Raw genomic sequence first — 113,529 nt, 5'->3', positions numbered from 1 at the left:
GCCGCGCATGCCGGTGCACATGGACGGCACGTCCGCCGACCACATCGTGGTGTCGCTGATGACGACGGCGTCGCAGGCGAGCCGGTCGCGGTGGGTGCGGAGCAGCTCGGCGAAGTGCGCCGAGCCGGACTCCTCCTCGCCCTCGACCAGCAGCTTGATCGTGACGGGCGGGGCCTGCCGCCCGGACGCGGCGAGCCCCGCGCGGATCCCGAGGGTGTGGAAGAAGACCTGGCCCTTGTCGTCGGACGCGCCGCGCCCGATGAGCCGGTCGCCCTTCTCCAGCGGCTTGAACGGCTCGGTCTCCCACTCCTCCAGCGGCTCGACCGGCTGGACGTCGTGGTGACCGTAGACGACGACCGAAGGAGCGCCGGGGTCTTCGGCGGGCCATTCGGCGAACACCGTGGGCAGGCCGGGGGTCTCCCAGACCTCGACGGTGGGGAAGCCCTGCCCGCGCAGGTACTCGGCGAGCCATCCGGCGGAGGTGCGCACGTCGTCGGCGTGGGCCGGGTCCCCGGAGATGGACGGGATCGCCAGCCACTCCTTGAGGTCGGCGAGGAACCGGTCGCGGTCCGCCTGGATGTAGGCGACTACGTCGTTCACCTGCATGCCCCTTCGCATGTCGTAATGTCGGGCCGAGCGTCCTGCGTCCGGGATCTCCGGACGTCCGGAACCTCGGGTTCCCCGATCCGGGGAACTCACAGTAAGGGATCCCCTTGCCTCGATCGCGGGAGTGGCCTTGATCCTCATCGACCCGCCGCTGTGGCCCGCGCGTGGCCGCGTGTGGTCGCACATGGTCAGCGACGTGTCGTACGACGAGCTGCACCTGTTCGCCGCCGATCTGGGCATGCCGCCGCGGGCGTTCGAGCGCGACCATTACGACGTCCCGTCCGAGCTCTACGAGGCGGCGCTGCTCCAGGGCGCCGAGGCGGTGAGCTGCCAGGAGCTGCTGCTGCGGCTGACGAAGGCGGGCCTGCGCCGCCGCAAGGCGTACCGGCCCCGGACGGCCGGCTCGGCGTCGTCGCCTGGCCAGGCGTTGTCGTCAGGCTAGGCGTTGAGGAGCAGGAGTTCGGTCCGCATGTTGTTGCGGGCGCGCTCCTCGAAGCGTTCGCGTGCGGCGGGCGTGTGGAACAGCCTGGGGAGCGCCAGGAGTCCGTTGAGGACCTCGGCCCGTCCCGCACGGAAGAACTCGTCGGGGACGAACGCGTACTCCTCGCGGACGGCGGCGGCGTAGGCGGCGTACTCCTCGGGCTCCGCGCCGAGGACGGCGAGGTCGGCGTCGCAGAGGACCTGCCCGTCGCGGTCGTCCTCCTCCGGCGCGTGCGCGGCGGTCAGCTCGACGAGCCGGACGACCTGCGCGACGACCGGCTCCGGGAGGTCGGTGTCGGCGAGCATGCGCGCGGCCAGGCGGGCGCTGCGCTCCTCGTTGTCGGCGCGCTCGGGGTCGTAGACGGCGTCGTGGAACCAGGCGGCGAGCCGGACGGCGTCGGGGTCCTCGGCGTGCCCGGCCAGCTCGTCCACGAGGTCGAGCACCGCGGCCAGGTGCGCGCGGGTGTGGTAGCGGCGGTGCGGCTCGCCGTAGCGCTGGTCGAGCTCGGCGCCGATGTGCCGGGTGTGGGGTCCGGCCAGCGCCACCCACCGGTCGACAAGTTCCATGGGGCCATCCTGGCGGATCGCGGGACGGGCCGGGACACGCGATGCCATCGTTCTTGCGTGCGGAGGGCACCCCGGCCACTATGGTGATCACTGCGAGTTAGGCAAGGCTTACCTCACTCACTGGAAAGGCCGGTCGTGGCCGCCTCTCTCTACCTGGTCGCCGGCAAGGCGACCGACTCGGTGACCCACGGGTTCCTGCCCGCCGCCGCGCGCCTGGGCCTCGACGTCACGCTCCTCACCGACCGTCCCGCCGCCCACGACGCCGGCGTCCCCGTTGTCGAGTGCGACGTCTCCGACTTCCGCGCCATCATCGCGAGCGTCGAGGACATCTCCGCACACGGCGGGGCTGAGCCGGCCGCCGTCTTCTCCAACAGCGACTTCCTCCAGGCGCCCGCCGCGCTGGCCGCCGCGTACTTCGGCCTGCCCGCCAAGGACTGGCGGGCCGCGACCCGGGCGAAGAACAAGGCGCTCATGCGGCGGCACCTGGCGTCCCTCGACCCGGTCTTCTCGGCGGACGCCGCGCGGGTCCCGGCGGACGCGCCGTACCCGCTCGTCCTCAAGCCGCGCGAGGGGGTGGCGAGCGAGGACGTCTTCCTCGTCCGCGACGCCGGGGAGCTCTCCGCACGGATCGGGGAGGTCAGGGCCCGGCGCGGCGATCCGCTGGTGGCCGAGGAGTACCTGCCCGGACGCCTCCACACGCTGGAGACGCTGGGCGACGGGCGCGAGTTGCGCGTGCTGGGGTCGTTCCGCACAACGCTCTCGCCGCCGCCGTTCTTCGTCGAGGAGCGCCTGGAGTGGGCGCCCCCGCCGCCGGAGGCGGCGCAGGTCGTGCGCCAGTTGGAGGCGCTGGGCGTCGGTTTCGGAGCGTGCCACACCGAGTTCGTCGTCCACGAGGGGCGTGCCCGCATCATCGAGGTCAACTACCGCCTGATCGGCGACCACTGCGACTTCCTGCTGGGCGACCTGCTGGGCGTCCCGCTCTTCAAGCAGATCCTCGACGTCCACCTGGGCGCGTCCTTGCCGGAACGGCGGGTGCCGCGTCCGCGCCATGCCGTCGCCGAGCCGGTCATCGCCGACCGCTGCGGCACGCTCACCGCTGCTCCCGGTCCCCTGCTGCTGGACGACGGTCCCGTGCGGCTCGCGTACCGTCCACAGCGGGCGGTGGGCGACACCGTCGACCTCACCCGCACCAACCGCGACTACCTGGGCACCGTCCGCGCCATCGGACCCGGGCCGGACGAGGTGGACGCCGCCCTGGCGCGGTTCCGGGCGGCCCACGAGTGGACGATCGCGTGACCGGCGACGACGCCGAAGGCACGCTCGCGGCCCGTGTCCTGGACGCGTTGCTGAGAGAGGACTACGCGGGCCTAAGGCGCTTCGTCCGTGGCCGCACGCTGGAGCTTCCGGGCCGGCCCGTGCGTCTCGTGCAAGCGCGTCCCGCCTTTCTCTCGGAACTCGTCGTGGACCCTGGGCAGGGCCTGCGGTTGAGCGACGTCTTCCATGCCGTCCGTGCGCTGGCCGACCCGCGTGACGACACGGCGGCCTTCGAGCGCGAGTGCCGTGAGGCCCTGGCGGCCGTCCGGCTGCACGACGACGCGCGTCCGGCCGTCCACCGGCGGCTTGGACGCCTCCCGGCCGAGCTGCGGACGGGCCCCGGCACGTTCTACGAGACGCTGGCGGCCTACAACGACCACCCCGTGCACCCGACCGGCCGGAGCCGCGCCGGGCTGTCCCTGGCCGAGCTGAGCCGCTACGCGCCCGAGTTCGCTCCGTCGTTCCCGCTGCGCTGGGCGGCCGTGCGGAACGCGACGCCGGCCGGGGAGCTCCCCGAGTGGTGGCCCACGTCGTCCGACGTGGGCCTGGAATCGGAAGGCGTGCTCTTTCCCGTCCATCCGCTGGCGGTGCGGCAAGTGCGCTCGCAGCCCGGCGCCCTGCTCGCGCCCGACCCTTACCTCCAGGTCGCCCCGACCCTTTCGATGCGGACGGTCGCGGCGGCCCCGCTCGCCCATCTGAAGATGCCGCTGCCGACGAGCACCCTCGGCCTCCGCAACCGGCGCACCATCATGCCCGGCACCCTCCCGGACGGCGCGCTCGTCGAGCGGATCCTGCGCCAGGTGCTTCTGCACGAGCCGGACCTTCCCGTCCTTCTCGCCGACGAGCAGACCTACGGCCATGCCGACGACCCACTCCTCGGCTATCTGGTGCGGCGATTCCCGCCGGAGGTGGCGCGCGCGCACGTCGTCCCCGTAGCGGCACTGCTCGCCGAGGCACCGGACGAGGGTTACGTCATCGAACGCTGGAACGTCGAGGCGCTCTTCGGCGCCTACCTGTCGGCGCTGCTCTCCTGGAACGTCACGCTGTTCCGGTACGGCATCGCGCTAGAGGCGCATCAGCAGAACGTGGCGCTCGTCTTGGACGAGTCCCCGCTCCGCCTCCTCGTCAAGGACAACGACGGCGCGCTCATCGACCCGTCCCGCCTCCGTGAGCGCGTGCCGCCCGCCCCCGGCACCGACCCCCGCGACCTGGCCGACCGCCGGATGACGACCTCCGACCCCGAGGCCCTCGCCCGCGTCTTCGTCACGATCACGCTGCACCTGTGCGCCGCGGCGCCCGCCCTCGGCCTGGCCGAGCGGGGCCTGCTGCCGTGGCGGACCGGGCGCCGGATGATCCGCGAGCGGCTGGACGAGGCGCTCGGGCCGGACGACGCGTTCCTGCGCTCCCGCACGCTCGACGCCGACTCGCTGCCCGGCAAGGCCATGGTCACCGCCGGGACCCTCGTCGACAAGGCGAGGACCGGCGCGGCCGACATCAACAAGCACTACGGCCCGCCGGGGCCGAACTACCTACGGGACACGACGTGCTGCTGACAGGACCGGCCGTCACGGCCGACGACGCCACCTCGACCGCGCTGCTCAACTGCCTGGTCCGGGAGGTGTGCGGCCCCGAGCAGCAGGTCTGGCCGGACGGCGGCCGGCTGGTGCTCCGGCTCCCCCGCGCGGGGGTCGAGCTTCGCGCGGGCCTGGCCCGCCCCCCGGCCGGGGCCGCCCCTCGCTTGGCGCCGCCCTACGAGGAGCGCCGCACGGACGAGTGGACACCGGCCCCCTGGGACAGGTTGGCGAACCTGGTCGCGGGCGAACTGGAGTTGGCGACCGGGCACCCGAACCCGGAGTTCCTCGCTCAGGTGGACGGCAGCCATGCCGCGCTCACCGCCATTCTCGCCGCGAGGGGCGAACCCTCTGGAGACCCCTACATCGACTCGGAGCAGTCCCTTGTGGCGGGGCATCGTTTCCACCCGTCTCCCAAGGCCCGGCAGGGTTCGCCGCAGGAGTGGCTCCCTTACGCGCCTGAGACGAGGGCTCGGTTCCGGCCGCTGTGGCTCGCCGTCCCGGAGCATCTCGTCGCCGAGGAGGGGGACGCGAGGGCCTTCGCGGCCCTGGAGGAGCACGGCCCCCCGGCTCCGCCCGGACGCCGGCTGCTTCCCGTCCATCCGTGGCAGTTCTCGTTGCTGGCGGACAACCCCGTCCTGCGGAAAGCCTTGGCGAGCGGCTCCCTGGTCAACCTCGGCCCCTCCGGACTGGAGGCGGTGCCCACGTCGTCCGTCCGTACCGCGTACCTGCCGGACGCCGACGTGTTCTGCAAGTTCAGCCTGGATGTGCGCATCACCAACTGCGTCCGGAAGAACGCCTGGTACGAGCTGACCGGGGCGATGACCCTGAACGAGCTACTGCCGCCCATCCTGGAGAAGCTGGACGCCGCGTTCCTCAGGGAGCCCGCCTACCGCAGCGTCGCCCTCCCCGACCGCCGCCTGTACGAGGGCCTGGGCGTGATCCTGCGCCAGGGCGTCGGCTCCCTTCCCGGGACGCCTCTCCTTGCAGGCGCTCTGACCGACCCCTGCAACGCCCTCCTCGCCGGGCTGCCCGCACTGTCGACCCCGGAGAGCGCCCAAGCCTGGTGGGACGCATACGTAGCCCGCGTGGCACCGCCCGTGCTGGGCGCCTATCTGGACCACGGCGTCGTCCTGGAACCACACCTGCAGAACGTCCTCGTCTGCGTCGACGACGACGGCATGCCCGTCCATTCCGTGTTCCGCGACATGGAAGGCACCAAACTGACCTCCGGCCAGTGGGACCTGGCGCATCTCCCCACCCGCGTGGCCGAGGCCCTCACCTACGCCCCCGACCAGGGTTGGAACCGTGTCGTCTACTGCCTCCTCGTCAACCACCTGACCGAGATAGCCGCCGCAGTGGCCGACCTCCACCCGTCCTTGGAGGAGACGCTCTGGCGCACGGCGCGCAAGTACTTCGCCGACCACGACCGCCACCCGCAGGTGAGAGCCCTGCTGGCCGGTGTCCCGCTTCCCGCCAAGGCGAACCTCCGCACCCGCTGGTCCCGGACGGCCGACCGCGGCGCCGCCTACGTCCCCGTCCCCAACCCGCTCGCCGCGCCCCGACCGCTGTGAACGAGTTCGCGCTGGCCCTCGACCGGTACCCGGCCTACGTCTACGACCTGCCCGGCCTCGAAGCCCACGTTCGCGGCATCCGCGCCGCGCTGCCCGGCACGGAGATCTTCTACGCCGCCAAAGCCAACCCGGACGCCGAGATCCTCCGCACTGTCGCGCCCCACATCGACGGCGTGGAGGTGTCGTCCGGCGGCGAACTCGCGCATGTCCGGGAGACGCTCCCCGGCAAGCCCGCGGCGTTCGGCGGGCCAGGGAAGACGGACGACGAACTGGCCTTGTCGCGCACGCTCAACGCCGAACGGATCCACGTGGAGAGCCCGAACGAACTGGCCCGCCTCGCAGCCCTCGGCCCGGCCGACATCCTTCTCCGCGCGAATCTGCCCCTGCACGTGCCGAACGCCGCCCTCACCATGAGCGGCCCTTTCGGAATGGACGAGGACGCCCTCGACCATTGCGCCCGCCTCTTGGCCTCATATCCGCACGTCACCCTGCGGGGTATCCACGCCCACCTGGCATCCGGCCTGGACGCGCCGGTCATGCTCGACCTGGCCCACCGGATAGCGGAACGGGCGATCCCCTGGCTGCGTGCCCGAGGAGTGGACGAACCCGAACTGAACGTGGGCGGCGGAATGGCGGTGGACTACACGTCCCCGGAAACCCGCTTCGACTGGCACACCTACGGGACGGGCCTAAGCGGCATCCCCGCGAAAGTCCGCATAGAGCCCGGCCGGGCGATGACCGCCTACCACGGCTGGTACGTCACCGACGTCCTGGACGTGAAGACGACGCGAGGCGAGACCTACGTCGTCCTCAGAGGCGGCACCCACCATCTGAGGACGCCCGTGACAAAGGGCCACGACCAGCCGTTCAGGGTTCTGACCGCGAACGGCCCGGAGCGCCCGGCGACCCTGGTGGGCCAGCTCTGCACCCCGAAGGACGTCTTCGCGCGCGACGCCCTCGTCCCGCCCCTGGCCCCGGGCGACGTCATCGCCTTCACCATGGCCGGGGCCTACGCCTGGAACATCTCCCACCACGACTTCCTCATGCACCCGAAGCCGGCCTTCCACTACAGGCGCTGACCGTCAGCTGCGGGGGCTCCCGTACCAGCGCCAGGACGTGACGCGCGGGCGCCCGGGGAGGTCGCCGCGTCCGGTGGCCCAAAGGAGGGTCGCCCAGGGGTCGGTTTCCTGCGGTGCGCCGGGGAAGAGGCGTCCCAGCACGCGGGCGCACAGGTCGGCGGGCGGCTCCCACGGCAGCCCCAGCCCGTCCGCCAGGTCGTACATGTGGACGAGGGTCTCCACGATCCCCATGGCGGCGAACCCCTCGGCGTCCGACGCACCGAAGACATGGTGCGCGCGGACGTCCGGGGCCGTGCAGCGGACCACGGCGGACAGCATCCCGCCGCACGCGTCGAGCACCTGGAGCAGCCCCGCGGGCCCGGCGTCCCGGTCCGCGTGGATCGCGTTCGCCGGTCCCCCGGAGCGCTTGCTCTCCCACACGAACGGCACCTCGCCGTCCGTCGGCGGCGTCCTCGGCGCGAGCTGGGCGGCGTAGGCGAACAGGTCGTCGCTGAGGTGCTCGACGGTCTCCCAGCAGGTCCATTCGAGCGACCCGGCCTTCGCGTCCCAGGCCTCCGGGGGAGCCTCGCGCAGCGCGGCGATGGCCAGCCGGACGGCGAGGTCGAGATCGTCTGCGGTCACGGGGGCGGTCGGATGCGGCATGGCCCCGACGCTACTGGACGATCCCGGCCCGCCGATCAGCCGCCCATCAGGGCGGCGGTCCCGCTGACGCTGATCCCGGTGTCGCCGGAGGGGACGTCCACGAGCAGCCGGCTGGGACGGCCCATGTCCTCGCCCTGGCGGATCGTGATCTGGGCAGGCGGGGCGACGAGGCCCAGCGACCGCAGGTAGCCGCCGAACGCCGCCGCGGCGGCGCCGGTCGCCGGGTCCTCCACCACGCCGCCCGGCGGGAACGGGTCGCGGGCGTGGAAGACGGTCTCGCCCTCCCGCCAGACGAGGTGGACGGTCGTCCAGTCGCGGCGCGCCATGAGCTCGCCGAGCGCGTCCATGTCGTAGTCGAGGTCGGCGAGGCGTGCGCGCGTGGCCGCGGCGAGGACCAGATGGTCGTTGCCCGCGTTCGCGATGCGCGGCGGCAGCGCCGGGTCGAGCTGCGCGGCCTCCCAGCCCAGCGCGTCCAGCGCCGCGGCGAGGTCGGCCTCCGCGACGTCCCGGACGGTGGGCGGGACGCTCGTGAGGGTGGCGAGGACGCGGCCGCCGGCCTCCCTCGTCTCGACCCCGACCTCCCCGGCCATGGTGTCCAGCCGCAGGCTCCCGGTCCCCCGGCGCTCGGCCAGCGCGACGGCGGTCGCGATCGTCGCATGCCCGCAGAAGGCGACCTCGGCCAGCGGGCTGAAGTAGCGGATCCGGAACCGCTCGGGCGCGCCACCCTCGTCCACGAGGAAGGCCGTCTCGGAGAACCCGATCTCGGCGGCGATCTCCTGCATGCTCGCCTCGTCCAGGCCCCGCGCGTCCAGGACGACGCCGGCCGGGTTGCCGCCCTCGCCGTCCACGTCGAAGGCGGTGTAGCGGAGTGCTTGTGCGATGTCGCTCATGGGACCAGTCTGCGCGCACCGGTAGCATCGCGTCCAACGATGGTTATTGATGGGATGCATCGGGATACTCGATGGACACTCGCCTCCTCACCACCTTCCTGGCGGTCCTGCGCACAGGCGGGATGACCGCCGCCGCGGCGGAGCTCGGCTTCGTGCAGTCCACGGTCACCGCGCACGTCCAGGCGCTGGAGCGCATCGCCGGGACGCCGCTGCTCGACCGCCGCCCCGGCGGCGTCTCCCCCACCCTCGCCGGTTCGCTGCTCGCCGAGCGCGCCCGGAGCATCCTCGACCTCCAGGAGCGGATGCTCGCCGAGGTCACCGCCGCCGCAACCGAGCCCTCCGGCCCGGTGCGGCTCCAGGCGCCGGAGTCGGTGTGCGCGTACTGGCTCGCGCCCGTCCTGCCCGGGCTGCGGGAGGCCCTCCCGGACGTGAGCGTGTCGCTGTCCCCCGCCGACACGCGGACCGCGCTGGCCGCGCTCGCCGACCGCCGCGCCGACCTGGCCCTCGTCCTCGAACCGTCGCCCGACCCGTCCGGCGTCGAGCTGGTCGATCTGGGCGTCCAGCCCCTGTCGCTCGTCGCGGCGCCGGCCGCGCCCCTCCCCCGGGACCGTCCGCTCACCCCGGCGGAGCTCGCCGAGGCCGGGGTGATCCTGCTGGAGGAAGGCTGCTCCTACAGCGACGAGATCGCCGCTGTCGCCGCCACCGCCGACCCCGCGGCGAACCCGCCCCGGTTCGGGGGCATCGAGACGGCGAAGCGCTGCGTCGCCGCCGGCCTCGGCGTGGCGCTGCTGCCCGCGGTCACGGTCGCCGGCGAGCTCGCCGCGGGCGCGCTCACCGAACTGCGCCCGCCCGCCGGCCTGTCCCGGCAGCGCCTCTGGCTCGCCGAGCCGGCGTCCCGCTGGCGCTCCCCCGCCGTCGACGCCGTTCGCACCGCCCTGATCGGATCGATCGCCGGCGGCACCGCGCGCTCGTAGTCCCGGCCCGGCGGGACGCGGCTCAGCGTCCGGTCTTCGCGCGCTCGTAGTGCCGGGCGGCCTTGGCCCGGTTGCCGCAGACGGCCATGGAGCACCAGCGCCGGGTGCCGTTCTTGGTCGTGTCGTGGAAGTGCAGCACGCAGTTGGGGTGCGCGCAGGGCTTGATCCGGTCGGGGCTGTCGGCCATGAGGCGCAGGTAGTCGGCGGCGGCCAGCCAGGACGGCAGCCACGCGGGGTCGTCAGTGCGCGCACGGTTCCGCGGGCCGCCGAGCCCGAGCCTGAGGTGCAGCGCGCCGCGTTCCAGGACCCCGTTGAGCGCGTCGACCGACTGCGCGGACGGCTCCTCGTCCACGAGCGCCAGAAGGATCTCGCGGGTCCGCACGGTGGCGTCGAGCGTCGCCCGGTCGGCCGTCGCGCGCTCGTCCAGGCCCGCCGAACGCAGCCAGACGGCCAGGCCGTCGGTCGAGTCGAGCAGGTCGTGGCGGACGCCGTCGTCGATCCACCGGGTGTTGAGCAGGTCCAGGAACAGCGGCTCCCCGACCAGCGGACGGGGGTCCGCTGCGTCCCGCTGCGGAGGTCGTTCTTCCGGCTGCACACCGCGATTCTACCCGGCTATCGAGACTTAGCCGGTTGACGCGCTCTCTCTAACCACTTATCTTCAGATAGCTAGTTAGATCAACGCCGGGCACGACGGCCCGGGATAGTGAGGTGTGGCATGGAGACGGTCGCCATCAAGGCCCTGCAGACGGGGCACGTGGGGCTGAACGTGACCGACCTGGACCGGTCGGTGCCCTTCTACCAGCGCGTCTTCGGGTTCGAGGTACAGGCCGAAGGCAAGGAGGCCGACCGCCGCTGGGCCTTCCTCGGCCGCGACGGGCGGCTCGTGCTGACCCTGTGGCAGCAGAGCGACTCCGCCTTCGCGCCCCGATCGGCGGGCCTGCACCACCTGTCGTTCCAGGTCGAGTCGATCGACGAGGTGAAGGCCGCCGAGCGGGTGCTCCGCGAACTGGACGCCGAACTGGTCCACGACGGCGTCGTCCCGCACGGCGAGGGCGTCTCCTCCGGCGGGATCTTCTTCACCGACCCCGACGGGACCCGTCTGGAGATCTACGCGCCGACCGGCGCCGACACCGCCCCCGCACCCAGCGGAGCGGCCCCCACCTGCGGATTCTTCTAACCCCACCGGTCCATCGAAAGGAGGCCGCTGTGGCGGCCGACGTCTACCACCAAGGCGAACGAGCCGCCCAGCGGCGCGCCGGTCTGCTCGACCAGGGCGCGTTCTCCGCCCGCGCCGTCCGCGCCGAGATACCCGAGGTGGCGCGCAAGTTCCTGCTCGCGCAGCCGATGCTCGTCCTCGGCGCCGCGGACGGCCAGGGGCGGATGTGGGCCACCGTGCTCACCGGCCGGCCCGGCTTCCTGCGCGCCGAGGACGACCGCACTCTCACGATCGACGCCCGCCCCGCGCCGGACGACCCGCTGCACGACCGGCTCACCGGGCTCGCCCAGGTCGGCATGCTGGCCATCGAACCGGGCCGCCACCGCCGGATGCGGATGAACGGCCGCGCCGCCCCCACCGAGAGCGGCCTGCGCGTGGATCTCGACCAGGTGTACTCCAACTGCCCCAAGTACATCCAGAAGCGTCAACCGGAATGGGCGGCGGCCACACCGGTCCCGCCGAAGCGCTCCAGCGCCCTCACCCCCGACCAGCGGAAGTGGATCGCCGGCGCGGACACCTTCTTCATCGCCACCGCCGACCTCGACGGCGACGCCGACGCCTCCCACCGCGGCGGCGCCCCCGGATTCGTGGAGGCGGTGTCGCCGACCGTGCTGCGGTGGCCCGACTACGTCGGCAACGCCATGTTCAACACGCTGGGCAACCTGGAGGTCCAGCCCCGGGCCGGACTGCTCTTCTGCGACTGGAGCACCGGCGCCGTCCTCCACCTCACCGGCACCGCGCGCACCGACTGGGACCCCGCGCACGCCGCCGCGGTCCCGGGCGCCGAACGCCTCGTCGAGTTCACCGCCACCGAGGTCGTCGAGATCGCCGGAGCGGTGCCGCTGCGCTGGAGCGCCCCCGTCCCGTCCCGGTTCAACCCGCCCGTCACTTGAATCTCCCCTGAGGGGAGATGCCAGGGTGAGGCCATGGACGGCGAAGCGACCTACTCCATCGGTGACCTCGCCCGGACCACCGGGCTCACCGTGAAGGCCGTGCGCTTCTACACCGAACGCGGGATCGTCCCGGCGCGCAGGACCGCGTCGGGACACCGCCGGTACGGGGCGGACGCCGTGGCCCGGCTGGGCCTGGTGCGGACGCTGCGCGAGCTGGGGATCGACCTGGCCACCGTCCAGAAGATCGTCGACCGCGAGGTATCGGCCGCCGAGGTGGCCGCCGCCCACGCCGAGGCCGTCGCCGTCCAGATGCGGACGCTGCGGCTGCGGCACGCGGTCCTGACCATCGCCGCCCGGCGCGGCAGCGACCCCGAGGAGATGGAACTGATGCACCGGTTGGCCCGACTGTCGTCGGCCGAACGCAAGGACCTCGTCGGCGACTTCCTCAACAGCTCGTTCGGCGCCCCCGAGACCGGCCCCATGCCCCGCGTCCTGCACCGGTCGCTGGCCCCCGAACTGCCCGAGGACCCGACCTCCGAGCAACTGGCAGCCTGGGTCGAACTGGCCGAACTCAGCCGCGACCCCGATTTCCGCACCCTCATGCGGGACCTGTTCAACGACCACAGCGCCGCAGCCGCCAGCCGCCCCAAGGGCCCGCCACGCAAGCACGCCGTCGCCCGCGTCACCGAGACCGTGCGCCCCTTGCTGGCCGCAGGAGTGGCCCCGGACTCCCCGGAGGCGGCCCAGGCCGTCAACGAAGTCGTAGCCGCCTACGCAGAATTCCAGGACCGCCCCGACACCCCAGCCCTGCGCGCCCGCCTGGCCGCCTACCTGACGGCCGCGAACGACCCGCGCCGCGAGCGCTACCTCACCCTCCTGTCGACCGTCAACGGCTGGGCCCCACCCGACCACCCCCGCGAGGAGATCGACTGGTTCCTCACCGCCCTCACCACCACCTGATCAGCGCTTGAGCGCCCGATACCTCTTGAGCAGGGCGGTGATCTTCGCGGAGTCCGCGTCGCCGTTGAGCTCCGCCAGCAGGTCGTCCGGACACAGCTCGTAGAGGTCTCCCCACCATCGGCGTGCCTTGGCGTCCCAGATCCGGTAACCGCCCGGCACGCCCCTGGCCACGTACCGCCGCCTACTCATCGACGGCCTTCGCATCGTCGGGGTCCGGGGTGTGGCCACAGCGCTCGGGACCGCATTCGGCCTCGGCCGCCAGCGGCGCGGCCACGTCCCGATCCCGCTCGGCTTCGCGGCGCCTCATGCCGCCCCGCCTTCACGATCACGACCGACACCTTCGAGCCCGGCATGGAAAGCGATCCCGCATTGGGCTTTGAGGTCTTGGGGAATGGCCGAACATCGGTCGTAGCCGATCAGTTCATCCACGCGCCGATCGTACAGTTGCGCCCTACACCGAGCAGCTATGCGAAAGCTCTGCCTGAGACGATATTTCCGCAGGTCGGGCACCCACCCTTCCGTCCGGGCATGAGAGCCACGGAGTGCGGTCGTCCGAATTCGTGCATGTTGGGCGTCCGGTTCAGGCGTTTGTGGCGGATGACCTGTTGTCGCCGGGTGGACGGGTCGATGATGGCGGCATGACGGGGCGCGTACTGGCCTGGGCCGGCGGCATCATCGCGGCCGCATCGGTGGCCGTGTTGATCGTGTACTTCGCGGTTAAGGGCTTCCACTGGGGCGACACCATCGGGGTCATCGGCGCCGTCGTCGGCATCGCCGGGCTGGTCATGGCCGTGTCCGGGGCCGTGCAAGCCCGCCGGACTTCCGGGCGGGACCGGTCAGCGGGCGATCGGTCGGTCCAGTTCGGAGACAACGCCACCAACACCGGCATCGTCTCCACCGGAGACGGCACGACCAACACCCAGATCCAGGGCACCGTCTCCGGGCACGGCCGCATCTACCAGGCCGGACGCGACCAGCACATCCACCGCGACCGGTAACCGGCTTCAGAGCGATGGCCAGCGGACCCGAACCCCTACCTGACCAACCCTCCTCGCATATGGAAGGCACCGCGTCGGGGCACGGCGTTGTGAACCAAGCCGGTCGGGACCAGAACTTCACCGAGCAGCGCATCGAGCGGCAGGTCGTGCTGTCGTACTCGGTACGACCCGCTGACGTGACCGCCCCGCCGGGCCTGACCAACGTTCCGGCGCATGCGCACTTGTTCGTCGGGCGCAGCGCCGAACTGCAGAAGCTGGACGCGGCCTTGACCGAATCGGGTGAGGTGGTGGTGGCCGCGGTGCACGGCCTGGGCGGGGTGGGCAAGTCCACCCTGGCCGCTCGCTATGCCACCCGCCACCGCGACCGGTTCTCCCCGGTGTGGTGGATCACCGCCGACACCGGCGAGGCCGTCCAGGCGGGACTGGCCGCACTCACCGTCGCACTGCAACCCGAACTGAAGCAGGCGCTGCCCCTGGAGGCCCTGGCCGAGTGGGCGCTGACCTGGCTGAGCAGCCATGACGGCTGGCTGCTCGTGCTGGACAACGTCAACGACCCCGAGCACATCGCCCCGGTGATGGCCCGCACGAGCAACGGGCGGGTACTGGTCACCAGCCGTCTGGCCGAGAGCTGGCACCGGTTCGGCGCCCAAGTGCTGCGGCTGGACGTGCTCACCAGTGGGCAGGCGGTGGAACTACTCACTCGCATCGCCGCCCACGACCGGCCCGGCGCGGATCTGGAGGGCGCCGCCGACTTGGTCGAAGAGCTGGGTCACCTGCCGCTGGCGATCGAGCAGGCCGCCGCCTACCTGCACCAGCACCGCCTGTCCCCGCGCGCCTACATGGAGCTGCTGGCCGACTCACCGGCGGTCATGTACGACCAGACCGCCCAGGGCACCGACGCCGCACGCACCATCGCCCGCATCTGGCGCCTCACCCTCGACCGGCTCACCGACACTCCGCTGGCCGGGGACCTGCTCCGGGTCCTGGCCTGGTACGCCCCCGAGACCATTCCCCGCACCCTTGTCGAAGGCATTCCCGCCGCCTTGAACGGCAGCCCGCCGGGATCGCGCCGGCGACGAGGGCTACCGGCCTGGCTGCGGCGGCACTCCTCGCCCCGCCTCACCCCTGGAGTGGACCTGACGGCGCTCCGGCACGCCCTGGGTGCGCTGGCCGCCTACAACATGATCACTTTGGCTGAGGGGGGCGCGGTCACCGTGCACCGGCTGGTGCAGGCCGTCGCGCGCGCCCCCGACCCGGCCGACCCACACCGTCGGCATGGTGACATCGCCACCGCCCGCGACACCGCCACCCGCCTCCTGGACGAGGTCCGCCCTTACGACGTCGAAGACCCTGCCAGATGGCCGATGTGGCGGGCTCTGCTCCCCCACATCGACGCCCTGGCCGACCACGCACCGGCCGACACCGACACCGACATCACTCAGCACCTGCTGGACCGCACCGCCACCTTCCTGCAACGGCAAGGCTCCCTGATCCGCGCCATCGAGTACTTCCAACGCACCCTGGCCACCAACCAGCGCCTATACGGCGACCGTGCCCCAGCTGTCCTGACCTCCCGCAACAACCTCGCTCTCGCCTACCGGGAGGCGGGAGACCTCGAACGCGCGATCCCCATCCTCGAACAAACCCTCACCGACTTCGAGCGAGTGCATGGCAGCGACCACCCCAAGCGATTGCACGCCCGCGGCAACCTCGCCCTCGCCTACCAGGATGCGGGAGACCTCGAACGCGCGATCCCCATCCTCGAACAAACCCTCACCGACTTCGAACGAGTGCGCGGCAGCGACCACCCCGACACTCTGACCTCCCGCAACAACCTCGCTCTCGCCTACCGGGAGGCGGGAGACCTGAAACGCGCGATCCCCATCCTCGAACAAACCCTCACCGACTTCGAGCGAGTGCGCGGCAGCGACCACCCCGAGACTCTGGCCTCCCGCAACAACCTCGCCATCACCTACCAGGACGCGGGAGACGTCGAACGCGCGATCCCCATGCTCGAACAGAACCTCACCGATCGCGAACGGGTAATGGGGCCTGACCACCCCACCGCGCTGATCTCCCGCAACAACCTCGCCCGCGCCTACCGGGACGCGGGAGACCTGAAACGCGCGATCCCCATCCTCGAACGAGCCCTCACCGACTTCGAACGGGTACTGGGGCCTGACCACCCGAGCACCGATATCGTGCGCCGCAACCTCCATGCCGCGAGATCGCAGTGATCGACCTGTCATTGAGCACTGGAAGACGGTGCCTTTGCTCGGGCGAAAGGCGGGTATGGCCGACGGCGGGATGCGGAGGCCGGTTCACGGAAGGTGGCGTGCTGGTGCTTGGGCGGGTTCGGGGTGCTGCGAAGGCTGGGGGCAGGGCTGCGCGGGCGGTGCGGGACTCTGGGGCGTTGCGGCCGGTTCGGCCCGATCGGGCGGTGCGGCTGTTGTTTCCCTACGTGCGGTTCGGGCCCGTGCCCGCGACGCTCGGGGCCATGGCGGCGCTGCGGTTTCCTGAGCGGACGGCCCTGATCGATGAGCGCGGGGCCTTGTCCTATGCGGAACTCGAACGGCGGGCTGCTTCGCTGGCCACGGCCCTGCAAGACCGTGTGGGTGATGGGAAGGTCGGGGTTCTTTGCCGCAATCACCGGGGATTCGTGGAGACGGTTCTCGCGGCGTCCCGGCTCGGTAATGACGTGGTGCTGCTGAACACCGATTTCTCCGGCACGCAGTTGGGGCAGGTCGTCGATCGGGAGGGGATCGAGCTGCTCGTCCATGACGAGGAGTTCGGGGCGGCCGTTGAGAAGTCCGGGTTCGGCGGGGAGCGGGTGGTCGCCTGGGGCGAGGAGGGGGACACGGTCGACGCGCTGATCGCGGAGACCCCGCCTGAACCCTTCAAGCCCGAGCGGGCCAGCCGGGTGATCCTGATGACGTCCGGGACGACCGGCACGCCCAAGGGGGCGCGGCATGATCTGTCCGCGTCCTCGCTGCTGCCCGCGGCTCTGAGTCATCTGATGCGGGTGCCGGTGCGGTCGGGTGCGCCGATGGTCGTCGCGCCGCCGCTCTTCCACCTGCTCGGGTTCGCCTACACGACGGTCGGGCTCGGGATGGGGATGCCGCTCATCCTGTCGCGCCGCTTCGATCCGCGGCAGGTGCTGGAGACGATCGCGGACTGCCGAGCGGAGGCGCTCGTGGCGGTTCCGGTGATGCTCCAGCGGATCCTGGACGTGCCGGACCGGCCGCCGACGCCGACGCTGCGGGCGGTCGTGTGCGGCGGGGCGGCGCTGCATCCGCATCTGTCCGAGGCGTTCATGGACGCGTTCGGCGACGTCCTCGTCAACGTGTACGGCGCGACCGAGACGGGCTGGGCGACGATCGCGACGCCCGAGGATCTGCGGGCCGCGCCCGGCACGGTGGGCAGGCCGTCCTTCCGGCTCACGATCAAGGTGCTCGGGGAGGACGGACGGGAGCTGCCCGCGGGCGAGACCGGGGAGGTATACACCGGCGGCGGGCTGCGGTTCGCCGGCTACACCGGGGGCGGCGGCAAGCAGGTGCGGGACGGCCTGACCGGCACCGGCGACCTCGGGCACTTCGACGAGGCGGGACGGCTGTTCATCGACGGGCGGGCGGACGACATGATCGTCTCGGGTGGGGAGAACGTGTTCCCCGGCGAGGTCGAGAACCTGCTCGGCGGCCATCCGGACGTCGCGGAGGTGTCGGTGGCCGGGGTGGACGACGAGAGGTTCGGGCAGCGGCTCGCCGCGCACGTCGTCAGGGCGGAGGGGGCGGAGGTCACCGAGGACGACCTCAAGGAGTACGTGCGGGCGCACCTGGCCCGTTACAAGGTGCCGCGGGACATCCGGTTCGTCCGGGAACTCCCCCGGACCAGCACAGGCAAGGTGAAGCGGACGGCGCCCGACGGCTGATGAGGGATACGCCCGGGCCCAGGGCCGCGAGGTCCCGGGCGTGCCCCGTCCCGGGGGTCAGGCGGCTCCGGCGCGCTCCTTGGCGGCCATGCAGATGCGGGCGAGGTCGTTGAGGGCGTCGGCGCGGCGCTCGTCCAGCGTGCGGCGGTCGCCCGGCCCGGCCTCGGCGAGGGTGTCGATGACCAGGGAGAACACCGGCCATTCGGCGGGCCCGATGGTGCCCTGGAAGTCGACGCCGTCCTCGAGGTCGTCGAGGTCGAGGTTGCGGGCGAAGGTGGCGAGGGCGGCCTCGGCCGCGACCACGCCGATGCGCATCGCCAGCGCGGCCGGCTCGCGATCGAGGGAGCGCACGGTGCTAGAACCCATGTTCGACAACATAGACCACACGCGTCACACGCGTCGAACGTTTGCTCGAAAACGTTACCCGACGATGGCCTGCTGGAAGAGGTAGGAGTGCGTGAAGTGCAGGGCGCCGTCCACCATGCTCGGGCGCATGCCGGTGGCGGGTCCGCCTGCCAGCTCTTCCTCCAGCTCGCGCCTGATCTGCCCCGCGACGTCCGAGGGGGTCTTTGAGAACTCCAGCCACGGGTCCAGCGGGCGGACGTAGTCGAACTGGTCGGCGCGCTTCACCTGCGCGCCCGCCGAGGCGACGAGGTCCGCGATCCGCGCCTCGGTGAGGGCCTCCCCGTGCGAGGGGTCGCGGAGGCGCTCGATGCGGTCGGGGTCGCCGTCCAGGCCCTCGGGGCGGACGAGGTCGGCGATGATCAGCGCGGCGCCGGGCCGGCTGACCCGGGCCATCTCCTTCACCACGGCCCCGGGGTCGGCCACCTGGTGCAGCGAGAAGCGGGTGACGACGAGGGTGAACGACCGGTCGAGGTAGGGCAGGGCGGTGGCGTCGCCGTGCGCGAAGGTGACGTTGGTGAGGCCGGCGTGGTCGGCGTCGCGCTTGCCTTCGGCGAGCATCGCGGGCGTGAGGTCGAGCGCCGTCACGTGCCGGACGCGGCGGGCGATCGCGCGGGACACGATGCCCGTCCCGGCGGCGACCTCCAGCACGACGTCCTCAAGGTCGAGCTCGGGGTCCATGAACCGGACGAGCCGGTCCAGATGGCGGGTGAACGCCGTGTTCAGCCTGGGGTCGGCGAAACCGGCCGCCTGCTTGGAGAACTCCCGGACCACCTTCTCGTCATGGGTCACCGTCACGTCGCCTCCTCGACTGGTTGCCCGGATCATCCCCGAAACCACGCACGGTGAACAGAGGGGAGTGACGAAACCCTCAGGCGGCCGGGACGCCCTCCAGCAGCGCGGCGAGGCCTGCGGCGTCGAGCAGGTCGGCCGGACGGACGGTCACGTCGGCGGCGACGTAGTGGAACGCCGCGCTGACCTGCGCGACGTCCACTCCGGCTAGCTCGGCCCACGCCAGCCGGTACGCGGCGAGCTGCACGGCGGCGAACCGGGCCTCCTCCCCCGACGGCGGGGATCCGGTCTTCCAGTCGACGACCTCGTATCCCCCGTCCCTGGTCCGGAACACGGCGTCCATCCGGCCCCGGACCAGCCGGTCGCCGATGATGGTCTCGAACGGCACCTCGATGTCGAGCGGCTCGCGCGCCGCCCACTGCGACCCCTCGAAGCGCTCGCGCAGCATCGCCAGGTGCGAGTCGTCGGCGGCGCCCTCGTCGGCGGCGCCGGGCAGCTCGTCGGGGTCGAGGAGGCGCTGCTGCCCCCAGCGGCCCTCCAGCCAGGCGTGGAACGCGGTGCCGCGCCGCGCGTAGGGGGCGGGCGGGCGCGGCATGGGGCGGCGGATCTGCCGGGCGAGCGCCGCCGGGTCGCGCGCCAGCGACACCAGCGACGACACCGACAGGTGCGCGGGCAGCTCGACGAGCAGGCCGTCGCCGCCGCGCCCCCGGTCGCGCTCGGCGAGCAGCAGCTCGACGTCGCGCGCCCACGCCGTCATGCGGGCCCGGTCGGCGTCCGACAGCCCGGCGTCGCCGGCCCAGGGGCGGGTGCGCCCGGCCATCTCGTCCTCGACCATGCGGGCGCCCTCGACGACCGCCTCGTAGCGCGCCCGCGCCGACAGGTCGGACCGGCCGCGCTCGCCGGGCGCGATGGGCCACTGCGCCTCATCGGGGTCGGCGAGCAGCGGGTTGGCGGCGCCCTCCTCCGGCGGGTCGGCCCACACGGCGACGGACCCGGCCCCGGCGAGGCAGACCGCCCGCACCTCCTCCAGGAACGGCGACGGTCCGAGCGGGCGCCCCGAGGACCCCCACCAGTAGCCGGTGGTGATGAGCAGGCTGGACGCGCGCGTGACCGCGACGTAGGCGAGCCGCCGCTCCTCGCGCAGGTCGCGCTCGGAGCACGCCTGCTCGAACGCCGCGAGGTCGTCCTTCTCCAGCCCGGTCAGCGCGGGCAGGTCGGCGCGGTCGCCGCGCAGCATGAACGGCAGGACGCGCGGGTTCGCCGTCCAGCGGGTGGCGTTCTGCGGCGGCGACGGGAAGATCGACCCCTTGGCGGGGCCGCCGTTCTTCTGCGGCGTGTACGCCAGGCCGGGAACGACCACGACCGGCCATTCGAGGCCCTTGGAGGCGTGGACGGTGAGGAGCTTGACGCTGTCGGTCTCCCCGACCCGCCCGGCCTCCAGCCCGAACTCCTCGGTCTCGGCGGCCTTGAGGTAGGCGAGGAACGCGCCGAGCGTCGGGTCCTCGGCGTCGCCGGCGAACGTGGCGGCGGCGTCGATGAAGGCGTCGAGGTCGGCGCGGGCGGTGACGGGGTCGAGCCCGGACCGCGCGGCGACCTCGATGTCGAGGCCGAGCGCCCGCTCGACCTCGTTGACCAGGTCCGGCAGCGGCAGCCCGACCTGGCTCCGCAGGCCGCGCAGCTCGTCGCGGAGGCGCCGCAGCCGCCCGTACCCCTCGGGCGAGTACGCGTCGGACGGGCCGAGGTCGTCGAGCGCGTCGACGAGGCTGCCGGTCTCCTGGTTCAACTCGCTGACAAGCTGCCGAAGCGGATCGTCCCCCGCGGCCCCCTCACCGGCCCCCTCGGTGGACCCGATACCCGGCCCCCCGGTGGGGACGCCGCCGGACGCGCCGTCACCCCCTTCCCGAAGCGGGGCCTCGGACGCGGTCCCGGACGCGGTCCCGGACGCGGTCCCGGACGCGGTGCCGGACGCGGTGCCGGACGCGGTGCCGGACGCGACGGCCGACGCGGCGGCCGACGCGGCGGTCGGTGCGGCGCCGGCGGTCGGCGTGGTGCTGAACGCGGCGGTCGGCGCGGTGCCGAGAACGGCGTCCAACGCTACGGATGCGGCACCGGACCCTTCGCGGGGCGTAACACCGGACGCGGGCCCGGGCCCCTCTGCGGGGGCGGCGGCGGGCGGCTCGTCGGATGCCGGGACGGGGCGGTCGTCCGGGCGGGTGATGTCGCGGGCCGCTTCCTGGGCCAAAGCGCGGGCACGGCGTCCCAGGGCGACGAGGTCGCGGGGGCCGAGGCGCCAGCGCGGGCCGGTGAGCAGGCGGGCGAGGGACGCGCCCGCGGTCGGGTCGTGCATGACGCGCAGCGTGGCGACGACGTCCTGCACCTCGGGGACGGTGAGGAGCCCGCCGAGCCCGACCACCTCGACCGGGATGCCGCGCGCCTCCAGGGCACGCCTGATCAGCGGGAACTGCGACCGCTTCCGGGCCAGGACGGCGATGTCGGAGTACCGGAGCGGCTCGGCCTGGGGGCCGCCGTCCGGGGCGGTCTCGGGGTCGGCGGCCATGACCCCGGCGATGCGGTCGGCGATGCGCTCCGCCTCGTCCTCCACGGTGGGGAACAGGGCGCATTCGACGCGTCCGCGCCCTTCGCGCCCGGCGCCCGGGACGAGGCGGGGCACGGCCTTCGTCTCGGCGCGCAACTCCTCCTGCACCTTGGCCGCCGCCTCCAGGATCAGCTCACCGTTGCGGAACGACCGGCTGAGCTGGACGACCGGCGCCGCCACCGGACGCCCCCCGGGCGCGGCCGGCGGCTGCGTGGGGAAGTCGTAGGCGAACCGCAGCAGGTTCCCGGCGCTCGCGCCGCGCCACCCGTAGATGGACTGGCAGGGGTCGCCGACGGCCGTCACCGGATGCCCGCCCGCGAACAGCGACTTCAGCAGGACGAGCTGCGCCTGGCTGGTGTCCTGGTACTCGTCGAGCAGGACGACCGAGAACCGGGACCGCTCGATCATCCCGACCTCGGGGTGCTTGTAGGCGATGCGCGCGGCGAGGGCCATCTGGTCGCCGTGGTCGATGACCTCGCGGTCGGCCTTGGCGCGCCCGTACGCCTCGATGAGCGGCATGAGCTGCTCGCGGACGGCGTGCTTGGCGAGGACGTCGCGCTGCGCCTTGAGCGGCTTCTTCACCACGGCGAGCCGCTCGTCGAGCCAGGCGCCGACCCTGCGGACGTCCTCGGCCGTGCGCAGGTGCTCAGCCAGGTCTCCGGACAGCTCCATGACGGCCTTCGTCACGGTGTCGGGCTGCCAGTCGATCCGGTCCATGGGGCCGTGGTAGGCGTCGACCACCCGCGAGCAGATCTGCCAGGCGACGGCAGGCGAGATCAGCCGCATCGTGGGTTCGAGCGCCTCGCGCAGGGCGTGGTCGCCGAAGAGGCGCGCCGCGTACGAGTGGTATGTGGACACCATCGGCTCGCCGTCGAACAGGGCCTCGCCGCCCAGCCGCTCCAGCTCGTCGCCGGGCAGGACCTCGCGGAGCCTGTCGAGCCGCTTGCGCACGCGCACGCCGAGCTCGGCGGCGGCCTTGCGGGTGAAGGTGAGGCCGAGGACGCGCTCCGGCCGGACGAAGCCGTTCGCGACCAGCCACACCACCCGCGCGGCCATCGTCTCGCTCTTGCCCGACCCGGCGCCGGCGATCACCGCCATCGGCGCCATCGGCGCCTCGATCACCCGGGCCTGCTCCTCCGTCGGCGCCGGGATCTCCAGCAGCCGGGCCAGTTCTCCCGGCGTGATCACCTCGCTCCCCCCGAGCCAGTCAGTCGCTCACCTGCCCGCCCTCGTCATGGACGGGGCAGCAGGAGCGTACGGGACAGGTGCGACACTTGTCGTTCGCCCTGGCCTGGAAGACGTCGCCGGCCATGCCCGTCGCGACGATCTCGACGAGCTTCTTCGGCCACTCGGGGTCGGCGTCCTCGGCGGGCGGGGGCTGCTCCTGCTCGCGCGCCTTCGCCGTGAACGCGGCCTTGCCGACCTGGATCAGCTTCGCCCCGCCCGGCTCGATCAGCCCGTGCCGCTCGAACGCGCCGAGCATCACCGCGTACTGGTAGACGCCGAGCTGCGGGTGCCGGGCCAGTTCGTCCTTCGGGACGGCGGTGGAGGAGGTCTTGATGTCGATGATGACGGCGCGGCCCTGCTCGTCGCGCTCGGCGCGGTCGATGCGGCCCTTGATGACGACGCGGCCGAGGTCGACCTTGAACGACTCCTCCAGCGCGACGACCTCGTTGGGGTTGTCGCGGTGCCAGGCGAGGAACTTGTCGACCATCCGGGCGGCCTGCTCGCGCTGCTTCTCCGAGTACCAGGAGCTGCGGAACTCCAGGTCGTTCCAGACCTCGTCGAGCCGCCGCGCGACGTGCACCTCGTCGACGCCGTCGTCCGCGCCCGCCATCTCGGCGACGGCGTGCACGACCTTGCCCATGGTGCTGTACTCGTTGGGCCCGCCCTCCTGGGCGCCGACCGCGGAGGCGAGCAGCCAGCGCAGCCCGCACGTGGTGAACGCCTCGACCTGGGACGGCGAGATCGTGATGGGCTCGTCCTCGGCGAACGCGGGGCCGGAGTCCGACAGCGCGGTGATGGCGTACCAGTTCTCCGGTTTCGCGCCGCGCACGCCCGCGCGCGCCAGGCGGGCCAGGTGCCCGGCGGCGGCGCGCCGCAGCGGTTCGGGACGCGACGGGTCGGCGACGACGGACCGCAGGTCGGCCACGAGCGCCGACAGCGAGAGCCAGCGGGTCTTCTCGTCCAGCTGCGACTGCTCGATCGCGCCGGGCAGGAGCTCGTTCAGGAAGCGGGACGGCCGCTCCTCGGTGTCGTCGCCGCCGACGGCCGTGACCACGAGGCGCTTGCGGGCGCGCGTGACCGCCACGTAGAACAGGCGCCGCTCCTCGTCGAGCATCTTGGCGGCCATGGAGGCCCCGGCGGCGGCCTCGCCGTCCGGTTCGGCCCCGGCGGCGTGCTCGATCAGCTCCTCGACGCCGAGCAGCGACCCGCGCAGCCGCACGTCGGGCCAGACGCCCTCCTGGACGCCGGCGACGACGACCACGTCCCACTCCAGGCCCTTGGAGCGGTGCGCGGTGAGGATCCGGACCGCCTCCCCCTCCGGCGCCTGCTCGGCGAGCGTGTCACCGGCGATCTCCTGGGACGCGATGTTGTCGACGAACAGCTCGGGCCCCGCCTGGGGAAGCCGGTCGACGAACCGCGCGGCGTGGTCGAACAGCGCCACCACGGCGTCGAGGTCGCGGTCGGCCGCCGCGCCGCGCGTCCCGCCCTTGACGCTCTGCTCCAGCAGCACGTCGGCCTGGCCGCTCTCCTGCCACACGGCCCACAGGACGTCCTCGGCGGTGCCGCCGTCGTGCGCGCTGCGCCGCGCCGTCTCGATCAGGTTCGCGATCCGCTCGGCGGGCGCGCGGACCCGCTCATGGACGAGGACCAGTTCGCGTGGGTCGTTCACAGCCGCGACCAGAAGCTCCCCCAGCGGACGCTGCCCGCCCGACAGCTCCTCCAGGTCGCGCAGAGCGCGCTTGAGGCGCCGCATGGCGAGCGCGTCGGCGCCGCCCAGCGGGCCGGTCAGGAGGTCCTCCGCCACGACCTCGTCCAGGAAGCCCTTCTTGAGCGCCGCCCGCAGCAGGACGAGGAACGGCCGCACGGCGGGCTCCCCCACCAGCGGCACTTCGTCGCCGGCGACGACCACCGGCACGCCGGCCTGGGCGAGCGCCCGCCGCAGCACGGGAACCTGCCGCACGGCACTGCGCACCAGGACCGCCATACGCGACCACGGGACGCCGTCGAGCAGGTGGGCGCGCCGCAGCTCGTCGGCGACCAGCGCGGACTCCTGGCTCTCGGAGTCGGCGATGACCGCGCGCACCTCGCCCTCGTCGAGCTCGTCCACCGGGCGGAGCGCGCGGTGCTCGGCGGCGCCCGCCGACCCGGCGGGCAGCCGCCGCGCGATGCGCCGCGAGGCGGCGAGGATCTCGGGCCCCATCCGGCGGCACGTCCGCAGCGCCACCACGGGCGCCGGGTCGCCGTCCATGGTGAGGAAGCGGTTCGGGAACTCCTGGATCCCGCGCACGTCGGCGCCCCGGAACCCGTAGATGGACTGGTCGGGGTCGCCCACCACGACCAGGTCGCGCCCGTCGCCCGCGAGGTGGTGCAGGAGGGCCTCCTGCGCGGGGTCGGTGTCCTGGTACTCGTCCACGAACACGGCGTCGTAGGCGTCCTGCTCCCGGATGCGCACCTCCTCGTCCGCGAGCATGCCCGCGGCCAGGTGGATCAGCTCGCCGTAGTCGTAGGTGGGGACGGGATCGAGCAGGAACCGGTCGACGTACCGCTCCATGAACCCGCCGATGGCGGCCCAGTCGTCGCGGCCCCGCAAGCGTCCGAGGGCGACGAGGTCCTCCGCGGCGTACTGCCGCTCGACCGCGCGCAGGGCGAAGTCACGCAACTCCTCGGCGAACCCGCGGGTCGCCAGCGCGGCCCGCAGCCGCTCCGGCCAGTCGCGGGCGCCGTCCGCGAGCTCGCCCTCCAGCAGCCGCCGCACTTCGAGCAGCTGCTCGGGACCGGACAGCAGCCGGGGCGGCGGCTCCTCGTTCAGGACGGCGTCCCGCCGGATCAGCGCGTACGCGTAGCTGTGGAAGGTCAGCGCCAGAGGCGTGCGCGTCGTCCGGTGCAAGCGGCCGGTGATGCGCTCCCGCAACTCGCCCGCCGCCTTGCGGCTGAACGTCAGGACGAGCACCCGCTCGGGGTCGACGCCCCGGTTCTCGATGCGGTCGACGACCGCCTCAACGATCGTGGTCGTCTTCCCGGTACCCGGCCCCGCCAGCACCAGCATCGGCCCACCGGCATGCTCCACCACCCGCCGCTGCTGCTCGTCGAGCACAGGCGGGACGCTCCGCGCGGGACCCGCGCGGCGCACGAGACGGTAGGAAGCTGCAGGCACAACAGTTCATTGGAACAGATCACAGTGACTATTGCAGCGCTCTCCTCCTTCGGGCCTGGCGGCCCTCCATCGTCGAGCACTGCGGCGATCGCTGGCATCGCTCCGACTCGCCTTGCGGCTCGCTGCGCGATCAGGTTCTCGCAAGCTCGAACCTGCCTTCGGACGCGATCGCGGGTCCCCGGGTTGTTGCGGGTTGCGGTGCGGGCTGAGGTCGCCGTGTTCCGCCGGGCGCTAGGTGGATCCGGTCCAGCGGGCTCGCTTCATGTCCACGCGGCGGCCGTCGGGGCGTAGCGGGGTGCCTTCGGCGCGGTAGTTCTCGTGGGCCTGGATCTCGTGGCCGCTCGGCGGGTTGCCGTCGGCGCGGATGACCCGCCACCAGGGGACGGCGCCGCCGTAGAGCGACATCACGCGTCCGACCTGGCGCGGCCCGCCGCGTCCGACCAGCTCGGCGACGTCGCCGTAGGACAGGACGCGGCCCGGCGGGATCCGTTCCACCGCGTCCAGCACCGCCTCGGCGTACTCGTCAGGTTCGGACCACACCCGCTCATTATCCGCTCAATCCGACGGGTCCCGCTCGCCGCGCAGGAGGACGGCGGCGCCCGCGAGGCCCAGCAGGGACAGCGCGCAGATCAGCAGGTACGTGAGGACGAGCCCGCCCGAGCGGTGCACGACCTGCACGGGGCGGGCGGGCCCCGCCGCGAACCGCTTCCCGGCCGGCAGGCCCGCGCCGCCCGTCCGCGCCCCCGCCAGCGTGTCGGACGCGGCGAGCGCGGCGGCGGCGTCGACCCGCCCGAAGCCGACGCCCCGGTCGTAGCCGCGTGCCGGGCGGTCGCCGGTGCCCGCCACGATGGCCTGCGTGACCAGCGCGGGGGCGAGGCCGCGGTGGCGGGACCTGATGAGCGCGGCGACGCCGGAGACGAACGCGGTCGCCGGGCTCGTGCCGTCCCCGACCCAGTACCGCCCGTCCGGGCCCGCGCCGATGATCTGGACGCCGGGCGCCGACACCACGACGCCGGAGTTGCGGTTGGAGAACCCGGCGTGCCGGCCCTGCGCGTCCACGGCTGCGACGGAGATCACGCCGGGGAACGACGCCGGGTAGGAGTACCTGGCGGATCCCCCGGGTCCGCGGGCGCCGCGCGGCGGGGCGGACCCGTCTCCCACTCCGCGCGGGTCGCCCTCGGCTCCGCTGTTGCCCGCCGCCGCGACCACCACGACGTTCCGGCCGATCGCGTAGGCGACGGCGTCGCGCTCGCGGGGCGTGGGATAGGAGCGGCCGAGCGACAGGTTGATCACGTCGGCGCCGTGGTCGACCGCGTACCGGATCCCCTGGGCGATCGTCCCCGTGTAGCGCTGCCCGCCGGTGAACCGCGCGAAGCCCGGCTCGTCGCGCTCCAGGATCACCCGCAGGGACAGCAGCCGCGCCTCGGGCGCGACGCCGACGACCCCCTCCGACCCGCCGGGTCCGTGCCCGTGCCCGGCGATGATCGACGCCATGTTGGTGCCGTGCAGCCGCTTCGGCGCGACGCCGTCCGGGTTCGCGCCGCGCGTGTAGTCGGGCCCGGCGGTGACGGAGCCGGCGAGGTCGGCCTGGCCGGGGTCCACGCCCGAGTCGAGGACGGCGACCGTCACGCCGCCGCCCTTCGTCATCGTCCAGGCGCGCGGCACGTTCAGCGATTCGAGGACGGGCATGACCGCGTCCCGCACCGCGTCGGCGGGAAGGGCGCGCCGCGGGGGCGCCGCGGCGGCGCGGGCCGGTACCGCGGCGGGGGCGAGGACGAGGGCCAGCGCGGCGGTCCCGGCGGCGGCGCGGCTCAGCACCGCCACTCCCGGCCGCCGCAGCGGACCGTCGCCGGGGCGGTCAGCGGCCGCAGGACGCCCTGGACGAGCTGCGGCGCCAGTTCGGCCGCGTCGGCCAGGGAGCCGCGCAGCGCGGGACGCCCGTCGGCGTACCCGGCCGTCGCCGCGACCACGTAGGGGCCTCCCTGCGCGGCGGTGGACGCCTGCCGCGCGGGGTCCCCGAAGCGGGCGGCCACCGAGCCCGCGAACGGCAGCGCGCGCAGCCCCGGGCCGGCGGCGTGGGACGGGAACCAGGCGACGGCCTCCCGCGCCGTCCGCTCGTCCGGGAACACGACCACGCCGACCGTGACCGCGAGTCCCTGCGCCTGGTCGAGGTAGGTGGCGCGGAGCGCGGCGCGGCAGCCGCGCGACGTGAGGCTGTTGGCGAACGCGTCGTCCACGGCCGTCTCGCAGCGGGTGTCGGGGCCGATCCCCACCCGGCGGGCCGTCTCGGTGGAGGCCTGGCCGAGCCGGTAGCGAAGGCCCGCGGGGAAGATCCGCCCGGCGGGCCAGGTCCGGTAGCGGCCGGACGGCTCCGCCGCCGCGGCCGCCGCGCGCTCGGCCGGCGTCGGGGCGCGGGTCAGCTCGGCGGCCAGCCGCACGCAGGCGACGGCGAGGACGGTCGCGCAGACCGGCGCGGCCACCAGAGCGGCCGTCCTGCGGGAGACCCGCCGTCCGCCGCCCGGCTCCGGTTCCGGTTCGCTGTCCGGGACGGAGATCTGGGCGCGCCACACGCAGCGGAGCGTAGCCGAAGCCGGGTCAGGACGGGGCGGCAGGAGGCCGTCCCGGAGGCGGCCCGGCCTGAGGGGGCACGCCGCGAGGAGGGGGCATGCGAGGGGCCGCGCTCCGGGGAGGCGCACCAGGGGCGGGGCCGCCGAGGTTGGGGCCGTCGGGGGCGGGGCCGCCCGCCGGCTTGGGGTGGCGCCGCCGGAACGTGATCGCGAGCGCGCCCGCACCGGCCGTCCCGCCGAGCCCGAGCAGCACGATCACGATGATCAGCGGGCGGACCCAGAACGGCCGTTCGATGACCTCCACCGGGCCGGGGTCCTTCTCCCCGAACCGCTGCCCGGCGGGCTTGGCCCGCGCCGGGCCCGGCTGCGCCGAGGCCAGCGAGTCCGCCGCCGACAGGGCGCGGGCGGCGTGCACCTCCCCGAACCCGATCTCCGGGTCGTACTTGCCCGGCGGGCCGTGCCGGGCGCTCTGGATCAGCGCCTGCGAGACCAGCGCGGGCGCCATCCGGGGATGCTTCGCGCGGATGAGCGCGGCGATCCCGGAGACGACCGCGCTGGCGTCGCTGGTGCCGGCGCTGGTGAAGTACCGGCCGCCCGGCCCCGCGACGGGCAGGCCCGCGCCCGGCGCCGACAGCAGCACCGAGTAGTTGCGGTTGGAGAACGGCGCGCGGACGTGGCCGGGCTGCGTCGCCGCGACCGCGATCACGCCGGGGTAGGACGCCGGGTAGGAGTACGGCGCGAACCCGTCGCCGTCCAGCAGCCGGTCCTCGTCGCCGTCGTTGCCTACGGCGGAGACCACCACGACGCCCTTGCCGACCGCGTAGCCGACCGCCTCGCGCTCGGCGGGCTGCTCCTCGCGGCTGCCGAGCGACAGGTTGATGACGTCGGCGCCGTGGTCGGCGGCGTAGCGGATGCCGCGCGCGACCGCCGCGTCGGAACTGCCCGAGGTCCGGAAGCGGGCGTAGCTGGCGTCCTCCGGCTCGCCGATCGCGCGGACGGCGAGGATGCGCGCCTGCGGGGCCATCCCGATGACCCCGGAGCCGCCGCCGGGGCCGTGCCCGTGCCCGGCGATCAGCGACGCCATGCCGGTGCCGTGCAGCCGCGCCGGCGTCGTCCCGGCGTCGATCCGGGCGAGCATGTTGGGGCCGACGGTGACCTTGCCGCGCAGGTCCGGCTGGGCGGGGTCGACGCCGGAGTCGACGACCCCGACCGTCACCCCGGCGCCCTTGGTGACCTTCCAGGCGGCCTTCATGCCGAGGAGGTCGAGGATCGGGCGCTGCCGGTCGCGGACCACGTCCGCGTGCGCGTGGACGGGCATCAGCCAGCCCGCCGCCAGTGCCGCCGCGCCCGCGGCCGCCGCCGCGCCGCGCAGCCGCGCCCGGGTCAGCATTGCCACTCGGGCTGGTCGCAGTCGGGCAGCGCCTTGGCCGACAGCGTCCGCGCGATCGCGTGTCCGATCTGCGGGGCGAGCGCGAACGGCTCGCCCGGCCGCTCCTTCTTGATCACGGAGGCGGGGCGGCCGTCGGCCTGCCCGGAGGTCGTCAGCACGACGTACGGGCCGCCGCGGTCGATCGTCCGGTCCTGCCGGGCGTCGTCGGTGAAGCGGGCGGACGCCGTCCCGGGGAACGCGGCGGCGCGCAGGGCGGGGCGCACGGAGCCCGAGCCGTCCGGGCCCTGCGAGCCGGGCAGCTCCTTGTAGGCCCGGTCGGCCTTCCACGGGTCGGAGAACGCCACCACGCCGACGGTGACGACGACGCCCTGCAGCTGGTCGACGTAGGTCGCGCGCAGGACGGCCCGGCAGCCGTGCCTGCCGATCGTCGTCGCGATCTCCTCGTCCACGCCCTCGACGCAGCCGGTGTCCGGGACGATCCCCGTCCGCGACGCGTACTCGGTGTGGTTGCCCGTCGGCCGGTAGCTGATCCGGTCGGGGAAGACGCGCCGCGCGGGCCACGCCTCCCAGCGGCGCGCGACCTCCTTGTTGGCGGCGATCTGCAGCTCGGCGTTCGTGGGGTCGCGCCTGAGGGTCGCCCACGCGCCGAAGAACGAGATCGCCGTGGTGACGAGGTAGCAGCAGCCGACCACCAGCGCCATGAGGCTCCACTGCCGGCCGGTCAGGCCCAGCACCGTGGGCGGGCCGCCCATCCCCGGCGGCAGCGGCTGGCCGGGCGGGCGCGAACGCCCTGCGTAAGGGGTCGCGGGCGCGCCGGGCGGGCCGGGGCGGCGGAGGCCGCCGGGCATGCCGGGCTGGTGCGGGGACCGCGGCGGGGGCGGTTGCTGGGAGGGAGGCAGGAATGCCACAACAGTCAAGATTAACTGCGCTTCACGACATTCCGCCTGTCATCCGGCGAAGGCCGCGCTCCGTCCGGGGCCGGAAACGGACGGAGCCCCTTTCCGGAGGGGCTCCGTCACCGTGTTCTGCGTCACGCGCTCCCGCGCCGGGCGACGGAGGTCCGCCGCCTCACCCGGGCGGTCGGGCGCGTCACTCCGCGGCGCGCTTCGCCTCCTTGGCGGCGTCCTTGACCTTCTCGCCGGCCTGCTTGGCGCCGCCCGCGGCGCGGTCGGTCCTGCCCTCGGCCGCGAGGTCGGGGTCGCCGGACTGCCGTCCGGCCTCCTCCTTGCCGCGGCCCTTGGCCTGCTGCGCCTTGTTCTTCAGCTTGTCGAGGAAACCCATGGTTCCTCCTCTGGTACGAAGAGTCGTCCAACTCGGCCATGCCCCCGATGGCCACGGATCATGCAGACGTCCGGGTGCCGCGCCGCAGCCGCTCCGCCTCCTCGTGGATGAGGGCCTCGGTCTCCAGGAGCTTCGCCTCGGCCTGCTCCGTGCGCATCCGCGCCCGCAGCTCGCGGGGGCTCGGCTTGCGCCGCTTCCCGGCCGTCCGCCGCCCGGCCCGTTCCCCCGTGAGCTTCTTCAGGAACCCCATGCCCGTCACCTCTCTCACCCGCGGCCGGTCCCGTCCGCCGGCCTCGCGCCCGTACGGTGCCCCTTTTATGGCGTTCCATTCCGGTACCGGGGAGGTCAGGGCCGTCCGGCGCACGGGCGGCTGCCGGGAATGCCGCAGGACATGGCAAGGTTGTGCGGTGAGTGGACGATGACGTCCCGCCCTCCTTACGTCGAGCGTCAGCACAGGAGCATCCACCGTGTCCTTGCCACCTCTGGTCGAGCCCGCCCCGGAGCTCACCCGCGACGAGGTCAACCGCTACTCGCGGCACCTGATCATTCCCGATGTCGGCATGGCCGGGCAGAAGCGCCTCAAGAACGCCAAGGTCCTGGTCGTCGGCGCGGGCGGCCTCGGTTCCCCCGCCCTGCTCTACCTGGCCGCCGCCGGGGTGGGCACCCTCGGCGTCATCGACTTCGACGTCGTGGACGAGTCCAACCTGCAGCGGCAGATCATCCACCGGCAGTCGTCCCTCGGCAGGCCGAAGGTCGAGTCGGCCGCGGAGACGGTCCGCGACATCAACCCGCTGATCGACGTGGTGGTGCACGACACCGCGCTCGACCGCGACAACATCATGGACATCTTCTCCGGCTACGACCTGATCGTGGACGGCACCGACAACTTCGCCACCCGCTACATGGTGAACGACGCGGCCGTCCTGCTCGGCAAGCCGTACGTGTGGGGGTCGATCTACCGGTTCGACGGCCAGGCGTCGGTGTTCTGGGCCGAGCACGGCCCCTGCTACCGCTGCCTCTACCCCGAGCCGCCGCCGCCCGGCATGGTGCCGTCGTGCGCGGAGGGCGGGGTGCTCGGCGTCCTGTGCGCGTCCATCGGCTCGATCCAGGTGAACGAGGCCATCAAGCTGCTGACCGGCATCGGCGAGCCGCTCGTCGGCCGGCTGATGGTCTACGACGCCCTGGAGATGACCTACCGCTCGGTCAAGGTCCGCAAGGACCCCGAGTGCCCGCTGTGCGGCAAGAACCCGACGCAGACCGAGCTGCTGGAGGACTACGAGGCCTTCTGCGGCGCGGTGTCCGACGAGGCCGCCGAGGCCGTGAAGGACTCCACGATCTCCGTGCACGACCTCAAGGCCATGCAGGACCGCGACGAGGACATCTTCCTCGTGGACGTCCGCGAGCCCAACGAGTACGAGATCGTCTCGATCCCGGGCGCCACGCTCATCCCGAAGGGCGAGTTCCTGAACGGCTCCGCCCTGGAGCGGCTGCCGCAGGACAAGAAGATCGTCCTGCACTGCAAGTCGGGCGTCCGCTCCGCCGAGGCCCTCGCCGTCGTGAAGAACGCCGGCTTCGGCGACGCCGTCCACGTCGGCGGCGGCGTCCTGGCCTGGGTCAACCAGATCGACCCGAGCCAGCCCACCTACTGACCGCCCGGCGCCGGGCCCCCGGAACCTTCCGGGGGCCTTCGTCGTGCGGAACCTCTCGAACGCGTGTGCTCCGCCCCCGCGGCGTGTCCACGCGTCTTCGCGGCCGGGGAGCCGGGAGCGGTGACCCGCTCTCGCAGGTCGCTGAGAAGACCACCGATGTTGTTGAGCGCCCGAGTCGCGGTCGCGCTGTCGGGAATCCGCTGCGCGACGGTGCCGGCCAGGGAGAGGACGTGCTCGGCCTTGTCCCGCTCGCCGCTCTGGAGGTGGGCCTGGGCCAGCCCCTGCAGAGCCGATGCCCCGGCGCGCATGTCGCCGATGGACGAGACCCTCGTGATCGCGCGTGAGAACGCCTCGGCCGCCGCGGCCGGATCGCGCCGGCCCAGGTGAGTCGCACCGAGCCAATGCTCGACATAGCCTTCGAGCGGCCCGCTGTCGACCGACCGCGCCTTGGAGCGGGCCAGGGAGAGGCTCTTCTCGGCGAGCTCCAGATCACCGAGCGCGAGATACGTCTGCCCCGTGTGCAGCAGTACGTGCGCCTCGGCGAGAGGGTCGCTCCGCCCCCGCAGCAGCTCATGGCCGCGGTGGAAGTGCACGAGCGCCCGCCGGAGATCGCGCCGTCCCCGTTCCGCGATGCCCATCCCGACGTAGCAGAACGCCTGCGCCCGGCGCTCCTCCAGCTGATCGAGCGTGTCCGCGGCGGGTGCCAGCAGGTCGAGCGCGTCCGCATAGCGCTGCTGGAAGATTCTCAGCCCGGCCAGGTGGCTCATGACGATGGCCCCGCCGCGGCGGTTCCCCTCTCGGACGGTCGCGGCCAAGGCGGCCTCATGCGTGGTCTCCCAATCGTTCAGGTACCCGTACGTGCCGAATAACGTCGTCGACGTGACCGCGAGGTCCCAGGCCGCCTCGTCGAGGTGGCCTCTGGCGGCCTGGACGACCACGGCGACGAGCGAGCGGTGCTCGGACTCCCACCACGACCACGGCTCGGCCAGAAGCGAGTCGATGTCTCCCGGGGGGATCGGCCATCTCGGGGCGGTGCCGTGGTTCAGCAGGAAGTTCGCGCCGTAGCTGGTCTCGTGGGCACGGTCGGTCAGAGCGAGCCAGGCGCCCAGGAGCCGCCCGATCGCGTCCCGCCGCTCGGTCACCGGGACGTACCGCTCGGCGAGGTCCCTGCCGTAGAGATGTATCAGGTCGTGGAACCGGTAGCGCGTCTGACCGGCCCGGTCCCGGCCCGCCACCTGCACCAGCTGGTTCTCCACGAGCAGTTCGAGGTGGTGTTCCGCTTCCCGGAGGCCGGTATCGAGCAGCGGTGCCGCGACCCAGGACGCGAAGTCCTCGACCTCCATCAGGCTGAGGAGGCAGAAGAGCCGGCGGGTGGGTGCCTGCAACGCCTCGTAGCTCAGTGTGAAGCTCGCGCGGACGCTCCTGCTGCCGTACTCGAGCTCGTCGATCCGGAGCCGTTCGTCCAGCAGCAGCTTCGTCAGCGTGCCGATCGACCAGTGCGGCCTCGCCGCCAGCCGGCTGGAGCAGATGCGCAGCGAGAGCGGATGGCGCCCGCACAGCTCGACGAGCTCGGTCGCCGCGGCCCGCTCGCTCGCCACCCGGTCCGGCCCCGCGACGTTCGCGATCAGGTCCAGGGCCTGCCCCGCGCTCAGAACGTCGAGACCGATGTGCCGGGCGCCGCCGAGCCCGGACAGCCGTTTGCGGCTCGTCACCAGGACCGCGCAGGTCGGGCTGCCCGGCAGCAGGGGCTCGACCTGCCCCTCGTCGGTCGCGTTGTCGAGGACGAGCAGGATCCGCCGGTCGGCCAGCGAACTGCGGTACACCGCCGCGCGCTCGTCCGGATCGGAGGGCACGTCCTGGCCGGTCATCCCGATCGCGCGCAGAAAACGCAGGACGACTTCGTCCGGATCGCGCGGCCGTGACTCCGTCGAGCGCAGGTCCACGTAGATCTGGCCGTCGGGGAAGTCCCTCCGGAGGTGATGGGCGAGCTGCAGCGCGAAGGTCGTCTTGCCGACCCCGGCCATGCCCGACACCGCGACCGTCCGACCGGTTCGCTCCTGACCGAGCGTGGCGAGTGCCTCGGCCAGTTGCGTCTCCCGTCCGGTGAAGTCGGAGATGACCGGGGGCAGCTGCGCCGGAGGCGCCGGAAGCCGCGGCACGCTCGGCCCCGGTTCGGCCGACGGTACGGAGGAGGTCAGGATCTGCCCCCGCAGCCGCTGGAGTTCCTCCCCGGGATCCACTCCCAGCTCGGCCATGAGCAGGCCCTCGGCCTCGGAGTAGACCCTGAGCGCCTCGTGCCGGCGGCCACTGCGGTAGAGCGCCAGCATCAGCTGCTCCCACAGCCGTTCGCGCAGCGGATGGTCCACGACCAGGGCGGTGTTCTGCGCGATGACCTCGTCGTCGCGTCGGCGGGCCAGCCGGATGTCCGCCAGCGCCTCCCACAGGGCGAGACGCGCCTCTTCCAGGCGGACTCTCTCGGCGGCGATCCGAGGGGTCGGCGGGACGTCGGCGAACGCCGCTCCGCGCCAGAGCCCGAGCGCGCGGTCGATCTCGTCGCCGAGCTCGGACGCCGGGCCGCCGGCCGAGCGTGCCCGGATCCCGGCCACGGCCTGCTCGAATTCCAGCAGATCGAGGGACGCCCCGTCCGGCAGCGCGAGCGCGTACCCGGAGGCGTTCCCGAGGAGCAGCGGTTCGGCGAGGTCGCGCCCCTCGCCCAGGGAGCGCCTCAACCGGGAGACGAGCGACTGCAGTGTTCCGCGCGCGGAGGCGGGCGGCTCCCGGTCCCACAACTCGGCGATGAGGCGCTCCGTCGGCACCGTTCCGCCTCGGTGGATCAGCAGAAGGGCGAGAACGGTCCGCTGCTTGCCCGCAGGGATGGTGATCTGCTCCTCATCTCGCCGGATGTGGAGAGGGCCGAGAACTCCGAACCGCAACAACCGCCACCCCACCATCGCGCGACAAATTGATCAACTCGCGGGCAGGGATCATGTTAATGCGAAACGGATCATTGTCCAGACCGCCCGCGTCCCCGCCCGATCCGGCGTTCGGCCTCGCACCGGGGGCGGGGGTGTGCGACGCACCCGGAGAGGGGTTCGGGCGTCATCTCGGGGACCCGAGCCACTGCGTCAGCAGCCGGATCAGGGCTGTGCCGCCCCCAGGACCGAGGACGAGCAACAAGGGCCCGGATGGTCCGCCAGGACTCGCCGAGACGAGAAGAAGCAGGGACACGAGGGCGTACAGGCCGAGATAGAACCTCCAGCCGTAAGAGATCCGCCTCCTGAAAGGAAGGAGGCCGAGCAGGGTCCAGAGAAGGGAGGCGGCCAGCAAGTAGAACACGTATGCCTGTCCCGCGGCACCCATCTCCACCACTCTTCCGATCAATGTCGTCGAACGTGGAATCTCTGGCCGCCCCCCAGGTTCCGGAGGGCGGCCGAAGATTCACAGGCGCGCGTACCGCTCGATCAGGCGATCGCTACACGCAGAAGTGCGCGGAATCCGGGTCGGCTCCCGCTCCGGCAGGTGGAGTGAGGTTCCATGGGTTCCCCGTCTGTCCGCTGGAGGTGCAGGAACCGTAGGGGTTGTCCCACAGTCCGCTTCCGCCGTCGGGGAGCCGGCTGAACAGCCTGAAGTTCCCGTTGACGATCGGTCCCGACCCGACCGGCTCGCCATCGGTGTTGATGGCCCTCCCCTCCCAGTAGAGGTACTGGTCGGGCATGAAGCTGGACCGCAGGATCGGCCGTCCGCCGTTCTTGGAAACGGTGCCGTCGGCGCAGACCCGGAAGCTGAGCTGCTGCCAGATCGGTGGCGCCTGGTTGAAGGGCGAACCGGTCGGTCCCCGGTGGAAGAAGAGGTTGTAGATCTCCTTGCCCACCCGCGAGACCGAGGGGTGGATCCGGAAGTCGTGGTCCATGTCATCGATCCACGCCTGCATCGCCGCGGCCGGGCCGGCCTCACCGAGCATGGGCCGGTAGCCGATGCTCCCGCCCGAGACGGAGTTCGCCGGGACGCAGCCGCCGACGATCGGTGCCGGCTCGTTGTCGTGCATGGCCACGTAGGCCCGTCCGGGGAGGACGCCCGTGGAGTTCGGCCTGGCGGTGCGTCTCCTTCCGTCGTGCTCGTTGAGGTTCGCGGCCGTGTAGGTGAGGTCGGGCTGACCGATTCCGTAGTCCCGCTCGATGGCCTTGAGCGTGTCCGTCACGAACTCCGGCAGGACGGTGTTCCCTGTCCGGTCGTCGTACTCGACGTACGGGCTGCCGTCGATGATCGCGCCGTCCTCGCCCCGGATGAACGAGACCGTGGCGCTCGCCTTGATCTTGTAGGAGGTGTCGTCGGTGTCGAAGTGCGCCGGTTTGGAGGAACTGGTGGGACGGTCGGTATAGGGGTTGGCGAAGTGGATCCAGTTCGCGATCCCCTGGCCCGGGGGGTGGTCGAGCGGATCCGTTCCCGCGGTGACGATCTGGTTCTTCCACTTCTGCATCGCGGACTTCAGGTTCGGACCCGCGCACTCCTCGTCCGTCCCATCACATGTCGGGAGAGCCAGGACGTTGTTCGCGGTCTCCAACCCCCAGTTGTAGAGCGACTGGTGGGTCCTGAGCGGGGTGTTCAGCAGCCAGGTGCTCGCCGGGTCGGTGTTGATGTCCTGGGTCTCGTCGAACAGCGCGACGGCTTCGACGGTCCGTTCGACGTACGTTCCCTTGACCGGCCGGACGGCCAGCGCGTCGAAGGCGATCGTCTCGTCACCGGTCGCGCCGCCGACGACGCTGCTCAGCCTGACGCTCGGTCTGCCGTCGAACACGAAGGCGCCGATGGACAGCCACCGGTTGCTCGTGACCCGCTGCGAGACGGTGCGTTCGCGCGTGCCGCGGGCCGTCTGCACCTCGTAGGTCGCTTGATGGGTGTAGCCGTAGTGATCGGGGAGGTGCACCAGTACCTGGGCGGGACCGTTGATCTCGCGATCCAGTGTCCACGTTCCGGAGACGCGCAGGTGCGGACGGTCCGGGTCACGAGTGTGACCGAAGTAGTAGTGGCCGCCGAACCCGCCGCCCATCTGGTGCAGATCGATCTTGGACGGGTGGTTCCCGCCGGAGTCGGCACCGAAGTCGAAGGCGAAAGTTCCGGCGTTGTTCCACGGTCGCCCGCAGTTCGGCGCGGGGGTGGGCGTCCCGTCGGGCACGTCGTCGATGACCAGGGAACCTGAGGGGAGATCCGCCAGGGTGCAGGTGGGGGGATAGTTCACCTGGTCCGGCTGGTAGGCATAGCCCGGATCGAAGCGCAGTATCTCGTTGCCGCACTCGGTGGGGCAGTTCTTCCACGTGACGGGCTGGTGGAACCAGCATTTCAGGTCGGCCCTGCTGCACGGCCCCTCCGGCTCGTTCATGTCGTTCGGGTACTTGGCGCCGGGAGTGCAGGAGTTCGTGGAGTCGCAGAACATCGCCGCCGCGGGCTTGATGGTGAGCCGGTAGGTGTCGCTGTTCCACCAGGCCGCACGGTATCCGGGGACGTAGGTGTCGGGCGCCTTCTCCAGGGCCTCGATGGGGTAGGCGGCCCAGCCGAGGACCTTCTCCTGGTACGGCCACCATTGGGGGTTCTTGGCGTCGGCGTAGCCGGTGGCCAGGAAGGGGGCGCGGTCGGCCGGGTAGCGCGGGTTGATCGGGTTGTTGGCCCATCCCACGCCCCACGGCCCGCCGGTGTTGGCGTGGAAGCCGCTGTTGTAGGCCCAGAGGGCGAAGAACCAGTTCTCCGGTTTCGCGGGGTCGCCGTTGTTGACCTTCATGCCGGCCGCCGTCGTCTGGTTCCACTTCTCCTCCAGCAGCCGGACGCCGGAGGCGATGTTGGCGGTGAAGTCCAGGGCGACCGCCCGCTGGGTCTGGTACGGCAGGGCCGTCTCGCCCGGCTTCTCCCGGCCCGCGAGGCGCATGCCGTCGGTGCGCTGCGTGATGCCGTATCCGCAGTCCGCTTCGGAGAAGTCGATGTCCCAGTCATTGGCCGGGGAGTTGTCGTAGAGGTTCAGGCCGTAGTAGTTGCCGATCAGGGGGTTGCCCGTCTCTCCGGGCGTGACCCAGCGGCTGGCCTGCCAGAGATTCGACTCCTGTGCCGCCACTCCGAGCATCACCTGCGACGGAATGTAGCCGCCGCCCGTCAGTCCCGCACGCGGGAAGAGGCCCTGCGGCGTGTAGGCGGGCATTCCCAGGTTCTTCCAGTTCTGCGGCCGCTGGATGGTGAGGGCGCCGCGAACCGCCTGGTCGACGGCCCATTCGACCTGCCTCGGGGTGGGCTGGTAGCTCTGGTTCCGCGGATCGTTGCGCGGGACGGAGCAGGTCCGCTCCGCCTCCACCGGGTCGGACGGCGACCCGGCCGCCGCGGACGTCCGGGCACCGCCCTTCCCGAGCACCGGACCGGCCTTCCGGCCGGCCGAGGCGCCACCGGGCCGCACGAACAACCGGGGCTGCTCGCCGGTCGCGAGGACCTTCATCGTGAGCGTCAGCCCCCGCCGGCCGGCGGCGGGCACCGGGGCCGGTTCCCTTCCTCGGGACGGCGCGGCCGCGGTGCCCTGTTCGGTCGCCGAGATCAGCGCCGACCGGCCTCGGGAGGAGACTCTCGCCGTGCGCGGAACGTCCATCCTGGAGACCGCCGGCGGCAGAGCGGCGACCTTGGCCGGCCGGCCGGTCAGGAACACCCGCCCGTGCGAGCCGGCCTGGACGCCCACGCCGCCCAGCGCGCCGGCGGCCAGCTCTTCGGCCTGACCGGGCGTCCCCTCTGATCGCCTTACGGACACGCCCGCCGGCGCGGGTTGCATGTACACGACACCGCCGTCCGCGTCCGCCGCGAGGTGGAAGGGAACGCCGCTCGCCTTGGCGAGCGGCGTGCGTCGACCTCGTTTCGAGATCCGCACCAGCCGGTGGCCGTCCGCCGCGACGATTCCCCGCGCGGTCGGGATCGCGGAGGTCACCTGGCCGGTCAGCACCATCGCCGGGGCGAGGCGGCCGGTGGCGGCGTCGACCCTGGTCAGCCGGGTCTTCCCCGCGTTGCGTCCGTCGCTCCCCTCCTGTGTGACCACGGCGTCCTCACCGGTACCGCACCCGGGACTGAAGTAGGCAAGCGACGACTGCAGGGGCAGCTTCCGGACCGAACCGCTCACCAGGTCGACGACGGCGGTGAACGCGCCCCGGGCGTTGAGCGACGGCTTGTTCGTGAACGCCCGCGGCGCGTAGGCGGCCACGATGCGCCGTCCCGAGCCCGTGAGGCAGGCGTTGCCGATCCACTGATCGGCGTCGAACCCCGGTTCGGACAGTGTCGCGACCGTCCGCCACGCGTACCCGGTCTTCTCCTCGGCGACCAGGAGGTGGAAGCCGGACGCGTCTCCGGTCGTGGTCCAGACCCGGTCGCCCGATGAGCGCCACCCCGGTCCCAGCACCCGGTCGCGGACCTTGGGATCCACGGCCGGGCCGGGCCCGGCCGCCGGGGGCGCGGACGCGGCGGGGGACGGGGGCGCGGCGCTCGCGGGCGCCGCCGGCGCGAGCCCCACCCCCAGGAGAGCAGCGCCCAACCCCACCCCGAACCACGGAGCCCGCGCCATCACGTTGTTCTCCTCATGGAAAGCACACTCCTTTTTCGGAGCAAACCCGAGTCGAACCCGAGAGATTATCGAGCGTCCTTGCACGGCGCTTGCACGGAACTTGCACGGAACTCGCGACGATAATGCACGCCACTCTGAAAGCTGCCCTGACCAGGTATTCAACCCGGCCGCTTCCGGCCATAAGACATCCAGCGAGAGCCATATACTCCCCGCCGTGTGATGCAGATCACAGAGAATTTCCGAGAGGTCGGTTCATCCGCAACCACGGGCATCCATCGCCATGGGGCCCACCCAGCAGAAACACCGCCGAACACCCACTCGGCCAAGGCCCTTCCGAAGCGAGAATGCTTGCACATCTCCAACTTATCGGCCATTGACAGGCGCACATCGCCCGGATACAAGCTTGGAGGGCCACAAATCAGCGGGACCACCCACCGGACAATAGCGGCCGGGAGATGTTCGACGCCCTTCCGCCCCCCTCCCCGCCCGATGACCATCCCTTGCCAGTGGAGTCGAAATGCCGCATAAAACACGGTTGTTCATCGTTGCCCACGTAGGAGCACTGCTGGCCGTCGCATCCGCCGGTTGCGGATCGATGGGCGGAGAGCCGGCCATGCCGGGACCGGTCGCCACCCCCACCCCGACCAGCATGGCGCAGCTCCAGTTTCCGCTGGACGCCTATGCGCCTTCCCTCGTACAGAATGCACAGGAGGGCAGACTGGCGAGCCATCTAGCCAATCTGTGCCTGCGCCGATACGGGCTGCCGCCACTGTCTTCGGTGAATTTCTCAGAATCTATCGAGCAGAGCGTCCGGACCCAGCGATACAACCAGACGCGTCGATACGGGCTGACTGACCGGAAGACAGCAGAACAGTACGGCTATGGGACGCCAAAATGGACAGAGGGAGACACCAAGCCGCAATCCCTCGACGACGTTCCATCGGATATACTTCTCGTCCTCCGCGGTTCTCCGCGGGGCGCGAGCGAGGCACACTTCCGCGGGAAGCCCGTACCACCAGGCGGATGTTCAGGCGAGGCCAAGAAGATCATCGGCTTCGACGGCGACGGTTCGCACCTCGCAGAGGAACTGCAGGCGACAACGTTCCAGCGAATGCAGAACGAGCCGCGCGCACAGGCCGCTCTCGCCCAATGGTCGCAATGCATCAAACGCAAAGGCTACAACTATACCGACCCCTGGAACGCGGGGAACGGGTTCGGTGCTGAAGACGGCGAGTCGGGACCACCGACCACCGCGGAGATAAAGTCGGCGGTCGCCAGTGTCGACTGCAGCTACGCGGTCAATCTCCCAGGTGCCCTGTTCGCCGTCGAGGCCGACCTCCAGAACGTCGAGATCGAAAAGAACGCGGAAGCCCTGGAGAAGGAGAAGAAAAGGGTGGAGTCCCGCGCCCGGCACATCCAGTCGTTGGTGCGGAAGTACGGTGGCTGAGCTGATGGAACGGCAGCCGGTACCCGCTGACGGTGCGCCCGCGGCTTCGAAGGCCGCGGCCGGGCGCAGAGGTTCGGGAGAACCGCGCTCCGCGGTCCAGCGGCGGCAGCGCTTGATGCTGGGCGCGGCCTGTACCACGGCGGTGCTGTCGACCGCCGGGCTGATCGCGTCGACCTGGGTGAGGTCACCCGCCGAGGTGGCGGCGCAGACCGAGCCTCCCAAGGCCAGCGTGCTCACGGCACCCGTGGAGTCGAAGGCGCTCCAGCGCACCGTGATCCTCCGTGGCCGGTTCTCATCGGCGCGGACGTTGACGTTCGCGCCTTCGTCCGCCCTGAGCCCGGACGGCACCGGAGGCTCCGAAGGCGGTGATCTGCTGGTCACCAGGCGGCCCCGGAAGGCCGGTGACGAGGTGCGCCCCGGAATGCTGCTCGCCGAGGTCTCCTACCGCCCGGTCTTTGCCCTGCACGGGCGGATTCCGGCGCTCCGTGACCTGGTTCAGGGAATGCGCGGGCGTGACGTGGCGCAGTTGCAGGACGCCTTGGCGGAACTCGGCTACAGCCTCGGGCCCGATACGAGAGGCCGCTTCGGTGCCGGCACCGCAGCCGCCGTGAGACGGCACTACTCGAAGCTCGGCTACGCCGCCCCCACCGCGCCGGGCCGCGCCCCCACGAAGAACGACGACGGCGCACGAAGCCCCGGCGGCCTTCTGCAGCTACCGAAATCTGAAGTGATGTTCGTCCCGTCGTTTCCCGCGCGCGTCGTGACGGCCGGCGGTTCGGTCGGCCGGAAGGTCTCGGATGATCTGCTCGAACTCGCCGTCGGCGGTGTGCGGTTGACCGGGCACCTGGATCCGTCGGAGGACGACGTCGTCAAGCCCGGCCAGAACGTCCAGGTGGTGATCGAGGAAAGCGGCGACCGGTACCGCGGCGCGGTCGCCGAAGTCGGTGACCTGGTGACTCCCAAGGCTTCCGGGAAGTTGCGCCAACCCCCGTACATCCCGGTGGCGATAAGAGCGAAGGGCTCGTGGAAGCCCGGCCTCAACGGTCAGGACGCGCGGATCACGATCACCGCCCAGGCGACGGAGGGCAACGTCCTCGCGGTGCCGCTGAGCGCCGTCAACGCGCCTGCCGACGGCAGGACGTCGGTGACGGTCATATCGGCGGGCGGCGATCGGCGCCGTGTCCGGGTGAAGGCCGGGATGTCCGCGGACGGGTTCGTCGAGGTAGCCCCAGAGGGTGGAGCCCTCCGGGAAGGCGATCAGGTGGTGGTCGGCAGATGAAGCCCCTGATCGTGCTTGAGCGGATCGGCCGCACCTACAAGGGACCGCCTCCCGTATCGGCGCTGCACGAGATCAGCATGATCGTCGAGCGCGGCGAGTATCTCGCCATCGTCGGCCCGTCAGGCTCGGGGAAATCCACCCTGCTCAACGTGCTCGGGCTCGTGGACCGGGCCACGACCGGCCGTTACACGCTGGACGGTGTGGACGTTCTCGGCCTGAGTGACGCGGAACGGGCGGCCATGCGAGGCGGGCGCATCGGCTTCGTCTTCCAGGCGTTCCATCTGCTTCCCTACCGCAGCGCGCTGGAGAACGTGATGCTCGCCCAGCTCTACAGGTCCACGACCCGGGCCGCGAGGCTCGCCGCCGCACGGGACGCGCTGCGCCGGGTGGGGCTCCAGCACCGCCTGAACGCGCTGCCGACCACCCTTTCCGGAGGTGAGCAGCAGCGCGTCGCCATCGCACGGGCCCTGGCCAACCGCCCGCGGTTGCTGCTGTGCGACGAGCCCACCGGCAACCTCGACTCCGCCACCGCCGCCGCCGTCCTCGATCTCCTGGACGAACTGAGCGACGAGGGCCAGACCGTGCTGACGATCACCCACGACCCCCTGGTCGCCGGGCGAGCGCAGCGCGTGGTGACCATCCGGGACGGGCGGCTGACCGCCGAGGTGCTCCGGTGAGGCGGCGAGCGCGGCGGTGGGCGGTCGATGTCGCCCCGTCCCGGCTCTCCGTTCGCGACCTCGTCGGGGAGGCCGCCGCGGGCATCGCCCAGCGCCCCGGGCGTTCGGTGCTCACGATGCTCGGCACGGTTCTCGGGGTGGGCGCGTTCGTCGCGATCCTGGGCCTCACGGCCACCGCGTCCGGCCAGATCGGCAAGCAGTTCGACGCGCTGACCGCGACGACCGTCACCGTCAGCACGGCCGACGAAGGCGGTTTCGAGGAGGAACCGCCCGACCGGCCGGGATATGACACCGGCGCTGACCCCAGGACGTTCCCCGCCGATTCGGACGCGCGCATCACCCGGCTCAACGGGGTGGAGGCGGCCGGCACCTGGCGCCGAGTGCGTTTCGGAGGCGACCCGCTGATCGCCGCGTCCCCGGAAGTGCGCGCCGAGACCGAAGCCGACATCGGAGGGATCAGTCCGGTGTTCGCCGTCTCGCCGGGGATGCTGGACGCGGTCGGGGCATCGATCACACGTGGCACCCCCTACAACGGGTTTCACGACCGGCGGGCGGAGCGCGTTGCCGTGCTCGGCGCGACGGCCGCCCGGCGCCTCGGCATCACCCGGCTCGACTCGCGACCCGCGGTGTTCGTCGACCGGCGGGCGTTCACGATCGTCGGGATCCTCGCCGGCACCCGCCAGATGCCCGAGCTGCTGACGGGCGTCGTCATCCCGCGCGGCACGGCCGACCGGCTCTACGGTCCCGCGTCCCCGGACAACCCCGAGCAGATGCTGATCAGGACCCGGCTCGGGGCCGCCAAGCTCATCGCGGGGCAGGCGCCCACCGCCCTCCGGCCCGAACAGCCGGGCCTGTTCACCGCGGTCCCCCCACCGGACCCGCGGACCCTCCGCACCAGAGTGGACCAGGACCTGACCGGCCTGTTCCTCGTGCTCGCCGCGATCTGCCTCGTCATCGGGGCGGTGGGGATCGCCAACACCACGTTCGTCGCCGTTCTCGAACGCCGGGCGGAGATCGGTCTGCGCCGCTCGCTCGGTGCGCGCCCCGGGCATGTCGCCGCCCAGTTCCTCGCCGAGTCCACGACCCTCGGCCTGCTCGGCGGCATGGTCGGCACCAGCCTTGCCACCGCGACGGTCGTCGGCGTCGCCGTCGGCAAGGAGTGGACCGCCGTCCTCGAACCGGCCGCCGTGCTGCCCGCACCGCTGATCGGAGCCATGACCGGGCTCCTGGCCGGCATGTACCCCGCACTCCGGGCGGCCCGGATCGAACCGCAGGAAGCCCTCCGCCAGTAGGCCGCCCGGAACGCCCCGAGATCGATCAATGGAGGTTCATGCCACGGATTCCCGCCGAGACGACACCCACTGATCAGCTGAAACCCGCACCAAGGAAGGAGACGCGCATGAAGTACACCAATCGACGTTCACTCGCGGCCATGGCCACCGCGGCGCTGACCATGAGCGGAACCATCGGCCTCACGGCCGGCTCGGCCCAGGCCGGCGACGCATGGAATATCAGCGAATGGGATTCGTGGGGGCAGCCCTGCGGCACCTACCTCTGCCTGTACTACTACCCGGGCCTGTGGGGCGCGAGTTGGCGGCCGGCCCACTACAACGACAAGGACCTGAGCGGAAACAAGTTCTACGACAGCGGCTATTTCGGGTCGGACGGCGCTGGACTGATCGTCGAGGACAACGCAGCATCCGCGGGGAACCGCACGACCAACTGCTGGCTCTACATCTGGCCGTACAGGAACATGATGGGCTACGGCAACCGACTCGCACCCCGCCATGCCGGCGACTTCACCGAAGGTGGTCTGTACCACCTGCGGAACAACGCATCGTCCGTCCAAATGCTGGAGTGCAAGTAGTCTCACCTTGCGGGGTGGGCGAGCATCCTCGCCCACCCCGCAAGACCAGGTAGCCCTCCGGCCGGTTGGTTTCCTCCCCGGCACGGCACGGGCTCACTCCACGGCGGGCGGGGCGTAGGTCAGGCCCATCTCCGAGGCCACCTCGCCGAGCATCAGCTCGAACATGGGGGCGGCGTCGGACAGGGCGAACTCCAGGTGCCCGAACACCTCCAGGCTGACCCCGCCCTGGAGCCTCGTCCAGCACTTGAGGAACTGCTGGATCACGCCGAGCGGGAGCTCGACGCCGAGGACCTCGTCGCGGTATCGGCGCAGCTGCTCGCGCAGGCCGGGGTCGATGTCGCCGTCGGCCATGACCGGGAACGGGCTCTTCCTCCAGAGCTCCAGGAAGAGCGACAGGAACGTCCAGCCGAACCGGCGGGCGCACTCCTCGGCGAAGTCGACCTCCTCCTGGTGCGCGGCGCCGCGCACGGGCACGCCGAAGAGCAGGGAGTACTCGCGCGGGTGCGCCAGCGCCCAGAGCCGGAACTGCCGGGCCACCGTCATGAACTTGCCGCTCATGTCGCCCGCCGGCACGTCCTTCATGGCCGCGTCCAGCTCCGTGGTCAGCTCGGTGAACAGGTCGCCGACCAGGTGCCGCAGCAGCTCGCCGTGGCTGCCGAAGTAGCGGTAGAGCGCGGGGGCGGTCATGCCCATCTCGCGGGCGATGGCGCGCAGCGTCACCGCGTCGGGGCCCTCCTCGACGAGGATCCGGCGGGCGGTCTCGGAGATCTCCCGGACCGTCGCCGCACGCAGGCGATCACGACGCGATCCCACCACGCCTCCTCTCACCGTCCGGTGCCCGGCCGGGTCCGGCCGCCCTCGCATGATCCCGCAAAAACACCCTTGACGACAGCTAACGCTGTATGCGAAGTTAACGCTGTTCTCAGTTTACGGCGTTCACTGAAATTACTCAAGGTAACGAGGCTGGGGGAAAGAGCCATGTTCGATCGATGGGGCAGGTGGGTGCACCGGCGCCGGCGGTGGGTGCTCGCCGTCGCCGGCGCCGCGCTGGTGTTCGCCGCGGTGTGGGGTACGGGCGTGTTCGGCGCGCTGACCTCCTCCGGCGGCTTCGACACCCCGGGCAGCCAGAGCGCGGAGGCCGCGCGGATCGCCGAACGCGACCTCGGGCGGGACCAGGCGGACGTCGTGGTCCTCTACCAGGGCCGGACGACCGTGGACGACCCGTCCTTCCGGACGTCGGTGGAACGCGCGCTGGCCGCGCTGCCGTCGGACAAGGTCGCCAAGGCCAGCACGTACTGGACGACCAACGCGCCGCAGTTCGTGAGCCGGGACCGCAAGGCGACCTACGCCGTCCTGCAACTGGCCGGCTCCGACGAGGCCGCCCGCGAGGACGCCTACAAGGCGATCCGGGACGACCTCACCGAGGTCGGCGGCGGCCTCACCGCGAAGGCGGGCGGGGCGGTCGGCACCGGGGTCGCGATCAACGAGCGCGTCTCGTCCGACATCGGCCGGGCCGAGGGCATGGCGATGCCGGTCCTGCTGGTGCTGCTGGTGCTCATCTTCGGCGGGCTGGTCTCGGCGAGCCTGCCGCTGCTGGTCGGCGGACTGGCCGTCCTGGGCTCGTTCACCGCGCTGCACGCGCTCACCTACGTCACCGACGTGTCGATCTTCGCGGTCAACATCACCACGTTCCTCGGGCTCGGCCTCGCGATCGACTACGGGCTGTTCATGGTCAGCCGGTTCCGCGAGGAGATCGGCCGGGACGGCGCCACCGCCGAGGACGCGCTGGCCGCCACGATGGCCACGGCCGGGCGCACCGTCGCGGTCTCCGGCGTCACGGTCGCCGTGTCGCTGTCCGGGCTGCTGCTGTTCGACCAGAACTTCCTGGTCTCCATGGGCTACGGCGGCATCGCCACCGTGCTGGTCTGCATGGCCGGGGCGCTGACCGTGCTGCCCGCGCTGATGGCCGTCCTCGGCCCGAAGGTGAACGCGCTGCCGATCCGGCGGCGCCGGGCGGCCGCCGGGCGGACCGACGGCTGGTGGGGACGGGTCGCGCGCAGCGTGATGCGCCGCCCCGTCGTCTACATGGTCGCGACCGTGGCGCTGCTCCTCGCGCTCGGCGCCCCGTTCCTGCGCATCAACTGGGGCGGCGTGGACGCGAAGGTGCTGCCGGACGGCGCGGACGCGCGGGTCGTCGCCGAGACGCTGGAGGCGCGGTTCCCGCGCAACGCCACCAGCCCGATCGAGGCCGTCGTGACCGGGACGTCCGACCGGGCCGCGGTCCAGGCGTACGGGGCCCGCCTGGACGCGCTGCCCGGCGTCACGGACGCGGCGGTGACCGGCGCCAAGGGGACGACGACGCGCATCGCGCTGCGCTACGACGCCGACCCGAACTCCGGCGCCGCCCGCGACCTCGTCCAGCGGGTGCGGGACGTCCCGCCGCCGCCCGGCGCGCGTGCCCACGTCGGCGGCCAGACGGCCGACGTGGTCGACCAGCTCTCCAGCATCGGCGCGACGCTGCCGTGGCTGGCCCTGCTCGTCGGCGGCGCCACCTTCCTCCTGCTGTTCCTGGCGTTCGGGTCGGTGCTGCTGCCGCTGAAGGCGATCGTCATGAACATCCTGTCGCTGTCGGCCACCTTCGGCGCGGTCGTGCTGGTCTTCCAGGACGGCCACCTGTCCGGCCCGCTGGACTTCACCGCGACCGGCGCGATCTCCCCCGCGATGCCGATCCTCATGCTGGCGATGCTGTTCGGGATCTCGATGGACTACGAGGTGTTCCTGCTGTCGCGGGTCCGCGAGCAGTACGACCTGACCGGCTCCAACACCGCGGCCGTCGCCTCCGGCGTGCAGCGCACCGGCGCCATCATCACCAGCGCGGCGCTGCTGTTCATCGTGGTGATCGGCGCGTTCGCGACGTCCGGCATCACGTTCATCAAGATGACCGGGGTCGGGATGGCCGTGGCGATCCTGCTGGACGCGACGGTCGTCCGGGCACTGCTCGTGCCCGCCACGATGCGGCTGCTCGGCCGCGCCAACTGGTGGGCGCCCGGCCCCCTCGCCCGGCTCTACGGCCGGTACGGGATCCGGGAGGGCGACGCCCCGGCCCCGTCGCGGCTGGAGCCCGTGGGCTGACCCCCGCACCGGTGGCCGGCACCGCGAAAGTGCCGGCCACCAATCCACCAGAACCGCTTGTGGACTCCCTCGCCCGGCGGAAGACTGAACGTCATTCCACCGGCTCCACCCTCGCGTGACGCGCGCCGCGACGGCCCCTGCCCGGCGGATCCCCGAACCCCTGTCCCGTGCCGGGATGTTCCTTTGGAGGCATCATGTCCGCGCTGCTGATCACCGACGACACGGCGCTCGCGCACCTGGAGCGGCTCACCGACGTCCTGCGCTCCGCGGGCTGGGCGGTCGAGGTCGCCGCGCCCGCCGACCGGCGCCCGTCCGCGCTCATCGCCGACCCGCGGCTGCCGCGGGTGAACGAGAGCGTCATCGCCGTGCGGGAGCGGTCCGGCGACGGCTGGTCCTACTGCTACGGCTGGGGCGAGCGGATCGCGTCCTGCGACGACCCGTCCGGCGCGGCCGCCGCCATCGGCCGGGTGCTCGCCGCCCGCCGCGACAACTGACCCGCCCGGCGCACGCACCCGGCGGGGGTTCAGGCCGACTTGCGGCTGCGGCTCTTCGCCGGCTCCTTCTTCGCGCCGCTCTTCGCCGACGACGCCTTGCGCGCGGCGGGCTTCTTCTCCGCCGCCTCCTTGCCGGACGCCGCCTTCCCGCCCTTCTCGCCGCGGCTCTTCTTGGCCGCCTCGACGCTCGCGCGCAGCGCGCTGAGCAGGTCCGCGGCGGGCTCCTCCGGGCCCTCCTCGGCGGGGCGCGCGACCTCCCGGCCCTCGACCTTGGCGTCGATCACCGCCTGGAGGGCCTCGCGGTAGGCGTCCTTGTACTCGCCCGGGTCGAACTCCCCCTCCATCGACTCGATCAGCGAGGTCGCCATCGACAGCTCCTGCTTGCGGACCTCGATGTCCTCCTCCAGGAAGGGGAACTCCGGCGCGCGGACCTCGTCCGGCCACAGCATGGTCTCCAGGACGAACACGCCCTCGCGGACCCGGAGCGTCGCGAGCGACTCGCGCTGCCGCAGCGCCACCTTGACGATCGCGACCTGCCCGGAGCTCTCCAGCGCGTCGCGCAGCAGCACGTACGGCTTGGCGCCCTGCGCGTCGGGCTCCAGGTAGTAGGACTTCGCGAAGTAGATCGGGTCGACCTCCTCGCGCTCCACGAACTGCAGGACGTCGATCCGGCGGCTGGACGACAGCGGCAGGTCGGCGAAGTCCTCGTCGGTGAGGATGACCATCTCGCCGCTCGGCAGCTCGTACCCCTTGGCGATGTCGGAGTACGGCACCTCCTCGCCGTCGACCGTGCACACCCGCTTGTACTTGATGCGCCCCCCGTCCTCCCGGTGCACCTGGTGGAAGGCGACGTCCCGCTGCTCGGTCGCCGAGTAGAGCTTCACCGGTATGGTCACCAGACCGAAGGAGATCGCGCCCTTCCAGATACTGCGCATGATCCGTCCTTACCCAGCACGTTCCTGCCCCTAGCGTCGCAACGCCGTTCGATTTGCGCCACAAGGGCGTCGTGATCCTTTCCCCGTGCGGCGGGACGGGGTAAGACGGCGGTATGACCATGCCGTGGCCCGTCGAGCCGATGATGGCCTCCACCGGGGACCTCCCCTCCGACGGCGGGAAGTGGGGCCTGGAGCTGAAATGGGACGGGGTGCGCGTCCTGTCGCACGTGTCCGCCGACGGCGTCCGGGCCGTCGGGCGGCGCGGCGGCGAGGTGACGAGCCGCTACCCCGAGCTGTCCGCCCTCGCCGACCTGCTGCCCGACCACGACGTCGTCCTGGACGGCGAGGTCGTCGCCTTCCGGGAGGGGCGGCCCAGCTTCGAACGCCTCCAGCGCCGCATGCACGTCGAACGCCCCGATCCGCGACTCATCCGCGAGGTGCCCGTCCGCTACGTGGTCTTCGACGTCCTCTTCCTGGACGGGCACCTCCTGTACGACATGCCGTACGCCGACCGCCGCTCGGTGCTGTCGGAGCTGGACCTCGCCGGCACCGGCCCCGTGGAGGTGCCCCCGTACCTGCACGGCGGCGACCAGGCGCAGGTGGAGGAACTGCTCGCCTTCACCCGCGAGCAGCAGATGGAAGGACTGCTCGCCAAGCGCCTCGACTCTCCGTACCGTCCAGGGCGCCGCGTCGACTTCTGGCGCAAGGTGAAGAACTTCCTGACGCGCGAGGTCGTCATCTGCGGGTGGAAGCCCGGGAAGGGCCGCCGCGAGGGAGGCGTGGGCTCGCTGCTGCTAGGCGAGTACGACCTGAAGGGGCTGCTGGGCTTCGTCGGGCACGTCGGCACGGGCTTCAGCGACCGCGCGCTGGACGACCTCTACGAGACGCTGTGGCCGCTGCGCCGTCCGACCAGCCCCTACGACGAGCCCGTTCCGCGCGAGTTCGCCCGCGACGCCCAATGGGTTGAGCCCCGGCTCGTCGGGGAGGTCGCGTACAGCGCCCGGACCAGGGACGGCCGCCTCCGCTTCCCGTCCTGGCGGGGCCTGCGTGACGACAAGGACCCCCTGGAGGTCACGAGTGAGCAGTAAGAGGACCGCCGTCGACGTGGACGGCCGTCAGCTCTCCCTCTCCAACCTCGACAAGAACCTGTACCCGGAGTTCACCAAGGGCGAGGTCATCGACTACTACGCCCGCATCGCCCCGGTCATGCTCCCCCACCTGAAGGACCGCCCCGCGACCCGCATCCGCTGGCCGGACGGGGTCGACGACGGCAAGTTCTTCGAGAAGAACGCCCCCTCCCACACCCCCGACTGGGTCCGGACGGCGACCGTCCCCACCCCCGGCAGTTCGAAGGGCCGCGACACCCTCGACTTCGTCGTGGTCGACGACCTCGCCACGCTCGTGTGGTGCGCGAACCTCGCCGCGCTGGAGCTGCACGTCCCGCAGTGGAAGGTGGGGCCGCGCGGCAAGGTGCACACCCCCGACCTCGTGGTCTTCGACCTCGACCCCGGACCGCCCGCCACGGTCGTGGAGGCGTGCGAGGTGGCCGCCCTGCTGCGCGACGTGCTCGCCGAGGACGGCCTCGACTCCTACCCGAAGACGAGCGGCAAGAAGGGCCTGCACCTCTACGTCCCGATCGAGGAGCCCGAGGACGCGGAGCGGACGTCCGAGTACGCCAAGGCCGCCGCGCAGCGCCTGGCCGAGGAGAACCCCCGGCTGGTCGTGGCGAAGATGGACAAGCGGCTGCGCAAGGGGAAGATCTTCGTCGACTGGAGCCAGAACAACCCGGCCAAGACGACCGTGGCGCCCTACTCGCTGCGCGCCGGAAGCCGCCCGTCGGTGTCGACTCCGATCACCTGGGACGAGCTGGAGTCGTGCCGGGACGCCGCCGAGCTCGTCTTCGGCCCGGACGACGTCCTCACCCGAGTGGACAAGCACGGCGACCTCCTGGAACCCCTTTTGAAGGACCACCGGCCGCTGCCCTGAGCGACTTCCGCGATCCGCGTGCCCTATGTGTTCGAATCGGCACGCTCCGGGACCGCGGTCCGTCACCATGGTGCGCGGGGACACCACCGGTGGAAGGAAGGACCGTTGTCGCACAACCACCACTACGACGCCGTAGTGCTGGGCGGGGGGACCGCGGGCGAGCTGGTCGCGACCGGCCTCGCCCGCGCCGGGAGGGACGTCGCGCTCGTCGAGAGCCGCCTCGTCGGCGGCGAGTCGCCGTACTTCGCGTGCGTCCCGTCCAAGTCGCTGCTGCTGTCGGCGCGCCGCGGCGAGACCTGGGAGGCGGCCGTCGCCCGCCGGGACGGCCTGGCCGGGCACCGGGGCGACGCCCCCGCCGTCGCGCGGATGGCCGAGGAGGGCGTGACCGTGCTGCGCGGCCGGGGCCGGATCCTCGAACCCGGCCGCATCGAGGTCGACGGCGCCGTGCACGGCTTCGGCGACCTCGTCGTGTGCACCGGCAGCGAACCGGTCATCCCGCCCGTCGAGGGCCTGGCCGACGTGCCGCTGTGGACGAGCGCCGAGGCCCTGTCGGTCCCCGACCTGCCGCGCCGGCTGGTGATCCTCGGCGGCGGCCCGGTCGGCTGCGAGCTGGCCCAGGTCTACGCGGCGTTCGGGTCGCAGGTCGCGGTCGTCGAGGCGTCCGGGCGGCTGCTGACCGCGGAGGCGCCGTTCGCGGGCGAGGTGCTGGCGGACGCGCTGCGCCGGATGGGCGTCGACCTGCGGCTGGGCGCCGCCGTCGCCGACGTGGAGCGCAAGGACGTCGGGGTGCGGCTGTGGCTGTCGGACGGCGGCACCCTCGACGCCGACCGCGTCCTCGTCGCCGCCGGGCGCCGTCCCCGCGTGGAGGGCCTCGGGCTGGAGGACCTCGGCGTCGACGTGGTCCCCGGCCGCGGGATCCCCGTCGACGCGACGTGCCGCGTCCCGTCCGGCGGGGGCAGCGTGTGGGCGGCCGGCGACGTCACCGGCATCGCGCGCACCACGCACGCCGCCCGCTACCAGGCGCAGGTGGCGCTGTCGAACCTCCTCGGGAACCGGCGCGAGGCCGACTACCGCGCCATCCCCCGCGTCGTCTACACGACGCCCTCCGTCTACTCGGTCGGGATCTCCCCCAGGCAGGCGGAGGAACTCGGCATAGACCTCCTCACCGCCGGGTACGACCTCGCCGCGACGGCCCGGGCGGCGGTCGAGGCCGACGAGCGCGGCCGGGTGGAGCTGTACGCCGACCGCGCCCGCGGACTGCTGGTCGGCGCCGCCGCCGCAGGACTCAACGCCGAGGAGTGGATGAGCGAGATCGCGCTGGCCATCCGAGCCGAGACGCCGCTGAGCCTGCTCGCCGACGTCGTCCACGCGTTCCCGACGCACGGCGAGTCCGTCGAGGCGCCGCTGCGGGAACTGGCCGGACGACTGTGAACCGCGAGCCGGCCGTCCACCCGGGACGACCGCGGACCCTGGAGGAGGACCCCTGATGAGCGAGACCGACGACCTGGAGCAGCCCGCCCCCGACGAGGCCAACGAGGCCGACGCCGCCGAGCAGCGCGCCGTCCTCGACGAGGAGGGCGGAGTCGAGCGGGGCCCGATACCGGACGACGCGAACGAGGCCGACGCGGCCGAGCAGCGGCTCGAGGTCCGGCTCGACGAGGACGACTACCGCTGACCCGCGTTGGCGTCCGGCACAGGAAGGAAGGCCGGCGGAAGACTCGGTGCACGACCGCGCCGCGCTTCGCCGGGAATACACTGACCTGCGCGAAGGAACGCCGGCGGGCGCGGCCCGTGACCAACGGAGTTACTCGCGCGTAGGATGATGAGATTGTTTCCCGGCGACGGACGACCCCCATCCGTCCCAAGATTCGGTGATCGGAGAGTGTGGTGACCGCGACCCCGGACGCCCGCCCCCGTGGCACGAGACTGCCGCGACTGGCACGCCGCAAGCAGCTGCTCGGCGCGGCCCAGGAGGTGTTCGTCGCGCAGGGGTACCACGCGGCGGCGATGGACGAGATCGCCGAGCGTGCGGGCGTCAGCAAGCCGGTGCTCTACCAGCACTTCCCGGGCAAGCTGGAGCTGTACCTGGCGCTGCTGGACGAGCACGCCGAGGCCCTGGTGAAGATCGTCCGCGAGGCGCTGGAGTCCACCACGGACAACAAGCTGCGCGTGCAGGCGAGCATGCAGGCCTTCTACGACTTCGTGGCGGGCGACGGCGAGGCGTACCGGCTGGTCTTCGAGTCCGACCTGCGCAACGTCGCGCCCGTCCGGGCCCGCGTCGACCGCGCCAACCAGCAGTGCGCCGAGATGATCGCGCAGGTCATCGCCGAGGACACCAACGCCCCGGCCGAGGAGGCGCACCTGCTCGGCATGGGCCTGGTCGGCATGGCCGAGGTCAGCGCCCGCTTCTGGCTCTCCCAGCACCGCGCGATCCCCAAGGACACCGCCGAGAAGATCATCGCTCGGCTGGCCTGGCGCGGCATCTCCGGCTTCCCCCGCACCACCGACCAGGGCTGACCGCCGCCGGGGGTGAGGGAAAGTTCACCCTCGGCACAACCGGGCGTCGGCGCGTCCGGCGATCTCCGTGCGACCATCGGAAGGCGAGCCCGCCGGCGGTCGGCGGGACGCGCCGGACGACGGGAGGCAGCGCGTGCAGGTTCGCATCGGGGTCCAGAACGTGGCCAAGGAGCTCGTGGTCGACACCGACCAGACGGCCGACGAGGTGCAGGACGCGCTGAAGGCGGCCCTCGCCGACGCGCAAGGCGTGCTGGTGCTGAAGGACCGCCGCGCCGGCCGGGTCGTCATCCCCGGGGCCCGCGTCGGCTACCTGGAGATCTCCGAGGACGAGCAGCGCAGCGTGGGCTTCGGCACGCAGTACGCCTGAGCCGCCGGACCCGGGTTTTACCCCCTTCCCACTCTCCTTGACCTGGGTTTTGTTTCAACCTGGCAGGAGGGGCATATCGACCACCGACCCGGGCCACCGGCCCACGGAAAGGAATGGTTGATCGATATGCTCACGACGATCCTTTGGTTCATCGTGGTCGGTGCCGTCATCGGAGCCGTCGCGCGGCTTCTCGTCCCCGGCCGCAACCCGATCGGCATCCTGCTGACGATCCTCATCGGTGTCGCCGGCGCCATCCTCGGCGGCGTCGTCGCGGACGCCCTCGGCGCCGGCACCATCGTCGCGCTGGTGTTCGCGGTGGTGATCGCCGCGCTCGGCGTGGCGGCGCTGACCGCGATGAACACCCGAGGCCACGGCCGCGGCCGCGGGTGGCGGACCAAGCACCGGACGTTCTGACCCCGCGCCACCCCGATGGAAGCCCTCGCCCCGGCGGGGGCTTCCGTCGTTCCGGATGTCCGGATGTGGCCGTCGCCGCGCCGCCCCCCGGCCGGTCCGGAACCCCCGTCCCGCCGGGCCTATAACGCCTGGCGGGCCCGGGACGGAATAGATGAAACCATGGAAACGTTGGGCACGGTGACCGGCTATTGGTGTAAGCGACTAACGGTCGGTACACTGCGTCGCGGAGTGTGACCGCACGCAGCCACAGCGAGTGACTGCTTTCAACCCCTGACTGCGGTCGCCGAAGGATTTTGATCAACGGCTGGTCCCTCCCGCGCGAGCGCGCGGCCACAGGAACGGCGGACAACGCCGACTGGGCGGCGTCACGCCGGCGAGCCGCGCCGCACCCGGGAGCGGAGACCCCGCATATTGGAGGCTGAAAGCCCTGACTACCTTTCGTGAACTCGGGGTCGTACCCGAGATAGCAGACGCCCTCGAAGCCGAAGGCATCGTGGAGGCGTTCCCCATCCAGGAACTCGCCCTGCCCATCGCACTGGGCGGGCACGACATCATCGGCCAGGCCCGCACGGGCACCGGCAAGACCCTCGCGTTCGGCGCCGCGCTGCTGCAGCGCATCGAGCACGGCGGCCGCGAGCCGCGCGCGCTCGTCGTCGCACCGACCCGCGAGCTGGCCCTCCAGGTCACCGACGACCTGCTCGTCGCCGGCGGCAAGCTCGGCACGCGCGTCCTGTCGGTGTACGGCGGCCGCGCCTACGAGCCGCAGATCGAGGCGCTGCGCGAGGGCGTCGACGTCGTCGTCGGCACCCCGGGCCGGCTCCTCGACCTCGTGAAGCAGAAGCACCTCGACCTGTCCAAGGTCGAGATCCTGGTGCTGGACGAGGCCGACCGCATGCTCGACCTCGGCTTCCTGCCCGACATCGAGCGCATCGTCCAGCGGATCCCGGCGCAACGACAGACGATGATGTTCTCGGCGACCATGCCGGGCGAGATCGTCGCGCTGTCGCGCAAGTACCTGACCCGTCCCACCAACGTGCGGGCCGAGTCGCACACCGAGTCGGACGCGACACCGCAGGTCGTCCAGCACGTCTTCCAGGCCCACCAGATGGACAAGCCGGAGATGATCGCCCGCCTGCTGCAGGCCGAGAACCGCGGGCTGACAATGATCTTCTGCCAGACCAAGCGGGCGTGTGACCGGGTGGCCGCCGACCTCGCGCAGCGCGGCTTCGACGCCGCCGCCGTGCACGGCGACCTCGGGCAGAGCCAGCGCGAGCGGGCGCTGCGCGCGTTCCGCAGCGGCAAGATCGGCGTGCTGGTGGCCACCGACGTGGCGGCCCGCGGCCTCGACGTCGACGACGTCACCCACGTCGTCAACTACGAGTGCCCCGACAGCGCCGACACCTACGTGCACCGCATCGGCCGGACGGGCCGCGCGGGCAAGGAGGGCATCGCCGTCACGTTCATCGACTGGTCCGATCTCGTCCGGTGGAAGCTGATCAACAGCACGCTCGACCTGCCGTTCGCCAACCCGGAGGAGACCTACTCGACGTCCCCGCACTTCTTCGAGGTGCTCGGCATCCCCGCCGGCACGAAGGGGACGCTGCCCGCCGACAAGCGCAACGGCCGCGCGGGGCTGGACGCCGAGGAGCTGGAGGACATCGGCGAGACGGGCAAGGTCCGCAGCCACGACCGCGGCCGCGACCGTGACCGCGACCACGAGCACGAGCGTCCCCGGCCGCGCCGCCGCAAGCGCGACCGCACCCGCACGCGGGCCGGCAAGCCGGTCGAGGCGACCGCGGCGCAGGCCGAGCCCGCCGGAGACGACAACGTCGTCGACGCGGTCGCGACCGAGCGCAAGCGCAGCCGCACCCGCCGCCGCACCCGCGCCGGCAAGCCGGCGACGACCGGGAGCGGTACCGCCGAGGCGTCGCAGACCGCCTGATCGGGCGAGGAGCACCGGCCGCGAGACTCAACTCGGTCTCGCGGCTCGCGTTCCGTCCGGGCCTCCCACCTCGCGCATCCTGAGGGCGAGGCCCGGATGATCGGTGACGAGGACGGCGACCCGCGGATCGCCGAGGAACCGGCGCATGACGGGCTCGGCGTTGACCGTCCAGATCATGGCGGGGATCCCGGCGCGTCCGCACTGGCGCAGCACGCCGACGCGGGCGAGCCGGTGGTTGAGGGCGACCATGTCGGCCCCCGCCCGCCGGATCAGGCGCAGCGGCGCGAAGTCGTGCGCGGCGCCCCGCTCCCACAGGTTGCGCCCGACCGACAGGGCCGTGCGCACCCCGGGGAAGCTCTTCTTGATCTCCATGAGGGACGTGACCTCGCGGGTCGTCACCACGAAGTTCTCCGTGCCGAACGCCTCCACGGCGAGCGCCACGGTCTCGTGCTCGCAGCCGCGCTCCTTGAGGTCGAGGTGCCCCTGGGCCCGGCCCGCGATGATCTTCATGGCGTCGGCGACCAGCGGCACGGGGCGCACCGCGAGTTCCTGGATCCGCGCGTAGCTGAGCCGGTTCAGCCGGAGCCCGCCGATCTCAGGGTCGTGGTGGACGACGAGGCGGCCGTCCCCGGTCCGCCTGATGTCGATCTCCACGTACTCGGCGCCGGACGCGGCGGCCTCGCCGAGACCTGTCAGGCCCGCCTCGTCACGGCGGTGCGCGGAGATGGCAGGCATGGCGACCACGCTGGCGACGCTACCACCGAAGATTTCTTACCGAAGCACGTAGCCACCCATTGACTAAGGTTTCCACCGTGAGTACGCCCCGGTTCGTGAGTCTGCCCCCCGGTGTTCGCCGGACGACCGTCGAGACCTCCCGCGGCCCGTTCGCCGCGCTGGAGGCCCTCCCGGGATCGGGCGCGCCCGACCGCTGCCCCGCCCTCCTCGTCCCCGGCCTCACCGGGAGCAAGGAGGACTTCCTCGCCGTCCTGGAGACCCTCGCCGCGTCCGGCCGCCGCGTCGTCGCGATCGACATGCGCGGGCAGTACGAGACGCTCGGCCCCGACGACGAGAGCGCCTACACCCGCGCGGCCCTCGGCGCCGACGTCGCGGCCCTCCTGACGGCCCTCGGCCCGGACCCGGTGCACCTGGTCGGCCACTCCTTCGGCGGCCTGGTGTGCCGCGAGGCCGTGCTCTCCGGGGCCCGCCCCGCGTCCTTCACCGTGATGAGCTCGGGGCCCGCCGCCGTCGGCGGCCAGGCCGCCGCCAGGGCCCGCGCCCTGCGCGACGCCATCCCCGAGCTCGGCATGGAGCAGATCTGGGAGCTCAGCCTCGAACCCGACTACCTCGGCCGCGGCGTCCAGCGCGAGATCGTCGCCTTCCTCAAGGCCCGCACCCTCGGCAACTCCGAGAAGGGCCTGACCCGCATGGCCGACGAGATCCTCACCGCCCCCGACCGCGTCGACGAGCTGGCCAAGCACTGCGCCGACACGGGCCTGCGCACCCTCGTCCTCTACGGCGAGGACGACGACGCCTGGGACCCCCGCGAGCAGGCCGCGATGGCCGAAAGGCTCAACGCCTCCAAGGTCGTCATCCCCGGCGCCGCCCACTCCCCCGCCTGGGACGCCCCCGAAACCACCGCCGCCGCCCTCCTGTCCCACTGGTCCGACACCGAACGCACCCTCAAGTAGCCGCGCCCGGCGGACCGCTCCGTCATCCGAGTTCGGCGAGGTCCTGCTCGGTCAGGGTGAGGGCGCCGGCCGCGATGTTCTCCTCCAGGTGGGCCGGTGAGCCCGTGCCGGGGATCAGGAGGATGTTCGGGGAGCGGGCGAGGAGCCATGCCAGGGCCACCTGCGGGACGGTCGCGCCGTGCCGGGCAGCGACGGCCTCCAGGTGCTCCGCCGTGACCGGGGCGAACCCGCCGACGGGGAAGAAGGGGACGTAGGCGATCCCCGCCTCCGCACAGGCGTCCACGAGCGGGTCGTCGTCCCGCTGGGACACGTTGTAGAGGTTCTGGACGCATGCGATCGGCGCGATCCCGCGGGCCTCGGCGAACTCGGCCGGGGTGACGTTGGAGACTCCGAGGTGGCGGATGAGGCCCTCCTCCCGGAGCGCGAGCAGCGTTTCCAGGGGTCCGGCCAAGGGCGTCTCGCTCCGGTCGAGGTCGCCCATCCGCAGGTTCACCACGTCCAGGCGGTCGACTCCCAGCGAGCGCAGGTTGGCCTCCACGCCGCGACGCAGGCCGTCCGGGGTGAGGCCCTTCTTCCGCTCCGCGGGAAGGGCGAGATCAGAGCCCTCGACCAGCGCGCCCACCTTGGTGACGATCACGAGGTCGTCCGGATAGGGGTGCAGGGCCTCCCGGAGCAGCTCGTTCGCCGCCACTCCGCCGCGCGAGTAGTAGTGCGAGGTGTCGATGTGGTTCACCCCGAGCTCCACGGCCCGGCGCAGGATGCCCAGCGCGGTCTCCCTGCCGGGCGGGTCTCCCTTCGGCCATCCGGTCAGCTTCATCGCGCCGTAACCGATCCGCGCGACCTTCAGGTCTCCGCCCAGCGTCCAGCTTCCAGCAGTCATGATCATTCATGCTAGCTCGCAGGGCGTCAGCGCGGAGATCGTCGCCGCCTTGACCTCAAGTCTGGTCGAGGTTCTACGGTCGGGGCCGTGAGCACTTACCTGGTGACCGGGGCGACGGGGCGGGTGGGGCGGCACGTCGCCGCGTCCTTGGCTGAGGCGGGCCATGACGTCCGGGCGCTGGTCCGCGGCACTGCGGGCGTGCCCGCCGGGGTCGAGGCCGTCAAGGGAGACCTCGGCTCCCCTGAGACGCTGGAGCGCGCTGCTCAAGGGGTGGACGCCGTCTACCTGATGTGGCCCGGCCTGCCGGTGGACTCGCGCGCCGTCGAGGCGATCGCGCGCAACGCCCGGCGCGTCGTCTACCTCTCCACGGACGTGGCCGACCTCGCGGACGGCGAGCCCGCCGCGTCCTTCCATCAGGAGATCGAGCGGCTGATCCGCGGGTCGGGGCTCGCCTGGACGTTCGTGCGCGCGATCGATTTCGCCGCCAACACCCTTGCGTGGGCCGACCAGATCAGGCGGGGCGTCGTCCGCCGGCCCTACGGGGACGCCGCGCGCTCCCTGATCCACGAACGGGACATCGCGGACGTCGCCGTCCATGCCCTCACCACCCCCGGCCACGACGGGGCCGCCTACGTCGTCACCGGCCCCGAGTCGCTCACCCACCGGGAGCAGGTCCGCATCATCGGAGAGGTCGTCGGACGCGAGGTGCGCTGGGAGGACCTGCCCCCGGAGATCGCCCGCGAGCAGCTGACCGCCGCCTGGGGCGACGCCGCCTTCGTCCAGGCCCGGCTGAAGGCCTGGCAGGGCTTCGTGGAGGAGCCGGAGCGCGTGACCGACACCGTCGAACGCCTCCTCGGCCGCCCGGCCCGCACCTTCCGCCAGTGGGCGGAAGACCACGCCGCCGACTTCCGCTGACGGGATTCCCGCCCGCGGGGTCCGCCACGACCGGCGCGTGGGGGCCTGGCCCTCTCCCCGGCGGGCCCCTGGGAGCTCCTGAAGGACCACTGCGCGGCTCCCTAGCCGATTCGCCGCTTCATGGCGCCCCGGATGAGCCCCATTCGCCCAACGTTCGCCTGCGCGATCTCCGAAGGCCAACCGCGCTCCTTAGCTTCCTCTTGCCGGAGGGCGAGCAAGGGAGAGCGCCATGGAGCACAGCCCCGCAGTCCGGGGTCGCGGGATCAGGAAGACCTTCGGGGACGTGGTCGCGCTCGACGGCGTCGACCTCGACGTGGCCGAGGGGCAGGTCCACGGCCTGGTCGGCCCCAACGGCGCGGGCAAGACGACGCTGCTGGGCCTGCTGCTGGGCCTGGCCGTCGTCGACGGCGGGAGCCTGGAGATCCTGGGCGCGCCGGTGGGACGGACGCTCGCCGTCCACGGCGGCGTCGCGGGCTTCGTGGACGGCCCCGGGCTCTACCCGTCGCTCACCGCGCGGCAGAACCTCGCGGCCCTGGCCTCGCTGCGCGGGCGCGGCTCCCGCGACGCCGGTGTGGACGACGCGCTGGAGCAGGTCGGGCTGACGGACGTCGCCGACGACCGCATCCGGGGCTTCTCGCTGGGCATGCGGCAACGGCTGGGGCTGGCCGCCGCGCTGCTGACCGAACCGCGGCTGCTCGTGCTCGACGAGCCGGCCAACGGCCTCGACCCCGCCGGGAAGCGCCACGTCCACCGCGTCATCACCCGGCTCGCCGCGGGCGGGACCGCGGTGGTCCTGTCCAGCCACCGGATGGACGACCTCGCCGCGCTGTGCTCGGAGGTCACCGTCCTCGCCACCGGGCGGGTCGTCTTCTCCGGGACGGTGGGCAAGCTCGCCGCTGAGAGCGGCGAACTGGACTACCGGCTGCTCACCTCCGATCCGGACGCGGCCCGCCGGGTGGCGGCGGACCTGCCGGGGCTCGCCGTCCCGTCCCGCCGCGACGGCGCCGGCCGGCAGGACGCCGACGCGCTCGTGGTCCGCGGGGCCGTGCCGGTCATCGAGGACCTGGTGGTGCGGCTGGTGGAGGCCGGCGTCGCGCTGCGGGAACTGGCGCCCGTGGTGCCGCCGCTGGAAGCCGCGTTCCTGGCCCTGACCGGAACCGGGCGGACCGCCGCGACCGACGCGGCCGACGAGGAGGACGCGGCGTGACCATCGCACCCACCCGGATCGAGGCCAAGCCCGCGCCGCTGGTGCGCGGCTACCGGTTCGAGCTGGTCAAGCTGCTGTCGCAGTGGCGGACACGGCTGATGCTGCTCGTCTGTTGGATCGGTCCAGCCGGCTACGTGGCGGTGGTGAGCCTGCAGAGCATGCTGCCCACCGACACGGTCTTCGGCCGCTGGATGCACGCGACCGGCTGGGCGGGGCCGCTGGTCGTCCTCGACTTCTCGTGCAGTTGGGCGCTGCCGCTGCTGACGGCGCTGGTGGCCGGCGACGTGTTCGCCGCCGAGGACCGGCTGGGTACCTGGCGCCATCTCCTCATGGCGGTCCGCTCGCCGCGGCGGATCTTCGTGGCGAAGGGCCTCGCCAGCGTCACCGTGCTCCTGCTGCTGGTGGCGGGGCTGGCCGGGTCGGGCATCGCCGGGGGCCTGGCGGCGGTCGGCGGCCATCCGCTCGTCGGGCTGGACGGCCACCTCCTCTCCCCGGGCGACGCGGCCGGCACCGTCCTGCTCGCGTGGGCGTGCGTGCTGGCGCCGACGCTGGCGTTCGCGGCGGTCGGCCTCCTCGGATCGGTCGCCCTGGGCCGCTCCCCCATGGGGCTGCTGATGCCGGCGCTGCTCGCCTTCGCGTTGCAGCTCGCGCAGCTGCTCCCGCTGCCGGTGGCCGTGCGGACGGCCCTGCCGAGCCACGGCTTCCTCGCCTGGCGCGGCCTGTTCACCAGCCCCGTCCAGGCACGCCCCCTCGTCATCGGCCTCGCGGTGAGCCTGGCGTGGGCGGCCGTCGCCACCGCGCTGGCCTACCGCCTGTTCCTGCGCCGCGACTTCACCGATCCGTCCTACGAGGGGTCGGGACGGCGCGTCCTCGTCGCGGGAGCGCTTCCGCTGACGGGCCTGGTCGTCCTCACCTTCGCGTTGGTCAGCGCCACGACCCCGGCCGAGGGCTCCGGGATCGAGCGGACGAAGGTCCAGAACTCCCTCGCCACGGTGTACGGCCACCTCTACCGGTTGCAGACGCGGCAGCTCCACCGTCCGGACGTCACCGAGGCGGAGCTGCGGGTCACCGCGTCCTGCGACAAGGGCGGCTCCCGCGTCGCCGACGAGGGGCCGGGCAACGACTGGCGGTGCGTCGTGTCCTGGCACCTGCCCGGCGCGACCGCCGTGGGCAGCGCCATCTACCAGCTCGACGTCACCGCGAACGGGCGGTACGTCGCCGACGGCGACGGCCCCAAGGAGGTCAACGGCTACTTCCAGATCCGCACCCCGACCGGGGACGCACCCAACCCCCTGTGGCAGTTCGACGGGCACGTCGACCTGCTCGCAAGTGCTCCGGAGGAGTAACAGATGCACGTCACGCGCCAACGCGCCCCGAAGGCCCGGACCGGGCTCTTCGGTTCGCGGACCGGCCGCCGGACCCGCCTCGTGGCGGCCGGCACCGCGGCCCTCACCCTGGGCGGCGGCGGAGTCGCCCTCGCCTCCACCGAGGTGTTCGGCTCCAACCAGGTCGGCTCCACCACCAGGGACGGCGGTCTGCAACTCGCCGGCGACCAGGTCATCAAGCCGATCGGCGACCGCCTGCTCGTCGACAACGGCAAGCTGCTCGCCTCGACGGTCAGCCCGGACGGCCGCCACCTGGCGGCGCTCACCAACGACCGGGGGATCGCCCTCACCATCGTCGACCTGAAGACCTACAAGATCCTTCAGCAGGCCGGGACCGACAAGTCCGCCGGCGTGCGCATCAGCAGCAACAACGTCGGGCAGGAGGGCCCGGCCTACTCGCCGGACGGCAAGACGCTGTGGCTGCCGCAGGCCACCGGCTTCAACCGCTTCCCGGTGAAGGACGACGGCACCCTCGGCGCCCCCACGTTCATCACCATCGCCGCTCAGGGCCAGAAGAAGGCCATTTCCGCCCAGGCCGTCTTCGCCGCCGACGGCGCGACCGTGTACGCCGCCGTCAACGGCCAGAACCGCGTCGTGGCGATGGACCCCGCGACCGGCGCGATCCGGCGGAGCTGGACCGTGGGCACCGCGCCGCGCGGCCTGGCGCTCGTCGGGGGCAAGCTCTACGTCAGCAACGAGGGCGGCCGTCCGGCCAAGCCCGGCGAGACGACGATGAACTCCTACGGCACCGACGTCCCGGCGAACCCGGACACGGGGGCGACGACCACCGGCACCGTGAGCGTGATCAACGTCGCCGAGCCGGACGCCGAGGTCCGCTCCATCGACGTCGGCCTGCACCCGACCGCGCTGCACGCGGCCCGCGGCGCGCTCTTCGTCACCGACACCTTCGACGACCAGGTCTCGGTCATCGACACGTCCAAGGACAAGGTCGTCCAGACGATCGCGACCCGGCCCTGGCCGCAGTCCGACGTCGGGTACGCCCCGAACGGCGTGACCCTCACCAGGGACGGCCGCCTGCTGGTCACGCTCGGCCGCGCCAACGCGGTCGCCGTCTACCGCTACACCTCGCCGCAGGCGCCGGTCCGCTACGTCGGCCTCCTCCCGACGGACTACTACCCGGCGGAGGTGACCACCGTCGGCGAGAACGTGGTCGTCACCAACATGCGGGGCATCGGCGAGCGCGGCCCGACGCGCACCATCGACAAGGGCGCCGGGACGAAGCCGGCGACGGGCCACAACACCCACGACTCGACCGGCTCGCTGCTCCGGTTCCGGCTGCCGTCCGACAAGGTGATCGCCAAGTCCACGGCCACGGTCTTCGCGCAGAACGGCTGGGGCAGGAACGACGTCAAGCCCGCCAAGGGCAGGCCGCAGCGCGCCGTGCCCGTCCCGCGGCGCCTCGGCGACCCGTCGACCATCAAGCACGTCTTCCTGATCGTCAAGGAGAACCGCACCTACGACCAGCTCTTCGGCGACGACCCGCGCGGCAACGGCGACCCGTCGATGGCGCAGTTCGGCGAGAAGGTGACCCCGAACCAGCACGCCCTGGCGCGCCAGTTCGGCCTCTACGACAACACCTACTCCATCGGCACCAACTCCGCCGAGGGCCACAACTGGCTGGTGCAGGCCGACAACCCCGAGTACACCGAGTCCAGCGCCGGCCTGTACGAGCGCAGCTACGACACCGAGGACGACGCGCTGGGCCACCAGCGCACCGGCTTCCTGTGGACCGGTGCCGCGGCCGCCGGCAAGAGCGCCCTCAACTTCGGCGAGTTCACCCAGTTCCTGACCAAGCCCGCGGGCGCGACGTGGCAGAAGTTCTACTGCGACGCCCGCACCATGGCGGAGACCGGTCAGAACACCACCCTCAAGACCGACACCCAGTCGCCGATCCCGTCCCTCAACAAGATCACGGTGCACGACTATCCGAAGTACGACACCAACATCCCGGACATCTACCGGTACGAGATGTGGAAGCGGCACTTCGCGGCCAACGGCCCGGCCAACCTCAACATGTTCTGGCTGTCCAGCGACCACACCGGCGGCGCGCCGAACTCGGTCGCCCAGGTCGCCGACAACGACCTGGCCGTGGGCAGGATCGTCGAGACGATCTCGCACAGCAAGTGGTGGAAGGACTCCGCGATCTTCGTGATCCAGGACGACACCCAGAACGGCGTCGACCACGTCGACGGCGCGCGCGGCCCCGTCCAGATCATCAGCCCGTGGGCGAACCACGGCACGGTGGACAGCCGCTACTACACGCAGATCACCATGATCCGCACCATCGAGCAGATCCTCGGGATCCAGCCGATGAACCAGAAGGACAGCGCCGCCACCCCGATGAGCCGGGCCTTCACCACCAAGCCCGACTTCACGCCGTTCACCGCCAAGCCCAACCAGGTGCCGCTCACCGACGGCCTGGCCACCCCACCGGACTGCGGCAACGACACCCCCGCCGGAGCCGCTTCGGCCAAGCCGGCCGCACTGACCGCCGACCAGCAGCGCATCGCCGACGCGTGGACGGCCTGGCAGCGCAAGCAGGCCCAGAACGGGTCGACCACGACGCCGGACCGCGCCAACCCCGTGATGATGGACCACTTCACCTGGTACCAGTCTCACGACTGGTCCACGCCCTACCCGGGTGAGAAGAAGGTCCTCACGCCGGACGAGGTCCCCGGCCGCTACCTGCCGTCCCCGGAGACCGACGGCTGATCTCCGCGACCCCACGGCCCGCCGGCGACCCCGGCGGGCCGTGCCGCCGTTCACGGGGCCTGGAAGTAGTGCCCCTTCTCCAGATCGTCGATGAGGCTCGGGCCGGTCGGGCTCCACCCCAGCAGGTCGCGGGTCAGCGCGCTCGACGCCGGAGCGTCCATGCTTACGGCTCCGGCGAGCCACCCGAAGTGCCCGGCGGCGTCCTCGGGGGCGATGGACGCCACGGGCAGGTCGAGACGGCGTCCGATCACCTCGGCCACGGCCCGCAGCGACAAGCCCTCATCGTCGTTCGCGTGCAGCGCCGACCCCGCCGGGGCCTTCTCCAGCGCCAGCCGGAACAGCCGCGCGGCGTCCGACACATGCCCCGCGGGCCATCGGTTGGCTCCGTCCCCGATGCATCCGGAGACGCCCTTCTCGCGCGCGATGCCGACCAGCACGGCCACGAAGCCCGGGTCGCCCTCGCCGTGCACCGTCGGCGGAAGCCGGACGATGGACGAGCGGACACCGCGAGCCGCGAACGAGAGCGCGAGCTGCGCGGTGGCCTGCCGAGCCTGTACCCCCTCCCCTTCGACGGGCTCACGCCCGTCCCGCTCGGTCGCCACCCGCCCGGGCGCGAGCCCGAGCAGGCCGGAGGCGAGCACGAAGGGCTTGTCCGTCCCGGCGAGCGCATCACCGAACGCCTCGACGGCCCGGCGATCGGCCTCGGCCGCCTCCTGGAACCCGCCCGCGAACGCGATGTCGTGCTTGAACGCGAGGTGGACGACACCGTCCGCCGCTTCGGCCCCCTCCCGCAGGGCGTCGAGATCGTCGAGCGTGCCCCGCCGCACCTCGACTCCGGCCGCCGCCAGCTTGGCGGCCGAGGAGTCCGACCGCGCGAGCCCGATGACCTGATGCCCCGCGCCGATGAGTTCCGGGAGGAGCGCCGAGCCGATCCAGCCGGACGCCCCGGTGACGAAAACGCGCATGAGAAACCTCCAACGACCCGATCCATCGTCCAAGCGACGACAGTCACTGTCATCACCATAGCTCACCGATGACAGTGACTGTCATCGAGTTAGGATCGAGGCCATGGGGCGATGGGAGCCGAACGCGCGAGGCCGGCTCGAAGAAGCGGCGCTCGACCTCTACGGTGAACGCGGTTACGAGAAGACGACGGTGGCGGAGATCGCCGCCCGCGCAGGCCTCACCGAGCGGACCTTCTTCCGCCACTACGCCGACAAGCGCGAGGTCCTGTTCGCGGGCTCGTCCCTGCTCCAGGACGTCCTCACCAAGGCCGTGGCCGACGCGCCCGACTCCGCGACCCCGCTCGACGCGACGGCCGCCGCCCTGGACGCCGTCAGCGCGATCTTCGTGGGCCGCCGCGCCCACGCCCGCCGCCGCCAGGCCGTCATCGACGCGAACACGGAACTCCGCGAACGCGAACTCATCAAACTGGCGACCCTGGCCTCCACCCTGGCCGACGCCCTCCGCCGCCGAGGCGTCCCAGACCCCACCGCCCCCCTGACCGCCGAAACCGGAATCGCCGTCTTCAAGGTTGCCTTCAACCACTGGCTCAACGAACCCGCCGAGGAGGAACTGGCCGAGAGCATCCGGCGATCACTCGACCACCTCAGGACCGTGACAGCGCCCTGACATGAGGTGCGGGACGCCGACGCCGCCTCTCGGCGTGCCCACGCAGGCGTTCCGGCGACTGTCGGCCCTCCGTGATCTAGTGGCGGCCGATCGAACCGGTCACCTGGAGGCTGGCTTGGGTGTTTTGACCGACTATCTCCGCGCACCCGACGCCGGGGTCGTCGTACGGGCGATGGAGGAGGAGGCGAAGCGGATCATGTTCGAGGAGGGTCTGCTGGGCGTCGAGCCGCCCGACGACGCGCTCGGTGACCCGCCCTTCGGTGCAGGTCTCTCCGCTCTCGGAAAAGTCGACGCCACCGGAATGGACGACGACAGCCTGTTGCCCGAGCTCATCGCGGCCATCAGGCGGGTTCCGACGAGCCGAGGGCTGGTCGAGCAGACCATTGTGTGGCCGATATCGCCGGCTCCCGGGCCCGATGGCCCTGCCGAGGACGATGCTTGGGCAGGGGGCCCATGGGTGTGGGAGTTCGACGTCGGCGTCCGGGACACACTGGCGGGTGTTCACGACACGGAGATACCGGAGGTAGCCGCGCGGTGGGGCCGCTCCGAGGCGGTACGCAAGTACGAGGCGCAGGCGGATGTCCTGCTGAACCTGGTCGAGCGGCTGACACGGTTCGCCAGAGAAGCCCGCGAGAACGACGAGCGGCTGTACTGCTTGACGTCCCTCTGACTCTCCACGCCCCGCCACAGACCCCGCCGGAGCCGTGAAAGGGCGGGCCGGACGGCACGAAACCGGTCGCTCAGTAGGGGCCGCCCGCACGGAAGGCTTCAACGATCTGCATCGCCTTCTCTTCGCTGACCTCCTCCAACTCATCGGAAAAGCTGGAGTGCTCCCACTCGACGATGATGCCGGTCCGATGCCATTGAAGATCTCGTTGGAGGGCCTCGTCCAGAGTTCCGATATCTGGAGAGCGGCGCCGTCGAACGATGCCGTGCGGGTCATCGACCGTCTTGCCGCGTCCCGTGATCGCGTAGTACGTGATCTCTTCTTCGGGCATACTCAGTTCTCCTCCTTGCGATAACTCGCTATGTCGGCGATACCGGCGGGAACAGGGATGCCCGCCGAGACCTCTCGCTGGAAGGCTTCCAGCTTCACGACATCGTGACCACTGGTCAGCGGGTTCCCGAGTTCTGCTTCCATCCCGAGCGAAAAGAATTCGGTCCGCCTTTGGCATTTGTCTGGCAGCCGCTATGGATTGTCCGGCGCCTTTCAACTGGGTCAGGACGGGTCGAGCAGGACGCCGGGGTTGAGGATTGCGGACGGGTCGAGGGTGGATTTGACCGCTCGTAGAGCGGCGGCGAAGGGGGCCGGGCGTTGGTGGTCGTACCAGGGGCGGTGGTCTCGGCCGACCGCGTGGTGGTGGGTGATGGTGGCGTTGTGGGCGGAGAGGACGTCGGACACCGCTGTCTTGATCTCGTCCCACTGGGTCACCGTTGAGCCCCAGCGGCCGGATGCGTAGACGCCGAAGTAGGGGGCCGGGCCGTCCGGGTAGACGTGGGTGAAACGGCACGTCACCACGCCTTCGGCGCCGACCGCGCGCATCGCCTCCTGCGCCGCCGCCGTGATCGCCTCGCGCAGGGCGGGGAAGGCGCCCCAGGTGCAGGCCGTCTCGAAGGTCTCCACGATCATGCCGTGGGCGGCGAGGGCGTCGCGCTGGTAGGGCATGCGCAGGAACGCGGTGCGCCAGGTGTCGGACGCGTCGCGCTTCGAGCGGGGCTGCGGGTCGCCGCCGTGGTCCCGGCAGAGTTCCAATGCTCGGTTCAGGGCCGCGTCGACCGGGTGGTCGGCTGATTCGAAGCCCAGGACGAGCACCCCGCCCGGTGCGTCGGTGCCTGCGTTCAGCAGGGCTTCCATGGGGTCGAGCAGGCGGCAGTTCGCCGGGTTCAGACCGGACTGCGCCAAGGCCCGGGTCGCGGCCACGGCGCCGTCGTAGTCGTTGAAGAGGACGGACGCTCCCGCGCGCCAGCGGGGCCGGTCCTGTAGACGCATCCACGCTTCGGTGATGACGCCCAGGGTTCCTTCGGAGCCCAGGAAGAGCCGGTCGTGGGAAGGGCCCGCGCCCGAGCCGGGCAGCCGCAGCGACTCGCTCACTCCCACGGGAGTCACCACCCGCAGGGACTCCACCAGGTCGTCGATGTGGGTGAGCACGGTGGCGTAGTGGCCGCCCGCGCGGGTGGCGAGCCAGCCGCCGAGCGTGGAGAACTCGAAGGATTGGGGGAAATGCCGCAGGGTCAGGCCGTGCGGGCGCAGTCGGTCCTCCAGCGCCGGGCCGTAGATGCCCGCCTGGATCCTGGCCGCCCTGGCGGTGGTGTCGATGTCGAGGACGTCGGCGAGGCGGCCCAGGTCGAGGCTGATCGCGGGCCCCGCGAAGCGCGGCTCGACACCGCCGACGACCGAGCTGCCGCCGCCGTAGGGGATGACGGCGATCCCCGCGCCGGTGCACCAGTCCAGGACGTCGACCACATCGCGTTCGTCGCGGGGCCTCAGCACCAGATCGGGGACCTCGCCCACGTCGCCCAGCAGGTTGCGGACGACGTCCCGGAACGCCTTGCCGCGCGCGTGGCCGAGCCGGTCGGACGGGTCGTCCGAGCAGAGGCCGGCCAGGGACGGGGGCGCGGCGATCCGCGGGGGCCGCAGGTCCAGGTCGCCGATCGCCGGGGGCTCGTGGTCCCGCAGATCGGCGCCGGGGAGCAGGGCCGCCACCCGCCCGACCAGCGCCGCCCGCTCCGCACCCGCGACCGCGTCCCGCAGATTTCCCCAACCCCACCAAGACCGCATCGCACCATGATGCGCCATGGGGACGCGGGACGCCCCGGCGCGTCGGCTCCCCGGCACGGCCTCCCTAGGAGGAGGCGCGGAACCTGTCCGGGAACTGCGCGATGATGCCGCCGGCGAGGATGTCGGACAGCTTCAGCATGTGCCGGAGGGCGAGCTCGAAGTCGGTGATCGACTTCTTGTAGTCGCCCTTGAGGAGGTCGACCGAGTACACCTTCGTCTGGGTGATGTGCTCCCTCATGATCGGCCGCGTCGCCGACCGGGGCCAGTTCCGCGGGTTGAGCTTGGTGAGGAAGTCGGCGATCTGCCTGGCGTTCGCGTACCACGCGGCCATGGCGTCGCGCAGTCTCGCCTGGTCACCGGCCTGCGCGGCCTGGAGCACCGGAACGGCCAGCTTGATGTGCGTGAGCAGGAGGTCGGTCAGCCTGTTCGCGGCGGCCGGGCCGTAGAACGGCTCGAACGATCCCCCGATCTCGCGCTGGTTCTGCAGCAGGCGGTCGAGCGTCGGTTGCAGCGCCGCCCGGTTGTGGAAGAACGCGTCGACCGTCGCGTACGTCCAGTGCATGTGGTCCGACCACAGCTTCCGCATGGCCGTGTAGAGCGCCACCTTCTGGTCGTGGTTCGACACCTCGTACCCGGCCGTGGCCGCACGGCCGCCGACCGGCGACGAGACCGCGGCGGCCGCCGTGGCGCCGTGCGCACCGGACCCGACGAGCTGGGTCGCCGCGATGACCGCCGCCGCGAAGGCGGATCCGACTGCTCTGCTGCCTCGCTGCCTACCGTTCATCCCTCGTCCTTTCGCATCGCGCACCGCACGCGCAATGACGGATTGTCACTCCTTATCACTCAGAGTTATATGTACTGAATCGCGCCTCTAACTCCAGGCACGGAAAAACCTTGGCGCACCTCTCCCCGTGAGCGGCAGGAGCGCCAGGGCACGCGACCGCGGGGTGGACGGCGATGCCGGGATGGGCGGCGGCGGTCTCCTCCAGAGCGTCCTTCCGGTCGGAGGGACCCGCGTCGGTGTCGCCGAGCAGTGACCGAGACGGCCGGCGGGGTCCCGGGGTCGTCAGTCGAGGCAGAACTCGTTGCCTTCGGGGTCGGTCATCACGATGTGGCCGGCCCCCAGCGGGGGCTCGGGGTCGTGGCGCTGGAGACGGGTGGCGCCGTGGGAGACGAGGCGCTCGGCCTCGGCCTCCAGGGCCGCCATCCTCGCGTCGCCGTCGAGGCCGGGCGCGGCTCGCACGTCGAGGTGCACGCGGTTCTTGGCCTGCTTGCCCTCCGGGACGCGCTGGAAGAACAGCCGGGGCCCGGCGCCCTCGGGGTCGACCACCGCCGAGGCGTCGTTGCGGTTCTCGGGCGGGACGCCCATCGCCTCCAGGGCGTCGTCCCACGAGGCGAAACCGCCGGGCGGGTCCTGCAGCCGGTAGCCGAGGGCCTCGGCCCAGAAGGCCGCCAGCGCGGCCGGGTCGGCGCAGTCGAAGGTGATCTGGACGTCGCGGGCCATGTCAGCTCGCCTCCTTGTGAGTGTGCAGGTAGAGGTCGCGGAGCAGGCACACCTCGGAGAGGTGGTGGATCAGCTCCCGGTGGATGTGCAGGACCAGCGCCGCCAGGGGACGTTCGGCGTACGGCCCCTCGGCCTCGCCGCACGGGCGGGCCAGGCCGGCCTCGCCGAGGGATTCGACCCCGGCCAGCCATGTCGCGTACTCCGCGTCGAGCCGGGCCAGCGCCTCGTCCGCCGTCGCGGCGTACTCGAACGCCTGGTAGTCGGTGGGCGCGCGCCCGAAGTGGGCGGCGCTGCGCGCCGCCAGCACACCGACGATCACGTGCGAAAGCCGCCAGGCGATCGTGGTGAGCGGGGCCGGGTCGGGCCGCGTCATCGCGAAGTCGATGGTCATCGCACCGGCACCGGTCTGTACGGGCGCGGTGCCCGTGCCGCGCGGACGCACGCTCCAGCAGCCGGGCGCGGGCTCCCAGAAGTACTCGTCGTCGGTAAGGCCGCTGATGCGGGGACGCAGCTGGTTGTCCCAGTGCCAGGAGATCTGCTCCCGGAGCAGCGGATTCCAGGTGTCGGTCATGGGGCCAGTGTGGCGGCAATCGCGGACAGCTACGGTCCGCAATTCGTGGGACGATGCAGGCGTGAGCGTGGAGGGGACGACCGAGCGGGTCCTGCGGCTGCTGGCGCTGCTCCAGCGGCGGGCGTCCTGGACCGCCGACGCGCTCGCCGCCGAACTGGGCGTCACCGACCGTTCGGTGCGGCGCGACGTGGAGCGGCTGCGCGCGCTCGGGTACCCGGTGCACGCGACGGCGGGCGTGGGCGGCGGGTACCGGCTGGGCGCGGGCACCCGGTTGCCGCCCCTGCTCCTCGACGACGAGGAGGCGATCGCGACGGCGGTGTCCCTGCGGATGGCGTCGGGCGGCACGGTCGCCGGGGCGGGCGAGGCGGCGCTGCGGGCCCTGGCGAAGCTCGACCAGGTGATGCCGCCCCGGCTGCGCGCCGAGGTGCGGGCGGTGCACGGCGCCACCGAGACCCTCGTCGGGCCGGGCGTCGAGATCGACGCGGAGTTGCTGGTGACGCTCGCGCGGGCGTGCCGCGACGAGGTCCGGGTGCGGTTCCGCTACCCCCGGCGCGGCGGCGGGGAGAGCGAGCGCACGGTGGAGCCGGTGCGGATGGTCGCCACCGGGCGCCGCTGGTACCTGATGGCGTGGGACGTCGACCGCGACGGCTGGCGCACCTTCCGGCTGGACCGGATGCGCGAGGCCGCGGCGACGACCTGGCGGTTCCGGCCGAGGGAGCATCCCGACCCGGTCGCCTACGTGCAGCGGGCCGTGACCGAGGCGCCGTACCGGCATCTCGCGCGGATCCGGGTGCACGCCCCTCCCGACCGGGTGCGGGAGCTGGTCCCGCCCCAGGTGGGACGGGTCGAGGACGATCGCGAAGGCTGGTGCGTCCTCGTCGTCGGCGCGGCGGACCTCGACTCCCTCGCCCTGCACGTGGCCAGGCTGGGCTTCGAGGTGGAGGTGCTGGAGCCCGCGGAGCTGCGGGAGGCCGCCGCGCGGCTCGCCCGGCGCCTGGCGGCGATGGCCGGTTAGGACGCCGGCTGGAGGTGGACGAGGATCATCCAGGTGCGCTCGTCCTTCGTGTACGCGGCGCGCACGCGGTAGCGGCCCGGGGCCAGGTCGATCTTGAGGTGGTTGCCGGGCTCGGGGGTCGCGCCCGGCCAGGCGGAGTCGAACAGGACGACGGGGCCGTCGACGTCCCAGCCGAGCTCCTCCTCCCAGTCGACGTGGTGGACGGCCTGCCTGGCCGCGTCGACGAGCTCGGACTCGGAGTCGGCCGCCGCCCAGCGCACGAAGAGGCGTTCGTCGGGCAGGTACGTCGTGGTGGCGGGCTCGTCGCCGAGGACGAGGCCCTGCCCGGCTCCGACACCGACCAGCCCGATGTAGCCCTCGACCGCGCAGGCGCGACCGTAGTCGCCCCAGGTCTCGACTGGGCCCTCGTCGTCGGTGGAGCCCTCCCAGCGGGCGAGCTGCGACGCGGGCGCGGCCAGCAGCGGTCCCCCACCGGACTCGACCCAGTCCATAGGCACACCCTCTCGTCGCCGGAGGCGTCAACGTACACCGCGTGTCGGACATCCTCCCCCGTGACGTGGCCATATGCGACGATTAAGGTGGATTGTGGTGATGCGGCGGGAACGACGGCCGGACGGGGCGCCGCCGCCATGCACGACCTCCCCTCACGCGCGGGCGCCGGGCCGGCGAGGGGGAAGTATGCGCAAGGTGGCCGACTGCAGGGACATGCCGAGCGAGATGGGCTGCACGCTCACCATCAGCGGCGAGGAGGACGAGGTCGTCCGCGCCGCCGCCGAGCACGCCGCCTCGGTCCACGGGCACGACGACACCCCGGAGCTCCGTGAGGAGATCCGCACCCACCTCAAGAACGAGCGCGCGACGGTAGGGGGTTGAGCCCTGTGAGCTTCGTACAGATCATCGACTACCGAACCGACCGCCAGGACGAGATGGACGGGCTGTTCGACGAGTGGGCGAGCATCAGCGAGGGCAAGCGCACCGCGACGCACGAGCTGCACACCCACGATCGCGAGGACCCGTCCCACTTCGTCGACATCGTCGAGTTCCCCTCCTACGAGGAGGCGATGCGCAACAGCGACCTGCCCGAGACCCGGCGCCTCGCCGGGGAGATGGAGGCGCTGTGCAGCGACGGCCCGCGGTTCCTGAACCTGGACGTCATGCGGGACGACTCGCTGTGAACAGGTAGTTCATGGGGAAGCCGAGGGTGTCGCGGGGCAGGGGCGGCCAGGGCCAGCGGCCGAAGGAGGCGCCGTCCTCGCCCGGCAGGCGCACCTCGGAGGCCGGCCAGCCGCAGGAGTCCAGGAACTCCTCCGGCCGGTCCGTGCCCCACAGCCACGGGCAGCCGTCCGCGCGCAGGCGCGCCAGGCCCTCCCTGGTGAACTCACTGATCATCGACTGGTGGGCGATCAGGTCGCCGGCCAGCGCGCTGCCGGGGGCCGACAGGGACGCCAGGCGCTCCAGGAGCGTCCTGGCGTCCCGTTCGGCGAGGTAGAACAGCAGGCCCTCGACGATCCACAGGGTGGGGACGGACGGGTCCCAGCCGGCGGCGCGGAGCCGCTCGTCCCAGGGCCCGGTCAGGTCGGCGCCGACGGCGTGCCGTTCGCAGCGGGGGCGGGCGCCGAGTTCGGCGAGCCGCTTCTCCTTCCATTCCACGAGGTCGGCGTGGTCCAGCTCGTACAGGACGGTCCCGTCCTGCCAGTGGAGCCGGACCGAGCGGGTGTCCAGGCCGGCCGCGACCAGGACGACCTGGGGCCGCGCGGACCGGGCGACCACCTCGTCCAGCCAGCGGGTGCGGATGGCGAGGAACTCGGTCGTGCCGGGGTTGTCGTAGCGCTCCCAGCGGGCGAAGCCCTCGGGGCCGGCGAGCGCCTCGGCGAGCTCGTCGGCGAACAGGGCGTCGGCGCGGCGGGTCTCCACCGCGCGGGCGGCGGCCGTCCAGCGGGCCGTCGCGGACACGCCTTCCATGGTCGTTCTCCTCTCAGCGGCGGCCGGCGGTCACGGCGTCGACCAGGCGGCGCATCGACTCGGGGAGGCGGGCGGGCACCATGTCGCCGCCGGGCCCCGGGCGGACGCACGCGACGCGCTGTTCGCCCGTGGCGACCAGCTCCTCGCCGTCGGGGCGCTGCCGCCAGTACTCGAACTTCATGGTCATCTGGGTCTGGCCGACCTCGCCCGGCGTCATCCGGACGGCCACCTCGTCGAAGATCGTCAGTTCCCGGAGGTACTCGCACTGGCAGCTCACGGTGAGCAGCCGCACGCCTTCCCCGAACCCGGCGACCACGTCGGGGGTGTACTCGCGCAGGCACAGCTCGCGGGCGCGGCCCTGCCAGGAGATGTAGTTGACGTAGTTGACGTTGCCGAGCAGGTCGGTGTCCTCGATGGTGACGACGTGCCGGTACTCGAAGCCCTTCACGCGGGCGCCTCCTCGGTCAGCACCGCCAGGACGACGGGTTCGGCGACGCCGCGGACGCCGGTCGCCATGGTCGCGACGCGGGCGTCCCCGGCGGCCAGCACGACCCAGCCGTCCTCGTGGGTGGAGTGGACGGTGAACGGCGTCCCGGCGGAAAGCCCCGCCTTGGCCGCCGACTCGACCGCCGCCTGCACGCGGGTCGCGGCCGTGTCGAACTCCTCGTCCAGGGCGTCGGCGAGCGCGAGGCCGTCCGCGCCGAGCAGCCCGGCCCACGTCTCACGGTCGCGGGAGGCGACCAGGCGGAGGTCGCAGCCGGGGGTGCTGGACGCCAGCGTGACTCCGGCGTTGTGCGCGATCGACACGGTCGCGCCGGTGCTGGTCTCCGGCCTGCCGTCCGGACCGAGGCGCAGGGTGACGTCACCGCCGAGCAGCCGCCGGACGGCCAGTCCGGCGGCCTCCTCCGGGGACGCGCCCTCCGGGTCGGTGTCGACCACGGCGCGCCCGGCGAGGCCGAACGCCACGAGGGCGTGCTCGACGTACGGGCCGAGGAGGGCGGGCACCCAGCCGGCGGGCAGCGGGAACTTCTCCACCATCCGGGTCGTGAAGCCCTCCCACGTCTCGATCAGCTCGCCGTCCTCGTCGGTGACCTCCATGTCCCAGCAGTCCTCGTCCAGCCGGTAGCGGGCGTGGACGAACGCGGCGGTCGCGCCGGCGCGCGGTCCGGGGACGAGCCGCCGCACCCCCGCCGGGATCGCGAGGACGGTCGGGGCGCACAGGGCGAGGGGCTGCATGTAGGCGTCGCGGGCGGCGGGGTCGCCGAGCAGCAGCCGGTCCGGCAGGTAGCGGCCGAACCAGGCCACACGGGTGTCGGGCAGCAGCCGGGCGGTGACGTGCTTGGCGTCGGCGCGCCGGATGTCGCCCATCAGCCGGAACCGGGGCCCGTGGAACAGCATCGGCCCGTACAGCTCGGTCTGCGGGTCGATCGCCATGGGCGGCAGCGCGGCGTTCTCCGGCCGGACGAGCCCGGCGCCCTTCGGCGCGGCGGCGGGCGCCTCGCAGACCGCGCGGAAGTGGTCCACCTTGAAGTCGGTGGTGCTGCACCGCACGACCGTGGCGACGCTTCCGGTGCCGGTGCGCAGCGCGGCGACCCGGACGGTGACGGTGGCGTCCGCGGCGACCGCGATCGCCCGCAGGAACTCCACATCGGTGAGGACGGGCGCCGCGCCCGACGCGACGTCCAGGCCCAGCAGCGCGGCGGCGGCCTGCGCCATGATCTCCATGCCGACGGTGCCGGGCAGGACGGCCTCGGTGCCGCCGCCGAACACGTGCTCGGCGAGGTAGGGGTCGCTGCCCCAGCCGACGTCGGAGTCGGCGACCAGCTCGATCCCGGGGTAGTGCACCCGGGGCCGCTCCAGGAAGCGCAGCAGCGGCGGCTCGTCCGCGCCGAACGACACGGTCGGCATCTCGCCGAACCGTCCGGTGACGACGGCGACGACCGGGGCGTCCGGGTCGGCGACCAGGTCGCGCAGCATCGCCACGCCCTGCTCTGGGGTGATCGTGGTGACGCCGGCGCGGGACAGGTTCTCCACCGAGCCGAGCCGCTCCCCCATGCCGACGCCCGACCACAGCGACCATTCGACGGCGCGGAACCGGCAGTGCGGCAGCTCGGCGGCGAGCCGCTCGACCAGGTCGCTCTGCCATTCGTTGGCGACGGCGTAGTGGGCCTCGCCGCGCAGCCCGGCGCGGCCGGTCATGCTGCCGAAGGTGATGACGAGCCGGAGGCGGGCGGCGTCGACGGCGGCGAGGACGGCCTCCAGACCCGCGACCTTGGGGTCGATGGTCCGGGCGTAGTCGTCGTCGGTCAGCTCCTCCAGCAGCTTCGGGACATTGCCGCCCGCGCCGTGCAGGACGGCGGTGACCGGTCCGAGCGCGGCCTGCGCCTCGGCGACGGCCTCGGCGACCCGGGCGGCGTCGGTGACGTCGGCGCGCAGGTAGCGGGCGGTGACCCCGGCGGCCTCCATGCGTTCGAGGTTGGCGGCCAGCTCCGCGTCGCCCGCCGGGTCGGACCGCCCGACCAGGGCGAGCCGGGCGCCGCTCTCGCGGGCGAGGGCGAGGGCGCACTCGGCGGAGATGCCCTTGCCGCCGCCGGTGACGAGCAGCACGTCGTCCGGGCCGAGGGGCAGGTCGGTGCCGCGCGGCTCGACCGGCGCGAGGACGGGCTCGCGCCGGGCGCCGTCGTGGATCACCTCGCGGAACCGGCCGGTCGCGGCGGCGTCCGCCGCGACCAGCGCCGGGGTCGCGGGATCGCCGAGGTCGGCGGTCACGACGGTGGTCGCCACCCAGGGCGCCTCAAGGTGCAGCGTCTTGGCGAACCCGGCGGCGCCCGGCCCGTCCTGGACGAAGACGCAGCGCGTCACGTCCTTGCCGGCGAGGACGGCGTCGGCGCCCGCCCGGAGGACCGCGAGACGGTCCGCGCCGGAGGGGACGACGACCAGGACGCCCTCGCCCAGTTCCGCCGCTTCCAGCGCCTCGCGCAGCGGCCGGGCGGCGGGGTGCTCCCCGACGACCCGCCAGGAGCCCGCGGCGCGGGGGGCGACCCGTCCGGGGGCCGCCGTCTCCCGCCGGTCCACCGCGAAGGCCCGCACCCACGGGCCCACCCCCGGCGGGACGATCTTGGCGGCGGCGGCCTCGGCGTCGTCCTCCCCGGCGCCGCCGGTGGCGACCAGCTCCCGGAGCGTCTCGGCGACCTGGCCGAGGGTGGCGGTCGCGTAGCCGGTGGGGGCGGCGGTCTCGGCCAGGTCCAGGGTGCGCATGGCCTCGCCGACCAGCTCCGACACGACGATGGAGCTGAGGTGGAGGTCGTCCAGGAACTTGCTGTCGGCCTGGACGGCGTCGAGCGGGAACTCGGCGCGGCGCGCGACGAGCGTGCGCATCAGCAGCAGCGGGTCGTCCGTCCCGACCTCGTCCGGGACGCCGGTCTCGGAGGCGGCGCCGGGCGCGGCGGCGCGGGCGGTCGCGTCGGCGAGCAGCGCGGCGTCCACCTCGGGGACGATCTCGCAGAAGTTGGAGATGAACACCGGCTCGGTGTCCGGGTCGAACGGCCGGACCAGCCGGTCGGCGAACAGCTCCCCGACCCGCACGCCCGCGCCGACGGCGAACGCGGCGCCGAGCGCGCCGAGCAGCCCGGTCAGCGAGTCCTCGTCGGTGCGGGTCGCGACCGCGGGCACGCCGGTGATCTCGCGGGCGAGGTGGGTCAGGACCTGCCCGGGCCCGACCTCGATGAGCAGGTCCGCGCTCTCTGCGCTGTCCGAGGGGGGACGACCCCCCACACCCCCCGAGGCGCCTCCGGCGCCTCTTATGGCGGCACTGAGAGCCTCCGCGAACAGGACGGGCGCGGTGATCTGCTCGCGCAGGAGGCCGCGCAGCTCCTCCGGCGTCATGCCCGGAGGCAGCGCCGCGCCGGTCACCGTGGAGAACACCGGACGGCGCACCGGCGCGAGCGGCTCGCCGCGCAGCCGGCCCTCGAACGCCTCCGCGGCGGGCGCGACCAGCGGCGAGTGGAACGCGTGCGACACCGGGAGCCGGACGGCCTGCAGCCCGGCCCGGGTGGCGCGGCCGATGACCCGCAGCAGCCCGTCCGCCGGGCCGGAGACCACGGTCTGCCGGGGGCCGTTGTGGCCCGCGATGACGACGCCGTCGTCCGCGCCATCGAGCAGGGCGGCGACAGTGGCGGCGTCCGCGGTGATGCCCGCCATCGCGCCGTCGTCCTCGGCCAGCTCGCTCATCGTCGCGCCGCGCGCCGCGGCGATCCGCAGCAGCGCGTCCTCGTCGAGGGCGTCGGCCCAGTGCAGCGCGGTGATCTCGCCGAGGCTGTGCCCCACGGCGGCGCCGCCCTCCACGCCGAGCGCGGTGAGCACCCGCAGCCCGGCGGCCGAGGCGGTCGCGATGCGCGGCTGGGCCACGGCGGTCTCGACCTGGTCGGCGCCGGCGGGCAGCGCGGCCGCCTCGTACAGCTCCTCCACCGACTCGAAGCGGCGGCGCAGCGCCCCGCCGTCCGAGCGGGTCCCCGAGCCCTGGCCGGGGAACAGCAGGACGATGCGCGGCTGCTCCCCCGGACCGCCGACGAACACGCCGGACGCCGGGTCGATGTGCCGCACGGCCCCCTCGCCGGCCTGCCCGGTCGCCTCCCCGGCCAGGTCCGCGACGCGGCGCAGGGCGGCCGCGAGCGCCGCCGGGGCGCCCGCGACGACGGCGGCGCGCCACGGCCGCCGCGCCAGCCGCCCCGCCAGGTGCGCGGCGAAGTCGGGCAGCTCGGACCGGGCGGCGGCCTCCGCCACCCCGGCCAGCGCGGTCGCCCGCTCGGCCAGCGCGGCGGGCGAGTCGGCGTCCAGGACGAACAGCTCCGCGTCCTGCGGGGAGTTGAGGACCGTGCGGGTGCGGTTGGCGACGCGGGCGCGGCGCGACGGCCGCGGCGCCTCGACCACCACGTGCGTGTTGATGCCGCCGAAGCCCATCGCGCTCACGCCCGCGCGCAGCGGCGCGCCCTCCGGCCACGCCTCGCCCTTGCGCAGGACGCGCAGCGCGTCGCGGCCGTCGTCCAGCAGCGGGTGCGGGCGCTCGCAGCCGGTGGTGGGCGGCAGCACGCCCGCGCCGACCGCCTGCACGCTCTTGATCAGCCCGGCGACGCCCGCGGCGGCCTTGGTGTGCCCGATGTTGGCCTTGATCGAGCCGACCGCGGCGGGCGGCGCGGACCCGCCGGCCGCGCGGCGCGCCTCGATCAGGGTCTCCAGCTCGGCGGCGTCGCCGACGGCCGTGCCGGTGCCGTGCCCCTCGAAGTAGGCGACCTCGTCCGGGCCGAACCCGGCGCGCCGGTAGGCGCGGTCGAGCGCCAGCCGCTGCCCGTCGGTCTCCGGGCGGGTGATGCCGCCCGCCCCGTCCGACGACACGCCCCACCCGTCGATGAAGCCGCGCACGCGGTGGCCCCGCGCGACCGCGTCCTCCTCGCGCATCAGCACGACCATGCCGCAGCCCTCTCCGGGCCAGAACCCGGCGGAGCGCTGGTCGTAGACGCGCATCTCCTCGACGGCGAGCGCGCCCGCGCGGGAGAACCCGATCAGCTCGGTGGCGTCGACGCTGATGTCCACGCCGCCCGCGACCGCCAGGTCCAGGTCGCCGGTCAGCAGCGAGTTGCACGCGGTGATCACCGACAGCAGCGACGACGCGCACGCGCCGTCCACGACGTAGCCGCCGCCGTTGAAGTCGAAGTGGTTGCAGATGCGCCCGGCGATCGTGTTGGACAGGCCGCCCGCCAGGGAGTCTCCGTCCGGGACGGGGAAGGGCGCCTTGTAGGAGTGCTCCAGGTCGGCGAGCAGCGCCGCGAGGCGGTCGGTCCCGACGTCGCCCTTCAGCGCGTCCGCCACCACGCGCCGCACGTACGGCCAGCGGAGCCGCATCTGCGCGGCGCGGATGCCCTCGCCGGTCAGGGAGTTGCCGACGAGCACGCCGGTGCTCTCGCCCGGCGCTCCGCGCCCCTCGGGGAACCCGGCGTCGGCCAGCGCCTCGGCCGCCGTCTCCAGCGCCAGCCAGTGGGTCAGGTCGGCGTTGCGGTAGGTGGAGCCGGCGACCTTGAACCGGACCCGGTCGAACTCCCAGTCGCGCAGCAGCGCGGCCTCGGTGATGTAGATCTGGTCGGCCGCGGAGCGGTCGGCGCTGTAGTAGTCCTCCAGCCTGATCCGCTGGGACGGGATGCGGCGGAACGACCGGCGCCCGGCCAGGACGTTGTCCCACAGCTCCTCGGGAGTGGCGGCGTCCGGGAAGCGGCACGCCATGCCGACGATCGCTATTCGAGAACTCACAGTGCACCCCAATACGGCGGCGAAAGGCCCGCGCATTCCCGGGCAGCCCGTTTTCGGGCACGCCGAATCGAGCGCCGTGCCCAGGGATGGAGGAAATGCGGCCAAGCCGTGACTGACCATTCTCGGAGCGTGCGGACGCCGCCCGCGGCGCCCGCCCATTCCAAGATCAATCTGTAAGTTACTGAACTGTAGGCAGCCTGGTCTCACGGCGTCAAGGGGCCGAACCGAGCATTAGTGAACCATTTTCGAGTCTTCCGCGGCCATTCTCGGCCCACTCATGCCCGGCATCACGCGTTTGCGGCGTACCGCGCTCCACATCCCGCTTGGTGCCCGCTTGACCGCTTTCCCGGTGAGCACCGCACGCAGCGCGACGGACGAAAAGCCGTCCGTCACGGGACGCAATTCACGGCGGCACCGGAGCACGCGCGAATTTCGCTCGCGGAAATGGGTGATCCTTCAACGACGCTCGGAGGCGTGCTCAGGTCCATGGCCGGCGTGCTGCGGGCCGGCGGGCCGATGGAGACGGTGTGGAAGTCGGACGGCTTCGATCAACCGGCCGGGGCCGTGACCGGATCGGTCTCGGGTGAGCGCCGGCGGGCGAGGACGAGGCTGGTCATCGTCGTGACCGCCATCGCGGCGACGCCGACCAGCGCCGCGGTGGTGTAGGCGCCCTCGTCCGGGAAGAGGCGGCCGGTGTCGGTGCCGGCGGCCAGGACCAGACCGCCGATGGCGCTGCCCAGGGAGTACCCGACGCTGCGGACGACGTAGTTGAAGCTCATGGCGCTCGACGTCTCGCTCTTGGGCGTGACGGCCAGGATGACGCCGGGCATGGCGGCCGAGAAGCCGCCGACGCCGAAGCCCAGCACGCCCATGGCCACGAGCAGTTCGGCCAGGTTGGACCGGGCCGCCGCGAACAGGACGAACCCGCCGCCGACGATGGCGGCGCTGCCGGCCAGGAGCAGGGGGCCGTCGATCCGTTCGCGGAGCCGGGGCGTGAGCTTGCCGGCGACGAACCCCAGCACGGAGAACGGGATGAGGACCAGCCCCGCCACGAAGGTGCTCAGCCCGAAGCCGTAGCCGGCACTGTGCGGCGTCTGCGCATAGCGGGTGATGAGCGTGAGCAGGAGGTACATGCCGCTCCCGCCGACGAACATGGCGATGTTCGCCCCGGCGACCGCCGGGTGCCGTACCGCCCGGACGTCGACCAGAGGCGTCGTGCTGCGCAGCTCGGAGGCGGTCCAGACGCACAGCAGGAGCACGGCCGCGACGGCAAGGGGCACCGCCACGGCGAGGTGCCGGCTCCACAGGCTCCTCTCGCCGGCCAGGAACAGGACGAGGAGCAGTCCGCCCGCCAGGACGAGCGCGCCGGCCGCGTTCACGTGAGCGGAGCGGCCTTCGGGAGCCGCGGGCATGGAGCGCCAAGCGGTCAGGAGCGCGATGGCGGTGACGAGCAGGCCGAGGCCGTAGGCGGCCCGCAGTCCGCCGAACTCGGCGAGCAGCGCGGCCAGCGGGTAGCCGACGCCGGCTCCGATGATGGAGACCACCGAGATCAGGGCGATCGCGGCCGCGCCGCGCTCCTTGGGAAGATGGTCGCGGGCCACGCCCATCATCAGCGCCGTGAGACCGAGTCCGACGCCTTGGGCCGCTCTGCCCACGAGCAGCCAGGCGAACGGCAGCGGCAGCACGGTGAGCGCGCTGCCGACGACGACGATCGCCAGCGTGGCGAGAATCGTGGCCCGCCGGTGCGGACCGGCGCCGAGCCGGCCGAGGACGGGTGTGGCGACGGCGCCGCTGAGCAGGGCGATGGTCAGCGTCCACTGCGCGCTGTCGAGGGAGACGTGGAACGTGGTCGCCACGCTGGTGATGAGCGGCGTCCCGAGGCTGGCGACCACCGCCACGACCAGGGCGATGAACACCAGGGCGGGGACCAGCAGACGTGCCTCGGAACGTGTCGGGGCAGTGCTCCCGGGCTGGTCATGAGCTTCGGCCGCGGTCACCGGTCCGACTCCTCTCGGGCGTGGCTTTCGAGATCCGCCAGATGCAGCAGCGCCGGAAGGGCTGCCGCCAAGGCCTCGACCTCGTCATCGGTGAGCTCGTCGATCAACCGCGCGTACGCGTCGACGCCCGCCTGGCGCCGCGTCCGGACGTACGACGCGCCGGCCTCGGTCAGGCGCACCAGCGTGACCCGCTTGTCGGACGGATCGCCCGTCCGCTCGACCAGCCCGGATTCCTCCATCACCCGGACCAGGACGGTCATCGCGGGCTGGGTGACGCCCTCGGCCGCCGCCAGATCGGTGATCCGTCGCGGGCCGGTCTTGTCCAGGGTGGCCAAGGTGGCGGCGGACGTCAGGCTCATGTCGCGGGGAAGGCGTCTCACGGCCCTGGTGGCCAGACCGTAGAGGGCTGCCCCGATGGCATCGGAAGCGCCGTGCGCGGCGCCTTGGCGGCTCATGCCTGAAAGATAGCAGCTTTATATATAGCCTTTATGCATCTCTCGGGCGCTCGTCAGAACGGGACGCAACGGCGGGGGCGGTGTCGCGGGACCTTCGAAGTAATGACACACTTACTTCAGTTTGTCTCATGGAGGTGTACATGCCGGCGACCGTCCAGCCCCCCGAGAGCGTCACGTGGCGCGTCCACATCGACCGGTCCATGTGGGTCGGGGGCGTGCGCAGCCTGATGCTCCAGGCGCTGCACCCGATGGCGATGTGGGGCGTCTGGCAGAACTCCAACTTCCGCGAGGACCCGTTCGGACGGCTCCAGCGGACGTCCGACTTCGTCGGCCTCGGCACGTTCGGCAGCCCGGAGGAGGTCGAGGAGGCCGCGTACCGGGTGCGGGAGATCCACCGGAGCCTGCGCATCCTCAACCACGACACCGGGAAGAAGGAGCGGCTCGACCAGCCCGAGCTGCTGCTGTGGGTGCACTGCGCCGAGGTGTACTCCTACCTGGAGGTGGCGCGGCGGGCCGGGCTGCCGCTGACGGACGCCATGGCCGACCGCTATCTGTACGAGCAGCGCACGTCGGCGACGCTCGTCGGGCTGCACGCCGACGACGTCCCCGGCAGCGTCGCCGAGATGGAGGCGTTCTTCGCCGAGATGCGGCCGCGGTTGCGGGTCACCGAGGAGGCGGCGGAGACCGTCCGGTTCCTCATGTGGCCGACACTGCCGGACAACCTGAAGTTCCTCTCCCCCGGCAAGCCCGGCTACTTCCCGTTCGGGGCGCTCTGCTACTACTCCCTGCCGGACTGGGCGCGCCAGATGTACGGGGCGCTGCCCGAGGTGCCGCAGCCCGCGGTGACGGCGGCGCTGAAGTCGTTCCGGCTCGCGATGAACTCGGTGCCCGAGCGCGTCCACGACTACGCGTTCGCGAAGAACACCCGCGACATGCTGGACCGCGCCCGGCAGCGGCTCGCGGCCGACGGCTACGACCTGAGCAAGGGCCTGTACGGCCTGCGCGACCCGCGCCGCTGGCCCGACCGCCGGGCCCTCACCCCCGCCTAGACGGCGTCGACGGGGAGCGCCGCCCACGGCTCCTTGCGCGGGGCGGCCTCCCTGCCCTCGGGGCAGTGCCGGGCGAAGTCGCACCACGAGCACAGGTTCCCCGGACGCGGCGGGAACAGCTCGTCGAACGGGCCGTGGTCGACCTCCCCGTCACGGGGTCTCGGCACGGTGCGGTTCCCCTTGGCGGGACCGGCGATCTCACGGTAGGCGTCGTCGGCGGCCGCGGCCTCGGCGGCGATCTGCTCGGCGCGCCGGATGTGCCGGGCCAGCGACTCGTCGGTGTGCTCCCACACCGCGACCTCGCCGGACGGCAGGTGGTGCAGCTCGACGCGGCGGCACGGGCGGCGCAGGACGCGCGACGCCGCCACCGCGTAGATCGCCATCGCCAGCGAGCCGCGGGCGTCGTCGGCGGTGAGGACGTGCCGCCCCGTCTTGTAGTCGACGACGACGAGCTCGGAGCCCCGCGCGTCGAGCCGGTCGATGCGCCCGGACACCGCGATCCGGTCGGTGCGGGTCGCCACGGTGCGCTCGACGCCGAGCGGCTCGTCGGACGGGTCGAGCCCCGCGACGTACCGCTCCGTCATCTCCCGGGCCCGCTCACGCCACTGCGCGGACTGGGCCTCGTCCCGGAAGCCGTCGGTCAGCCAGCCCCGGACCAGCAGCGTCCCCGCCGCCTCGGGACTGCGCTCGTGTACGGGCAGCCGCCACCAGCCGGCCAGCGCGTTGTGCACGCTCGCCCCGACGCTGTTGTGCGCCCACGGCGGGCCCTTCGGCGGCATCGGACGATCGAGGTAGGTCATCCGGTACCGGCGCGGGCAGTCCAGCCACGTGTTCAGCCGCGACGGCGTGCACGTGTACAGCCGCCGGGGCATCCCCTCGAACCCGAGCTGCTCCAAAGCTCCGCCCTCTCTGGGGGGACGACCCCCCAGACCCCCCGGCACGGGGGACTGACCGCTGCCCTCCGCTTCGCTCCGGGCATCGGTCAGTCGTCGGTCTCCTGCGCCAGCGAGCCCCAGCTCTCCCAGCGGGCGTCCTCGTCGCCGACCGTGGTCTCCTCGCCCTGGGCGGGCAGGACCCGCAGGTCCTTCGGCAGCGGGGTCAGCAGCGCGCCGATCGAGTTGAGCTGCTTGCGCAGGTCCTCGTAGGCGCCGCCGATCGAGCCGGGACGGCCGCGGTGCAGCGTGTCGCCGGAGAACAGCAGGCCGAGCTGCTCGCTGATCACGCAGACGCTGCCGGGGGTGTGGCCCGGGGTGTGCACGATCTCGAGCTGCGCGTCGCCGATCTCGAAGACGCCGCCGTCCTCCAGCCAGATGTCGGGTTCGAGGGAGCGCAGCGCCTTGGCGTCGTCCTCGTCGTCCTCCTCCTTGGCGAGGCGGCCGAAGTAGTCGCGCCACAGCAGCCGGTCGGCGCGGTGCAGGGCGATCGGCGCCCAGTTGTCCTCGTCCTCCTCGCCGGCGGCGGCGACCTCGAGGACCACGCTGAGGCGGTGCTCGTTGCCGTCGGTCAGCAGGACGGCCATGACCTCGCGGTCACCGACCTCCTTGAGGATGGCCTCGGCGTCGTGCGCCGGGTCGATCACGATGACCTCGTCGTCGTCGCCGACGATGTAGGTGTTGTTCTCGACGTCGTACTCGGTGTCGTCCAGGGTGAGCTTCCCCGACGTCACCACCTGTTCGATGCGCGCGTCCACGCTTCGCACCCTACCGCGATTCGCCGCCCCGGTCGGGCAGACGGAGATCACCGCCGGTGGCGGCGGCGCGGAGCGCCTCGAAGGCGTCCGGCGCGGTGGTCTCGGCGCCGATCCGGTCGCCGGTGAACGCGCCGTGGTCGTCGCTGGAGCCGGTCGCGGCGAGCCCGAGCGCGGCGGCCAGGCCGCGCAGCCGGGCGCGGTCCTCGGGGGCGTGGTCGGGGTGGTCCGTCTCGACCCCGGCGAGCCCGGCGGCGGCGAGCCTCTCGATCACCTCGTCCTCGAACACGTACCCGCGGCGGCGCGCCCGCGGATGCGCCAGGACGCACACTCCCCCGGCGGCGCGGACCAGCTCGATCGCCCGCTCCGGGTCGAGCGCGTACCGGTCGACGTAGGCGCGGCCGCCCTGCGCGATCCATTGGGACGTGAACGCCTCGTCCGCCGTCTCGATCACGCCGGCCTCCACCATGGCGCGTGCGATGTGCGGGCGTCCGACCGCCTCGCCGCTCGCCAGCGCGCGGACCATGTCCCACGTGACGCCGGCGCCCAGCCCGCGGAGCCGCTCCACCATGGCGCGCGCCCTGATCACCCGGTCGTCGCGGATCCGGGCCAGCTCGGCGGCCAGCTCCGGCTCGCCGGGATCGAACAGGTAGCCCAGCATGTGCAGGCTCCGGCCGCCCTCCTTGCACGACAGCTCGATGCCGGGGACGAGCGCCAGCCCGTCGGGGAGGGACGCGGCGGCCTCGTCCCAGCCCGCGACCGTGTCGTGGTCGGTGAGCGCGACGACGTCCACGCCGTTGCCGCGCGCCCGCCGGACGACCTCGGCCGGCCGCCGGGTGCCGTCGGACGCGTCACTGTGGCAGTGCAGATCGATCCGCATGAACCCTTCCTACCAACCGGACGCGGCTCAGCCGTCGAGGCGGGGGCTGTGCGCGCCGTAGGGGAGGTCGAGCTCCATGCCCGGTTCGCGGAGGTCGAGCAGGGTCAGGCGCTCCAGCAGGAGCACCCCGGAGTCGGCGGGCCACAGCACCGCCCACAGCCAGTTCCCCATCGCCTCGCCGACGTAGGCGGCGCGGTCGGGGCGGTCGCCGACCGTCCACATCGGCACCGTCTGCCCGCAGGTCGCGGCGGGGCCGCCGACCTCCAGCTTCACGTGCGGCGGGCCGCCGTTGAACCCGTTCCCGGGATCGGGGCCCGCGAGCCCGGCGTAGTGGGCGCCGAGGCCGATCCCCGGCTCCTCGGCGATCAGGACCATGTCGGCGGGGCCGCGCAGCAGGCCCGGCCCGGACACCGCGACGGCGGTCGCGCGGGCGCCCGAGCGCTCGTCCCCGACCGTGGTGAACCCCGTGACGAGCCAGGCCGCCGGGAGCGGCCAGGGCGTCCAGACGGGGACCCTCGCGTCCCGCAGCACGGCGGCCAGCCCCTCGGGGCCGGGGCGCTTGGACGGCTGGCGCGGCAGTACGGCGCCGTGCACGCCGCAACTCCAGTCGCTGGACCAGAGGTTCGGCGCACTGACAGGACCCCCGCAGCGCGGGCATGTGGGCTCCGCCCTCATGAGTAACCACCTTGCGCGGCCGCATCCCGCCTCGTCAAGGCGGGTGGGGCCTCGCCAGGGAAAAGTGGCGAGAAAATGGGGTCATGCGAGTGCGCTGCGTTGGCGGGATCGTCCGGGACGCCGAGGGGCGGTTCCTGCTGGTGAGGCGCGGGCACCCGCCCGGCGAGGGCCTGTGGTCCATCCCGGGCGGGCGGGTCGAGCCCGGCGAGGACGACCCCGCGGCGGTCGTCCGCGAGTTGAGGGAGGAGACCGGCCTGGACGTCCTCGTCGGCGCCCTGGCCGGGACGGTCGAGCGCGCCGGGCCCGGCGGCGTCGTCTACGAGATCCACGACTACACGGCGACCGCGACCGGCGGGACGCTCCGCGCGGGCGACGACGCGTCCGACGTGCGCTGGGTCGCGCCCGCGGAGCTGGCCGGCCTCCCGATGACGCCCGGCCTGCTCGACGCCCTGGCCGAATGGGGCGTCCTGTGACCGGACGGCCCCTCCGGACGGACTAGGAGGCGTGCGCGGGCTCGGTGGCCGCCGTCACCGGCGCCTGGCCGTCCCCGTCGCCGGCCGTGACGGTCCGGACCCGCATCCGCCGCGCCAGCCACAGGACGGCGGCCGCGTACAACAGCATCGGGACGATGTCCGCCGCGACGACCTGCCACGGGACGCTGCCCTGCTCGATGTCGAGTTGGCCGACCGCGGCGGGCCCGAGGAACGCCATCAGGTTGTTGAACACGTGCAGGGCGATGCCGGACTCCAGCCCGCCCGTCCGCACCGCGAGCCACGCCGCGATAGCGCCGAAGGCGAAGATGTCGAGGATGCCCCAGCCGGTGTAGCCGTGCCCCGACGTGAACAGGGCCGACCCGACGACGATCCCCGGCCACGGCGTGCGGAACACGACGCTGAAGGCGCGTCCGACGCGTCCCCTGGCGTTCTCCAGAGTGCAGGCGCCGACGGCTTGGAGCATCCAGCCGCGGAACACGTACTCCTCCGCCGCCGACTGGAACGGCACCAGCAGGATGATGACGACGGCCGGGGCGACGAACTTCCCCCACCCCACCCAGTGCTCGTCGCCGCCCGACTGGTCGTGCATGGCGGCGCCGGCGACGATCGCCGTCCCGTAGGAGACGGCGCAGAACAGGATCGCCAGGCCGCTGCAGGCCAGCAGCCAGCGCCAGCGCAGCCGTCCCGCGACCGAGGAGAGCGTCCCCGGCCGCCGCCGCTGGACGACCCATGCCCCGAGCAGCGCGACCGGCAGGAACAGCGCCAGCGCGCCGAGGTTGAAGGCCAGGTCGGCCGTCTGGTCGCCGAAGATCTGGTCGCCCGTCCCGGAGGTGTCCGGGGCCTCGCCGGTGACCAGCGCCTGGACGATGACCCCCACGATCATCAGCCCGATGGCCAGCGCCATCCCGACGACGGCGATCCCGAGGGTGCCCACCAGCGGGCGCCACCACCGGTGCGCCTCGTTGCGCGCCAGCCGGTGGAACGGGACCTCCTTCGGCGTCGGCACCGTCCAGGGCCGCTTGGCCGCGTGGATCCCGTACCCGGCGCCGTAGGGGCCAGGCCCGTACGCGCCCGGCGGCTGCGCGGGCGCCCCCTCCCAGTACGGCATCCCGGGCTTGTACGCGGGCAGTTGGCCGGTTCCGTAAGGCTGGCCGGCGCCGTAGGCCTGAGCGCCATAGCCCTGCTCGCCATAGGGCTGAGCGCCGTAGGGCTGCTGGGCTCCGTACGGCTGCCCGGCCTCGGACGGCTGTCCGGGGCCGTAGGGCTGCTGGGCCGCGGGAGGCCATCCGGCGTCTTGGGGCTGGGCCTGGTCCGGCGACGGCCGGCCGGGGGCGGGCGGCTGCGCCTCGCCGTGCGGCACGGGCCGGGAGCCGGACGGCTGCGGGTCCCTCTGCGGCTCGCGCCCGAGTTCGGGGTCTAGGGGTGCCCAGCCATCGCCGTCCCCTGCTCCTGCCACGTGCGACCCCTTCTGGTGGACCCTGGTGTTCGGCGAACCCTTGCGTACAACCTGGGACGAATCGTACGGGTCCTTCAGTTCCCGGGCGGGTCGAAGCGCTTCGTCCGCGCCATTCCCGCCGCCCTGCCCTTGGCGGCGACGACGAGGGCCATCTTCCGGGACGCCTCGTCGATCATCTCGTCCCCGAGCCGGGCGGCGCCGCGTCCCTCGCCGAGGGAGTGCTCGTAGGCGTCCAGGATCAGTTCGGCGTGGTCGTAGTCGTCCTGGGACGGGGAGAAGACCGCGTTGCCCGCCTCGACCTGGGACGGGTGCAGCACCCACTTGCCGTCGAAGCCGAGGGCGGCCGAGCGCTCGGCGACGCGGGTGAAGGCCTCCACGTCGCGGACGTTGAAGTAGGGCCCGTCGATCGCCTGGAGGTCGTGCGCGCGGGCTGCCATCAGGATCCGCATGAGGATGTAGTGGTAGGCGTCGCCCTCGGTGTAGCCGGGCGGCTGCTCCCCGACGACGAGCGTCTTCATGTTGATCGACGCCATGAGGTCGCCGGGCCCGAGGACCAGCGTCTCCAGCCGGGGCGAGGACGCCGCGATGGCGTCGACGTTGACCATGCCCCGGGCGTCCTCGATCTGCGCCTCGATGCCGATGCGGCCGACGGGCAGCCCCATGGCCCGCTCGATCTGGGTGAGGAGCCGGTCGAGCCACTGGACGTGCCCGGCGTCCGACACCTTCGGCAGCATGACCGCGTCGAGGTTGGCGCCGGCGCCCTCGACGACCTCGATCACGTCCCGGTAGGCCCAGTGGGTCTCCAGGTCGTTGACGCGCACCACCCGCGTCTTCCCCGTCCAGTCGCCGTCGTTGAGCGCGGCGACCACGGTCGCGCGGGCCGCCTCCTTGGCCGACGGGGCGACGGCGTCCTCCAGGTCGAGGAAGACCTCGTCGGCGGGCAGCCCCTGCGCCTTCTCGATGAAGCGGGGATTGCTGCCCGGGACCGCGAGGGTGGTACGTCGAGAGCGCATGGCCCCGGATGCTATCCAGCGGTATGAGACCCTCGTCGCATGGGTCTGAACAGGGCGCTGGTGGAGGAGGCGGCCAAGAAGTCGGGGCTGCTGTGGCTGGAGCTGCCCGGCCTCGTCCAGCCGCGCGCCGCCTGGCACGTATGGCACGACGGGTCGGCGTACGTGCTGACCGGCGGTGAGGGCGAGCAGCCGCTCCCGGGGCTGCCGGAGGCCGCGCAGGTGACGGTGATCCTGCGCAGCAAGGACAAGGGCGGCCGGCTCCTCGCGTTCGTCGCCGACGCCGAGCGGGTCGAGCCCGGCACGGCGCTGTGGGACGAGGTGACGCCGATCCTCGCCAAGGAGCGCCTCAACGCCCGGACGCACGAGGGCCAGGTGGAGACGTGGGCCGAGGAGTCGTGGATCGTGCGCCTCACCCCGGCCGACGAGGCCGTGGAGGCGGACGACGAGTACGCCGCCGTGCGGCCGGTCCCCACCCCCGCGACGACCGCCGGCGCGCCCCCGCGCATGTACGGCGGCAAGCGGCGGCACGCCGACCGGTAGCCGCCGCCGAGCCGGCCGGCGGCAGCGGCCCTCACATCGGCAGGTAGCGCCCCTCCGCGACCGCGCGCAGCTTGTCCGGGTTGGCGATCAGGTGGAGGGCCGTGATCCGGCCGTCCTCGCCGATGTCGGCGGACACGGCGCTGATCGGCCCGGCCGGGCCGTCCACGACGATCGCCGGCTCGCCGTTGAGCTCGACGCGCCTGAACCGCATGTCGGCCGGGTCGACGCCCTGGTAGGGCTGCCCCTCGATGGCGGCGAGGAAGCGCGCGACCTTCTCCGCGCCGAAGATCGCCCGGAGCGGCGCCCGGACCTTGCCGCCGCCGTCCGACCACAGCGCGACGTCGGGCGCGAGGACCTCCATGAGCTTGTTGACGTCGCCGCCGAGGACCGCCTCGAAGAACCGCTCGGTGGCGGCGCGCCGCTCGGCGCCGCCGGCCTCGAAGCGGGGGCGGCGCGCCTCCACGTGCTTGCGGGCGCGGGTGCCGAGCTGCCGGACCGACGCCTCGGAGCGGTCCAGCGCCCGGGCGATCTCGGCGTAGGGGTAGCCGAAGACCTCCTTCAGCACGAAGACGGCGCGTTCGAGGGGGCTCAGCGTCTCCAGGACGACGAGCATCGCCATCGACACCGACTCCGACATCTCGGCGCCCTCGGCGACGTCGGGCGAGGTCAGCATCGGCTCGGGCAGCCACGGCCCGACATAGGTCTCGCGCCGGGCCTGCGCCGAGCGCAGCCGGTCGAGCGCGACGTTGGTGGTGATCCGGACCAGGTAGGCCTTGGGATCGGAGACGCCGGAGCGGTCTCCCGCCGACCAGCGGAGCCAGGCGTCCTGGACGGCGTCCTCGGCGTCGGCCGCCGTGCCGAGCATCCGGTACGCCACCGCGAACAGCAGGTTGCGGTGCTGCTCGAACGGCTCTGCGAAGGCGTCGCTCACGGTTCTCCACCCTTTCACGTCCCCTTCGCCCCCAGACACCGGGTCCCGGCCGGATGTGACATACCCGTCCGGATCAGCCCCGAGATCACGGGTAGTGTCCAGGCCATGAGCGGAGCTCCGTCGCGGGTGTTCCTCGCCCGGCTCGCGGGCGTCGCGGTGTTCGACCCGGCGGGAGACCAGGTGGGCCGGGTGCGCGACGTCGTGGTCGCGCTGCGCCTCGCGCCCCGCCCACCGCGGGTGCTGGGCCTCGTGGTGGAGGTCGTCTCGCGCCACGCGGTGTTCCTGCCGATCACCCGGGTCACGGTGATCGAGCCGGACGCGATCGTCTTCGACGGGCGGCTGAACGTGCGCCGCTTCCAGAAGCGCGGGTCGGAGACCCTGGTGATCGCCGAGATCCTCGACCGGACCGTCCGGGTCCGCGAGACCGGCGCCGCCGTCTCCGTGGTGGACGTGGCGATGGAGCCGACCCGGACCCGCGACTGGCTCGTCACCAAGGTCGCCGTCCGCCGCCGGACGGGCCGGGGCCTGCGCAAGCGCGGCGAGAGCATGGTCGTCGACTGGGACGCCGTGGAGGGGTTCTCCGCCGTCGAGCACGGGCAGGGCGCGGCCGGGCTGATCGCCGCGTTCGAGCGGATGAAGCCCGCCGACCTCGCCACGATCGTGCACGAGCTGCCGGAGAAGCGGCGCACGGAGGTCGCGGTCGCGCTCGACGACGAGCGGCTCGCCGACGTCCTGGAGGAGCTGCCCGAGGACGACCAGATCGAGATCCTCGGCAAGCTCGGCGTGGACCGCGCCGCCGACGTCCTGGAGGCGATGGGCCCCGACGACGCCGCGGACCTGCTCGGCGACCTGCCGACCGAGCAGCGCGAGCAGCTGCTGACGCTGATGGAGCCGCGCGACGCCGCCCCGGTCCGGCGGCTGCTCACCTATCCCGACAACTCGGCGGGCGGGCTGATGACGACCGACCCGGTGGTCGTCCCGCCGGACGCGACGGTCGCCGAGGCGCTCGCGCTGATCCGCCGCCCCGATCTGAACCCGGCGCTGGCGGCGCAGGTGTACGTGTGCCGCCCGCCGACCGCGACGCCGACCGGCCGCTACCTCGGCACGGTGCACTTCCAGAAGCTGCTGCGCGAGCCGCCGCCGACCCTGGTCAGCGGGATCGTGGACACCGCGCTGGACCCGCTGCGCCCCACCATGTCGCTGGAGGCCGTCGCGATGTTCCTGGCCACCTACAACCTGGTCGCGGGCGCGGTCGTCGACGAGAACGGGCACCTGCTCGGCTCGGTGACGATCGACGACGTCCTCGACCATCTGCTGCCCGAGGACTGGCGGGAGGCCGCGATGGAGGCGACCGCCGAGGGGGCCGCCGATCCCGAGGAAGAGGCTCTGCGGGGGACGACATGACGACGACACGCGAGATGACCGCGCGCCTGGACCAGCCGAGGGAGCTGCGCAGGTCGCTGCTGCCGCGCCGCCTCTACTACGACCCCGAGTCGTTCGGGCGGGTGTCGGAGCAGATCGCCCGGTTCCTCGGCACGGCCCGCTTCATCGTCTACATGACGGTGTTCGTCTCGCTGTGGCTCGGGTGGAACGTGGTGGCGCCGCCGTCGCTCCGGTTCGACCCGTACCCGTTCATCTTCCTGACGCTGATGCTGTCGCTGCAGGCGTCCTACGCGGCCCCGCTGATCCTGCTCGCCCAGAACCGGCAGGACGACCGGGACCGCGTCCAGTACGAGCAGGACCGGTCGCGCAACGAGCGGAGCATCGCCGACACCGAGTACCTGACCCGGGAGATCGCCGGGCTGAGGGTCGCGCTGAGCGAGGTCGCCACCCGCGACTTCGTGCGCTCGGAGCTCCAGCAGATCCTCAAGGAGCTGGATGCGAAGAACCCCGTCCCCTAGGCGGGGTCCCCCTCGTCGGCGAGCTTGTCCAGGATCCGGCCGAGGGTGCGCACGTCCGGCTCGTCCAGCCGGCTCAGGACGTGGTCGCGGACGACCTCCCGGTAGGTGGGCCCGGCCTCGGCGAGCCGCGCCCGGCCCTCGGGGGTCAGGGCGGCGAACAGGCCGCGGGCGTCGCTCGCGCAGGACTGCCTGGTCACCAGCCCGTCCCGCTGCATCCGGTCGACCAGCCGCGTCAGGCCGCTGCGCGACATCAGCACGCGGTCGGCGAGGTCGTTCATCCGCAGCCGCCCGTGCGGCGCCTCGCCGAGGTGCATCAGCACGTCGTAGGAGCCGGGCGCCAGGTCGTGGCGGGCCAGCAGCTCCGCCTGCAGCCGGCGGGAGAGCTGCGCCTGCGCGCGCAGCAGGGTCCGCCACACGATCAGCTCGGCGGCGGCCGGGGCGGTTTCGCCGGTCACGGACCGATCGTAGGCCCGAGCGCCGTCCGGGCGATGGGCGGCCGCCCCGCGTGAGGTCGCACACCATGGCGTGTGAGGCCGGACACCCTGATTAGCAGGTTGGCACGCGGGGTTCATACCATGGACACATGGCCTCCCTTGTGACGACCGAGCGGGTGAACGCGGCCCTTGCCACGGTGCTCGATCCCGAGATCCGTAAGCCCATCACCGAGCTCGACATGGTCAAGAGCATCGACATCGACGCGGACGGCGCCGTCCGCGTCGGCGTCTACCTGACCGTGGCCGGGTGTCCGATGAAGGACACCATCACCAAGAACGTCACGGAGGCCGTGTCCAAGCTCGACGGCGTCTCCTCCGTGCGCGTCGACCTCGACGTGATGAGCGAGGAGCAGCGCAAGGAGCTGCAGACCAAGCTGCGCGGCGGGCAGCCCGCCAAGGAGATCCCGTTCGCCCAGCCGAACTCGCTGACCAAGGTGTACGCGGTCGCGAGCGGCAAGGGCGGCGTCGGCAAGTCGTCGGTGACGGTGAACCTCGCCGCCGCGCTGGCCGCCCAGGGCCGCAAGGTCGGGGTCGTGGACGCCGACATCTACGGCCACTCGGTGCCGCGGATGCTGGGCGTGGACACCCCGCCCACCAAGGTCGAAGACATGATCATGCCGCCGACCGCGCACGACGTGAAGGTGATCTCGGTCGGCATGTTCACCGCCGGGAACCAGCCGGTCGTGTGGCGCGGGCCGATGCTGCACCGCGCGCTCCAGCAGTTCCTCGCGGACGTGTACTGGGGCGACCTCGACATCCTGCTGATGGACCTGCCGCCCGGCACCGGCGACATCGCGATCTCGGTCGCGCAGCTGCTGCCGTCCGCGGAGATCCTCGTCGTCACCACCCCGCAGCAGGCCGCCGCCGAGGTGGCCGAGCGGGCGGGCGCGATCGCCGCGCAGACCCACCAGCAGGTCGTCGGCGTGATCGAGAACATGTCCTACCTGACGTGCCCGCACTGCGGGGAGCAGCAGCACATCTTCGGCGAGGGCGGCGGCCAGACGGTCGCGGACGCGCTGACGAAGACGCTCGGGACGCGCGTCCCCATGCTCGGCCAGGTGCAGATCGACCCGCGCCTGCGCGAGGGCGGCGACAACGGCGTCCCGCTGGTGCTCGCCGACCCCGACGCCGGCGCCGCCAAGGAGCTGCGCACGATCGCCGACAAGCTCGCGGGCCGCAGCCGCGGCCTCGCCGGCATGTCCCTCGGCATCAGCCCGAAGGGCCGCTGACCGGCACCTGCCCGGGGCCTCGCCCCGGGCAGGAGGTCAGGCCGGGACGGGCGGGCACACCCCGGACCGCGGTGGGCCGCCGGGGGGACGGAAGGTCCGGAAGGTCAGGTCGCCTCGTTGTCGAACGGCGGCTTCTCGCTCGGGCCGAGGCCGGTGGTCGTCGTCACGTACGAGGGCTCGTCGTCGAAGAGGCCGGAGTCGTTCTTCGGATAGGTGTCGTCGTCCTCGAAGAGGTGCTTGCGGACGAACGTCTTCGGGTTGAGGTCGTTGAGGTCGAAGTCCTTGAACTCGGGGCCGAGCCCCTCCTGGAGGTCGGCCTTGGCGCTGTCGGCCATCTGGCGGAACTGCCGCAGCATCCGGCCGGCCTGCCCCGCGACCTGCGGCAGCTTGTCCCCGAAGATGACCAGGGCGAGGACGACGAGCACCGCCATCTCACCGAGTCCGACGTCGAACAACCCGTCCTCCACACACCGGCCCGCCGCGGCGGGCCACACAACCCAAGGGGACCGGCCCAGAGGCGGGCCGGTCCCCCCAGCGTATCCCCAGCCCGGATGAACCGGACTTGAACATCCGCGCCTAGTCGGACCCCAGGGTCACCTGGGTGGTCGCCTCCTTGCCGCCCCGCTGGTACGTGAGCGTGACGCGCTCGCCCGGCGCGCGGCTCCGGATCTGCGCGATCAGGTCGGTGGCGTCCTCGATCGGCTTGTCGTCGACCTTGGTGATCACGTCGCCGGGCTTGAGGCCCGCCTTGTCCGCCGGGCCGCCCTTGGTCACCGGGTCCTGCCCGTTGACCGGCTGCTCCATGATCCGGGCGCCGCCCTCCTGGTAGCGGGGGTCGGGCAGCACGCCGAGCTTGGCCTGCTTGACGGTCCCCGTCCGGATGATCTCCTCGGCGATCCGCTTGCCCTGGTTGATCGGGATCGCGAAGCCGAGCCCGATGCTGCCGCTCTGCTGCTCCCCGCCCATCGACTGGCCGCCGAGCGTCGCGATCGCGGTGTTGATGCCGATCACGCGGCCCTTGGCGTCCACCAGCGGTCCGCCCGAGTTGCCCGGGTTGATCGCGGCGTCGGTCTGGATGGCGTTGAGGTAGGACGCGTCGCCGCCGCCGCCCTCGCCGCGCGTGGGCACGGCCCGGTTCAGCGAGCTGACGATGCCGGTGGTGACCGAGCCCTGCAGGCCGAGCGGCGAACCGATAGCGATCACCGGGTCGCCGACGGCGATGGCGCTGGAGTCGCCGACCGGCAGCGGGGGCAGCGAGTGCTGGCCCTCCGGCTTCAGCACGGCGACGTCCGAGCTCGGGTCGGCGCCCTTGATCGTGGCGGGCAGCGTCTTCTTGTCGTTGAAGACGATCTGGATCTGGCCGCCACCGCCGCCGCCGCCGGAGGCGACATGGTTGTTGGTGATGACGTAGCCGCCGTTCACGATGAAGCCGGTGCCGCCGATCTCGCCCTGCGCGGACTGCACGCGGATCATCACGACGCTCGGGAGCACCCGCTGCGCGACGCCCGCGACCGAGTCCGGCGGGCGGCTCTGCACCTTGGTGTCGCTGCTGTTGCTGCCGCCGAGGCTCACCGACGAGGGGTCGTCGTCGCCACCGGTCGCGATCACGCCGATCCCGGCGCCGACGGCCCCGGCCACCAGCGCGACGATCAGCGCGACGACGGCGAGGAGCCCGAGGCCCGGGCCGCCGCGCGACGACGACGGAGGCGCGGGCACCGGCGCCCAGTTGGGCCCGGTGCCGCCGGGCGGCATCCCGTAGCCCGCCATCGGGCGGGGGCCGGGGCCGCCGGGGGGCGGCGGGCCGGGCGGCGCGGGCGGCGGGCCCATCGGCGGGCGGCCGGGCGCGGGCGGCGGCGGGCCCTGGTGGGACTGCTGCGGCCAGCCCCCGTACGGGCCGCCCTGCGCGGCCCTCGGGTCCTGGTTGTGCGGGACGAACCCCGGCCGCGGCCGGTCGTCGGCCGCCTCCACGGGCGGCTTGTCGAGCGGGACCGGCGGCGGGGGCTGCGGCATGTCGCGCGGCGGGGCGTCCTGCAGCGGCACCTCCTGCGGCATGTCCGCGGCGGCCTGGGAGAGCACGTCCTCGCTGGTGTCGGGCGGGCCGCCGAACGAGTCGGGCGGCGCGAACCCCCCGGCCACCAGGCGGTCGCCCTCCTCGCCGGACTCGCGCCCGTCCTCGGGGCGCGGTTCGGCGCCGTCCTCGGCGCGGGCCGGTCCGGGCTCGGGGTCGTCGGCCTCGGGGTCGTCCACCGGCTGCTCCAGGGGGATCTCCCGGTCGGTCACCGTCTCGGGAGGGGCCGCCGCCTCCTGACGCTCAGGCTCCTGGCCGGGGACGACGTCGTCGTCCTCCGACGGCGCCCTGACCGGGCCGCGGTTGTCTTCCGTCATCCCCATCTCTCCTACCGAGCATGGTCCTCGTTATCCGTGCTCATGCTGCCCCGCATGGCATGTGGCGAGCATAAGACCTGCCGCCGATACCCACATCTCGGGTCAATCGAACGGATTCGCCGCTGTGGCAAGGCGTCGAGCGCCGCGGGAGAGGCGCTTCCAGTGGGACGCGGAGCCGCGCGGCATGCTCAGCGCCACCGCCGTCGCCGTGCTCTGCGGCGCGTCCGTCACGACCGTGTAGACGTAGCCGTTCCCGGCCGACACCGCCCAGCGCCGCAGCGACTCGCGGCGGAACACCGTCCGGCCCCGGCGGGCGGTCCGCTGCCAGCCCGCCATGCCGCGCTCGTCGAGAGAGCCGCGCTGCACGAACACCGACACGGCGGCGAGTCCGTCGGAGTAGCCGAGGTGCAGGGCGCCGCCGTCCTTCTCGCGCCGCGCGTCGTAGAGGGTGAGCCGGCCCGGCAGCTCCTCCGGGACGGGCCAACCGCGGTCGCGCAGCTCGGCGAGGCCCGCCCGGTCCAGCTTCCGGCCCCACGCGCTCGCGCTCTCGCGGACGCGGGTGTTCTCGACGGGGCTGCCGGCGCTCGCGCCGGGGAACCGGGACAGGCCGCCGAGCGGGCGGCTGAGCGGGGACGGCTCGATCGGCGAGGCGCTGAAGCTGATCTCGGTGAAGCCGCTGGCGACCACCGGGCGGCCGGTGGCGTCGATCAGCTCGCGGTGCAGCATCAGACCGGTGTCCCGGTCGATCCAGAAGCGCCCGGCGGGGCTGCCGTCGGCGCGGCGCGCCTCGACGACGCGGGCGGGGCGGCCGCAGACCGAGGCGTCCGGCGCGCGCACCACCGAGTAGTTGCGGGTCAGCAGCGCCAGGGTCGCCGGCGTGAAGCCGGTGGTGTCCCCGGCGGCGGACTCCGGCCGGTAGCCCTCCCCCGCGGCCCCGGACCGGTACCGGATGCCCGCGCCCGGCGTGTGGGACACGGCGACGCGGGAGGTGGCGGCCCTGCCGCCGCTGCGGGTGGTGAGGAACCGCCGGCCCTCGTAGGGGACGCGGCGGGCGGCGTCGGCGGCGCCGCGCAGCAGCGCGAGCGCGCCCGGGTCGCTGCGGACGCGGCGCGCGGGGGCGGGGTCGCCGGTGAGCGTCACGGCCAGCGCGAGGGCGCCCGCGAGCCCGGCGGCCAGGGCGGCGCCGCGCCGGCAGCGCCCCCTGGAGGTCGCGCGCCTCACGGCCCCGGGGAGACCTGGACCTGGTTGACCGGGTCGGTGAGCGGATCGGTCATCGGCGCGTCACCGGAGGTGAGCGCGTGCTCGACGGCGAACCGGTCGAACGCGGGGGTGACGGCGGGGGCGTCCTGGCGCCCGCCCGCCATGTAGGAGGCGGTGCCGAGGCCGAGGAAGAGGGTGGCGGCCCCGACCACGAGGTAGCGGCGCCGCGGCTGGACGCGGACCGCGGCGGCGTGGCCGGCCGGGCGGGCGTCGCGCGGCCGGTTGTCGCGGGGACGGGCGGCGTGCGGCGGCCGGACGGGACGGGCCGATGATCGGAGGGGCCGGGAGGGGTGCCGTGAGCGCGCCCCGGCATGCGGGGCCGCCGGCTCGATCGGGAGGTCGGGAACGGTCGCGTCAGGGGCGTCGGCCGGGTCCGGAAGCCCGCCGGACGCGGGCAGGGTGCGCAGCCGGTCCAGGAAGTCGCCGGACAGGAGGTCGCCGGTCCCGTCGGCCGCCGGCGGCTCGGAGAGCCCCCGCAGGCGTCCCTTCAGCTTGCGCAGCTGGTCGGCCTCGTCCCGGCAGTCGGCGCATCGCGCGAGATGGGCGTGGGCGCGCTCGCGCTCCTCGTCCCCCAGCTCACCGTCGACCAGCGCGGTCAGACGCTCCCCCAGACAACTCACGCCGCCTCCGTCGATTCCGTTCCGTCGGGCGCGCGGTCCCGCCCCGCGCGCGGTAAGCACAGCTTTACACGCCGTCCGGCAGCGGCCGGACGCCGCCCGCCGCGTGCAGCCCCCCGGGCTCGCCGTCGGCCGCCGGGTCGCCGCATGCGACGGCGGCCTGGAAGTCGTTGCGGGTGCCGGGCCGGCGCCGGGTGGGCGCGCGGTGCTCCAGCGCCGCCCGCAGCTGCGCACGCCCCCGGTGGATGCGGCTGCGCACGGTGCCGAGCTTGACGCCGAGGGTCGCGGAGATCTCCTCGTAGGACAGCCCCTCGATGTCGCACAGCACGACGGCGGCGCGGTAGTCGGGGGCCAGCGCGTCGAGTGCGGCCTGGACGTCGGCGTCGAAGTTGTTGTCGTCGAACGCCTGCGCCGGGGTCGGCTCGCGGCCCTGGAGGCGCTCCGCGGCGTCGTCGGCGAGTCCCTCGAACCGGATGCGCTGGCGGCGCCGGGCCATGTCGAGGAACAGGTTCGTGGTGATCCGGTGCAGCCAGCCCTCGAACGTCCCCGGCGTGTAGTTCGACAGGGAGCGGAACACCCGCACGAAGACCTCCTGCGTGAGGTCCTCGGCGTCGTGCTGGTTGCCGGTCAGGCGGTAGGCCAGCCGGTAGACGCGGGCGGAGTGCTCGCGGACGACCTCGTCCCAGGACGGCGGCGCCCATTCGGCCTCGGGGGCGTTCTCTCGGGTGCGAGCGGCGTTTCCAAGCCCCTGCCTGGCGCCGACCCCCACAGCGCTTCTGAAACTGAGTGCTGCGACTCCCATGGTGCCGGGCTGTTCCTCTCTCGTGAGCCAAGGTCTCGCCTTGGAACGGCACGGTCTCGCCTGGGCTGGGGCGGTTCTGATACCGACTCGGTGCTTGCCTGTGTCCCTTACAACGCGCTGAAACGCCAGTTGGTTCCCCTGCAACGATATGGTCTTCCCAGCATGAGCCATGCGGGGGTCCCACGAGGAGGCAGCCATCGACGCCATTGAGGCCACCCGGGCCTATGTGGAGGATTTCCTCCCCGAGGACGAGCCGCTCCTGAACGCCAGGCGCCGCGGCCAGGAGGTCGGCGCGGTGCCGATCGGCCCGGCCGGGGGCGCGGCGCTGCGGTTCATCGCGACGCTGATCGGCGCGCGGACGGTCGTGGAGGTCGGCTCGGGCTGCGGCGTGTCCGGCGTCTACCTGATGCGCGGCATGCCGAAGGACGCGGTGCTGACGAGCGTCGACATCGAGCCGGAGCACCAGCGGCTGGCGAAGCAGGCCTACCGGGAGGCGGGCCTGTCCGGATTCCGCACCCGGATGATCATCGGCCCGGCGCTGGAGGTCCTGCCGCGCCTCACCGACGGCGCCTACGACATGGTGTTCTGCGACGCGGCGAAGCGCGAGTACCCCGAGTACCTGGTCGACGCGCTGCGCCTGCTGCGGCCGGGCGGCGTCGTCGCGTTCGACAACGCGCTCTGGCACGACCGGGTCGCCGACCCCGACCAGCGCGACCCCGACACCGAGGCGATCCGCGAGGTGCACCGCATGATCCGCGAGGACGACCGGCTCGTCCCGCTGCTGGTCCCGGTGGGCGACGGCCTGCTCTGCGCCGTCCGGCGTGACTGAGGACGCCCTCCGCGACCGGGCCGCCGGGGAGGCGTTCGCGGTCCGGGTGCGGGTCACCTGGCGCGGGGTGTGGCGGCTGGCCGCGTTCGCGATCCTGTTCCTGGCGTCGGTGGGGTTCGTCGCGGGCGGGGCGATGCGCGGCGCGGGCGTCGGCAGCGTCGTGGTCATGGTGCTGGGCGTGGCGGGGCTCGGCCTGTTCGGGGCGGGCCTGCTGGTGTCGGCCGGCGGCATGCTGTCGCGCCGGCCCGTCCTGGAGCTCGACGGCGCCGGCGTGCGGCGCCCCGCCGGCTGGCCGCTGCCGCGCCGGTCCGGGCGGACGCTGCCCTGGGACGAGGTGGCCGCGATCACGGCGCTGCGGCGCGGCGTCGGCGGCACCCGCCGCGGCGAGCAGGACTACCTGGTCTTCCTGCCGACCCCGGAGCTGGCGGAGATGGCGCGCACGGCGGAGCGGGCGCACCTGGTGGCGCTCACGATGCGGGACGTGCCCGCCACGGCGGCGGCCGTCCCGTGGTGCTTCGCGGTGGAGCCCGGGTGGGACGCGACGCTCCCGGAGATCGTCAAGCAGGCCAGGCGGCGGCGCCGCGTCCCAGTGATCGACCGCCGCGTGCAGTGACCGCCGCGTGAAGCGACCGCCCGTCCGCGCGGGCGGGCCGGGTCAGGCCGTCAGCCAGTCCAGCAGGAGGCGGGCGCCGTAACCGGTGGCGCCGCGGGTGATCTCGGCGTCCTCGGAGGTGGAGCGGCCGGGCCCGGCGATGTCGAGGTGCGCCCAGGGCCGGTCGCCGACGAACTCGCGCAGGAACAGCGCCGCCGTGATCGAGCCGCCGCCGTAGCCGCCGCGCCCGATGTTGTTGATGTCGGCCACGTCGGAGTCGATCGCGGCGCGGTACTCCTCCACCAGGGGGAGCCGCCACACGGGCTCGCCGGCGGCCTTCCCGGCCCGGGTGAGGGCCTCGGCGAGGGCGTCGTCGCTCGCGAACAGGGCCGCGTGCTTCAGGCCGAGCGCGACCTTGGCGGCGCCGGTGAGCGTGGCGACGTCCACCACCGCGTCGGGGTCGAGCCGCGCGTCGGCGTAGGCGAGCGCGTCGGCGAGGACGAGCCGCCCCTCGGCGTCGGTGTTCAGCACCTCCGACGTCGTCCCGCCGTAGTGGGCGATCACGTCGCCGGGGCGCATCGACGAGCCGGACGGCATGTTCTCCGCCGCGGCGACCAGGCCGGTGACGCGGGTGCGGACGCCGAGGTCCCGCAGCGCGCTCATCACGGCGATGACGACGCCGCCGCCCGCCATGTCGGTCTTCATCGTCTTCATGCCCTCGTTGGGCTTCAGCGACAGGCCGCCGCTGTCGAACGTGATGCCCTTGCCGACCAGGACGACATGGCGCGGCGAGGCCCCGTCCGCGTCCGCGGGCTCGTAGGAGAGCTCGATCAGCCGGGGCGGGCGGGCCGATCCGCCCCCGACGGCCACCAGGCCGCCGAACCCCTCCTCCACCAGTTCCTTCTCGCCGCGCACGCGGACGGTGAGGCCGGACTCGGCGGCGACGCGCTCGGCCTGCGCGGCGAGCCAGGAGGGGTCCTTCTCGCGGGACGGCGTGTTGGCGAGGTCGCGGGCGAGGGCGGTGGCCCGGGCCCGCGCGGTGCCGAGCTCGATCGCGGGGGCGTCCGACTCGGGCCCCGCCTCGGTCAGCACGGCGAGGGTGCCGAGCGCCTTCTTCGGCGGGGCGGCGCCGATCCTGAACTCGTAGGAGGCGAGCAGCGCGCCCTCGACGAAGGCGGCGAGGTCGCCGTCCGGGACCCCGGCGACGAGCGCCGTCCGCCCCTTGCCGCGGCGGGCCAGCGCGGCGCCGGCCCTGCGCAGGTCGCCCGGGGCGGCGTCGCCGACCCCGTAGAGCAGCAGCTCCCGGACCCGGTCGCCGACGCGGACCTGTGTGGCGATGATCTCACCCGGCTCGCCCTTGGCCTGGTGCAGCGCGAGCAGCTCGTCCAGCGTGAAGGGGAGCGAGGCCGCGACCTCCGCCGCGGGGGCGAGGGGGCCGGACCGGACGGGCACCGCCACCACCTCGGCCCCGAGGTCGACCGCGGTCTGCGACACGGTGCCGCCGGCACCGTGGATGCGGGTCTCGATGGGCATGGCGGTGGGTCCCCCCTGATCGCTGAATCGTTACGGGAAAATGGCAAGGGCCCCGGCGGCGTCGCCGGGACCGTCACCAACAAGCCGGGAGCGGCGGGGCCGTCAGCCCACGACGTCCTTGAGGGCCTCCCCGAGCTCCTTGGCCTCGTCGGCGGAGAGCTCGACCACGAGGCGGCCGCCGCCTTCTAGGGGGACCCGCATGACGATTCCGCGTCCCTCCTTGGTCACTTCGAGCGGACCGTCTCCCGTCCGCGGCTTCATCGCCGCCATGCGTGCATCCCCTTCCTAAGTAGGGCCGCGGCCTCGCACACCTCTGGCCGCGTGGCCGCGTGTCGCATCCGCGTCATCAGTAGTGGTCCATTATCTCGTCTTCCGGGCGCGAAGTGGTAACGATCAGCCTCCAGATCGGCAGCCGGGACCCGTGGACGCAGGTCGCGGCCCCCCGCGGGCCTCAGGATCGGCGGCGGCGGGACGGCCCGGGCCCCCGGCCGCGGGCCGCCGCACCGGGGGGCGGGACCGCTCTTGCCCGCCCCGCCGGTGTTCGTCGAAGGTGGCCTGGGAAGATCTACCGAGGACCGAGAGGACGACGATGTCTGAGACCGTGCTTTACGACGTGACCGACGGAGTGGGGACGATCACACTCAACCGTCCCGACGGGATGAACTCCCTGACCGTCGAGATGAAGGAGTCCCTGCGCGCGGCGGTGGTGCGCGCCGCGGCCGACCCGGCGGTCCGCGCGGTCATCCTGACGGGTGCGGGGCGGGCGTTCTGCGCGGGCCAGGACCTGCGCGAGCACGGCGACAACCTCGCCGCCGGCCGGGGCCTGGACGGCACCGTCCGCGACCACTACAACCCGATCGTGCTGGCGATCGCGGGCATGCGCAAGCCGGTCGTGGCGGCGGTGAACGGCGTGGCGGCGGGCGCGGGCGCGTCGCTGGCGTTCGCGTGCGACCTGGTCGTCGCGTCCGACAAGGCCCGGTTCGCGACCGCGTTCACCGGGATCGGCCTCGCCCCCGACAGCGGCATGTCGTGGACGCTCCAGCGCCTGGTCGGCCGTGCCAAGGCGGCCGAACTGCTGATGCTGGGCGAGCCGGTCAAGGCCCAGGAGGCGCTGGAGATGGGGCTGGTGACGCGCGTCGTCCCGGCCGACGAGCTCGCTCCGGCGTCGGTGGAGCTCGCGCGCCGCCTCGCGTCCGGCCCGACGGTCGCCTACGGCGCGGTCAAGGCGGCCCTCGACCACGCCGCGACCCACGACCTGGCGTCCGCCCTCGAACGCGAGGCGGAACTCCAGGACGAGTGCGAGAAGACGAGCGACCACCACAACGCGACCGAGGCGTTCCTGAAGAAGCAGCAGCCCGTCTTCGAAGGCCGCTAGCGCCGCCGCACGCCGGGCTCCCCCTGGGCGGGGGTAGGGCCTTCCCCCGCATGGAGTGGGGAGCCCGCGTCAATGTGGGCGAGGGGTGCCCGGCGGTTTGCTGGACGGCATGATGCAGACAGCCGCCGCACCCCCTGCCGGGCAGGTCAACGACCACGTCGCCGTCGCGCGCGACATCGTCAGGTCCTACGGGACGGGCGAGAACGAGGTGACCGCGCTGCGCGGCGTCTCGGCGTCCTTCCCCCGGGGCCGGTTCACCGCGATCATGGGACCGTCCGGCTCCGGCAAGTCGACGTTCCTGCACTGCATGGCCGGGCTCGACACCGTCACGTCCGGCTCGATCCTGATCGGGGACGTGGACATCACCCGGCTGTCGCGGACCCGGCTGACGAAGCTGCGCCGCGACCGGCTCGGTTTCGTGTTCCAGTCGTTCAACCTGCTGCCGATGCTGACGGCCGAGGAGAACATCCGGCTGACCGGGCGCCTCGGGAACCGGCGTCCCGACCGGGAGTGGTTCGACACGATCGTGGACGCGCTCGGGCTGCGGGACCGGCTGTCGCACCGGCCGAGCGAGCTGTCGGGCGGGCAGCAGCAGCGGGTCGCGGTGGCCCGGGCGCTGCTGACCCGGCCGGAGGTGCTGTTCGCCGACGAGCCGACCGGCAACCTCGACTCCCGGTCGGGCGCCGAGGTGCTGGGCTTCCTGCGCGGCGCGGTGGACGCCTACCGGCAGACGGTGATCATGGTGACGCACGATCCGGCGGCCGCCGCGCACGCCGACCGGGTGCTGTTCCTGGCCGACGGGATGATCGTGCACGAGCTGCTCGAGCCGACCATCGACGGCGTCCACGCCGTGATGCGCCGGATGGAGGGCTGAGCGCCATGTGGCTGATCGCGCGCCGCTCCTTCGCCGAAAGCTGGACGCGGCTGACCGCCACGCTGCTGGCGGCGGTGTTCTCCATCGGACTGATCGCGGGCGCCCTGCAGTTCACGCTGCGGGCGCAGGAGGCGGTGTCGGGCAGCGACGCCAGCGAGTACTCCCGCGCCGACGTCCTCGTCCAGGGCGGCTCGGCCGACCCCGACGACCCGTACTCGCCGCCGGACGGCCGGGTCGACCTGAGCGCCGTGGCGGGACGTCCCGGCGTCGCGGCGGCCGCGGGCGACGCCATGGTCCCGGTGACCGCGAGCGGCTCGAACGGCAAGCCGATCCTGCCGCCGGCCGGGGCGGGGACGGCGCTGCGGCCGTGGACGCCGGACGGCCGCCTCAACCCCTACCACCTGGAGTCGGGACGCGCGCCCGCCGCCGACGGCGAGGTCGCCGTCACCCGGCACGTGGCCCGCGCGGGCGGGCTCGACGTCGGCGACACCCTGAAGGTGCTGCTGCCGAAGCAGAGCCGGGACATGAGGATCGTCGGGATCGTCACCGTGCAGGGGCACAGCGCCGTGGCGAGCGGCGACCTGCTGCTGGCGCCCCCCGGCACCGTCGCGCAGGCGGCGGGCCTTCCGGCGGGGACGTGGCAGAGCGTGTGGGTCAAGGCGTCCGGCGGATCGGCGTCCGAGCTGCGCACCGCCCTGGCGCGCGAGCTCGGCAAGGACGTCACCGTCCGGACGGCGGCGGACGTCCGGCACGCCCAGTCCGCCGAGCTGGAGAGCGCCGGAGGATCGATCGGCGGCGCCATCGGCATGATCTCGTCCGTCGCGGTGTTCGTGGGGCTGTTCGTCGTCGCCAACACGTTCGGCACGCTCGTCCGGCAGCGGACCCGGCGGCTGGCGCTGCTCAGCGCGATCGGCGCGACGCCCCGGCAGATCAAGCGGCTGATCCGGTTCGAGGCCCTCGCCCTCGGCGTCGTCGCCTCGGCGGGCGGCACCGCGCTCGGCTACCCGGTGTCGGCGCTGCTCACCCACCTGTTCGCCGAGGACGGCTTCGACATCTCCGCCGCCGACGCGCAGTACGGCTGGATCGCGCTCGCGATCCCCGCCGCGGCGGGGATCCTCGTCACCCAGCTCGCGGCCCGCCGCGCCGCGCGCCGCGCCGCGAAGATCTCCCCGATGGAGGCGCTGCGGGACGCGAGCACCGAGACGGCGGGCCGCCGCTGGCCGCGCGTCCTCGGCGCCCTGGGGGTGTTCGCCTTGGCCTGGATCTTCTTCGGGGGCGTCTTCGGGATCCGCTCGGAGGAGCCGCCCGGCCCCGAGCGCACCGCCGGCACCAGCGTGATGGTCCTGCTGGGCTGCATGACGACCGTGGCGTCGCTCGCCGTCCTCGCCCCGTTCTTCGTCGGCCCCCTCGGCGGGCTGGTCGGCCGCATCGGGACGTCCGTGAGCGGCGAGGCGGGGCGCCTCGCCCGCGCCACCATCACCCGCAGCCCGCGCCGCGTGTCGTCGGCGGCGTCGTCCCTGATGCTCGGCGTCGCGCTGGTCGCCTCGACCGCGCTGATCGTCCTGTCGGTGGACGCGCGGTTCGCCACGACGGGCCGGGAGGTGATGCGGGCCGACCACGCGATCACCGCGACCGGGATGACCTCGGACGGCCAGGCGCCGCTCCCCAGCGACACCGCGCGGAAGGCCGCGGCCGTGCCCGGCGTGACCGCCGCGGCGGCGCTCACGACGTCCCAGGTCAAGCTCGTGTCTCCCCCGTCCAAGAAGCCGTCGCCCGAAGAGGACCCGGTGCCGGTCTACCTCACCGTGACGGGCGCCGACCAGGCGGCGGTGCCGGCGGTGCTGAAGCTCGGCGGCCGCCTTCCCCGGCTCGGCGACGGCCAGGTCGCCCTTACGTCCACGGTCATGAAGGGCCAGAAGATCAAGAAGGGGCAGCGGGTCGTCGTGCGCGGCGCCCGCGGCCGGGTCGAGCTCACCGTCGCCGCCGCCTACCACGACCCGTCGCACCTGTTCGCCGACCAGGCCCTCGTCTCGGAGGCCACGATGGACCGGCTCGACCCGGCCGCGGCGACGCAGGTGGTGCTCGTCCGCGGCGGCACCGAGCGGGCCCTGTCCCGCGCCTTCGCGGACGCGCCGGGCCTGAAGGTGCTCGACCGGACCGGCTACGTGAAGACGGCGTCCGCCGCGATGACCAAGGGGATGAGCGTCATCTACGGCTTCATCGGGATGGCGCTCGTGCTCGCCCTGTTCGGCATGGCGACCACCGTCTCGATGAGCGTCGGCGAACGGACCCGCGAGTTCGGCCTGCTCGGCGCGGTCGGCGCGACGGACGCGCAGATCCGCTCGATCGTCCGCTGGGAGGCCGCGACCGTCGTCCTGCTCGGCAGCCTCCTCGGCCTCGGCACGGCCCTGGGCACGGCGTCCCTCCTGCACCTCGCCACGGGCAGCTCGTTCCTGGCCCCGAACGCCCCCTGGTGGCTCTTCGCCCTGGTCATCGCAGGCGCCGCCGCCGTCACCCACGCAGTCTCGGCCCTCCCCGCAAAAAGAGCCGTGGCCATCGCCTCGCCCCTGGGCGCGCCCCCGGTGACCCGCCCCGTGATCAGTGGGCTCCGTGTCGGTGGCAGGCCTTCAGATGGTCGTCTACGAGGCCGCAGGCCTGCATGAGGGCGTAGGCGGTGGTGGGGCCGACGAAGCGGAAGCCGTGCTTCTTCAGCTCCTTGGCGAGGGCCTTCGAGGCGTCGGTGTAGGCGGGGACATCCGACATGTCGGCATAGGACGGGGAGTCGGGGTCGGCGTAGCGCCAGGCGGTCGCGGCGAGGCCGCCCGGCAGGTCGAGCGCCGCGCGGGCGTTGCCGATCGCGGCGTCGATCTTGGCGCGGTTGCGGACGATGGCGGCGTCGGCCATCAGCCTCTCGACGTCGTCCGGGCCGAACGCGGCGACCTTCGCCATGTCGAAGCCGCAGAACGCTGCGCGGAAGCCCTCGCGCTTGCGCAGGATCGTCAGCCACGACAGGCCGGACTGGAACGCCTCCAGGCACAGCCGCTCGTAGAGCCCCTGGTCGTCGCGGACCGGACGGCCCCATTCGTCGTCGTGGTAGGCGATGTAGTCGGGCGCCGACAGCGCCCACGGGCAGCGCGCCAGCCCGTCCTCGCCAAGAATCGCGGTGCTCACGCGCCCCGTTCTACCTCATGCCTGCGACAGCGCGGCGAGGCGGCGCAGCCCGAGGGTCATGAACGCGCGCACGACCGGCCCGGCGACCAGCCAGCCGGCGCGGCCGAGGGGGCCGAGCGGCAGGTCGACGCGCTCCGCCCAGACGACGCGGCTGCCGGCCCCCTCCGGGAGGACCTTGAAGTACGCCTCGCCGCGCACCACGCGGCCGGTGTGCCGGACGGCGACGCGGCGGCCCGCCCGCCAGTCGGTGATCACCATGGTGTCGAGGAAGCCGACCGGGCCGACGCCCGTCCAGGCCCGCAGCTCGTCGCCGACCTTGTCGCCGCCCTCCGCGCTCGTGAACGGCATCCATTCGGCGTGCCGCGGCCAGTCGGTGAGGACCTCGAAGACCCGGTCCGGCGGGGCCGCCGAGACCGCCTCCGCGTGGACGGCGACCGCGCTCACGAGTGCTCCTCCTCCTTCGGGGCGCCGTCCGGCTCGACGGGCTCCTTGCGCAGCGGCACCCGGGCGCCGGGCTCGTCGATGCCGTGCAGGGCGCCGACCGGGCGGGACGGTTCCGCCTCGCCGAGGCGCTTGCGGAGGTCGCGAAGCTGCCGCTCCAGGTCGGCCACGCGGGCGTCTCGCTCGTGCAGGGCCTCGGAGAGTCGGTGGACAGCGTCGTCCGTCACGTGCGTCTGGTACCCCCAGATGGTCCTGGGGAACCGGACATGGGAGACGTCCCATCCGATGACGGGACGCCCTTCGGCGTCCACGCTGACCGGCGGATAGTCGGGATGGGCCTCGGCCAGCTCGCCGCCCCTGCCCATGGCGAGGACGACGACGGCGCCCAGCACGGCCACGCCGGCCAGGACGAGAACCACGACCACGATCACGCTCCGATCTGACGGCACCCCATCTGGAGGACGACTCCCCGTCCCCGATCGTGCCACGCTTGGCGGCATGGGGTTGCAAGAGCGCAAGGTCCTTCCACCGGACGCTCCGGTTCCGGGCGGTGTCGTGGACGCGGGCACGGCGCCCCCGGCGAGCCGCGTGGAGCGGCTCGTCGCGTCCGGGGACGCCGTGCTGGTCACGCTGGAGACGGACGCCCGCGAGCCCGACCCGGGCCTGCTCGCCGCGGCGTCGGTCTACGCGTGGCTGGGCGCGACCTGGTTCCGCGTGCCGGAGTCCCAGGCGGACGGGACGCGCCAGGTGCTCGACATGGTGGCCTCCATCCGGGGCACCCGTCCGCCGTCCGTCGCCCGCCGGGGCCTCGCCTGATCGGCGGGGCCGGGTCCGGCGTCAGCCGCGCAGGCGGTGCCAGGGCCCGGTGATCGCGAACGTCGCGCCCGGTCCGGACTGGCGGTTGGCGAACAGGATCCGCCCGTCCGGGGAGAACGTGACGCCGGTGAGCTCGCTGTCGTTGAGGGCGTTGCGGGCCATCGCGAACGGCTCGTTCCGGCGGGTGGTCCCGATGAGGTACTGCTCGCCGTCGCCGTCCTCGGCCAGGATCACGCCGCCGCCGTAGGGGGAGACGGTGATGTTGTCGGGGCCGTCGAAGCGCCCGCCCGGCTTGAAGACGAGCTGGAGCTCGACCTCGCCGCGGTGCGGGTCGTAGGTCCAGACCTGCCCGGCGTGGTCGGCGGCGCCGCCGTCGGCCTTCCGGGAGAAGCTGCACACGAAGTACGCCTTGCCGTGGCCCCACCAGGCGCCTTCGATCTTCTGGCTCCGCGTGATCGTGTCGAACTGCTTGCGGATCGAGGTCTGCTTCGCCGACGGGTCCGGGACCTCCAGCCATTCGGCGCGGAACCGCGTGCCGGGCTCCTGGACGGCCGACAGGTCCGGGACGCCGGGGACGTTCAGCGCCTCCAGCTTCCCGCCCGCCATGTAGGCGTGGTAGCCGCCGCGGTGGGCGCGGGGCCGGAACCGGTAGAAGAGCCCGAACGGCTTGGACGCGTCCTCGGTGAGGTACGCGGTGAGCGTGTGCGGGTCGACGGCGACGGCCTCGTGGGCGAACCGGCCGAGCCCGGTGAGCGGGACGGGCTCGGTCCTGCGGCCGGTCGGGTCGACCTCGAACACCCAGCCGTGGGTCTTGGTCTGGCCCGTGAACCCTTCGGTCTCCTCGCAGGTCAGCCACGTTCCCCACGGGGTCCGCCCGCCGGCGCAGTTGGTGGCGGTCCCGGCGAGGCTGACGTACTGCGACAGCAGGTTGCCCTTGCTGTCGACCTCCAGCGTGGTGGTGCCGCCGTTGGCCGCGGGGTCGTAGGTCCACTCGGGGCGTCCCACGGCGCGGGTGCCGTTGTTGCTCTGCTCGTGGTTGCGCAGCAGGCGGGTGCGGCCGTGGCGGCCGCCGGGGAAGGTGGCCATCCCGTCGTGGTGGCCGGGGACGACGACGCCCTCGGAGATGGGTTCGCCTTCGACCGAGAACGTCTTGTAGGAGAAGCCCTTGGGCAGGTCCAGGACGCCCTTGGGGTCGGGGACCAGCGGGCCGTAGCCGTAGGCCTCTCCCGTTTCGGCTCCCGCGGAGGTCTGGAAGATTCCGTCCAGGCTTCCGGCGAGGGCGATGGACAGCGCGCCGGCCGCGCCGCCCTTGACGACTCCGCGACGGGTCACGGACATGGGCACTCCTTTGTGAGAGGGGATCACGCGGGAGCCTGGTCGCCGCCTCTGAACCGGCAGTGAACGATCACCGGCCAGGAGGGAAAACCCCAGGCCAACGTTGGTCCGATCTCATCGGGAGTGCCGGAACGCGCGCGGTGCGTGGTCTCAGAGGAGTTCCACTGCGGCGTCCACGGCCGCGGCGACGTCGCCGTCCGGCGGGTAGAGCAGGGACCGGCCGACCACCAGGCCCCGGACCGTGGGAAGCCGCAGCGCACGCCGCCACCCCTCCCGCGCCGCGACGGGATCGGCGGCCACCTCCCCGCCCAGCAGCAGCGCAGGAAGCGTCGACGCGGCCATCACCCGCTCCATGCCGGCCACCACCGGCACCTTCAGCCACGTGTACGCCGACGTCGCCCCCAGCCCCGACGCGATCGCGACCGCACGCGTCATCGCCTCCGGCGACAGGTCGTTGCGGACCCGCCCGTCCACCCGACGCGAGATGAACGGCTCCACCATCGCCATCAACCCGCGCCCGGCCAACTCCGACACCGCCCGAGCACACGCCTCCAACGTGCGAACGGTCGCCGGGTCCTCATCGTCCACCCGCAGCAGCATCTTGCCGCCGTCCAACCCCGACGCCGCGATCGCAGCCGCACTGTAAGCGGTGAAACGGTCATCGATCTCAAACGACGACCCCGCCAGCCCGCCCCGGTTCATCGAACCGACCACGACCTTGCCCTCCAGCACGCCCAGCAGCAG

At 72.9% G+C, this 113,529-nt stretch carries 107 protein-coding genes (1 of these 107 only partly in view); 50 read left to right on the top strand and 57 right to left on the bottom strand.

From position 1 onward, the window contains the following. Positions 1-606: the start of a dipeptidase gene (locus AB0C21_RS24260; RefSeq protein WP_500207347.1), read on the bottom strand. It extends 786 nt beyond the left edge of the window; the window shows 606 of its 1,392 coding nt (coding positions 1-606); its start codon is at positions 604-606; its stop codon lies off the left edge, out of view. Between the two features lie 124 nt (positions 607-730). Between AB0C21_RS24260 and AB0C21_RS24255 the strand changes: the two genes are divergently transcribed. After that, a complete protein-coding gene (locus AB0C21_RS24255; RefSeq protein ID WP_500207125.1) occupies positions 731-1,048 on the top strand; it encodes a DUF4031 domain-containing protein in 318 nt (105 codons plus the stop codon). Here the strand turns inward: AB0C21_RS24255 and AB0C21_RS24250 are convergent. Further along, positions 1,045-1,653 carry an HD domain-containing protein gene (locus tag AB0C21_RS24250; protein WP_353818713.1) on the bottom strand — a complete coding sequence of 203 codons (609 nt, stop codon included), beginning with the start codon at positions 1,651-1,653 and terminating at the stop codon, positions 1,045-1,047. The genes AB0C21_RS24255 and AB0C21_RS24250 overlap by 4 nt on opposite strands. Before the next feature lie 135 nt (positions 1,654-1,788). Here AB0C21_RS24250 and AB0C21_RS24245 point away from each other — a divergent pair, with 135 nt between their 5' ends. From AB0C21_RS24245 to AB0C21_RS24230, 4 genes are read left to right on the top strand one after another with little or no spacing between them, the layout of a single operon-like run. Next, a complete protein-coding gene (locus tag AB0C21_RS24245) occupies positions 1,789-2,949 on the top strand; it encodes an ATP-grasp domain-containing protein (protein WP_500207124.1) in 1,161 nt (386 codons plus the stop codon). Next, positions 2,946-4,520: an IucA/IucC family protein gene (locus AB0C21_RS24240; protein WP_500207122.1), complete on the top strand. Its 1,575-nt coding sequence runs from the start codon at positions 2,946-2,948 to the stop codon at positions 4,518-4,520. The genes AB0C21_RS24245 and AB0C21_RS24240 overlap by 4 nt, the downstream gene beginning before the upstream one ends. Beyond that, the gene (locus AB0C21_RS24235) at positions 4,511-6,112 is read left to right on the top strand and encodes an IucA/IucC family protein (protein ID WP_500207121.1); all 1,602 of its coding nucleotides are present in this window, start codon (positions 4,511-4,513) and stop codon (positions 6,110-6,112) included. The genes AB0C21_RS24240 and AB0C21_RS24235 overlap by 10 nt, the downstream gene beginning before the upstream one ends. Beyond that, positions 6,109-7,191: an alanine racemase gene (locus AB0C21_RS24230; RefSeq protein WP_500207119.1), complete on the top strand. Its 1,083-nt coding sequence runs from the start codon at positions 6,109-6,111 to the stop codon at positions 7,189-7,191. Before AB0C21_RS24235 ends, AB0C21_RS24230 begins: the two co-directional genes overlap by 4 nt. Before the next feature lie 3 nt (positions 7,192-7,194). On the opposite strand, the gene AB0C21_RS24225 is transcribed toward AB0C21_RS24230, so the two are convergent. Both AB0C21_RS24225 and AB0C21_RS24220 read right to left on the bottom strand, forming a co-directional pair. Beyond that, positions 7,195-7,833: a maleylpyruvate isomerase N-terminal domain-containing protein gene (locus tag AB0C21_RS24225; protein WP_500207117.1), complete on the bottom strand. Its 639-nt coding sequence runs from the start codon at positions 7,831-7,833 to the stop codon at positions 7,195-7,197. A 35-nt stretch (positions 7,834-7,868) separates the two neighbouring features. Next, positions 7,869-8,723 (bottom strand): PhzF family phenazine biosynthesis protein, encoded by an 855-nt coding sequence (locus AB0C21_RS24220; RefSeq protein ID WP_500207115.1) that lies wholly within the window; start codon positions 8,721-8,723, stop codon positions 7,869-7,871. A gap of 71 nt (positions 8,724-8,794) precedes the next feature. On the opposite strand from AB0C21_RS24220, the gene AB0C21_RS24215 reads away from it, so the two are divergent. After that, complete coding sequence (locus AB0C21_RS24215) at positions 8,795-9,697, top strand: LysR family transcriptional regulator (RefSeq protein ID WP_500207113.1); 903 nt, start codon at positions 8,795-8,797, stop codon at positions 9,695-9,697. Between the two features lie 22 nt (positions 9,698-9,719). Here AB0C21_RS24215 and AB0C21_RS24210 read toward each other — a convergent pair whose 3' ends face one another. Further along, positions 9,720-10,292: a CGNR zinc finger domain-containing protein gene (locus AB0C21_RS24210; RefSeq protein ID WP_500207111.1), complete on the bottom strand. Its 573-nt coding sequence runs from the start codon at positions 10,290-10,292 to the stop codon at positions 9,720-9,722. Positions 10,293-10,412: 120 nt separating this feature from the next. On the opposite strand from AB0C21_RS24210, the gene AB0C21_RS24205 reads away from it, so the two are divergent. Genes AB0C21_RS24205 through AB0C21_RS24195 form a run of 3 tightly spaced genes read left to right on the top strand, consistent with a single transcriptional unit; the run spans position 10,413 to position 12,766 of the window. Then, a complete protein-coding gene (locus AB0C21_RS24205) occupies positions 10,413-10,874 on the top strand; it encodes a VOC family protein (RefSeq protein ID WP_149263514.1) in 462 nt (153 codons plus the stop codon). A gap of 29 nt (positions 10,875-10,903) precedes the next feature. Further along, positions 10,904-11,806 carry a pyridoxamine 5'-phosphate oxidase family protein gene (locus tag AB0C21_RS24200; protein ID WP_500207109.1) on the top strand — a complete coding sequence of 301 codons (903 nt, stop codon included), beginning with the start codon at positions 10,904-10,906 and terminating at the stop codon, positions 11,804-11,806. A 33-nt stretch (positions 11,807-11,839) separates the two neighbouring features. After that, a complete protein-coding gene (locus AB0C21_RS24195) occupies positions 11,840-12,766 on the top strand; it encodes a MerR family transcriptional regulator (RefSeq protein WP_500207107.1) in 927 nt (308 codons plus the stop codon). Here the strand turns inward: AB0C21_RS24195 and AB0C21_RS24190 are convergent, their stop codons facing one another. Both AB0C21_RS24190 and AB0C21_RS24185 read right to left on the bottom strand, forming a co-directional pair. After that, positions 12,767-12,955 (bottom strand): hypothetical protein, encoded by a 189-nt coding sequence (locus tag AB0C21_RS24190; protein WP_500207105.1) that lies wholly within the window; start codon positions 12,953-12,955, stop codon positions 12,767-12,769. It abuts the gene before it with no gap. Between the two features lie 114 nt (positions 12,956-13,069). After that, positions 13,070-13,195: a hypothetical protein gene (locus AB0C21_RS24185; RefSeq protein WP_500207103.1), complete on the bottom strand. Its 126-nt coding sequence runs from the start codon at positions 13,193-13,195 to the stop codon at positions 13,070-13,072. 209 nt (positions 13,196-13,404) lie between these two features. Here AB0C21_RS24185 and AB0C21_RS24180 point away from each other — a divergent pair, with 209 nt between their 5' ends. From AB0C21_RS24180 to AB0C21_RS24170, 3 genes are all read left to right on the top strand, one after another. Then, positions 13,405-13,764 (top strand): hypothetical protein, encoded by a 360-nt coding sequence (locus AB0C21_RS24180; RefSeq protein WP_500207101.1) that lies wholly within the window; start codon positions 13,405-13,407, stop codon positions 13,762-13,764. Positions 13,765-13,853: 89 nt separating this feature from the next. Continuing rightward, complete coding sequence (locus AB0C21_RS24175) at positions 13,854-16,001, top strand: tetratricopeptide repeat protein (protein ID WP_500207099.1); 2,148 nt, start codon at positions 13,854-13,856, stop codon at positions 15,999-16,001. Between the two features lie 98 nt (positions 16,002-16,099). Beyond that, positions 16,100-17,692 carry an AMP-binding protein gene (locus AB0C21_RS24170; RefSeq protein ID WP_500207097.1) on the top strand — a complete coding sequence of 531 codons (1,593 nt, stop codon included), beginning with the start codon at positions 16,100-16,102 and terminating at the stop codon, positions 17,690-17,692. 57 nt (positions 17,693-17,749) lie between these two features. On the opposite strand, the gene AB0C21_RS24165 is transcribed toward AB0C21_RS24170, so the two are convergent. From AB0C21_RS24165 to AB0C21_RS24115, 11 genes are all read right to left on the bottom strand, one after another. Continuing rightward, positions 17,750-18,058 (bottom strand): hypothetical protein, encoded by a 309-nt coding sequence (locus AB0C21_RS24165; protein ID WP_500207095.1) that lies wholly within the window; start codon positions 18,056-18,058, stop codon positions 17,750-17,752. Between the two features lie 54 nt (positions 18,059-18,112). After that, positions 18,113-18,892 carry a class I SAM-dependent methyltransferase gene (locus AB0C21_RS24160; protein WP_500207094.1) on the bottom strand — a complete coding sequence of 260 codons (780 nt, stop codon included), beginning with the start codon at positions 18,890-18,892 and terminating at the stop codon, positions 18,113-18,115. A 73-nt stretch (positions 18,893-18,965) separates the two neighbouring features. Beyond that, positions 18,966-22,670 (bottom strand): ATP-dependent helicase, encoded by a 3,705-nt coding sequence (locus AB0C21_RS24155; protein ID WP_500207092.1) that lies wholly within the window; start codon positions 22,668-22,670, stop codon positions 18,966-18,968. Positions 22,671-22,689: 19 nt separating this feature from the next. Further along, positions 22,690-25,803: an ATP-dependent helicase gene (locus AB0C21_RS24150; RefSeq protein ID WP_500207090.1), complete on the bottom strand. Its 3,114-nt coding sequence runs from the start codon at positions 25,801-25,803 to the stop codon at positions 22,690-22,692. 291 nt (positions 25,804-26,094) lie between these two features. Further along, positions 26,095-26,403 carry an MGMT family protein gene (locus AB0C21_RS24145; RefSeq protein WP_500207088.1) on the bottom strand — a complete coding sequence of 103 codons (309 nt, stop codon included), beginning with the start codon at positions 26,401-26,403 and terminating at the stop codon, positions 26,095-26,097. 15 nt (positions 26,404-26,418) lie between these two features. Continuing rightward, positions 26,419-27,681, bottom strand: a complete 1,263-nt coding sequence (locus AB0C21_RS24140; RefSeq protein ID WP_500207086.1) for a S8 family serine peptidase — start codon at positions 27,679-27,681, stop codon at positions 26,419-26,421. Then, positions 27,675-28,433, bottom strand: coding sequence for a hypothetical protein (locus tag AB0C21_RS24135; protein WP_500207084.1), 759 nt, complete (start codon positions 28,431-28,433; stop codon positions 27,675-27,677). Before AB0C21_RS24135 ends, AB0C21_RS24140 begins: the two co-directional genes overlap by 7 nt. A 25-nt stretch (positions 28,434-28,458) precedes the next feature. After that, positions 28,459-29,820: a S8 family serine peptidase gene (locus AB0C21_RS24130; RefSeq protein ID WP_500207345.1), complete on the bottom strand. Its 1,362-nt coding sequence runs from the start codon at positions 29,818-29,820 to the stop codon at positions 28,459-28,461. Beyond that, positions 29,814-30,728, bottom strand: a complete 915-nt coding sequence (locus AB0C21_RS24125) for a hypothetical protein (RefSeq protein ID WP_500207082.1) — start codon at positions 30,726-30,728, stop codon at positions 29,814-29,816. The genes AB0C21_RS24130 and AB0C21_RS24125 overlap by 7 nt, the downstream gene beginning before the upstream one ends. Positions 30,729-30,909: 181 nt before the next feature. Beyond that, positions 30,910-31,101 carry a CsbD family protein gene (locus AB0C21_RS24120; RefSeq protein WP_500207080.1) on the bottom strand — a complete coding sequence of 64 codons (192 nt, stop codon included), beginning with the start codon at positions 31,099-31,101 and terminating at the stop codon, positions 30,910-30,912. Between the two features lie 58 nt (positions 31,102-31,159). Beyond that, on the bottom strand, positions 31,160-31,351 hold the full coding sequence (locus AB0C21_RS24115; protein WP_149263496.1) for a hypothetical protein: 192 nt from the start codon (positions 31,349-31,351) through the stop codon (positions 31,160-31,162). A 217-nt stretch (positions 31,352-31,568) separates the two neighbouring features. Between AB0C21_RS24115 and moeZ the strand changes: the two genes are divergently transcribed. Next, a complete protein-coding gene (gene moeZ, locus AB0C21_RS24110) occupies positions 31,569-32,750 on the top strand; it encodes an adenylyltransferase/sulfurtransferase MoeZ (RefSeq protein ID WP_500207078.1) in 1,182 nt (393 codons plus the stop codon). Here moeZ and AB0C21_RS24105 read toward each other — a convergent pair. Both AB0C21_RS24105 and AB0C21_RS24100 read right to left on the bottom strand, forming a co-directional pair. Further along, positions 32,744-35,701 (bottom strand): AfsR/SARP family transcriptional regulator, encoded by a 2,958-nt coding sequence (locus AB0C21_RS24105; RefSeq protein WP_500207077.1) that lies wholly within the window; start codon positions 35,699-35,701, stop codon positions 32,744-32,746. The genes moeZ and AB0C21_RS24105 overlap by 7 nt on opposite strands. Positions 35,702-36,222: 521 nt before the next feature. Then, a complete protein-coding gene (locus tag AB0C21_RS24100) occupies positions 36,223-40,326 on the bottom strand; it encodes a golvesin C-terminal-like domain-containing protein (RefSeq protein ID WP_500207076.1) in 4,104 nt (1,367 codons plus the stop codon). Positions 40,327-40,861: 535 nt separating this feature from the next. Between AB0C21_RS24100 and AB0C21_RS24095 the strand changes: the two genes are divergently transcribed. From AB0C21_RS24095 to AB0C21_RS24075, 5 genes are all read left to right on the top strand, one after another. Continuing rightward, a complete protein-coding gene (locus AB0C21_RS24095; RefSeq protein WP_500207074.1) occupies positions 40,862-41,773 on the top strand; it encodes a hypothetical protein in 912 nt (303 codons plus the stop codon). Beyond that, entirely contained in the window at positions 41,766-43,052 is a 1,287-nt protein-coding gene (locus AB0C21_RS24090) for a peptidoglycan-binding protein (protein ID WP_500207072.1), read from the top strand. Before AB0C21_RS24095 ends, AB0C21_RS24090 begins: the two co-directional genes overlap by 8 nt. Then, a complete protein-coding gene (locus AB0C21_RS24085; protein WP_500207071.1) occupies positions 43,049-43,729 on the top strand; it encodes an ABC transporter ATP-binding protein in 681 nt (226 codons plus the stop codon). Before AB0C21_RS24090 ends, AB0C21_RS24085 begins: the two co-directional genes overlap by 4 nt. After that, positions 43,726-45,021, top strand: a complete 1,296-nt coding sequence (locus AB0C21_RS24080) for an ABC transporter permease (protein WP_500207069.1) — start codon at positions 43,726-43,728, stop codon at positions 45,019-45,021. Before AB0C21_RS24085 ends, AB0C21_RS24080 begins: the two co-directional genes overlap by 4 nt. Positions 45,022-45,128: 107 nt before the next feature. Next, positions 45,129-45,596: a hypothetical protein gene (locus AB0C21_RS24075; RefSeq protein WP_500207068.1), complete on the top strand. Its 468-nt coding sequence runs from the start codon at positions 45,129-45,131 to the stop codon at positions 45,594-45,596. 93 nt (positions 45,597-45,689) lie between these two features. Here AB0C21_RS24075 and AB0C21_RS24070 read toward each other — a convergent pair whose 3' ends face one another. Then, the gene (locus AB0C21_RS24070) at positions 45,690-46,409 is read right to left on the bottom strand and encodes a TetR/AcrR family transcriptional regulator (RefSeq protein WP_500207066.1); all 720 of its coding nucleotides are present in this window, start codon (positions 46,407-46,409) and stop codon (positions 45,690-45,692) included. Between the two features lie 165 nt (positions 46,410-46,574). On the opposite strand from AB0C21_RS24070, the gene AB0C21_RS24065 reads away from it, so the two are divergent. Both AB0C21_RS24065 and AB0C21_RS24060 read left to right on the top strand, forming a co-directional pair. Further along, a complete protein-coding gene (locus tag AB0C21_RS24065; RefSeq protein ID WP_500207064.1) occupies positions 46,575-48,728 on the top strand; it encodes an MMPL family transporter in 2,154 nt (717 codons plus the stop codon). A gap of 194 nt (positions 48,729-48,922) precedes the next feature. Then, the gene (locus AB0C21_RS24060; RefSeq protein ID WP_500207062.1) at positions 48,923-49,222 is read left to right on the top strand and encodes a hypothetical protein; all 300 of its coding nucleotides are present in this window, start codon (positions 48,923-48,925) and stop codon (positions 49,220-49,222) included. Positions 49,223-49,251: 29 nt separating this feature from the next. Here the strand turns inward: AB0C21_RS24060 and ku are convergent, their stop codons facing one another. Beyond that, entirely contained in the window at positions 49,252-50,157 is a 906-nt protein-coding gene (gene ku, locus AB0C21_RS24055) for a non-homologous end joining protein Ku (protein WP_500207060.1), read from the bottom strand. A gap of 113 nt (positions 50,158-50,270) precedes the next feature. On the opposite strand from ku, the gene ligD (AB0C21_RS24050) reads away from it, so the two are divergent. The 8 genes from ligD (AB0C21_RS24050) (at position 50,271) to AB0C21_RS24015 (ending at position 57,383) form a co-directional block, all read left to right on the top strand. Next, complete coding sequence (gene ligD / locus AB0C21_RS24050) at positions 50,271-51,245, top strand: non-homologous end-joining DNA ligase (protein ID WP_149263490.1); 975 nt, start codon at positions 50,271-50,273, stop codon at positions 51,243-51,245. Beyond that, positions 51,235-52,143 (top strand): non-homologous end-joining DNA ligase, encoded by a 909-nt coding sequence (ligD, locus tag AB0C21_RS24045; protein ID WP_500207059.1) that lies wholly within the window; start codon positions 51,235-51,237, stop codon positions 52,141-52,143. The genes ligD (AB0C21_RS24050) and ligD (AB0C21_RS24045) overlap by 11 nt, the downstream gene beginning before the upstream one ends. 105 nt (positions 52,144-52,248) lie before the next feature. After that, entirely contained in the window at positions 52,249-53,574 is a 1,326-nt protein-coding gene (locus AB0C21_RS24040; protein WP_500207057.1) for a dihydrolipoyl dehydrogenase family protein, read from the top strand. A 55-nt stretch (positions 53,575-53,629) separates the two neighbouring features. Then, a complete protein-coding gene (locus AB0C21_RS24035; RefSeq protein WP_149263487.1) occupies positions 53,630-53,818 on the top strand; it encodes an Rv3202a family protein in 189 nt (62 codons plus the stop codon). A gap of 212 nt (positions 53,819-54,030) precedes the next feature. Continuing rightward, positions 54,031-54,660 (top strand): TetR/AcrR family transcriptional regulator, encoded by a 630-nt coding sequence (locus tag AB0C21_RS24030; protein WP_141577962.1) that lies wholly within the window; start codon positions 54,031-54,033, stop codon positions 54,658-54,660. A gap of 133 nt (positions 54,661-54,793) precedes the next feature. Continuing rightward, entirely contained in the window at positions 54,794-55,027 is a 234-nt protein-coding gene (locus AB0C21_RS24025) for a DUF3107 domain-containing protein (protein WP_149263486.1), read from the top strand. Between the two features lie 126 nt (positions 55,028-55,153). Further along, the gene (locus tag AB0C21_RS24020; protein ID WP_149263485.1) at positions 55,154-55,441 is read left to right on the top strand and encodes a GlsB/YeaQ/YmgE family stress response membrane protein; all 288 of its coding nucleotides are present in this window, start codon (positions 55,154-55,156) and stop codon (positions 55,439-55,441) included. A 493-nt stretch (positions 55,442-55,934) separates the two neighbouring features. Then, the gene (locus AB0C21_RS24015; RefSeq protein WP_500207055.1) at positions 55,935-57,383 is read left to right on the top strand and encodes a DEAD/DEAH box helicase; all 1,449 of its coding nucleotides are present in this window, start codon (positions 55,935-55,937) and stop codon (positions 57,381-57,383) included. A gap of 27 nt (positions 57,384-57,410) precedes the next feature. Here the strand turns inward: AB0C21_RS24015 and AB0C21_RS24010 are convergent, their stop codons facing one another. Beyond that, positions 57,411-58,118, bottom strand: a complete 708-nt coding sequence (locus AB0C21_RS24010; protein ID WP_500207344.1) for a glycerophosphodiester phosphodiesterase — start codon at positions 58,116-58,118, stop codon at positions 57,411-57,413. 77 nt (positions 58,119-58,195) lie between these two features. Between AB0C21_RS24010 and AB0C21_RS24005 the strand changes: the two genes are divergently transcribed. Continuing rightward, positions 58,196-59,071, top strand: a complete 876-nt coding sequence (locus tag AB0C21_RS24005; RefSeq protein WP_500207053.1) for an alpha/beta fold hydrolase — start codon at positions 58,196-58,198, stop codon at positions 59,069-59,071. Between the two features lie 22 nt (positions 59,072-59,093). Here AB0C21_RS24005 and AB0C21_RS24000 read toward each other — a convergent pair whose 3' ends face one another. Next, complete coding sequence (locus tag AB0C21_RS24000; protein ID WP_500207051.1) at positions 59,094-59,951, bottom strand: oxidoreductase; 858 nt, start codon at positions 59,949-59,951, stop codon at positions 59,094-59,096. Between the two features lie 87 nt (positions 59,952-60,038). On the opposite strand from AB0C21_RS24000, the gene AB0C21_RS23995 reads away from it, so the two are divergent. The 4 genes from AB0C21_RS23995 (at position 60,039) to AB0C21_RS23980 (ending at position 66,191) form a co-directional block, all read left to right on the top strand. Further along, positions 60,039-60,866: an NmrA family NAD(P)-binding protein gene (locus tag AB0C21_RS23995; protein WP_500207049.1), complete on the top strand. Its 828-nt coding sequence runs from the start codon at positions 60,039-60,041 to the stop codon at positions 60,864-60,866. Positions 60,867-61,095: 229 nt separating this feature from the next. Then, positions 61,096-62,073 (top strand): ABC transporter ATP-binding protein, encoded by a 978-nt coding sequence (locus AB0C21_RS23990; protein ID WP_500207047.1) that lies wholly within the window; start codon positions 61,096-61,098, stop codon positions 62,071-62,073. Beyond that, on the top strand, positions 62,070-63,419 hold the full coding sequence (locus AB0C21_RS23985) for a hypothetical protein (protein ID WP_500207046.1): 1,350 nt from the start codon (positions 62,070-62,072) through the stop codon (positions 63,417-63,419). Before AB0C21_RS23990 ends, AB0C21_RS23985 begins: the two co-directional genes overlap by 4 nt. A 3-nt stretch (positions 63,420-63,422) precedes the next feature. After that, entirely contained in the window at positions 63,423-66,191 is a 2,769-nt protein-coding gene (locus AB0C21_RS23980; protein WP_500207045.1) for an alkaline phosphatase family protein, read from the top strand. Between the two features lie 50 nt (positions 66,192-66,241). On the opposite strand, the gene AB0C21_RS23975 is transcribed toward AB0C21_RS23980, so the two are convergent. After that, a complete protein-coding gene (locus AB0C21_RS23975; RefSeq protein WP_500207043.1) occupies positions 66,242-67,156 on the bottom strand; it encodes an SDR family oxidoreductase in 915 nt (304 codons plus the stop codon). Between the two features lie 103 nt (positions 67,157-67,259). Here AB0C21_RS23975 and AB0C21_RS23970 point away from each other — a divergent pair, with 103 nt between their 5' ends. Further along, positions 67,260-67,823 (top strand): TetR/AcrR family transcriptional regulator, encoded by a 564-nt coding sequence (locus tag AB0C21_RS23970; RefSeq protein ID WP_500207042.1) that lies wholly within the window; start codon positions 67,260-67,262, stop codon positions 67,821-67,823. A gap of 34 nt (positions 67,824-67,857) precedes the next feature. After that, positions 67,858-68,493 (top strand): hypothetical protein, encoded by a 636-nt coding sequence (locus AB0C21_RS23965; RefSeq protein ID WP_500207040.1) that lies wholly within the window; start codon positions 67,858-67,860, stop codon positions 68,491-68,493. Positions 68,494-68,563: 70 nt separating this feature from the next. Here the strand turns inward: AB0C21_RS23965 and AB0C21_RS23960 are convergent, their stop codons facing one another. The 6 genes from AB0C21_RS23960 to AB0C21_RS23935 all read right to left on the bottom strand — a co-directional run bounded on the left by AB0C21_RS23960 (position 68,564) and on the right by AB0C21_RS23935 (position 72,677). Next, positions 68,564-68,821, bottom strand: coding sequence for a hypothetical protein (locus tag AB0C21_RS23960; protein ID WP_500207039.1), 258 nt, complete (start codon positions 68,819-68,821; stop codon positions 68,564-68,566). Between the two features lie 2 nt (positions 68,822-68,823). Further along, positions 68,824-68,964: a hypothetical protein gene (locus AB0C21_RS23955; protein WP_500207037.1), complete on the bottom strand. Its 141-nt coding sequence runs from the start codon at positions 68,962-68,964 to the stop codon at positions 68,824-68,826. 78 nt (positions 68,965-69,042) lie between these two features. Then, entirely contained in the window at positions 69,043-70,602 is a 1,560-nt protein-coding gene (locus AB0C21_RS23950; RefSeq protein ID WP_500207035.1) for an FAD-binding oxidoreductase, read from the bottom strand. Between the two features lie 64 nt (positions 70,603-70,666). Further along, a complete protein-coding gene (locus AB0C21_RS23945) occupies positions 70,667-71,386 on the bottom strand; it encodes a hypothetical protein (RefSeq protein ID WP_500207033.1) in 720 nt (239 codons plus the stop codon). A gap of 282 nt (positions 71,387-71,668) precedes the next feature. Then, positions 71,669-72,106 carry a VOC family protein gene (locus tag AB0C21_RS23940; protein ID WP_500207032.1) on the bottom strand — a complete coding sequence of 146 codons (438 nt, stop codon included), beginning with the start codon at positions 72,104-72,106 and terminating at the stop codon, positions 71,669-71,671. 1 nt (position 72,107) lies between these two features. Next, positions 72,108-72,677 carry a DinB family protein gene (locus AB0C21_RS23935; RefSeq protein ID WP_500207030.1) on the bottom strand — a complete coding sequence of 190 codons (570 nt, stop codon included), beginning with the start codon at positions 72,675-72,677 and terminating at the stop codon, positions 72,108-72,110. 67 nt (positions 72,678-72,744) lie between these two features. Here AB0C21_RS23935 and AB0C21_RS23930 point away from each other — a divergent pair, with 67 nt between their 5' ends. Beyond that, the gene (locus tag AB0C21_RS23930) at positions 72,745-73,692 is read left to right on the top strand and encodes a helix-turn-helix transcriptional regulator (RefSeq protein WP_500207342.1); all 948 of its coding nucleotides are present in this window, start codon (positions 72,745-72,747) and stop codon (positions 73,690-73,692) included. Here the strand turns inward: AB0C21_RS23930 and AB0C21_RS23925 are convergent. Further along, entirely contained in the window at positions 73,689-74,183 is a 495-nt protein-coding gene (locus tag AB0C21_RS23925) for an Imm21 family immunity protein (RefSeq protein WP_500207029.1), read from the bottom strand. The genes AB0C21_RS23930 and AB0C21_RS23925 overlap by 4 nt on opposite strands. 196 nt (positions 74,184-74,379) lie before the next feature. Between AB0C21_RS23925 and AB0C21_RS23920 the strand changes: the two genes are divergently transcribed. After that, a complete protein-coding gene (locus AB0C21_RS23920; RefSeq protein WP_235037279.1) occupies positions 74,380-74,565 on the top strand; it encodes a DUF1059 domain-containing protein in 186 nt (61 codons plus the stop codon). 5 nt (positions 74,566-74,570) lie between these two features. After that, on the top strand, positions 74,571-74,867 hold the full coding sequence (locus AB0C21_RS23915; protein ID WP_500207027.1) for a hypothetical protein: 297 nt from the start codon (positions 74,571-74,573) through the stop codon (positions 74,865-74,867). Here AB0C21_RS23915 and AB0C21_RS23910 read toward each other — a convergent pair. From AB0C21_RS23910 to AB0C21_RS23890, 5 genes are all read right to left on the bottom strand, one after another. After that, positions 74,845-75,654: a class I SAM-dependent methyltransferase gene (locus AB0C21_RS23910; protein WP_500207025.1), complete on the bottom strand. Its 810-nt coding sequence runs from the start codon at positions 75,652-75,654 to the stop codon at positions 74,845-74,847. The genes AB0C21_RS23915 and AB0C21_RS23910 overlap by 23 nt on opposite strands. Positions 75,655-75,667: 13 nt before the next feature. After that, entirely contained in the window at positions 75,668-76,102 is a 435-nt protein-coding gene (locus AB0C21_RS23905) for an acyl-CoA thioesterase (RefSeq protein ID WP_500207024.1), read from the bottom strand. Further along, on the bottom strand, positions 76,099-81,954 hold the full coding sequence (locus tag AB0C21_RS23900) for a type I polyketide synthase (protein ID WP_500207022.1): 5,856 nt from the start codon (positions 81,952-81,954) through the stop codon (positions 76,099-76,101). The genes AB0C21_RS23905 and AB0C21_RS23900 overlap by 4 nt, the downstream gene beginning before the upstream one ends. 548 nt (positions 81,955-82,502) lie before the next feature. Beyond that, positions 82,503-83,951: an MFS transporter gene (locus AB0C21_RS23895; protein WP_500207020.1), complete on the bottom strand. Its 1,449-nt coding sequence runs from the start codon at positions 83,949-83,951 to the stop codon at positions 82,503-82,505. Further along, positions 83,948-84,406, bottom strand: a complete 459-nt coding sequence (locus AB0C21_RS23890; protein WP_500207018.1) for a MarR family winged helix-turn-helix transcriptional regulator — start codon at positions 84,404-84,406, stop codon at positions 83,948-83,950. Before AB0C21_RS23890 ends, AB0C21_RS23895 begins: the two co-directional genes overlap by 4 nt. Before the next feature lie 140 nt (positions 84,407-84,546). Between AB0C21_RS23890 and AB0C21_RS23885 the strand changes: the two genes are divergently transcribed. After that, positions 84,547-85,455: an oxygenase MpaB family protein gene (locus AB0C21_RS23885; RefSeq protein WP_500207341.1), complete on the top strand. Its 909-nt coding sequence runs from the start codon at positions 84,547-84,549 to the stop codon at positions 85,453-85,455. Here the strand turns inward: AB0C21_RS23885 and AB0C21_RS23880 are convergent. The 4 genes from AB0C21_RS23880 to AB0C21_RS23865 all read right to left on the bottom strand — a co-directional run bounded on the left by AB0C21_RS23880 (position 85,452) and on the right by AB0C21_RS23865 (position 88,697). Next, on the bottom strand, positions 85,452-86,351 hold the full coding sequence (locus tag AB0C21_RS23880; protein ID WP_500207016.1) for a RecB family exonuclease: 900 nt from the start codon (positions 86,349-86,351) through the stop codon (positions 85,452-85,454). The genes AB0C21_RS23885 and AB0C21_RS23880 overlap by 4 nt on opposite strands. A gap of 86 nt (positions 86,352-86,437) precedes the next feature. Next, positions 86,438-87,145, bottom strand: coding sequence for an MBL fold metallo-hydrolase (locus tag AB0C21_RS23875; protein WP_500207014.1), 708 nt, complete (start codon positions 87,143-87,145; stop codon positions 86,438-86,440). Positions 87,146-87,155: 10 nt separating this feature from the next. Then, a complete protein-coding gene (locus AB0C21_RS23870; protein WP_500207012.1) occupies positions 87,156-88,022 on the bottom strand; it encodes a PHP domain-containing protein in 867 nt (288 codons plus the stop codon). 27 nt (positions 88,023-88,049) lie between these two features. Then, a complete protein-coding gene (locus AB0C21_RS23865; RefSeq protein ID WP_500207010.1) occupies positions 88,050-88,697 on the bottom strand; it encodes a DUF6758 family protein in 648 nt (215 codons plus the stop codon). Positions 88,698-88,780: 83 nt separating this feature from the next. Between AB0C21_RS23865 and AB0C21_RS23860 the strand changes: the two genes are divergently transcribed. After that, on the top strand, positions 88,781-89,170 hold the full coding sequence (locus AB0C21_RS23860) for an NUDIX hydrolase (protein ID WP_500207008.1): 390 nt from the start codon (positions 88,781-88,783) through the stop codon (positions 89,168-89,170). A 22-nt stretch (positions 89,171-89,192) separates the two neighbouring features. Here AB0C21_RS23860 and AB0C21_RS23855 read toward each other — a convergent pair whose 3' ends face one another. Both AB0C21_RS23855 and AB0C21_RS23850 read right to left on the bottom strand, forming a co-directional pair. Continuing rightward, on the bottom strand, positions 89,193-90,647 hold the full coding sequence (locus AB0C21_RS23855; protein ID WP_500207006.1) for a CPBP family intramembrane glutamic endopeptidase: 1,455 nt from the start codon (positions 90,645-90,647) through the stop codon (positions 89,193-89,195). A gap of 74 nt (positions 90,648-90,721) precedes the next feature. Then, the gene (locus AB0C21_RS23850; protein WP_500207005.1) at positions 90,722-91,660 is read right to left on the bottom strand and encodes an HpcH/HpaI aldolase/citrate lyase family protein; all 939 of its coding nucleotides are present in this window, start codon (positions 91,658-91,660) and stop codon (positions 90,722-90,724) included. Between the two features lie 39 nt (positions 91,661-91,699). On the opposite strand from AB0C21_RS23850, the gene AB0C21_RS23845 reads away from it, so the two are divergent. Continuing rightward, positions 91,700-92,200 (top strand): hypothetical protein, encoded by a 501-nt coding sequence (locus AB0C21_RS23845; protein WP_500207003.1) that lies wholly within the window; start codon positions 91,700-91,702, stop codon positions 92,198-92,200. A 31-nt stretch (positions 92,201-92,231) separates the two neighbouring features. On the opposite strand, the gene AB0C21_RS23840 is transcribed toward AB0C21_RS23845, so the two are convergent. Then, positions 92,232-93,131 carry an RNA polymerase sigma-70 factor gene (locus AB0C21_RS23840; RefSeq protein ID WP_500207001.1) on the bottom strand — a complete coding sequence of 300 codons (900 nt, stop codon included), beginning with the start codon at positions 93,129-93,131 and terminating at the stop codon, positions 92,232-92,234. Between the two features lie 105 nt (positions 93,132-93,236). Between AB0C21_RS23840 and AB0C21_RS23835 the strand changes: the two genes are divergently transcribed. Both AB0C21_RS23835 and AB0C21_RS23830 read left to right on the top strand, forming a co-directional pair. Then, complete coding sequence (locus tag AB0C21_RS23835; protein ID WP_149263437.1) at positions 93,237-94,535, top strand: magnesium transporter MgtE N-terminal domain-containing protein; 1,299 nt, start codon at positions 93,237-93,239, stop codon at positions 94,533-94,535. Beyond that, complete coding sequence (locus tag AB0C21_RS23830) at positions 94,532-95,032, top strand: DUF1003 domain-containing protein (RefSeq protein ID WP_149263436.1); 501 nt, start codon at positions 94,532-94,534, stop codon at positions 95,030-95,032. The genes AB0C21_RS23835 and AB0C21_RS23830 overlap by 4 nt, the downstream gene beginning before the upstream one ends. Here the strand turns inward: AB0C21_RS23830 and AB0C21_RS23825 are convergent. After that, positions 95,029-95,487 carry a MarR family winged helix-turn-helix transcriptional regulator gene (locus AB0C21_RS23825; protein WP_500206998.1) on the bottom strand — a complete coding sequence of 153 codons (459 nt, stop codon included), beginning with the start codon at positions 95,485-95,487 and terminating at the stop codon, positions 95,029-95,031. The genes AB0C21_RS23830 and AB0C21_RS23825 overlap by 4 nt on opposite strands. A 128-nt stretch (positions 95,488-95,615) precedes the next feature. Here AB0C21_RS23825 and AB0C21_RS23820 point away from each other — a divergent pair, with 128 nt between their 5' ends. Next, complete coding sequence (locus AB0C21_RS23820) at positions 95,616-96,755, top strand: Mrp/NBP35 family ATP-binding protein (protein ID WP_149263435.1); 1,140 nt, start codon at positions 95,616-95,618, stop codon at positions 96,753-96,755. Between the two features lie 104 nt (positions 96,756-96,859). Here AB0C21_RS23820 and AB0C21_RS23815 read toward each other — a convergent pair whose 3' ends face one another. From AB0C21_RS23815 to sigE, 5 genes are all read right to left on the bottom strand, one after another. Continuing rightward, positions 96,860-97,210, bottom strand: coding sequence for a sec-independent translocase (locus tag AB0C21_RS23815; RefSeq protein WP_500206996.1), 351 nt, complete (start codon positions 97,208-97,210; stop codon positions 96,860-96,862). Between the two features lie 121 nt (positions 97,211-97,331). Then, positions 97,332-99,140: a S1C family serine protease gene (locus tag AB0C21_RS23810; protein WP_500206994.1), complete on the bottom strand. Its 1,809-nt coding sequence runs from the start codon at positions 99,138-99,140 to the stop codon at positions 97,332-97,334. A 102-nt stretch (positions 99,141-99,242) separates the two neighbouring features. Continuing rightward, positions 99,243-100,361, bottom strand: coding sequence for a sigma-E factor regulatory protein RseB domain-containing protein (locus AB0C21_RS23805; protein WP_500206992.1), 1,119 nt, complete (start codon positions 100,359-100,361; stop codon positions 99,243-99,245). Continuing rightward, positions 100,358-101,020, bottom strand: a complete 663-nt coding sequence (locus tag AB0C21_RS23800) for an anti-sigma factor family protein (protein WP_500206990.1) — start codon at positions 101,018-101,020, stop codon at positions 100,358-100,360. Before AB0C21_RS23800 ends, AB0C21_RS23805 begins: the two co-directional genes overlap by 4 nt. Before the next feature lie 64 nt (positions 101,021-101,084). Beyond that, positions 101,085-101,819 (bottom strand): RNA polymerase sigma factor SigE, encoded by a 735-nt coding sequence (sigE, locus tag AB0C21_RS23795; protein WP_353818666.1) that lies wholly within the window; start codon positions 101,817-101,819, stop codon positions 101,085-101,087. Between the two features lie 169 nt (positions 101,820-101,988). On the opposite strand from sigE, the gene AB0C21_RS23790 reads away from it, so the two are divergent. Together AB0C21_RS23790 and AB0C21_RS23785 are read left to right on the top strand one after the other, a co-directional pair. Continuing rightward, positions 101,989-102,648 carry an O-methyltransferase gene (locus tag AB0C21_RS23790; RefSeq protein WP_500206988.1) on the top strand — a complete coding sequence of 220 codons (660 nt, stop codon included), beginning with the start codon at positions 101,989-101,991 and terminating at the stop codon, positions 102,646-102,648. Beyond that, positions 102,641-103,261, top strand: a complete 621-nt coding sequence (locus tag AB0C21_RS23785) for a hypothetical protein (RefSeq protein ID WP_500206986.1) — start codon at positions 102,641-102,643, stop codon at positions 103,259-103,261. The genes AB0C21_RS23790 and AB0C21_RS23785 overlap by 8 nt, the downstream gene beginning before the upstream one ends. 42 nt (positions 103,262-103,303) lie before the next feature. Here AB0C21_RS23785 and AB0C21_RS23780 read toward each other — a convergent pair whose 3' ends face one another. Together AB0C21_RS23780 and AB0C21_RS23775 are read right to left on the bottom strand one after the other, a co-directional pair. After that, complete coding sequence (locus AB0C21_RS23780) at positions 103,304-104,773, bottom strand: leucyl aminopeptidase (RefSeq protein ID WP_500206984.1); 1,470 nt, start codon at positions 104,771-104,773, stop codon at positions 103,304-103,306. 102 nt (positions 104,774-104,875) lie between these two features. Next, complete coding sequence (locus tag AB0C21_RS23775) at positions 104,876-105,043, bottom strand: DUF3117 domain-containing protein (RefSeq protein ID WP_083980698.1); 168 nt, start codon at positions 105,041-105,043, stop codon at positions 104,876-104,878. Between the two features lie 319 nt (positions 105,044-105,362). Here AB0C21_RS23775 and AB0C21_RS23770 point away from each other — a divergent pair, with 319 nt between their 5' ends. The 3 genes from AB0C21_RS23770 to AB0C21_RS23760 all read left to right on the top strand — a co-directional run bounded on the left by AB0C21_RS23770 (position 105,363) and on the right by AB0C21_RS23760 (position 109,685). Next, entirely contained in the window at positions 105,363-106,148 is a 786-nt protein-coding gene (locus tag AB0C21_RS23770) for an enoyl-CoA hydratase-related protein (RefSeq protein WP_500206981.1), read from the top strand. Positions 106,149-106,257: 109 nt separating this feature from the next. After that, positions 106,258-107,022 carry an ABC transporter ATP-binding protein gene (locus AB0C21_RS23765; protein ID WP_500206979.1) on the top strand — a complete coding sequence of 255 codons (765 nt, stop codon included), beginning with the start codon at positions 106,258-106,260 and terminating at the stop codon, positions 107,020-107,022. Between the two features lie 5 nt (positions 107,023-107,027). After that, positions 107,028-109,685: an FtsX-like permease family protein gene (locus AB0C21_RS23760; protein ID WP_500206977.1), complete on the top strand. Its 2,658-nt coding sequence runs from the start codon at positions 107,028-107,030 to the stop codon at positions 109,683-109,685. Here AB0C21_RS23760 and AB0C21_RS23755 read toward each other — a convergent pair. The 3 genes from AB0C21_RS23755 to AB0C21_RS23745 are packed head-to-tail and all read right to left on the bottom strand — an operon-like array spanning position 109,621 to position 111,065. Beyond that, positions 109,621-110,193 carry a DNA-3-methyladenine glycosylase I gene (locus AB0C21_RS23755; protein WP_500206975.1) on the bottom strand — a complete coding sequence of 191 codons (573 nt, stop codon included), beginning with the start codon at positions 110,191-110,193 and terminating at the stop codon, positions 109,621-109,623. The two genes, AB0C21_RS23760 and AB0C21_RS23755, sit on opposite strands and share 65 nt — an antisense overlap. Before the next feature lie 15 nt (positions 110,194-110,208). Next, entirely contained in the window at positions 110,209-110,637 is a 429-nt protein-coding gene (locus AB0C21_RS23750; protein WP_500206973.1) for an SRPBCC family protein, read from the bottom strand. Further along, a complete protein-coding gene (locus AB0C21_RS23745; protein ID WP_500206971.1) occupies positions 110,634-111,065 on the bottom strand; it encodes a hypothetical protein in 432 nt (143 codons plus the stop codon). Before AB0C21_RS23745 ends, AB0C21_RS23750 begins: the two co-directional genes overlap by 4 nt. 67 nt (positions 111,066-111,132) lie before the next feature. Between AB0C21_RS23745 and AB0C21_RS23740 the strand changes: the two genes are divergently transcribed. Beyond that, positions 111,133-111,450, top strand: coding sequence for a hypothetical protein (locus AB0C21_RS23740; protein WP_500206969.1), 318 nt, complete (start codon positions 111,133-111,135; stop codon positions 111,448-111,450). A 21-nt stretch (positions 111,451-111,471) separates the two neighbouring features. On the opposite strand, the gene AB0C21_RS23735 is transcribed toward AB0C21_RS23740, so the two are convergent. Together AB0C21_RS23735 and AB0C21_RS23730 are read right to left on the bottom strand one after the other, a co-directional pair. After that, on the bottom strand, positions 111,472-112,788 hold the full coding sequence (locus tag AB0C21_RS23735; protein WP_500206967.1) for an alkaline phosphatase PhoX: 1,317 nt from the start codon (positions 112,786-112,788) through the stop codon (positions 111,472-111,474). 147 nt (positions 112,789-112,935) lie between these two features. After that, positions 112,936-113,529: Cgl0159 family (beta/alpha)8-fold protein (locus tag AB0C21_RS23730; protein ID WP_500206965.1), on the bottom strand; the 594-nt coding region annotated here is incomplete at its 5' end.

The organism is Spirillospora sp. NPDC049024, assembly GCF_040649235.1.
GTDB lineage: Bacteria > Actinomycetota > Actinomycetes > Streptosporangiales > Streptosporangiaceae > Spirillospora.
The sequence above is the reverse complement of the archived record's forward strand: the minus strand, read 5'-3'. Positions and strand labels throughout refer to the sequence as shown.

What these genes read in the sequence shown, in the direction of transcription:
- AB0C21_RS23780 (WP_500206984.1), bottom strand. Translation starts at nt 104,773, where the DNA reads ATGCCCATCGAGACCCGCATCCACGGTGCCGGCGGCACCGTGTCGCAG.
- AB0C21_RS24035 (WP_149263487.1), top strand. Translation starts at nt 53,630, where the DNA reads ATGAGCGAGACCGACGACCTGGAGCAGCCCGCCCCCGACGAGGCCAAC.
- AB0C21_RS23845 (WP_500207003.1), top strand. Translation starts at nt 91,700, where the DNA reads ATGGGTCTGAACAGGGCGCTGGTGGAGGAGGCGGCCAAGAAGTCGGGG.
- AB0C21_RS23990 (WP_500207047.1), top strand. Translation starts at nt 61,096, where the DNA reads ATGGAGCACAGCCCCGCAGTCCGGGGTCGCGGGATCAGGAAGACCTTC.
- AB0C21_RS24115 (WP_149263496.1), bottom strand. Translation starts at nt 31,351, where the DNA reads ATGGGGTTCCTGAAGAAGCTCACGGGGGAACGGGCCGGGCGGCGGACG.
- AB0C21_RS23910 (WP_500207025.1), bottom strand. Translation starts at nt 75,654, where the DNA reads ATGGAAGGCGTGTCCGCGACGGCCCGCTGGACGGCCGCCGCCCGCGCG.
- AB0C21_RS23955 (WP_500207037.1), bottom strand. Translation starts at nt 68,964, where the DNA reads ATGGAAGCAGAACTCGGGAACCCGCTGACCAGTGGTCACGATGTCGTG.
- AB0C21_RS23960 (WP_500207039.1), bottom strand. Translation starts at nt 68,821, where the DNA reads ATGCCCGAAGAAGAGATCACGTACTACGCGATCACGGGACGCGGCAAG.
- AB0C21_RS23775 (WP_083980698.1), bottom strand. Translation starts at nt 105,043, where the DNA reads ATGGCGGCGATGAAGCCGCGGACGGGAGACGGTCCGCTCGAAGTGACC.
- AB0C21_RS23935 (WP_500207030.1), bottom strand. Translation starts at nt 72,677, where the DNA reads ATGACCGACACCTGGAATCCGCTGCTCCGGGAGCAGATCTCCTGGCAC.
- AB0C21_RS24190 (WP_500207105.1), bottom strand. Translation starts at nt 12,955, where the DNA reads ATGAGTAGGCGGCGGTACGTGGCCAGGGGCGTGCCGGGCGGTTACCGG.
- AB0C21_RS24205 (WP_149263514.1), top strand. Translation starts at nt 10,413, where the DNA reads ATGGAGACGGTCGCCATCAAGGCCCTGCAGACGGGGCACGTGGGGCTG.
- AB0C21_RS23925 (WP_500207029.1), bottom strand. Translation starts at nt 74,183, where the DNA reads ATGGACTGGGTCGAGTCCGGTGGGGGACCGCTGCTGGCCGCGCCCGCG.
- AB0C21_RS24195 (WP_500207107.1), top strand. Translation starts at nt 11,840, where the DNA reads ATGGACGGCGAAGCGACCTACTCCATCGGTGACCTCGCCCGGACCACC.
- AB0C21_RS24020 (WP_149263485.1), top strand. Translation starts at nt 55,154, where the DNA reads ATGCTCACGACGATCCTTTGGTTCATCGTGGTCGGTGCCGTCATCGGA.
- AB0C21_RS23975 (WP_500207043.1), bottom strand. Translation starts at nt 67,156, where the DNA reads ATGCGCGTTTTCGTCACCGGGGCGTCCGGCTGGATCGGCTCGGCGCTC.
- AB0C21_RS24220 (WP_500207115.1), bottom strand. Translation starts at nt 8,723, where the DNA reads ATGAGCGACATCGCACAAGCACTCCGCTACACCGCCTTCGACGTGGAC.
- AB0C21_RS24100 (WP_500207076.1), bottom strand. Translation starts at nt 40,326, where the DNA reads ATGGCGCGGGCTCCGTGGTTCGGGGTGGGGTTGGGCGCTGCTCTCCTG.
- AB0C21_RS23790 (WP_500206988.1), top strand. Translation starts at nt 101,989, where the DNA reads ATGCGGGGGTCCCACGAGGAGGCAGCCATCGACGCCATTGAGGCCACC.
- ligD (WP_149263490.1), top strand. Translation starts at nt 50,271, where the DNA reads ATGACCATGCCGTGGCCCGTCGAGCCGATGATGGCCTCCACCGGGGAC.
- AB0C21_RS23850 (WP_500207005.1), bottom strand. Translation starts at nt 91,660, where the DNA reads ATGCGCTCTCGACGTACCACCCTCGCGGTCCCGGGCAGCAATCCCCGC.
- AB0C21_RS24130 (WP_500207345.1), bottom strand. Translation starts at nt 29,820, where the DNA reads ATGCTGACCCGGGCGCGGCTGCGCGGCGCGGCGGCGGCCGCGGGCGCG.
- AB0C21_RS23760 (WP_500206977.1), top strand. Translation starts at nt 107,028, where the DNA reads ATGTGGCTGATCGCGCGCCGCTCCTTCGCCGAAAGCTGGACGCGGCTG.
- AB0C21_RS24000 (WP_500207051.1), bottom strand. Translation starts at nt 59,951, where the DNA reads ATGACTGCTGGAAGCTGGACGCTGGGCGGAGACCTGAAGGTCGCGCGG.
- AB0C21_RS24075 (WP_500207068.1), top strand. Translation starts at nt 45,129, where the DNA reads ATGAAGTACACCAATCGACGTTCACTCGCGGCCATGGCCACCGCGGCG.
- AB0C21_RS24010 (WP_500207344.1), bottom strand. Translation starts at nt 58,118, where the DNA reads ATGCCTGCCATCTCCGCGCACCGCCGTGACGAGGCGGGCCTGACAGGT.
- AB0C21_RS24085 (WP_500207071.1), top strand. Translation starts at nt 43,049, where the DNA reads ATGAAGCCCCTGATCGTGCTTGAGCGGATCGGCCGCACCTACAAGGGA.
- AB0C21_RS23970 (WP_500207042.1), top strand. Translation starts at nt 67,260, where the DNA reads ATGGGGCGATGGGAGCCGAACGCGCGAGGCCGGCTCGAAGAAGCGGCG.
- AB0C21_RS24180 (WP_500207101.1), top strand. Translation starts at nt 13,405, where the DNA reads ATGACGGGGCGCGTACTGGCCTGGGCCGGCGGCATCATCGCGGCCGCA.
- AB0C21_RS24250 (WP_353818713.1), bottom strand. Translation starts at nt 1,653, where the DNA reads ATGGAACTTGTCGACCGGTGGGTGGCGCTGGCCGGACCCCACACCCGG.
- AB0C21_RS23765 (WP_500206979.1), top strand. Translation starts at nt 106,258, where the DNA reads ATGATGCAGACAGCCGCCGCACCCCCTGCCGGGCAGGTCAACGACCAC.
- AB0C21_RS23820 (WP_149263435.1), top strand. Translation starts at nt 95,616, where the DNA reads ATGGCCTCCCTTGTGACGACCGAGCGGGTGAACGCGGCCCTTGCCACG.
- AB0C21_RS23860 (WP_500207008.1), top strand. Translation starts at nt 88,781, where the DNA reads ATGCGAGTGCGCTGCGTTGGCGGGATCGTCCGGGACGCCGAGGGGCGG.
- AB0C21_RS23950 (WP_500207035.1), bottom strand. Translation starts at nt 70,602, where the DNA reads ATGCGGTCTTGGTGGGGTTGGGGAAATCTGCGGGACGCGGTCGCGGGT.
- AB0C21_RS23980 (WP_500207045.1), top strand. Translation starts at nt 63,423, where the DNA reads ATGCACGTCACGCGCCAACGCGCCCCGAAGGCCCGGACCGGGCTCTTC.
- AB0C21_RS24215 (WP_500207113.1), top strand. Translation starts at nt 8,795, where the DNA reads ATGGACACTCGCCTCCTCACCACCTTCCTGGCGGTCCTGCGCACAGGC.
- AB0C21_RS23830 (WP_149263436.1), top strand. Translation starts at nt 94,532, where the DNA reads ATGACGACGACACGCGAGATGACCGCGCGCCTGGACCAGCCGAGGGAG.
- AB0C21_RS23835 (WP_149263437.1), top strand. Translation starts at nt 93,237, where the DNA reads ATGAGCGGAGCTCCGTCGCGGGTGTTCCTCGCCCGGCTCGCGGGCGTC.
- AB0C21_RS24060 (WP_500207062.1), top strand. Translation starts at nt 48,923, where the DNA reads ATGTCCGCGCTGCTGATCACCGACGACACGGCGCTCGCGCACCTGGAG.
- AB0C21_RS24165 (WP_500207095.1), bottom strand. Translation starts at nt 18,058, where the DNA reads ATGGGTTCTAGCACCGTGCGCTCCCTCGATCGCGAGCCGGCCGCGCTG.
- AB0C21_RS23735 (WP_500206967.1), bottom strand. Translation starts at nt 112,788, where the DNA reads ATGTCCGTGACCCGTCGCGGAGTCGTCAAGGGCGGCGCGGCCGGCGCG.
- AB0C21_RS23945 (WP_500207033.1), bottom strand. Translation starts at nt 71,386, where the DNA reads ATGAACGGTAGGCAGCGAGGCAGCAGAGCAGTCGGATCCGCCTTCGCG.
- AB0C21_RS24065 (WP_500207064.1), top strand. Translation starts at nt 46,575, where the DNA reads ATGTTCGATCGATGGGGCAGGTGGGTGCACCGGCGCCGGCGGTGGGTG.
- AB0C21_RS23890 (WP_500207018.1), bottom strand. Translation starts at nt 84,406, where the DNA reads ATGAGCCGCCAAGGCGCCGCGCACGGCGCTTCCGATGCCATCGGGGCA.
- AB0C21_RS23885 (WP_500207341.1), top strand. Translation starts at nt 84,547, where the DNA reads ATGCCGGCGACCGTCCAGCCCCCCGAGAGCGTCACGTGGCGCGTCCAC.
- AB0C21_RS23810 (WP_500206994.1), bottom strand. Translation starts at nt 99,140, where the DNA reads ATGACGGAAGACAACCGCGGCCCGGTCAGGGCGCCGTCGGAGGACGAC.
- AB0C21_RS23940 (WP_500207032.1), bottom strand. Translation starts at nt 72,106, where the DNA reads ATGGCCCGCGACGTCCAGATCACCTTCGACTGCGCCGACCCGGCCGCG.
- sigE (WP_353818666.1), bottom strand. Translation starts at nt 101,819, where the DNA reads ATGGGAGTCGCAGCACTCAGTTTCAGAAGCGCTGTGGGGGTCGGCGCC.
- ku (WP_500207060.1), bottom strand. Translation starts at nt 50,157, where the DNA reads ATGCGCAGTATCTGGAAGGGCGCGATCTCCTTCGGTCTGGTGACCATA.
- AB0C21_RS24225 (WP_500207117.1), bottom strand. Translation starts at nt 7,833, where the DNA reads ATGCCGCATCCGACCGCCCCCGTGACCGCAGACGATCTCGACCTCGCC.
- AB0C21_RS23870 (WP_500207012.1), bottom strand. Translation starts at nt 88,022, where the DNA reads ATGCGGATCGATCTGCACTGCCACAGTGACGCGTCCGACGGCACCCGG.
- AB0C21_RS23740 (WP_500206969.1), top strand. Translation starts at nt 111,133, where the DNA reads ATGGGGTTGCAAGAGCGCAAGGTCCTTCCACCGGACGCTCCGGTTCCG.
- AB0C21_RS24120 (WP_500207080.1), bottom strand. Translation starts at nt 31,101, where the DNA reads ATGGGTTTCCTCGACAAGCTGAAGAACAAGGCGCAGCAGGCCAAGGGC.
- AB0C21_RS24105 (WP_500207077.1), bottom strand. Translation starts at nt 35,701, where the DNA reads ATGGTGGGGTGGCGGTTGTTGCGGTTCGGAGTTCTCGGCCCTCTCCAC.
- AB0C21_RS23865 (WP_500207010.1), bottom strand. Translation starts at nt 88,697, where the DNA reads ATGAGGGCGGAGCCCACATGCCCGCGCTGCGGGGGTCCTGTCAGTGCG.
- AB0C21_RS23770 (WP_500206981.1), top strand. Translation starts at nt 105,363, where the DNA reads ATGTCTGAGACCGTGCTTTACGACGTGACCGACGGAGTGGGGACGATC.